Origin of the sequence: Sphingomonas sp. NIBR02145 (genome assembly GCF_027359115.1) — a bacterium.
Classification (GTDB): domain Bacteria; phylum Pseudomonadota; class Alphaproteobacteria; order Sphingomonadales; family Sphingomonadaceae; genus Sphingomonas; species Sphingomonas kyeonggiensis_A.
In genome coordinates this window covers 1318893-1434235 of sequence record NZ_CP114791.1, presented here as the reverse complement: position 1 = coordinate 1434235, position 115343 = coordinate 1318893, and the positions used below count along the sequence as shown (strand labels likewise).

72 protein-coding genes (2 of these 72 cut by a window edge) are annotated in these 115343 nt (G+C 67.0%); 37 read left to right on the top strand and 35 right to left on the bottom strand.

Features of this window, described 5'->3' with window-relative positions; translation table 11 throughout:
• The 6 genes from O3305_RS06460 to O3305_RS06435 form a co-directional block, all read left to right on the top strand.
• Positions 1 to 1689, top strand: partial view of a S9 family peptidase gene (locus O3305_RS06460; protein ID WP_269575654.1) — the 3' portion only. The gene continues 519 nt to the left of window position 1, outside the view; 1689 of the gene's 2208 nt are visible here — the last part of the coding sequence; its start codon lies beyond the left edge, outside the window; the stop codon is at positions 1687 to 1689.
• Position 1690: 1 nt separating this feature from the next.
• Positions 1691 to 3376: a DUF885 family protein gene (locus tag O3305_RS06455; RefSeq protein WP_269575653.1), complete on the top strand. Its 1686-nt coding sequence runs from the start codon at positions 1691 to 1693 to the stop codon at positions 3374 to 3376.
• Between the two features lie 14 nt (positions 3377 to 3390).
• Positions 3391 to 3870, top strand: coding sequence for a DUF3830 family protein (locus tag O3305_RS06450; protein WP_269575652.1), 480 nt, complete (start codon positions 3391 to 3393; stop codon positions 3868 to 3870).
• Positions 3871 to 3883: 13 nt separating this feature from the next.
• Positions 3884 to 4783: a bile acid:sodium symporter family protein gene (locus O3305_RS06445; protein WP_269575651.1), complete on the top strand. Its 900-nt coding sequence runs from the start codon at positions 3884 to 3886 to the stop codon at positions 4781 to 4783.
• A 168-nt stretch (positions 4784 to 4951) separates the two neighbouring features.
• A complete protein-coding gene (locus O3305_RS06440; protein ID WP_269575650.1) occupies positions 4952 to 6253 on the top strand; it encodes an NAD(P)/FAD-dependent oxidoreductase in 1302 nt (433 codons plus the stop codon).
• Positions 6254 to 6269: 16 nt separating this feature from the next.
• Positions 6270 to 7985, top strand: a complete 1716-nt coding sequence (locus O3305_RS06435) for a DUF885 domain-containing protein (RefSeq protein WP_269575649.1) — start codon at positions 6270 to 6272, stop codon at positions 7983 to 7985.
• 56 nt (positions 7986 to 8041) lie between these two features.
• On the opposite strand, the gene O3305_RS06430 is transcribed toward O3305_RS06435, so the two are convergent.
• From O3305_RS06430 to O3305_RS06415, 4 genes are all read right to left on the bottom strand, one after another.
• Positions 8042 to 9472 carry an indolepyruvate oxidoreductase subunit beta family protein gene (locus O3305_RS06430; protein WP_269575648.1) on the bottom strand — a complete coding sequence of 477 codons (1431 nt, stop codon included), beginning with the start codon at positions 9470 to 9472 and terminating at the stop codon, positions 8042 to 8044.
• Complete coding sequence (locus O3305_RS06425) at positions 9472 to 11595, bottom strand: ferredoxin family protein (RefSeq protein ID WP_269575647.1); 2124 nt, start codon at positions 11593 to 11595, stop codon at positions 9472 to 9474. Before O3305_RS06425 ends, O3305_RS06430 begins: the two co-directional genes overlap by 1 nt.
• Positions 11596 to 11599: 4 nt before the next feature.
• Complete coding sequence (locus O3305_RS06420) at positions 11600 to 12379, bottom strand: cyclase family protein (protein WP_269575646.1); 780 nt, start codon at positions 12377 to 12379, stop codon at positions 11600 to 11602.
• Positions 12380 to 12440: 61 nt separating this feature from the next.
• Positions 12441 to 14270: a tetratricopeptide repeat protein gene (locus O3305_RS06415; protein WP_269575645.1), complete on the bottom strand. Its 1830-nt coding sequence runs from the start codon at positions 14268 to 14270 to the stop codon at positions 12441 to 12443.
• A gap of 128 nt (positions 14271 to 14398) precedes the next feature.
• Here O3305_RS06415 and O3305_RS06410 point away from each other — a divergent pair, with 128 nt between their 5' ends.
• On the top strand, positions 14399 to 15799 hold the full coding sequence (locus O3305_RS06410; RefSeq protein WP_269575644.1) for an amidohydrolase family protein: 1401 nt from the start codon (positions 14399 to 14401) through the stop codon (positions 15797 to 15799).
• A gap of 91 nt (positions 15800 to 15890) precedes the next feature.
• Here the strand turns inward: O3305_RS06410 and O3305_RS06405 are convergent, their stop codons facing one another.
• Positions 15891 to 16364: a MarR family winged helix-turn-helix transcriptional regulator gene (locus tag O3305_RS06405; RefSeq protein WP_184165226.1), complete on the bottom strand. Its 474-nt coding sequence runs from the start codon at positions 16362 to 16364 to the stop codon at positions 15891 to 15893.
• A gap of 348 nt (positions 16365 to 16712) precedes the next feature.
• Here O3305_RS06405 and O3305_RS06400 point away from each other — a divergent pair, with 348 nt between their 5' ends.
• Entirely contained in the window at positions 16713 to 18041 is a 1329-nt protein-coding gene (locus O3305_RS06400; RefSeq protein ID WP_269575643.1) for a M24 family metallopeptidase, read from the top strand.
• Between the two features lie 243 nt (positions 18042 to 18284).
• Here O3305_RS06400 and O3305_RS06395 read toward each other — a convergent pair whose 3' ends face one another.
• From O3305_RS06395 to O3305_RS06360, 8 genes are read right to left on the bottom strand one after another with little or no spacing between them, the layout of a single operon-like run.
• Positions 18285 to 19460, bottom strand: a complete 1176-nt coding sequence (locus tag O3305_RS06395) for an acyl-CoA dehydrogenase (protein WP_269575642.1) — start codon at positions 19458 to 19460, stop codon at positions 18285 to 18287.
• Between the two features lie 11 nt (positions 19461 to 19471).
• A complete protein-coding gene (locus O3305_RS06390; protein WP_269575641.1) occupies positions 19472 to 19876 on the bottom strand; it encodes a RidA family protein in 405 nt (134 codons plus the stop codon).
• The gene (locus tag O3305_RS06385) at positions 19873 to 20277 is read right to left on the bottom strand and encodes an acyl-CoA thioesterase (protein WP_269575640.1); all 405 of its coding nucleotides are present in this window, start codon (positions 20275 to 20277) and stop codon (positions 19873 to 19875) included. The genes O3305_RS06390 and O3305_RS06385 overlap by 4 nt, the downstream gene beginning before the upstream one ends.
• Positions 20277 to 21443, bottom strand: a complete 1167-nt coding sequence (locus O3305_RS06380; protein WP_269575639.1) for an acyl-CoA dehydrogenase family protein — start codon at positions 21441 to 21443, stop codon at positions 20277 to 20279. Before O3305_RS06380 ends, O3305_RS06385 begins: the two co-directional genes overlap by 1 nt.
• Positions 21443 to 22258, bottom strand: a complete 816-nt coding sequence (locus O3305_RS06375) for an enoyl-CoA hydratase family protein (RefSeq protein WP_269575638.1) — start codon at positions 22256 to 22258, stop codon at positions 21443 to 21445. The genes O3305_RS06380 and O3305_RS06375 overlap by 1 nt, the downstream gene beginning before the upstream one ends.
• Complete coding sequence (locus O3305_RS06370) at positions 22255 to 22746, bottom strand: MarR family winged helix-turn-helix transcriptional regulator (protein ID WP_269575637.1); 492 nt, start codon at positions 22744 to 22746, stop codon at positions 22255 to 22257. The genes O3305_RS06375 and O3305_RS06370 overlap by 4 nt, the downstream gene beginning before the upstream one ends.
• Positions 22743 to 23504: an SDR family NAD(P)-dependent oxidoreductase gene (locus O3305_RS06365; RefSeq protein WP_269575636.1), complete on the bottom strand. Its 762-nt coding sequence runs from the start codon at positions 23502 to 23504 to the stop codon at positions 22743 to 22745. The genes O3305_RS06370 and O3305_RS06365 overlap by 4 nt, the downstream gene beginning before the upstream one ends.
• 5 nt (positions 23505 to 23509) lie before the next feature.
• Complete coding sequence (locus O3305_RS06360) at positions 23510 to 25813, bottom strand: bifunctional salicylyl-CoA 5-hydroxylase/oxidoreductase (RefSeq protein WP_269575635.1); 2304 nt, start codon at positions 25811 to 25813, stop codon at positions 23510 to 23512.
• Between the two features lie 140 nt (positions 25814 to 25953).
• Here O3305_RS06360 and O3305_RS06355 point away from each other — a divergent pair, with 140 nt between their 5' ends.
• The 5 genes from O3305_RS06355 to O3305_RS06335 all read left to right on the top strand — a co-directional run bounded on the left by O3305_RS06355 (position 25954) and on the right by O3305_RS06335 (position 31217).
• Positions 25954 to 27123 carry a pyridoxal phosphate-dependent aminotransferase gene (locus O3305_RS06355; protein WP_269575634.1) on the top strand — a complete coding sequence of 390 codons (1170 nt, stop codon included), beginning with the start codon at positions 25954 to 25956 and terminating at the stop codon, positions 27121 to 27123.
• A 118-nt stretch (positions 27124 to 27241) separates the two neighbouring features.
• Positions 27242 to 28897, top strand: coding sequence for a DUF885 family protein (locus O3305_RS06350; RefSeq protein WP_269575633.1), 1656 nt, complete (start codon positions 27242 to 27244; stop codon positions 28895 to 28897).
• A 138-nt stretch (positions 28898 to 29035) separates the two neighbouring features.
• Positions 29036 to 29776 carry a 2OG-Fe dioxygenase family protein gene (locus O3305_RS06345; RefSeq protein WP_269575632.1) on the top strand — a complete coding sequence of 247 codons (741 nt, stop codon included), beginning with the start codon at positions 29036 to 29038 and terminating at the stop codon, positions 29774 to 29776.
• A 55-nt stretch (positions 29777 to 29831) separates the two neighbouring features.
• Entirely contained in the window at positions 29832 to 30335 is a 504-nt protein-coding gene (locus O3305_RS06340; protein WP_269575631.1) for an OsmC family protein, read from the top strand.
• Positions 30336 to 30635: 300 nt separating this feature from the next.
• Entirely contained in the window at positions 30636 to 31217 is a 582-nt protein-coding gene (locus tag O3305_RS06335; protein ID WP_269575630.1) for an outer membrane protein, read from the top strand.
• Between the two features lie 106 nt (positions 31218 to 31323).
• On the opposite strand, the gene O3305_RS06330 is transcribed toward O3305_RS06335, so the two are convergent.
• Complete coding sequence (locus tag O3305_RS06330; protein ID WP_269575629.1) at positions 31324 to 31773, bottom strand: DUF6916 family protein; 450 nt, start codon at positions 31771 to 31773, stop codon at positions 31324 to 31326.
• 198 nt (positions 31774 to 31971) lie between these two features.
• On the opposite strand from O3305_RS06330, the gene O3305_RS06325 reads away from it, so the two are divergent.
• Positions 31972 to 32286: a DUF6916 family protein gene (locus tag O3305_RS06325; RefSeq protein ID WP_269575628.1), complete on the top strand. Its 315-nt coding sequence runs from the start codon at positions 31972 to 31974 to the stop codon at positions 32284 to 32286.
• Here the strand turns inward: O3305_RS06325 and O3305_RS06320 are convergent.
• From O3305_RS06320 to O3305_RS06305, 4 genes are read right to left on the bottom strand one after another with little or no spacing between them, the layout of a single operon-like run.
• The gene (locus O3305_RS06320) at positions 32283 to 32798 is read right to left on the bottom strand and encodes a GNAT family N-acetyltransferase (protein ID WP_269575627.1); all 516 of its coding nucleotides are present in this window, start codon (positions 32796 to 32798) and stop codon (positions 32283 to 32285) included. The genes O3305_RS06325 and O3305_RS06320 overlap by 4 nt on opposite strands.
• Positions 32799 to 32814: 16 nt before the next feature.
• Positions 32815 to 33342 carry a phage tail protein gene (locus O3305_RS06315; RefSeq protein WP_269575626.1) on the bottom strand — a complete coding sequence of 176 codons (528 nt, stop codon included), beginning with the start codon at positions 33340 to 33342 and terminating at the stop codon, positions 32815 to 32817.
• A gap of 12 nt (positions 33343 to 33354) precedes the next feature.
• On the bottom strand, positions 33355 to 33873 hold the full coding sequence (locus O3305_RS06310) for a phage tail protein (RefSeq protein WP_269575625.1): 519 nt from the start codon (positions 33871 to 33873) through the stop codon (positions 33355 to 33357).
• 10 nt (positions 33874 to 33883) lie between these two features.
• Positions 33884 to 34369, bottom strand: a complete 486-nt coding sequence (locus tag O3305_RS06305) for a phage tail protein (protein ID WP_269575624.1) — start codon at positions 34367 to 34369, stop codon at positions 33884 to 33886.
• Between the two features lie 272 nt (positions 34370 to 34641).
• On the opposite strand from O3305_RS06305, the gene O3305_RS06300 reads away from it, so the two are divergent.
• Complete coding sequence (locus O3305_RS06300; RefSeq protein WP_269575623.1) at positions 34642 to 51492, top strand: right-handed parallel beta-helix repeat-containing protein; 16851 nt, start codon at positions 34642 to 34644, stop codon at positions 51490 to 51492.
• Positions 51493 to 51558: 66 nt separating this feature from the next.
• On the opposite strand, the gene O3305_RS06295 is transcribed toward O3305_RS06300, so the two are convergent.
• On the bottom strand, positions 51559 to 52830 hold the full coding sequence (locus O3305_RS06295) for a metallophosphoesterase family protein (RefSeq protein ID WP_269575622.1): 1272 nt from the start codon (positions 52828 to 52830) through the stop codon (positions 51559 to 51561).
• 186 nt (positions 52831 to 53016) lie between these two features.
• Here O3305_RS06295 and O3305_RS06290 point away from each other — a divergent pair, with 186 nt between their 5' ends.
• Entirely contained in the window at positions 53017 to 53448 is a 432-nt protein-coding gene (locus tag O3305_RS06290; protein ID WP_269575621.1) for a hemerythrin domain-containing protein, read from the top strand.
• Here the strand turns inward: O3305_RS06290 and O3305_RS06285 are convergent.
• Positions 53435 to 54181 (bottom strand): Crp/Fnr family transcriptional regulator, encoded by a 747-nt coding sequence (locus O3305_RS06285; protein WP_269575620.1) that lies wholly within the window; start codon positions 54179 to 54181, stop codon positions 53435 to 53437. The two genes, O3305_RS06290 and O3305_RS06285, sit on opposite strands and share 14 nt — an antisense overlap.
• A 24-nt stretch (positions 54182 to 54205) precedes the next feature.
• Positions 54206 to 55528, bottom strand: coding sequence for an oxygen-independent coproporphyrinogen III oxidase (gene hemN / locus O3305_RS06280; RefSeq protein WP_269575619.1), 1323 nt, complete (start codon positions 55526 to 55528; stop codon positions 54206 to 54208).
• 125 nt (positions 55529 to 55653) lie between these two features.
• Here hemN and O3305_RS06275 point away from each other — a divergent pair, with 125 nt between their 5' ends.
• Positions 55654 to 56331, top strand: coding sequence for an OmpW/AlkL family protein (locus O3305_RS06275; RefSeq protein ID WP_269575618.1), 678 nt, complete (start codon positions 55654 to 55656; stop codon positions 56329 to 56331).
• Between the two features lie 392 nt (positions 56332 to 56723).
• On the opposite strand, the gene O3305_RS06270 is transcribed toward O3305_RS06275, so the two are convergent.
• Together O3305_RS06270 and O3305_RS06265 are read right to left on the bottom strand one after the other, a co-directional pair.
• Positions 56724 to 58304, bottom strand: coding sequence for an amino acid ABC transporter ATP-binding/permease protein (locus O3305_RS06270; protein ID WP_269575617.1), 1581 nt, complete (start codon positions 58302 to 58304; stop codon positions 56724 to 56726).
• Positions 58301 to 59824, bottom strand: a complete 1524-nt coding sequence (locus tag O3305_RS06265; protein WP_269575616.1) for an ABC transporter ATP-binding protein/permease — start codon at positions 59822 to 59824, stop codon at positions 58301 to 58303. Before O3305_RS06265 ends, O3305_RS06270 begins: the two co-directional genes overlap by 4 nt.
• Positions 59825 to 59960: 136 nt before the next feature.
• Between O3305_RS06265 and O3305_RS06260 the strand changes: the two genes are divergently transcribed.
• Genes O3305_RS06260 through cydX form a run of 3 tightly spaced genes read left to right on the top strand, consistent with a single transcriptional unit; the run spans position 59961 to position 62828 of the window.
• On the top strand, positions 59961 to 61535 hold the full coding sequence (locus O3305_RS06260; RefSeq protein ID WP_502958186.1) for a cytochrome ubiquinol oxidase subunit I: 1575 nt from the start codon (positions 59961 to 59963) through the stop codon (positions 61533 to 61535).
• A gap of 27 nt (positions 61536 to 61562) precedes the next feature.
• Complete coding sequence (cydB, locus tag O3305_RS06255) at positions 61563 to 62708, top strand: cytochrome d ubiquinol oxidase subunit II (protein WP_269575615.1); 1146 nt, start codon at positions 61563 to 61565, stop codon at positions 62706 to 62708.
• A gap of 12 nt (positions 62709 to 62720) precedes the next feature.
• Entirely contained in the window at positions 62721 to 62828 is a 108-nt protein-coding gene (gene cydX / locus O3305_RS06250; protein ID WP_184165302.1) for a cytochrome bd-I oxidase subunit CydX, read from the top strand.
• A 24-nt stretch (positions 62829 to 62852) separates the two neighbouring features.
• On the opposite strand, the gene O3305_RS06245 is transcribed toward cydX, so the two are convergent.
• A complete protein-coding gene (locus tag O3305_RS06245; RefSeq protein WP_269575614.1) occupies positions 62853 to 63500 on the bottom strand; it encodes a response regulator in 648 nt (215 codons plus the stop codon).
• The gene (locus O3305_RS06240) at positions 63493 to 66513 is read right to left on the bottom strand and encodes a sensor histidine kinase (RefSeq protein ID WP_269575613.1); all 3021 of its coding nucleotides are present in this window, start codon (positions 66511 to 66513) and stop codon (positions 63493 to 63495) included. The genes O3305_RS06245 and O3305_RS06240 overlap by 8 nt, the downstream gene beginning before the upstream one ends.
• 285 nt (positions 66514 to 66798) lie before the next feature.
• Here O3305_RS06240 and O3305_RS06235 point away from each other — a divergent pair, with 285 nt between their 5' ends.
• Positions 66799 to 67629: an alpha/beta fold hydrolase gene (locus O3305_RS06235; protein ID WP_269576470.1), complete on the top strand. Its 831-nt coding sequence runs from the start codon at positions 66799 to 66801 to the stop codon at positions 67627 to 67629.
• Positions 67630 to 67662: 33 nt separating this feature from the next.
• Positions 67663 to 68442 carry an alpha/beta hydrolase gene (locus O3305_RS06230; protein WP_269575612.1) on the top strand — a complete coding sequence of 260 codons (780 nt, stop codon included), beginning with the start codon at positions 67663 to 67665 and terminating at the stop codon, positions 68440 to 68442.
• Between the two features lie 220 nt (positions 68443 to 68662).
• On the opposite strand, the gene paoC is transcribed toward O3305_RS06230, so the two are convergent.
• The 5 genes from paoC to O3305_RS06205 all read right to left on the bottom strand — a co-directional run bounded on the left by paoC (position 68663) and on the right by O3305_RS06205 (position 86212).
• Positions 68663 to 70855 carry an aldehyde oxidoreductase molybdenum-binding subunit PaoC gene (paoC, locus tag O3305_RS06225; protein WP_269575611.1) on the bottom strand — a complete coding sequence of 731 codons (2193 nt, stop codon included), beginning with the start codon at positions 70853 to 70855 and terminating at the stop codon, positions 68663 to 68665.
• Positions 70856 to 70858: 3 nt separating this feature from the next.
• Positions 70859 to 71809, bottom strand: a complete 951-nt coding sequence (locus tag O3305_RS06220; protein ID WP_269575610.1) for an FAD binding domain-containing protein — start codon at positions 71807 to 71809, stop codon at positions 70859 to 70861.
• A complete protein-coding gene (gene paoA / locus O3305_RS06215; protein ID WP_269575609.1) occupies positions 71806 to 72453 on the bottom strand; it encodes an aldehyde dehydrogenase iron-sulfur subunit PaoA in 648 nt (215 codons plus the stop codon). The genes O3305_RS06220 and paoA overlap by 4 nt, the downstream gene beginning before the upstream one ends.
• 158 nt (positions 72454 to 72611) lie before the next feature.
• Positions 72612 to 84488 (bottom strand): filamentous hemagglutinin N-terminal domain-containing protein, encoded by an 11877-nt coding sequence (locus O3305_RS06210; protein ID WP_269575608.1) that lies wholly within the window; start codon positions 84486 to 84488, stop codon positions 72612 to 72614.
• 80 nt (positions 84489 to 84568) lie between these two features.
• Positions 84569 to 86212, bottom strand: coding sequence for a ShlB/FhaC/HecB family hemolysin secretion/activation protein (locus tag O3305_RS06205; protein ID WP_269575607.1), 1644 nt, complete (start codon positions 86210 to 86212; stop codon positions 84569 to 84571).
• Between the two features lie 435 nt (positions 86213 to 86647).
• Here O3305_RS06205 and O3305_RS06200 point away from each other — a divergent pair, with 435 nt between their 5' ends.
• The 7 genes from O3305_RS06200 to O3305_RS06170 all read left to right on the top strand — a co-directional run bounded on the left by O3305_RS06200 (position 86648) and on the right by O3305_RS06170 (position 98842).
• Complete coding sequence (locus tag O3305_RS06200; RefSeq protein WP_269575606.1) at positions 86648 to 87529, top strand: transglutaminase-like cysteine peptidase; 882 nt, start codon at positions 86648 to 86650, stop codon at positions 87527 to 87529.
• A gap of 314 nt (positions 87530 to 87843) precedes the next feature.
• The gene (locus O3305_RS06195; protein ID WP_269575605.1) at positions 87844 to 90129 is read left to right on the top strand and encodes a beta-glucosidase; all 2286 of its coding nucleotides are present in this window, start codon (positions 87844 to 87846) and stop codon (positions 90127 to 90129) included.
• Between the two features lie 89 nt (positions 90130 to 90218).
• A complete protein-coding gene (locus O3305_RS06190; RefSeq protein WP_269575604.1) occupies positions 90219 to 93335 on the top strand; it encodes a TonB-dependent receptor in 3117 nt (1038 codons plus the stop codon).
• A gap of 111 nt (positions 93336 to 93446) precedes the next feature.
• Positions 93447 to 94997, top strand: coding sequence for a tryptophan halogenase family protein (locus tag O3305_RS06185; RefSeq protein WP_269575603.1), 1551 nt, complete (start codon positions 93447 to 93449; stop codon positions 94995 to 94997).
• The gene (locus O3305_RS06180) at positions 94994 to 96547 is read left to right on the top strand and encodes a tryptophan halogenase family protein (protein ID WP_269575602.1); all 1554 of its coding nucleotides are present in this window, start codon (positions 94994 to 94996) and stop codon (positions 96545 to 96547) included. The genes O3305_RS06185 and O3305_RS06180 overlap by 4 nt, the downstream gene beginning before the upstream one ends.
• Positions 96547 to 97602, top strand: coding sequence for a LacI family DNA-binding transcriptional regulator (locus O3305_RS06175; protein WP_269575601.1), 1056 nt, complete (start codon positions 96547 to 96549; stop codon positions 97600 to 97602). Before O3305_RS06180 ends, O3305_RS06175 begins: the two co-directional genes overlap by 1 nt.
• 34 nt (positions 97603 to 97636) lie before the next feature.
• Entirely contained in the window at positions 97637 to 98842 is a 1206-nt protein-coding gene (locus O3305_RS06170; RefSeq protein ID WP_269575600.1) for an MFS transporter, read from the top strand.
• 129 nt (positions 98843 to 98971) lie between these two features.
• Here O3305_RS06170 and O3305_RS06165 read toward each other — a convergent pair whose 3' ends face one another.
• Both O3305_RS06165 and O3305_RS06160 read right to left on the bottom strand, forming a co-directional pair.
• Positions 98972 to 99277, bottom strand: a complete 306-nt coding sequence (locus O3305_RS06165; RefSeq protein WP_221416224.1) for a hypothetical protein — start codon at positions 99275 to 99277, stop codon at positions 98972 to 98974.
• Positions 99278 to 99297: 20 nt separating this feature from the next.
• Positions 99298 to 100800 carry a L,D-transpeptidase family protein gene (locus O3305_RS06160; protein WP_269575599.1) on the bottom strand — a complete coding sequence of 501 codons (1503 nt, stop codon included), beginning with the start codon at positions 100798 to 100800 and terminating at the stop codon, positions 99298 to 99300.
• Positions 100801 to 100998: 198 nt separating this feature from the next.
• Here O3305_RS06160 and O3305_RS06155 point away from each other — a divergent pair, with 198 nt between their 5' ends.
• The 7 genes from O3305_RS06155 to O3305_RS06125 all read left to right on the top strand — a co-directional run bounded on the left by O3305_RS06155 (position 100999) and on the right by O3305_RS06125 (position 109684).
• On the top strand, positions 100999 to 102333 hold the full coding sequence (locus tag O3305_RS06155) for an MFS transporter (RefSeq protein WP_269575598.1): 1335 nt from the start codon (positions 100999 to 101001) through the stop codon (positions 102331 to 102333).
• Positions 102334 to 102570: 237 nt separating this feature from the next.
• Positions 102571 to 103311, top strand: coding sequence for a GDSL-type esterase/lipase family protein (locus O3305_RS06150; protein WP_269575597.1), 741 nt, complete (start codon positions 102571 to 102573; stop codon positions 103309 to 103311).
• 146 nt (positions 103312 to 103457) lie between these two features.
• Complete coding sequence (locus O3305_RS06145; protein WP_269575596.1) at positions 103458 to 105398, top strand: glycoside hydrolase family 97 protein; 1941 nt, start codon at positions 103458 to 103460, stop codon at positions 105396 to 105398.
• A 78-nt stretch (positions 105399 to 105476) separates the two neighbouring features.
• Positions 105477 to 105920 carry a cupin domain-containing protein gene (locus tag O3305_RS06140; protein WP_269575595.1) on the top strand — a complete coding sequence of 148 codons (444 nt, stop codon included), beginning with the start codon at positions 105477 to 105479 and terminating at the stop codon, positions 105918 to 105920.
• A gap of 29 nt (positions 105921 to 105949) precedes the next feature.
• The gene (locus O3305_RS06135) at positions 105950 to 107095 is read left to right on the top strand and encodes a Gfo/Idh/MocA family protein (protein ID WP_269575594.1); all 1146 of its coding nucleotides are present in this window, start codon (positions 105950 to 105952) and stop codon (positions 107093 to 107095) included.
• 23 nt (positions 107096 to 107118) lie between these two features.
• Positions 107119 to 108462, top strand: coding sequence for a Gfo/Idh/MocA family protein (locus O3305_RS06130; RefSeq protein WP_269575593.1), 1344 nt, complete (start codon positions 107119 to 107121; stop codon positions 108460 to 108462).
• A gap of 199 nt (positions 108463 to 108661) precedes the next feature.
• Positions 108662 to 109684 carry an oxidoreductase gene (locus O3305_RS06125; protein ID WP_269575592.1) on the top strand — a complete coding sequence of 341 codons (1023 nt, stop codon included), beginning with the start codon at positions 108662 to 108664 and terminating at the stop codon, positions 109682 to 109684.
• Between the two features lie 38 nt (positions 109685 to 109722).
• Here the strand turns inward: O3305_RS06125 and O3305_RS06120 are convergent, their stop codons facing one another.
• From O3305_RS06120 to O3305_RS06110, 3 genes are all read right to left on the bottom strand, one after another.
• On the bottom strand, positions 109723 to 111936 hold the full coding sequence (locus O3305_RS06120) for a beta-glucosidase family protein (protein ID WP_269576469.1): 2214 nt from the start codon (positions 111934 to 111936) through the stop codon (positions 109723 to 109725).
• A gap of 78 nt (positions 111937 to 112014) precedes the next feature.
• Positions 112015 to 112776, bottom strand: coding sequence for a polyamine aminopropyltransferase (locus tag O3305_RS06115; RefSeq protein ID WP_269575591.1), 762 nt, complete (start codon positions 112774 to 112776; stop codon positions 112015 to 112017).
• A 74-nt stretch (positions 112777 to 112850) separates the two neighbouring features.
• Positions 112851 to 114902: an NAD(+) synthase gene (locus O3305_RS06110; RefSeq protein WP_269575590.1), complete on the bottom strand. Its 2052-nt coding sequence runs from the start codon at positions 114900 to 114902 to the stop codon at positions 112851 to 112853.
• A gap of 95 nt (positions 114903 to 114997) precedes the next feature.
• Between O3305_RS06110 and O3305_RS06105 the strand changes: the two genes are divergently transcribed.
• Positions 114998 to 115343, top strand: partial view of a hypothetical protein gene (locus tag O3305_RS06105; protein ID WP_269575589.1) — the beginning only. It continues 1166 nt past the right edge of the window; the window shows 346 of its 1512 coding nt (coding positions 1-346); its start codon is at positions 114998 to 115000; its stop codon lies beyond the right edge, outside the window.

Below are 115343 nucleotides of genomic sequence, written 5' to 3'. Positions count from 1 at the left end.
GGCGGCCAGCTCTGGGTCCGCGACGCCGCGGCAGGCGAGGGCGCCACCGCCACGCGCCTCGCCGGCAGCGACGATCCCAAGCTCTATATCGAGGACTTCAAATGGGCCGATAGCGGCAAGGCGATCGCCTTCCAGCAGGCCGACGACCGCGCCATGCCCGAGCGCGACATCTATTACGACGCCAAGGGCAAGCTCCAGAACAACCGCGTGATCCGCGCCTTCCCGGGCGAGGAGACCAGCAAGACGACGATCGGCCTCGTCAGCCTCGCCGGCGGCCAGCCCCGCCTGTTCGAGCGCCCCGACGCCAAGCACGACGTCTGGGGCTATGGCCTGTCGCATGACGGCAAGCGGCTGTTCGTAAGCAGCGCCGACATGGAGGCCAAGGAACACACCATCTATCTCTACGACGCCGCCACCGGCGCCCGCGAGACCTTCTACCAGCTGCGCGAGCCGAAGCATCTCCGCCCCGACTGGAAGGTCGCCTGGGCGCCGGGCGATGATGGCCTGATCATCCTCACCGATCGCGACGGCTGGCTCCAGCTCTACCACCAGCGCAAGGCCGGCGAGGCCCCGCGCCAGATCACCAGCGGCAAATGGGAAATTGCCTCGTTCGAGGTCGACGACAAGAACAAGCAGCTCTATTTCACCGCCAACAAGTCCGCGCTGCAGGACCGACAGCTCTACCGCGTGGCCGTAGCGGGCGGAAAGATCGAGCAGCTCAGCGGCCCGGCGGGTGGTACCCATGAGCCGGTCTATTCCCCCGATTTCAGCCGCATCGCCGACTGGTACAGCAATGACGACCTGCCGCCCGAGCTGTTCGTCATCGACACCGCGAAGCCCGGCAAGGCAGCGCAGGTCACCAAATCGCCTCAGCCCGATTTCTACGGCCAGACCTGGGCGAAGACGCGCTACGTCCAGTTCGCCAGCCATGTCGACGGGATGAACCTGCTCGGCCGGGTGAGTGTCCCCGCCAATTTCGACCCCGCCAGGAAATACCCGGTCATCGTCGGCTCGGTCTATTCGGACGCGGTCCACAACCAGTGGGGCGGCCGCCGCGCCCACCCGACCTGGGGGCTCGACCAGTATTTCGTCGCGCAGGGCTATATCGTCCTGACCGTCAACATCCGCGGCTCCTGGGGGCAGGGGCGCGACCATAACCAGACGCAGTACGAGAGCTATGGCGAGACCGACATCAACGATCTCGAGAGCGGCGTCCGCTATCTGATCGCCCAGGGCTATGCCGATCCCAAGCGCATCGGCATCTGGGGCTCGAGCTATGGCGGGTTGATGACGATCATGTCGCTGTCGAAGAAGCCCGGCCTCTATGCCGCGGGCATCGCCGGCGCGCCGGCCACCAATGTCTGGCACGCCTTCCCGGCGCAGATGTGGATCATGGGGCCGCCCGACGGTCCCGACATGCCCAGGCGCTACGAAGTGCAGTCGGCGCTCTATCAGGCCAAGGGGATCAGGGACCCGCTGATGATCATCCACGGCACCCGCGATTCCGTCGTGCTCTATTCGGACACGATGGCGCTGGCCGAGCAGATGATCCAGCGCGAGCAGATGTTCGAGCTGGTGACGCTGCCCGGCGCCAACCACCCCTGGGACGCCGAGAACATTCCGCAGACCCGCTTCTCGTTCAAGAAGATGGTCGAGTTCTTCGATCGCAACGTGAAGAACCGGAAATAACATGCTGCGTCGGGGCATCGCGGTTCTGATCGGAGGCGCCACCCTGCTGGTTGCCCCAGTGGCTGCCGTGCCGGCGGCTGCCCAGCCGGCCGTCCAGCAGCTCGGCGCCGATTTCTGGGCGTGGCGCGGCACCACCCAGCCCGCGAGCAGCGACGACATCCCGCGCATCGTCCGCCCCGCCGGCTGGCTGCCCGACTGGTCGCCCGCCGCTATTGCCGCCCAGCGCGAGCAACTCGCCGCGTTCGAGGCGCGCTGGAAGGCGCTGGAGACGGCCCCCCAAAGCATCAGCGAGAAGGTCGATTACCGGCTGGTCGGCTCGGCGCTGGCCCGCGTCCATTGGGAAATGGACCATGTCGCCGCCTGGCGCCGCCAGCCGCATTTCTACACCGCGCAGGCGCTCAACCCGGTGTTCGAGCTGCTGCTGCCCAAGCCGCCGGTCTCGCATGCTCGGCTGGACGAAGTGATCCATCTGCTCGGCAACGCCCCGGCGATCCTCGCCGCCGGCCGCGCCAATCTGGACGACATGCGCGGCCCCTTCGTCGACGTCGCGCTCAGCCAGATCGCCGAAGTGCCGGAGAGCCTGCGCGGCATGGCCGCCGGCCTCGCCCCCTATGCCGATGCCGAGCAGAAGAAGCGGCTCAATGCCGTGGTCGAGAAGGCGATCACTGCCTTTGCGGGCTATGCCGAGTTCCTGAAATCCAAGCGCGCCGGCCTGCCCGAGCAGACCGCGGTGGGCCGCGAGTCCTATCTCTATTTCCTCGGCAATGTCGGCATCTATCCCTATTCGCCCGAGCAGCTGGTCGCGATGGGCCGCCAGGAATGGGCGCGCTCGGTGCTGTTCGAAACGCTCGAGCGCAACCGCAATGCCGGGCTCCCCGAGCTGCCGATCGGCGCCTCGATCGGTGCGGTCACCGCGCAGCTCGACGCGGACGAACTCAAGGTCCGCAAGTTCCTCACCGACAAGAACCTCCTGACCGTCCCCGACTGGGTGGGGCAATACAAGGCCCAGCCTTTCCCCGCCTATCTCGCGCCGATCGGCTGGCTGGGCCGCACCTTCGATTTCACCAGCATCGATCGGACAGGGGATGACGCGACCGTCTATCTCCCCGATCCCTCGCCCAAGCTCGGCTATTTCAACCTCTCGATCGCGCGCGATCCACGGCCGATCATCGTCCATGAAGGCGTGCCCGGCCATTTCTTCCAGCTCAGCCTCAGCTGGCGGAACCCCGATCCGCTGCGCCGCCGCTATTATGACAGTGGCGCCAATGAGGGCACCGGCTTCTATGCCGAGGAGATGATGCTCCAGGCCGGCTTCTGGGCCGATGCGCCCAAGACGCGCGAGATCATCTACAATTTCGCACGGTTGCGTGCCCTTCGGGTCGAAGTGGACGTGAAGCTGGCGCTAGGTGAATTCACCATCGCCCAGGCAGCCGAGTATCTGGAGAAGATGGTCCCGATGGATCCGGCCACCGCGCACGAGGAAGCGACCTTCTTCGCCGCCGCGCCGGGCCAGGCGATCAGCTACCAGATCGGCAAGATGCAGACGACCGAGTTCCTTGCGGAAGCCCGGGTGCGCGAAGGCAAGTCCTTCGATCTCAAGCGCTTCCACGATTATCTCTGGACCAACGGCAATGTGCCGATCGCACTCCAGAAGGAAGAATATCTGTCGATGGCGACGGGCGAATAGGGGGCATGCTTTCGATGGATCTGGTAAAGTTCACGGAGCCGAAATCGGGGCTGTCGGCGCGCTGCCGTCTGCTTCCGCAAGCGGCGCCTTTATCCTGTGAGTTCCTGCGCGATCTCGCCAATCGCCGCGCCTCGTTCGAGGCGATGCACGCGATCTGGACCGGCCCGGAGATCTCGATCCCGATGCCCTCGGCATCGCTGCCGGAAGGGATGGCCCAGCCGCCGATCCCGGCCGAGAACGCCACTTCCTATCCCGGCGCGGGCGACATCGTGCTCGCTTATCTCGCTGCCGGCAGCACCCAGGGCCTGCCGCCCGGCCCGTTCTACGACATCGGCATCTTCTATGGTGCCGGGGGCCGGCTGCTGATGCCGTTCGGCTGGATCCAGGCCAATGTCTGCGCCCGCATCCTCGACGAGGATCTGGAAAAGGCCGTGGCCGATTGCCGCACGATCCGCCGGAACGGCGCCTGCACCATCACTGTCGAACCGGCCTGAGGGGGAGCGGGACATGACCTATGCCGATCTGATGTCCTTCCTCGGGCACTGGGTGCTTCCCGGCTCGCTGATCGCGATCATGGCCTCGATGGGCCTGTCGCTCACCGCCGAGGATTTCCGCCAGGTGTTCCGCAACAAGCGCGCGCTGATTTTCGGCGTCTGCTCGATGCTGATCGTCCCGCCGGCGATCGGGCTCACCCTCGCGCTAACCGTTGCGCCCACGCCGGCGCTGGCGGTCGGCTTCGTGCTGCTCGCCACCACGCCTGGCGGCATGCTCTCCAATTTGTTCACCGACATGGCCAAGGGCGATCTCGCCCTCTCGATGTCGATGACGCTGCTGCTCAGCATGATCTACATCTTCGCCGTGCCCTTCTACGCGCATTTCGCGCTGGCCCATTTCATGGGGCTCGAAGCCGATGTGAAGGTGCCGCTGGCGTCCTTCTTCTGGGATATCTTCTCGATCACCGTGCTGCCCGCCGCCGCCGGCTTTACCCTCCGCGCGCTGCGCCCGGCCTTCGCGATCGCCTTCAAGAAGTATCTCAAGAACATCGCGATGGTCGTGCTGTTCAGCGCCTTCGGCCTGATCCTGTTCGATCAGGTGCCGGTGCTGCGCGAAAATCTCGGCGCGCTGTTCTGGATCACTGTCGCGCTCAACCTGATCATGGTCTGCGTGGTGATGACGATCGTGCGCTTCGCCGGCTTCACCCGGCGCGAGAATATCGCGATCGGGATCGAGCATCTGATGCGCCAGGAAGGCACTGCGATCTTCATCGCGGTCAGCATCGTCGGCAACAACCAGATGTCGCTCCCGATGATCATGAACACGCCGGTCGCGCTCTGCTTCGTGCTGGCCTTCGTCGCCATCGCCCGCCGCACCGAGCGGGCGGGGAGGGCCGAGCCCGCCATCGCCTGACCCGCATCCAACCAACACCGCCCCTTTGAGGGGCAGAGAGACACCGCTCCCTTGCCGGAGCGAACAGAGAGTTCAGGATTACATGCAAACGTCCCGTATCACGGACGTCGCGGGGGAGCTTTTGCCCTTCGCGCCGGCCCCCGGTTTCGCCCCTGGAAAGGCGTGGTGATGGAGCATCAGCCCATTTCCCGTCGCGAAGGCGATGGGCCGTCGCTGGCGCCGGTCTGGGTCGCCACCGCGGCGCCGGGCCCCGATCTCGCGCCGCTGGCAACCGAGGTCGAGGCCGAGGTGCTGGTCATCGGCGGCGGCATCGCCGGCATGACCACCGCGCTCCACCTGGCCGAGGCAGGCATCGACACGGTGCTGGTCGAAGCCGGCCAGCCCGGCGACCAGGCGACCGGCTGGAGCGGTGGCCTCGTCGCCCCCGATTATATCCGCCACACCCCCGAGACGATCGGCCCGGTGCTCGGCCGGCTGCGCGGCGAGCGGCTTACCCGGATGATCGGTGGCTCGGCCCGCGCGGTGTTCGATCTGATCGCCCGCCACGGCATCGACTGCGACGCCCGGCAGGACGGGTTCTACACGCCCGCCCATACCGAGCATCTCGCCCAGAACCAGCGCAGCTATGCCAATCAGTGGCAGTCGCGCGGCTATGACGTCAGCTTTGTCGAGGGGCGCGAGGCCCGGCATCGCTTCGGCGTCGATCGTTATTGCGGCGCGCTGCGCTTCGGCGAGGGCGGCAGCATCAATCCGCTCGGCTATGTCCGCGGCATTGCCCGTGCCGCGCTGAAGCAGGGCGCGCGCCTGTTCGCGCAGAGCCCGGTAGAGGCGCTGGCCTTTGAAGGCGGCCGCTGGATCGCCCGCACGCCCGGCGGCGCGGTCTCGGCCCGGCGCGTCGTGCTGGCGGCCAATGGCGGCAATGCGGCACTGCATCCCGCGCTCAAGCGCACGGTATTGCCGCTCAACGTCATCCAGTTCGCCACCGCGCCGCTGAGCGCCAGCCAGCGCGAGACGATCCTGCCCGATGGCGGCGCCTTTACCGACAAGGTGCCCTATCTCTTCACCGCGCGGCTGGATGCGCAGGGGCACCTGATCTCGGCCTTCCCGATGTCGTTCCTAGTCACCGGCGGCAAGGCGCATCTGCGCGAGGCGGAGCGCCGGCTGAAGCAGCATTTCGCCGCCATGCCCGATCCGCGGATCGACTATATCTGGCACGGCCTGGCGCAGGTGAACTCGTCCTTCCTGCCCGAGCTCTATGATCTCGGCGACGGCGCGCTGGCGATCCAGGCCGACAATGGCCGCGGCATCGGCATCAACACCCAGCTCGGCATCGAAGTCGCCACCGCGATCGCTACCAACAGCCGCGAGCAGCTCTCGGTCGTGCCGCGCACGCCGCATCCGATCCGGCTCCATGCCGGGGCGACGCTGCTGCCCAAGCTGCTGATGTCGATGGCCCGGATGTCCAACTGAACGAAGGGATTTGCAGATGATCCGGCGCGCGCTCCGACTGTTGCTCCTGCCCGTCGGCGCGATGCTGCTGATCGGCGCGGGTTCTCCCGATCTCGATGCGCTGATCGCGCGGTACGATGCGTTCACCGCGCGCTTCCCGATGGAGGCCGGCCGCTCCGATCCCTCGCACTCGCCCGAGGGCTGGCCGGACGAGACGCCCGGCGCCATGGCCGCGCGCAAGGCGGAGCTGCTGGCGATCGACAAGGCGCTCGCCGCGCTGCCGGGGGATGTGCTCGCTTCGGAGGACGGAAGGAACCGGGATTTCCTCCGCCAGATCATCGCCTGGCGCGTGCAGGGCATTGATTTCGACGAGCGCCGCTTCGCGTTCGTCGCGCATGAGGGCTTTTACAACACGCCTTACTATACCGCTCGAGGCGTCGAAGTGCGCAGCGAGGCCGATGGCCGGGCCTGGATCGCCCGGCTGCGCGGGGTGCCCGGCTATTTCGCGCAGCAGCGCGCCAATCTCGAACGCGGCATCGCCACGGGCTGGACCCAGCCGGTGCGGGTGGTCGACGTCGCCGTTTCGGTGCTCCGCAAGCAGATCGAGCGGCCGGTCGCCGAGGATCCGCTGCTTGCGCCTCTGGACGGAAGAGACGCACTGGTCGCCGAAGCGCGCACCGTCCTGGAACGCGAAATCCGCCCAGCGCAACGCGCAATTCTGGCCTATATCGACGGCCGCTACCGCGCGCATGCCCGCAAGGGCCTGGGCATCGCCAACATCCGGGGCGGAAGGGACTATTACAGCTTCCTTCTGCGCTATTACACGACCACGGACCTCACCGCCGAACAGGTCCATGCCCTTGGCCTCTCGGAGGTAAAGCGCATCCGGGCCGAGATGGACCGGGTGATCGCCGAATCCGGCTTCAAGGGCAGCTTCACGGCGTGGCTGCGCTACCTTCGCAATGATCCGCGCTTCTATGCGACCAGTCGCGAGCAGCTGATCGAGAAGTACGCCGCCGCCGCCAAGCGCATCGACGGCGTGCTTCCCCGCTGGTTCGGCACCCTGCCGCGCCAGCCCTTCACCGTGGAGCCGGTCCCCCTCGACCTGGAAGAGGGCTACACCACCGCCCGCTCGGGCGGCGGCGACTTCTCCAGGGGCTTCCCCGGCCGCTTCATCGTCAACACCTCGCACCTCGACCAGCGCCCCCTCTACGAGGTGCCCGCGCTCACCCTGCACGAGGCGGCGCCGGGCCATCACACCCATGCCGCGATCGCCCAGGAACATCCCGAATGGCCGAGCTTCCGCCGGCAGCGCGACCTGCTCGCCTTTCGCGAGGGCTGGGCGCTCTATGCCGAGCGGCTGGGGCACGAGATGGGGGTGTACCGCGATCCCTATGAGAAGTTCGGCAGCCTTTCCAACGAGATGTGGCGCGCCTGCCGGATGGTCGTGGACACCGGAATCCATGTCATGGGCTGGAGCTGGGAGCAGGCCCGGGCCTGTTTCACCGAGAATACCGCGCTGGCCGACATCAATATCGACACCGAGCTCGCCCGCTATATCGGCGCGCCCGGCGGGGCGGTGGCCTACAAGGTCGGCGAGCTCAGGATCCTCGAGTTGCGCCACCGCGCCGAAAAGGCCCTGGGCGATCGCTTCGACATCCGCGCCTTCCACGACCTGATCCTCGCCCAGGGCCAGCTGCCGATGACGCTGCTGGAGGCGGTGGTAAACGACTGGATTGCATCGAGAGAATAATGCTTATTACCGTCATCCCCGCCTTCGCGGGGATGACGAGGTAGGTGGACAAGCGCCTACGAAGCCAGAGCCTCGCCCAGCGCCACCCCATCCTCATCCGCCAGCGCCGCCTCGCGCAGCCGCCGGATACCGCCCGCATCGAGCCCACCAGCCCGATACCGATCGACGATCCGCTGATAATTGCCGAGCCCCCGCCCGAACGTCTCGCCATAGCCCTTGATCAGCCGCTGGCATCGCACCAGCTCGACCGCGGCATTGGTGTCGCTGGTGCGTACCAAAGTCAGCCATTCCTCGATCCGCGCCTGCTCGATCTGGTAGCGCAGCGTCCCCCGCCGCCAGCGCCGCCACCCGGCCAGCATGGACAGCATCAGGAACCAGCGCAGGCTGGTCGTCTCGACATGTCTTCCCCTGGCGAACAAGGGCTTGAGCCGCCGCGACCAGCCCTCGCTCGCCAGGATGCGCCGGCCGATCCCGGCGGGCAGCGTCTCGCAGACCTCCTCCAGCCGCGGGTGCATATATTCGGTCAGCCGGACGATCTGGTCGTCCTTGGCCTTCACCTCGCCCCGCACCCGGGCGAAGCGGCTGGCCCGCACCTTCAGGTCGGCCACGCGGATCGTATCCTCATACGACATCCACAGCGCCAGATGCCGCGCCGCCTCGGTCAGCAGTTCCGGGTTGCCGCCCAGGCTATCGAGCCGGTCGAGATAGAGGCCGGCATAGGCAGCGTCCTGATAGTCCATCAGGCGCCGCACGCCTTCCAGCGCGAAGAACTGTGCCGCATGGGGCAGGTCCGCCTCGATCCGCGCGGCCAGGGCACGCCCGGCCTCGGTGGTGGGCACAACGGCCTGGAATTCCTCCGCCTTCGCCTCCGCGCCACTTCGAGCGGCATCGAATCCGGCCGCAAAGCCCCGCAAATTCGCCTCCACCGCCTTGCCTCCGGCGCGGATCGCGTCTTCGAAGGCGGAGCGCGGGAAGGGCAGGGAACCGCTGCCCGCCAGCGCCCCGAACAGCACCGAGCTGATCACGCTGCCGGTGCGCTCGGCAACGTCCTCCATGTCGAAGCCGATGAAGCGCTTCGACCGTTCTCCGGCGGCAGCCAGGATCCGCTCCGTGCTCGCCCGGCCATCGCCCATCGCCGACTTCTCGGAGATCGCATAGACGCGGTGGGTGGAGCCGATCAGCTCTGTCCGCTTGGTCACGAACCCGCGCAGGATTGCCCGCCCGGCCTCCATCAGCTCGGAAGCGACGACCACATCGACATCTCCCGGCACCGGCGTCAGCGCCAGCACCGGCGCGGTCGTGCCCGCCGGAATCATCTCGATATAATAGATGGTTGCGCCCGTCCGCTGGGCCACGCCGGGCACCGAAGTCCCCTGTGCGACAAAGCCGTTCCGCTCGCCCAGCTGGACGATCCAGTCGGCCAGCACGCCGCCGCCCTGGCCGCCAAGGCCCAACACCGCGATGGTGATCCGCTTGCGATCGGGCATCAGAAGGCCCTCGCCGCGATGGCGCGGGCGCCGCGCCTTTGCAGGGCAGTGATCATCCAGCCGCGCAGGCGCTGGCGGAGGCGGTCGCGGCGGTCGGGATTGGCAATGACATGGGCCTTGTAGAAGGAAGGGCAGAGCACCGCGGCATGGCTCACCTCGCCGCACACGCCGCAGCCGACACAGCTGTTCTCGACATGGGCGACGGGATCCTGGCGCAGCGGATCGGGATTGGGCTTGATCGTCAGCGAAGGGCAACCGGAGAGCCGGATGCAGCTATGGTCACCGGTGCAGGTATCGGGATCGACCCCGAAGCGCTCGCGCACCACGCGCTGGCCCGCCTTCATCGCCTTGGCCAGCTGCGGCTTCACCCTGCGCTGGCGGTTGAGCTGGCATTCGGACTGGGCGACGAGGACCTTGGGTCCCTTCTCCTTGCTCGCCAGCGCCTCGCGGATCGCATCGCGCATGCCGGCGACGTCATAGGTCCGCGTCATCGTCCGCGCCCAGCCGATGCCGACCCCGCGCACCGCCTTCTCGATCGGGTTGTTGGTCTTGCGGCCCGGCGGCTTGGCGCGCGAGGAGAGGATGTCCTGGCCTCCGGTCGCGGCCGAATAGCCATTGTCGACGATGATCGTCAGATTGTCGTCCTGGTTGAAGACGGCATTGCCGATCCCCGAGGTCAGCCCGTTATGCCAGAAGCCGCCATCGCCCATGATCGCGATCGCCCGCTTGTCGCGTGGCTTGAAGGCGGATGCGCCCGCGGTGCCCAGGCCATAGCCCATCGTCGTGTTGCCGATATGGAAGGGCGGCAGGATCGAGAAGAGATGGCAGCCGATATCGGCGGAGACGTGGAAGGCGCCCATCTCCTTCTGCACCAGCTTCATCGCCGAGAAGATCGGCCGCTCCGGGCAGCCGGTGCAGAAGCCCGCGGGCCGCTGCGGCACCGCGCTGGGCGGCAGGGCAGGGGCAGGCTTCTCCACCTCGGCCGGTGCACGCTCCGGCGCGTGCTCGCGCAGGAACTTGGCCACTCCGTCGCGGATCACTGCCCCGCCATATTCGCCGGCGCGCGGCAGCGCGTCCTTGCCGATGATCCTTGTATCGAGCCGGGCGCGGCGGACCAGCGTATTCAGTTCATGCTCGATGAATTCGGGCTGGCCTTCCTCAACCACCAGCACCGCATGTTTCCCTGCACAAAAGTCGCGGACCTCGTCGGGAATCAGCGGATAGGTGACGTTGAGTACATAGACCGGGATCACGGCATTGCCGTACGCGTCCGACAGGCCGAGCAGCTCGAGCGCGCGGTTGAGCGAGTTGAGCAGCCCACCCTGCACGATGATGCCGATCTCGTCGCTCTCGGGGCCGAAATGCTCGTTGAGCTTGCGCTCCTGAACGAAGCGGATCGCGGCGGGCCAGCGCTGTTCGATCTTCTCGACTTCGTGGAGGAAATTGGCCGGCGGCAGCACGATCCGGTCGGTATCGCGCACCGGCGCTTCGGCCGCCTCGGCGACGGTTAGCTTCGGGCTCCGGTTGTCCTTCGCAACGAAGCTGCCCGTCACATGACAGGCCCGCACCCGCAGCTCGAGCATCACCGGCGTGTTCGAGGCCTCGGACAGCTCGAAGCCCTTCTCGACCATGTCGACGATCACGGGCAGGCTCGGCCGTGGGTCGAGCAGCCACATCTGCGACTTCATCGCGAATGCATGGGTGCGCTCCTGCATGATCGAGGAGCCTTCGCCATAATCCTCGCCCAGGATCACCAGCGCCCCACCGGTCACCCCACCCGAAGCGACGTTGGACAGCGCGTCCGAGGCGACATTGGTGCCGACCACCGATTTCCACGCCACCGCGCCACGCAGCGGATAGTTGACCGAAGCGGCCAGCATCGCCGCCGCCGTCGCCTCGCTCGCCGAGCTCTCGAAATGGACGCCGAGCTCGCCCATCAGCTCGTTGGCATCGGCGAACACGTCCATCAAATGGCTGATCGGCGATCCCTGATAGCCGCCGACATAGGCCACCCCAGCCTGGAGCAGCGCCTTGGTGACGGCGAGGATGCCTTCGCCATGGAAGGTCTCGCCGTCTCCCAGCCGCAGTTGCTCCACTTCCGCCTTGAACGAACGCTCTGCCATCCGTTCAGCCCGCGACCAGCGCGAGGACGCGAAGTGGACTGCCCGAGCCGCCCTTGATCTTGAGCGGGGTGGCGAGGATCACAGTCCCGGTCGGCGGCAGCAGGTCGAGATTCTCGAGGCACTGCAGCCCATAGCGGCCCGCCGCATGGAACAGCGTGTGCGCCGGATAGGCGGGGCTGAGCAGATGCGCCTGGCCGGCATCGGTGCCGATCGTCTCGACGCCAAGCCCATGCGCATCGCGCGCGTCGATCAGGAACTGCACCGCCTCTGCGGACGGCCCCGGCGTATGGGCGCCATCCTCGCGGCGATTGGTGTACGCATCGACGTCGCGCTTCGACCAGTCGGTGCGCAGCATGATCCAGCTGCGCGGCGGGATGCGGCCATGCTCGGCCTCCCATGCCTCGATATCCGCGACGGTGAGGAGATAGTCCGGGTTCTCCGCCGACTTGGCCGAGATGTCGATCACGACGGCGGTGGCGATGAAGTCGGCCGGCGGCACGGTATCGACGGCGTTGTTGGGCAGGTCCTTGCCGGTGATCCAGTGGATCGGCGCGTCAAAATGCGTGCCGGTATGTTCGCTCACGGTGAAGTTGTTCCAGTACCAGGCGACGCCGCGTTCATCGTAGCGGGATATCTCTTCCTGGCTGAACCCGGCGCACTGGCCGAACTCGGGCGGCAGGACGAGCGTGGGGGTGTCGGGCGACAGCGTCTGGGTCAGGTCGATCGTGCGGATCTCCCCCGATGCGATGCCCGCGGCGAAGATCTCGAGCGTCTGGCTGGTCATGGTCTGTCCTCCCTGTGGTGGGCGTGCGCGGTCATGCGGGCACGATTGCGTGCGTGCCCGGTCATGCGGGCACGATGTCGAAGGCGATGGTGGTGCGGTGGCCGGCATCCTCGAACGGCACCGTCCCGTGGTAGAAATAGGAGGGGAACAGCACGAGCAGCCCTGGCTCGGGCCGGATCATCCGGGTGATCCGCTCGCGTTCCCCGAGCCGCAGCCCGGTTTCCCCGAACTTGAGCCAGCCCTGGCGATGGCGGGTCACCGCATCGGGCAGGGCGACATAATAGCAGGCGCTGATCCAGCCCTCGGGATGGATATGGTTCTCATGGAACCCGGCGCTGCGCAGCCGCACCGACCAGGAGCCCGAAAAGGCGAAGCGCCCGGTGTTGCGGCTGAGGAACGGGTGACTGGCATCCATGGGTAGCCCGGCGATCCATTCTTGCACCCGCGCCTCGATCATCCCGCGCACGGCGGCGATCATCGGGTCCGGCAGGGCGAACAGGTCGTCGCTGGTCTGGGTGCCGCCGCGCAGCGTCTGGTCGAGCGGGTGCTGCTGGTCTCGGTGAAGGGCGGAGAGCGCGGTATCGAGCCGGGCGTTGAAGCCCGCATCGGGTGGCGCCAGCAGGCTGGCCGAGACCAGCTGCTCGGCATCATTCAGCCATGCCTCACGCGGATCGCCAGTGAAGCGCCAGCCCAGCCCCTGCAGCGCCAGCCCCTGCTGGTCGAAAGGATCGGCGGCGAGCAGCGGCTCGATCCGCTCCAGCGCCTCGGTCGGGCGATCGAGAATGATGCAGGCCCGCGCCGCTTCGCGTATCGCCGGGGCGAAATCGCCGGCCGCGTCGAACCGCGCCAGCGCGGCGTCGGCTTCTCCGAGCGACCAGCGTGCCCGGCCCAGCTGATGCTGCAGTTCCGGTCCGGCCCGGTCGGCATGGGGGGCGAGCAATGCCGCGGCACCGGCCGCATCCCCGGCCAGCAACAGGCGATCGGCAAGGTCGCAGAGCAGTCCCTTGTCGTCCGGATGCATCGCTAATGCTAGTCGATAGCTGTTCAGCCAGGCATCGCCGCGCCCCTGCCGCCAGAGCAATCCGTTGAGCGATTCATGCGCCGCGCGGTCTGTGGGACGCAGCGTGATCGCGCGCTCATAGGCGACGATCGCCGCATCGATCCGCCCGAGATCCTGCAGGCAATGGCCGAGATTATAGGCGATCTCCGGGCTTGTCGGATCGTGCTTCGCCGCGCGCGCGAGCAGGATCAGTGCCTCGTCCCGCCAGCCGGCAATCCGCAGTGCGACGCCCAGATTGTGCAGCGTCGGCACATGGTCCGGCCGCAACGCGAGCGAGGTGCGGAAGGCGGTGATCGCATGGTCGAGCTCGCCCGCCGCGCGTCGTGCCTGGCCCAGCGTCGCCCAGGCGCGGGCGTTGCGCGGATCGCGGCGGAGCAGGGGGGCGAGCGTGTCGCAGGCACCTGCCGCGTCGTCCGATCCGAGCAGCGCGATCGCGAGGTTCACCCGCGCTTCGTCATAGCCCGGCGCCAGCCGCAGCGCCTCGCGATAGGCGAGGGCTGCGCCCGCCGGATCGGCCAGGTCGAGCAGGCAGTTGCCGAGATTGTTGTGCACGTGCGGCTGGGCGGGATTGGCGGCGAGCGAACGGCGGAACAGCGTAGCGGCATCCGCATTCCGCCCGGCCTGTCGTGCGATCATGCCGAGCAATTGAAGCGCGTCGGGGTTCTCGGGCGCGAGGTCGAGCACGCGCAGCAATATCGCCTCGGCTGGCCCGGGCTGCCCGCCGCGTGCCAGTCCCATCGCATGCTGCAGCGCTTCGCCCAGCGTGCCTGCCCCAAGGCCGTGCTGCCCTGTCGGCGATGCCGGGCCTCCCTCCAGCCTTGTCTGCTTCATCCGCGCGATTCCCAGCCACGGCCCCTCCCAAGCGGAGCCGCTGAGAAGCAAGCTTGCAAATGACCCTTGCCTCGTCAAGAGAATCACGCTTTAAATCATGTGTAATTGGGAATAATAGGGGTCGCGCCATGGTTGAGACGGGGACGCTGCGGGTCACGCGCAAGCATTTGCTGCAGGGAGCGGCGCTCTCCGCCGCTTTCCTGATCGGGGCGATCGCCCCGCATGTCGCGCATGCCCAGCAGCGCCCGATCCCCGAGACCAGCGACGATGTCCGCCGCGTGCCGATCCCGCCGATCGACCGCAGCAAGGAGCCGGTGGTGGTGCTCACCGGCGGCACGCTGCTCGATGGGCGGGGCGGGGCGCCGATCGCCAATGCCGTGGTGGTGCTGCAGGGCGACCGGATCGTCGCCGCCGGCTCCGCCGGCACTCCGGTGCCCGCCAATGCGGCGCGCACGATCGATGCCACGGGCCTGTGGATCCTGCCCGGCCTGATCGACCTGCACATCCACTTCACCCAGCAGCGCGGCACCGATATGGGCCGCTATTCGGACAGCACGGCGGCCGCCGCGATCCGCGGCACGATCCTGGCGGACCAGATGGTCACTGCCGGCATCACCGCCGCGCGCGATGTCGGCACGATGGATGACGTCGCGCTGCGCATCAAGGAGGCGGTCGATCGCGGCATGATCCGCGGCCCCCGCGTGATGTGGAGCGGCAAGCTGATCGCCAGCACCGGCGGGCATGGCGACGAAGTCACCTCCACCGCCACCGGCCGCGAAAAGCCCAATCTCGGTGGTGACCCGCACGGTGTCGACGGTCCCTGGGAATGGCGCAAGGCCGTGCGCGAGCAGGTTCGCCGCCTGTCGGACTGGATCAAGATCAGCGCTCCCGCCGACAAGGAAGAACTCGCCGCCGCGATCGAGGAGGCTCATTCGCTGGGCGTCCCTGTCGCGATTGATAGCTATGGCCAGTACACCGATTGGGCGATCGAGGCGGGCGTCGATACGCTCGAGCATCCGTTGCTGCTCAGCGACAAGGCCGTGCCGCTGATGAAGAAGCACGGTACCGCCTTCGTGCCCACGATCGGCGCCTTCGACAATCTGCTGGACGGCGGCTACCCGACCGCCGGCATCCCCAGCGGCGGCTTCTATTACACCCATTCGCGCCGCTTCGTGATCAACCAGCAGGATCACCTCAAGCGGGTGAACGAGGCGTATCGCGCCGGCGTGCCGATCGGGGTGGGCACCGACATCCCGTTCGAGAATGAATGGCGCTACCCGGACGCCTATTTCCGCGAGCTCGATTATCTCCACCAGGCGGGCATGACCAATGCCGATGTCCTGGCTTCGGCCACCAGCGTCGGTGCGAGGATCCTGCGCATGGGCGACAAGCTCGGCACGATCGAGCCCGGCAAGATCGCCGATATCCTGATCGTCGGCGCCAACCCGCTTGATTCGCTGAAGAATCTCCGCGACGTCCGCTATGTCATCGCGGACGGCAAGCTGGTGGTGGAGGGCGGGTCGCGATAATCAGTTCCCCCTCTTTCGTCATCCCGGCCTTGAGCCGGGATGACGATGGAAGGGAACCATGACCCGGCTGGTTCGAGCCGGGGGCACGAGGTCACTCGATCGGCAGCTTGCTCAAATTCGCGCTGATCTTCTGCAGCGTGCGGAGCAGATGGGCGATGTCGCGGTCGCTCACCCCGTCCATCGCGCGGGTGAACTGGCGGCCGACGATCGGGGTCAGCTTGCGCAGGGTCTGCTGGCCGGCCGGGGTCAGCGTCACTTCGGTGATGCGGTTGTCCTCGGGGTTCGGCTCGGTGGTGACGAGGCCCTGCTCGACCATCCGGTCGATGATCCGGCTGATCGTCGAGCGCTTGGTCAGCGCCGCCTCGGCAATCGCGCCGATGCTGGCCGGCTGGCGCTCGCGCAGCACGGTCATCACCCGGTAGATCGGCTTGGACACGCCATGCTTGTGCAGCACGATGTCCATGTCCTCGTGATATTTGAAGTCGGCGTGCGCCATCAGGTAGAATGGCGAGTTTTCCAGGCGAAAATTGGGACTGCTCGGGTCGTAGACGGTGCGATTGTCCATCAGGTCCTCTGCCGCTCTTGTGGTTCTCTTAAGCGCACTCGTGGCCATGTTTCCCTCAATCTTTCCGCAGGATCAAGACGTTGCGCTGGGCCGGACGGTGCATGCAGACGGGTTAGTCGAAAACATATGCATTTGCACCTATCAATATGCATTCCCGCCCGAACGGGCCGGTAGCGGCTTGCCCGCCCGGCCTTGCAGGCGGGACGGCGGCAGGATTCGGTCCTGATCCTTTTCGGAGCGCCCCATGCCGATCGATCGGCAAAATATCAACGATAATCGCGTGATTATTGTTCCATTTCCGTTGTGGTCCTGTCACGTTCCCCATGAGGAAATCATGGGAGAACCACCTTGTCGTTCAAGCCTTTGCGCCGGCTGGCCCTGCTGCTCGCGATCCTGCCGCTGCTCGCCGCGCTGCCCGCACAGGGCCAGGAGGCCAAGCGCCGCTGGGATCAGATGTGCCAGATCCGCAAGGACAAGCTCGACCTGATCCTGCCCGAGGTGATGCGCGAGAACCGCATCGATATGTGGATCGTCGCCTCGCGCGAAGGGCATGACGATCCCAATGCCGGGCTGCTCGGCGGCGGCTATGTCGGCGATATCGGCTATTATGTCTTCACCGATCGCACCGGCAGCGGCCGGATCGAGCGCGCCGCGATGGGGATCGGCGGGGCAGGGTTCGATCAATGCCCGATCTATGACCTGAAAGTCTCGCCCGCCGAGCTGCGCAAGTTCGTCGAGGCGCGCGATCCGAAGCGGATCGGCATCAATGTCGCCTCCGAGATCGGCACCGCCGACGGGCTCAGCCATTCGCTGCATGGAAAGCTGGTCGAGACGCTCGGCCCGCTGCTGGCCGGGCGGCTGGTCCCGGCCGAGAAGCTGGTTTCCGACTTCCGCGCCCGTCACTCCGTCAATGAGATCGCTGCCTTCACCAGGACCGGGGAATATTCGCGCACCATCCTGGAGCGCGCGCTTTCCAACGAAGTGATCCTGCCCGGTCACACTACCACCGGCGATGTCGCCTGGTGGATGATGGAGCAACTCCACAAGGAGGGGCTGGGCAGCAGCTTCGGCTTGCCGAGCATCTATATCCTCGGCCCCGGCGAACGCGGGCCGGTCTCGGGCGATCATGTCATCCAGCCGGGCGACCTGATCACCGTCGACTGGGGCGTGAATTACCTGTTCTACTACACCGACATGAAGCGCATGGCCTATGTACTCAAGCCCGGCGAGAACGCGGCGCCGGCCGGCGTGCAGCGTGCCTATGACAAGGCGCAGGACATCCGCCGGATGATCCTCGACGTGATCCGCCCTGGCGTCACCGCGGGCGATGCGCTGGCCGCGGTCAACAAGCGGGTGGCGGAAACGCCGGGGCTGGTGCTTGGTCGCTATGATGATCCCAGCAAGGACATGAAGGTCTCCGACGTGGTGATCGGCAGCCACTCGGTGGGCGATTGGGGTCACGGCTCGGGCCCGTCGATCGCCGACTTCAACCCGCTGCGCATGACCTATCAGCTGCGGTCGAGCAATTTCCTGTCGATCGAGCTGTTCCTCTACACGCAGGTGCCCGAATGGGGCCCGCGCAAGATCAAGATCCCGCTCGAGGACAATGGCGTGGTCACCGATCGCGGCTTCGAATGGGCCTATCCGCCCAACAGCCGCATCCTGCTGGTGAAGTGAAGGGCAGGCCCGCTTGCAATGTAGGATTTCGCATGCTTGCCTTGGGCGGCTGGGCCTCTGGTCCGGCCGCTCCTTGAGGCTGCTGGCGAAATAGGATTACGCGCACGCAACATTGTTGCGAGTTGCGGCGCGCTTGCGGGAACTATGTCAACTTGAGGTGCCGAAAAACCCGCTCTTGGCCTGTACTTCGTGTACTTTGGCGAGTCAGCCGCCGGCCCGCTGTAGGAAGCGGGCCGGGCAAGATCAGAAGGCGGCGATCCCGGTGATAGCACGGCCGAGGATCAGCGCATGCACGTCGTGCGTGCCTTCATAGGTGTTGACCGTTTCCAGGTTCATCGCGTGGCGCATCACCTGGAACTCGCCCGAAATGCCGTTGCCGCCATGCATGTCGCGCGCGGCGCGGGCGATGTCGAGCGCCTTGCCGACATTGTTGCGCTTTACGATCGAGATCATCTCCGGCGCGAACCGGCCCGCGTCGATCAGCCGCCCGACGCGCAGCGAGGCCTGCAGGCCGAGGGCTATCTCGGTCTCCATGTCGGCCAGCTTCTTCTGGAAGAGCTGGGTCGCGGCAAGCGGGCGGCCGAACTGGTGGCGGTCCAGCCCATATTGGCGGGCGGCGTGGAAGCAGAACTCGGCGGCGCCAAGAGCACCCCAGCTGATCCCGTAGCGGGCGCGGTTCAGGCAGGAGAAGGGGCCCTTGAGCCCCTCGGCGTCGGGCAGCAGTGCGTCTTCCGGCACTTCGACATCGTCGAGCTGGATCATGCCGGTGATCGAGGCGCGCAGGCTCAATTTGCCTTCGATCTTCGGTGCCGAGAGGCCTTTGAGCCCCTTGTCGAGCACGAAGCCACGGATCGCCCCGCCATGTGCATCGGACTTGGCCCAGACGACGAAGACGTCGGCGATCGGGGCGTTGGAGATCCAGGTCTTGGCGCCGTTCAGCCGGTAGCCGCCGTCGATCTTCGTGGCGCGGGTGCGCATGCCGCCGGGGTCGGAGCCGGCATCGGGTTCGGTCAGGCCGAAGCAGCCGATCCACTCGCCGCTGGCGAGCTTCGGCAGGCACTTCTGCTTCTGGGCCTCGGAGCCGAAGGCGTGGATCGGGTACATGACCAGGCTCGACTGCACGCTCATCATCGAGCGGTAACCCGAGTCCACCCGCTCGACCTCGCGGGCGATCAGGCCATAGGCGACATAGGATGCGCCGACGCCGCCATAGGCTTCGGGGATGGTCGGCCCGAGCAGCCCGAGTTCGCCCATCTCGCGGAAGATGGCCGGATCGGTGACTTCCCGGTCGAACGCCTCGATTGCTCGCGGCGCGAGCCGTGCCTGGGCATAGTCACGCGCGGTGTCGCGGATCATCCGCTCCTCATCCTCCAGCTGCGCATCGAGCAGCAGGGGATCGGCCCAGTCGAATTTCTGCATTTTGGGGTTCCTCAGGCGGTGGGGACGACCGCGATCGTCTCGATCTCGATCTTGGCTTCGGCCTCGACCAGTGCCGCGACCTGAACCACGGCCATCGCCGGATAGTTGCGGCCGATCAGTTCGCGATAGGCGGCGCCGATCTCGGCGATCTGCGCGAGATATTCGTCGCGGCTGGTGACGTACCAGGTCATCCGGACGATATGCTCGGGGCCGGCTCCACCCTCGGCAAGGATCGCCAGCGTGTTGATCAGCACCTGGCGGAATTGCCCGGCGAGATCCGCCGAGACGAAGCGCTCTTCTTCGTCCCAGCCGACCACGCCGGCGGTGAACACCATCCGGCCACTGGCCGCGATGCCGTTGGCATAGCCGCGCGGGCGTTTCCAGCCGGGAGGGAGCAGGCTTTGATGGGCGGTCATTGGCATTCCGTTTCAAGGCGTTGGCGATATTCGGGAGGCCAGGGCTGCGAGGTGCCGCCGGCGAGCGCGATCAGCACCTGGGTAAGGCGGACGCTGAAGCGCGGCGCACCTTCGCAGGTCACTTCGACTTCGAGATCGATCGAGCTACGCCCGACCCGGGTGAGCTGCACGGTGAAGTCGAGCCGGTCGCCCAGTCTGCTCGGCGCGGTGAAGGTGGAGGTGAGGCTGACGGTGGGCAGGCCGAGCCCGCGGCCCATGTGCATAGCACGCCTGTCATCACCCAGCACGGCCGGGGTCCAGTCTTCCACCGCGGCGTCACACAGCTCGAGGCAGCGTGGGTAGAAGGCGATGCCCGCCGGGTCGCAGTGCGCGAAGCGCAGGGGGTAGGAGACGCGGAACATCAGCCCGCGCTCTGGGCGAGATGCTGGCGGGCGATGACGATCTTCTGCACCTCGGAGGCGCCCTCATAGATGCGCAGCGCCCGTACCTCCCGGTACAGCGCCTCGACCGGCGCGCCGACGGTGACGCCGAGGCCGCCGAAGATCTGCACGGCCTTGTCGATCACCTGCTGGGCGCTGTCGGTAGCGTGGAGCTTGGCCAGCGCCGCCTCGCGGGTGTTGCGTTGGCCCCGTACGTCGCGCAGCCAGCCGGCGCGGTAGATCAGCAGCGCCGATGTGTCGATATCGAGCACCATCTCGGCGAGCTTGGACTGGGTGACCGGATTGTCGGCCAGCGTGCCATCGCCCAGCTTGCGGGTGCGGGCCCGCGCTGTCGCTTCGTCGAGCGCGCGGCGGGCAAAGCCCAGCGCCGCCGCGCCCACGGTGGTGCGGAAGATGTCGAGCGTCGCCATCGCCGCCGCGAAACCCCGCCCGGCTTCACCGAGCAGCGCGTCGGCGGGCAGCGCCATGTCGGTGAACTCCAGCGTGGCGAGCGGGTGCGGCGCGATCACTTCGATCCGCTCGGTGACGCTGAGCCCCGGCGTCTCGGCATCGACGACAAAGGCGGAAATGCCCTTGGCGCCGGGTGCCTCGCCGGTGCGGGCGAAGAGGACGTAATAGTCCGCGATGCCGCCATTCGAGATATAGGTCTTCGCGCCGTTGACCCGCCAGCCATCGCCATGGCGCTCGGCCAGCGTCTCCATCGAGGCGACGTCGGAGCCCGAGCCCGGCTCGGTCAGCGCGAAGGCGGCGATCTTCTCGCCCCGCGCCACGGCGGGGAGATAGGTGGCCTTCTGCGCTTCGGTGCCGAACAGCGAGATCGTGCCCGATCCCAGCCCCTGCATGGCAAAGGCGAAGTCGGCCAGCCCCGAATGCCGCGCCAGCGTCTCGCGGATCAGTGCCAGCGAGCGGATGTCGATCGTGTCGTGCACGCCGCCCCAGGCAGCCGGCACGCAGTAGCGCAGCCAGCCGCCGTCGCCGAGCGCGCGGACCAGCCGGCGGCATTCGGCGTCCACCTCCGCGCCGTGATGATCGGAGAGGTTGGCGATGCACCAGGTCTCCAGCGCATCGGCCAGCTGGCGGTGCCCGTCGTCGAGGAAGGGCCAGTCGAGGAAGCTGCGGTCGGCCATCAGTCGCCCTCGAACACGGGCGTACGCTTCTCGGCAAAAGCCTCGAAAGCGCGGCGGAAGTCCTTTGTTGCCATGCAGATTGCCTGGGCTTGCGCTTCCATTTCGATCGCTGTTTCGACGCTCACGGCCCATTCGGTGTTGAGCTGGGTCTTGGTGATACCGTGCGCGAAGGTCGGGCCGGCGGCGATGCCGCGTGCCAGCGCCAGCGCTTCGTCGATCAGGCTCTCGGCCGGTACCAGCCGGTTGTGGAAGCCCCAGCGCTCGCCTTCCTCGGCGGACATCATCCGGCCGGTGTAGAGCAGGTCGGAGGCGCGGCCCTGGCCGATGATCCGCGGCAGGATCGCGCAGGCGCCCATGTCGCAGCCTGCGAGGCCGACGCGGGTGAACAGGAAGGCAGTCTTCGCCGCCGGCGTGGCGAGGCGCAGGTCCGATGCCATCGCCATGATCGCCCCGGCCCCCACGCAGATGCCGTCGATCGCCGCGACGATCGGCTGTGGGCAGGCACGCATCGCCTTGACCAGGTCGCCGGTCATCCGGGTGAAGGCGAGCAGCTCGGGCATCGCCATTTCGGTCAGCGGACCGATGATCTCATGGACGTCCCCGCCCGAGGAGAAATTGCCGCCGGCACCGGTGACCACCACTGCCTTGACCTGCGGCGTGTAGACGAGGTCGCGGAAGGTATCGCGCAGCTCGGCATAGCTTTCGAAGGTCAGCGGGTTCTTCCGTTCGGGCCGGTTGAGCGTGACCGTCGCCACACCCTCGCTAAAGGCCCAGCCGAAATGCTCCGGTGCGAAGCTGGTCGGATCCATGGTCATTCCTCTCCTTCCTCGGCGGCGAGCGAGTCCTTGAGCACGCCCAGAAGCTGGTGGAGCTGGCCGCGTTCCTCGCGGCCCAGTCCAGCCAGCATCGCTTCGATCCATTCGTGATGCGCCTCGGCCAGCCCGGCGAAGCATTCGCGCCCGAGCTGGGTCAGCCGCGCCACCGAGGAGCGGCCGTCGGTGGGCGAGGGGGCCAGGCTCACATAGCGATCGCGCACCAGCACCTGGACGACGCCGGTGACGTTGCCGTTCGAGACGAGCAGCGCCTGGGAAAGCTGGCCCATCGTCATCCCTTCCGGATGCCGGTCGAGCGCGGCCATCACGTCGAAGCGGGGCAGGGTGACGCCATATTGGTCGGCGAAGCGGCGCTTGAGGCGCTTTTCGATCACCGTGGTGCAGGTGAGCAGCCGCAGCCACAGCCGCACGCTGCCGCGATCGTCGAGCGCGCCGTCATGCTTCTCGCGGAGCGATGTGGCGCGGGTCACATCACTTCTCCGCCGGCGATCGGGATCGCCTGACCAGTCACCGATCCGCTGGCCGGCAGGCAGAGCCACACCGCCGCCGCGGCGACTTCCTCCGGCGTGATCAGCCGTTTCTGCGGATTGTGCCTGGTGAGCTCGGCAAGCGCCTCGGCTTCGCTGCGGCCGGTGCGGCTGGTGATCGTCGCGACCGCCTTCGCCACGATATCGGTATCGGTGAAGCCGGGGCAGAGCGCGTTGGCGGTGAGCGGGGTCGCGGCGAATTCGGCGGCGAGCGCGCGCATCAGCCCAATCGCGCCATGCTTCGAGGCGACATAGGGCGCGGTATAGCCATAGCCCTTGAGCCCCGCAGTCGAGGCCACGGTGACGATCCGCCCGGCAGGCGCCGCGAGCAGGTCGGGCAGGGCCGCCTGGCAGCAATCGAACAGCGCATCGAGATTGGTCGCCATCGTCTTGCGCCACGCCTCGGCACTGACCTTGGCGAAGGGCGCGCTGGGCGCGATGCCGGCATTGTTGACCAGGATGCCGATCGGGCCATGCGCCGCCCGGGCGGCCTCGAACGCGACATCGATCGATGCGCGGTCGGTCACGTCGGCGGAGACTGCGATCGCGCCGGGGATAGTCGCGGCCACGGCTTCGAGCGCGTCGAGCCGGCGACCCAGCAACGTCAGCCGGGCGCCCTCTTCGGCGAATGCGCGCGCAATCGCGGCACCGATCCCCGATCCGCCGCCGGTGACGACTGCATGAATGTCCTTGAGGCGCATCGGCGTCAGCTCCGGAGTGCCGCGCCGGTCTCGGCGGCACGTTGCAGGTTGCGGGCGAGCTGGCTCATCCCGCCAAGATATTGGGGCGGCACGCGCACCCCGCGATAGCCGTGCTGGGCGGCGGCGCGCAGCGTCCACATCGGATCGACCATATGCGGCCGCCCGATCGCGACCAGGTCGGCGCGGCCGGCGGCGAGGATCGAGTTGGCGTGGTCGGTCTCGAAGATATTGCCTACCGCCATGGTCGAGACGCGCGCCTCGTTGCGGATCTTGTCGGCAAAGGGCGTCTGGAACATGCGGCCATAGACCGGCTTGCACTCGGCCCAAGTCTGGCCGGCCGAGACGTCGATCAGATCGGCACCGGCTTCGCTGAAGGCGCGGGCGATCTCCACGGCCTCCTCGGGCGTGACGCCCTGGTCGCCCATCCAGTCGGTTGCCGAGATGCGGACCGACATCGGCCGTTCGGCGGGCCAGGCGGCGCGCATCGCCGCGAACACCTCGAGTGGATAGCGCAGCCGGTTCTCCAGGCTGCCGCCATAGTCGTCGGTGCGGGTGTTCTGCAGCGGCGTAATGAAGCTCGAGAGCAGGTATCCGTGGGCGGCGTGCAGTTCGATCATGTCGAAGCCGGCATCGACTGCCATCCGCGCCGCCGCGACGAACTGGTCGCGCACCGCGTCCATGTCGGCGCGGGTCATCGGTCGGGGCGTCGCGTTGCCCGCGCTCCACGGCACGTCCGAGGCGGCGATCAGCGGCCAGTTTCCGCTGTCGAGCGGCTGGTCCATGCCTTCCCAGCCGATCTTCGTCGAGCCCTTGGCACCCGAATGGCCGAGCTGGAGGCAGATCTTCGCACCGCTGTTCGCATGGACGAAATCGGTGACCCGCCGCCACGCCGCGACATGCTCGGGCGCGTACATGCCCGGGCAGCCCGGCGTGATCCGCCCCTCGGGCGAGACGCAGGTCATCTCGGTATAGACGAGGCCGGCACCGCCCTGGGCGCGGGTGCCGTAATGGACGAGGTGGAAGTCGTTCGGCGTACCGTCCACCGCCGAGTACATCGCCATGGGCGAGACGACGACGCGGTTGTCCAGCGCCATCTCGCGCAGCCTGTAGGGCGCGAACATCGGCGGGACCGGCTTGTCGCCCTTGCCGCCCGGCGCCTGGGCCTGAAACCAGCGCTCCACGCCTTCCAGCCATTCCGGGTCGCGCAGGCGGAGGTTCTCATGGCTCACGCGCTGCGATCGGGTGAGCAGCGAATAGGCGAACTGGATCGGCGCGAAGGGCAGATAGCGGTCGAGCGTCTCGAACCATTCGGTCGAGTTGCGCGCGCTGTTCTGCAGCTTGAGCACTTCGACGCTGCGCTCGGCCTGGTATTCGGCCAGCGCCTGTTCGCGGCCGAGCCCGGGGCGGTTGAGCACTTCGGCGAGCTTGATCGCGTCCTCTAGCGCCAGCTTGGTGCCCGATCCGATCGAGAAATGCGCGGTGTGCGCCGCGTCGCCGAGCAGGATCAGCTTGTCGTACGACCAGCGCCCGGTGACGATCCGGCGGAAGTTGAGCCAGGCCGCCGAGCCGCGCAGATGCCCGGCGTTCGACATCAGCGCGTTGCCGTCGAGATACTTGCCGAACACCCGCTCGCTGAAGGCGATTGCATCGTCCTGGCCCGCCTGGTCGAGGCCGAGCGCGTGCCAGGTCTCCGGCGCCATCTCGACGATGAAGGTCGATAGGCTGTCGTCGAAGCGATAGGCGTGCGCCCAGACCCATCCTTCCGGGAGCTGTTCGAAGGCGAAGGTGAAGGCGTCGAACACCTTGTGCGTGCCGAGCCAGATATATTTGTTGCGGCGCGGCTGGATGTCGATGTCGAAATGCTCGGCATAGCGGTCGCGGATGCGGCTGTTGGCGCCGTCGGCGACGATGACCAGGTCATAATCCGCCCAGTCGGCCAGGTCGTCGCTTGCCTCATGCTCGAAATGGAGCTGCACCCCAAGGTCGCGGGCGCGCTGCTGCAGGATCGCCAGCAGCCGCTTGCGCCCGATGCCGATGAAGCCATGGCCGGAGGAGCGGATGCACTCGCCATGGATATGGACGTCGATATCGTCCCAATGCGCGAACTCGCCGCGGATCGTCTCGCCGCTGACGGGATCGTTGGCCATCAGGTTCTCGACCGTCTGGTCGGAGAAGACCACGCCCCAGCCGAACGTGTCGTCGGCGCGGTTGCGCTCGAAGACGTGGATGTCGTGGCTGCTGTCGCGCACCTTCATCGAGATGGCGAAATAGAGCCCCGCCGGCCCGCCGCCCACGCATGCGATCTTCATCGAGCAGTACTCCCTCGCGGCGACTCTGTCCGTGTCACCTAACGCTCGCAGCGTAGATATTTCAAGCCTGAAATTTCAAGCTTGAAATATCATATATCACGCAATTATTCACGGGTAATGGAGTCGAAAAGGGGTCGAGAATGAAGTGGCCGGCACAGCGCCTCACGGGCGGATCGAAGAAGAGCTTCGGCATGTATGACGAAGCGTCCAAGCTGGATGCAGCGGGGGTGGACCTGATCCATCTCGAGTTCGGCCGGCCGCATGCGGATACGCCGCTCCACATCAAGGAGGCCGCCAAGGCTGCGCTCGATGCTGGTATCGTCCATTACGGCGATTTCCGCGGCACGCTCTCCTTCCGCCAGGCGCTGGTGAAGAAGCTTACCGAGTTCAACAGGCTCGACTACGGCGTCGACGAGGTGCTCGTGTGCAACGGGCTTACCCATGCCTCGTTCGCCGCCTTCATGGCCGCGATCGATCCGGGCGACGAAGTGATCCTGCTTGATCCCTATTACCCCCAGCATATCGGCAAGACCGAGCTGGCGGGCGGCAAGGTGGTGATCGCCGGGCTCGACAAGGCCGACAATTTCGCGATCTCGAAGGAAAAGATCGAAGCGAAGATCACCGATCGCACCCGGATGATCGTGCTGGTCAACCCGGCCAATCCGACCGGCCGCGTCTATAGTCGCGAGGAGCTGCAGCAGGTCGCCGACCTGGCGATCGCGCATGACCTGCTGGTGCTGTCGGACGAAGTCTATGAGTACATCACCTATGGCAAGGCGGAGCATGTCAGCATCGCCAGCCTGCCGGGCATGCGGGAGCGGACGATCACCTGCTTCGCCTTCACCAAGGCCTATTCGATGGACGGCTGGCGGATCGGTTACCTGACCGCGGATGCGAAGCTGATGCCCGCGATCATGCGCATCACCATGACCGACGTGACCCACGTCAACGTCTTCATCCAGGAGGGCGCGCGTGCGGCGGTCGAGGGACCGCAGGATGCGATGCTGGCGATGGTCGAGGCCGATCGCCGCAAGCGCGACATCGTCGTCCAGGCGCTGAACCAGATGCCCGGGGTCGCCTGCGCCGAGCCCGAAGGTACGATCTATGCCTTTCCGGACATCAGCGGCACCGGCCGTTCCTCGCAGGATCTCGCCATGGCGATCCTCAAGGAAGCGCATGTCGTGGTCGAATCCGGCAGCTTCTACGGGCCGGGCGGGGAAGGGCATCTGCGCGTCTGCTTCGGATCGGAGTCCGAGGCGCGGGTGACCGAAGCGATGGAGCGGCTGGCGCGGTTCTTCAACACGTTGTGATGGCACTCTCGTCATCCCGGCCTTGAGCCGGGATCCCGCTTGTTTCCGCAGCCAGAGGGAGCGGGATCCCGGCTCAAGGCCGGGGTGACGACAGGTTTCAATTCGAGGAGAAATGGGGATGAAGAAGCGTCTGGGTCTTGCCGCCGCCTTGCTGGCCTTGCCGGCGCTTCCGATCCCCCTTGCACCGCCCGCTTCTGCTCAGGCGGAAGCTCCAGCGGCACAGGGCTATGACGCCCTGCTCGCGCTCTACAAGGAATTCCGCGCCTTCGTGCCGCCGCCGATGGTCAAGGGCGTGCCCGACTATTCGCCAGCGACGATGGCGCGCCACTATGCCGAGCTCCAGCGCTTCGAGGCGCGGCTGGCGGCGATCGACGACGGCAAATGGCCGGTCCCGCAGCGCGTCGATTACATGGTCGTCCTCGCCGAGATGCGCGGGCTCGAGTTCCAGCACCGGGTGATGCAGCCATGGAAGCGTGATCCGGCCTTCTACAGCACCACCAATCTCGGCTTCGGGCCGAAGATGCACGGCGCCATAGCCATCCCGAAGCTGCCGATCGCCAGGGACAAGGCCGAGGTGCTGGCGGCGAAGCTCAACGCGGTGCCGGAAGCCCTGCGCCAGGCGCGGGCGAACCTCACCGATGCGCGGGGCGATCTCGCAAGGCTGGCGATCGTGCAGAAGCAGGTCGAGGTGAACGTCTATGGCGAGCTGGCCGCCCAGGCAGCGAAGCTTCAGCCTTCGCTCGTCGCGCCGGCGAAGCGCGCCCAGGCCGCGGCGGCCGAGTTCAAGGCCTGGCTCGAAAGCATCGAGGCCACCTTGCCTGCATATGGCGGTGTGGGGGCCGAGAACTATGCCTGGTATCTCAAGCACGTCCTCCTGCTGCCCTATACGCCTGAAGAGGTCCGGGTGATCGGCGAGCGCGAATATCAGCGCCAGCTCGCCTTCCTGAAGATCGAGGAGCATCGCAACCGCGCCATCCCGATGCCCGAGCCGGTCAAGACCCGCGCCGAGTTCGATGCCAAGCGCAAGGTAGAGGACGAGGACCTGCTCCGGTTCCTCCGCGACGGCGATTGGGTGACCATCCCGGACTATGTGAAGCATGACCCGGAGGAGGGGCCGTACCAGTTCCCCTTCGAGAAGGATCCGTCAAAGCCGGGCCTGTTCGATCCGCCCCAGCACCTCCACTTCTTCTTTCAGGCAGAGTTCCGCGATGGCCGCCCGCTGCGCGCGCACAACCTGCCCGGCCATGCCTTTGATGCACTGCAGGCGGCGCGCGACACGCGACCGGTGCGCGGCCAGCCGCGGCTGTTCTTCGTCAACGGCCTGCGCAACGAGGGCTGGGCCTTCTATCTCGAGGAGTTCCTGATCCAGTCGGGCATGCTCGAGGGCCGCCCCAAGGCGCGCGAGATCGACTATATCCTCGGCGCGAAGCGCGCCGCGCGCATCCTGCCCGAGCTGAAGATGCAGGCGAACGAATGGACCTGGCGGCAAGCCAATGCCTCGCTGGTCTCTCGCACGCCCAAATGGATGGCTCCTGGGGATGCGGTCGCCCAGTTCGATATCGAACTCTACCTGCGCCAGCCGGGCTATGGCATCGGCTATTACATGGGCAAGGTCGAGCTGGAGAAGCTGCTCGCCGATGTCGCGATGCAGGAAGGCGACAAGTTCGACATCAAGTCGTTCCATGATCGCTTCCGTGCTGCCGGTTCGATCCCGATCTCGCTGATCCGCTGGGAAATGACGGGCAAGGACGATGAGGTCCGCGCCTTGCGATGACCAGCGAATGTGCTGCCGGGATGCGGCCCGGGCGGCATTTTCGCGGCGCTGGCCCGGCGGGAGCGATTTTTGCGACCGAAGTCTGGCTTGCCGTGCGCCGGGCATCGGCGCATGGAAGCCGCACGAACGGGACGAGGCATGGATTTCAGCGCAATTGCGGGACCAGGCGCCGGGCTGGCGCAGCAGCTTGCCGACAAGGGCTATGTGCATGTCGATGCCGCGGATTTCCGCGCGATGGCGCATGCCGCCGACCCGGGGGAATTCGCGCGCTTCGCGGCGAGCTGGGATGATCTCGCCCAGGACGAGTACATGGCGGATGGCGGCCGCTATCGCCGCCGGCGCTATGCCGCGTTCACCTTCCAGGGCGCACAGGCGCTGCGCAAGGCGCACCAGCCGCATTTCCAGAGCATCGACTATAACCCGCTGAACGGCGACACCCAGCGCTGGTTCGCGCCGGCTACCGATGCGCTGGTTGACCTTCCGATCACGCGCAACCTGTTTGCGCTGTGCACGCCGCTATTCTCGGCGCTTGATGGCGATCCCGAACAGCGCTGGGACGGTGAATTCCATCAGTTCCGGATCGAAGCGCTGGGCGGAGAGGCGGGCCAGCCCACGCCCGAGGGCATGCACCGCGACGGGGTGGACTGGGTGCTCGTCATGCTGGTCGACCGGCGCAACGTCGAAGCCGGCACCACGCACATCATCGACGAGGCAGGCCGTCGCGACAGCTTTACGCTGGTTACCCCGGGCGAGGCAGTATTGCTTGATGATCGCCGGATCCGGCACGGCGTTACCGCGATCCACGCGCTGGACCCGGCCCTTTCCGCTTGCCGGGATGTGCTGGTGGTTACCTGGCGTCGGGCCCGGCGCCGGGATTAGCCGCGCCTGTCGGAAGGAATGCCCGCTGCCGGGCCGCAACAACGAGGTGAAGTGGATGCAGACGAACGATACGCTCGATGAAGCTGTCGCCACCAAGAGCGGGACGGGGCGGTTCCAGCTGGAAATATCGGCCGGTGGTGCGCATTTCATGGCGGACGAACCAGTCGAGGTAGGCGGCCTCGGCGCCGGTCCCACTCCCTACCAACTGCTCGCCGCCGCGCTTGCTGCCTGCACGACAATGACGCTCCAGCTCTACGCGGATCGCAAGGGCTGGCCCGTGCGCGTGCATTGCACTGCGGTCGGGCATCGGCGCGAGGAGGGGCAGAACCCGCCGGACGTGTTCTCTCGCCGGATCAAGTTCGAAGGCGAGATCACGCCTGAGCAGCGTAGCCGGCTGCTGGAGATCGCCGATCGCTGTCCCGTGCACCGTACGCTCACCGAAGGCGTGCGGGTGCGTACTGCCGAGGCGCTGCCCGAGGCCGCGCCCGCCATTGCCCATATGGCGGACATGGAGGCGCTGATTGCCGTCGGTCGAGGGTCGTTCGACTTCACTGAATGACCCGCGCAAAAGAAGGGCGGCCCCAATGGAGCCGCCCGCAAGTTCAGGAGAGGATGCCCGGGAGAGGGCAAGGGAGAGCTTCGCCCGGAATCATGTGCTCTCGCCATTATACGATGATATGCATCTGCCCATGTCAGGCTCGCCGCGCTGTGTAACTTGGTTGACCATCTGGATAATACCTTGGGATAATCTGAGTGTTACTCAGGGTGTCTAATACTTTTGTAGCCTGATGCTCCCGGGATTTCGTCCCTAGCTCGCCTCCATCGATCACTGGCTGATCGGATTGAAAAGGAGGCTCATATGTTCAAGAAGTTCATCGCTCCCGCCATTGTGCTGGCATCCGTCGCAGTCGCGGCGCCCGCAATGGCGCAGGAAAGCGCTCCGTTCACCGGCGCCCGCGTTGCCGTCACCGGTGGCTGGGACCGCGTCGATCACCGCGGCGAGGATGGTTCGGGTTTTGTCTATGGCGGCACTGCCGGCTACGACGTGGCGGTGGGTGATCTGCGCCTGGCGCCCGAAGCCGAAGTGACCGGCACCACCCAGAAGTCGTGCTTCACCCAGGCCAATGGCCGGCTGTGCGAGCGTGGCGACCGCGATTTCTATGTAGGCGGCCGCATCGGCTATGTCGCGGCGCCGCGGGTGCTGGTCTATGGCAAGGCGGGCTACACCAATGCCCGTTTCGGCGATCGTCTCACCAGCACCAACGCGGGTGCCGTCACTACGATCGAAAGCCATGACGATCGCTCGGGCTTCCGCCTCGGCGCCGGTGTCGAATATGATGTTACCCGGCAATTCTTCCTGACCAGCGAGTATCGCTACTCAAACTATTCCGGCGGCTTCTCGCGCAATCAGGTCCTGGGTGGCGTCGGGTTCCGTTTCTGACCCGCCGGTATCGAGGAAAGAAAAAGGGCGCGTCCGCAACCGGTCGCGCCCTTCTTTTCGCTGGCCGGCGATCGCCCATGCGGGCGAAGCCGATAGTTTCTCTTGGCTAGTTGAGCAGGGCGGTGATGACGCCCTGGCCATTGCTCTGTCCGGGCATGCCGAGGAACAGATCGAAACTGCCCTTGGTCGCGTGCGACAGCTGGTAGGTCTTCTGGCCGGCGGGTACCTGGCCAAGCGCCATCTGGAAGGTCGCGAAGAAGCCCAAGTGCCGTGCCAGATTGGTGGGACGCGATGCATCCACGATCTGCTCCAGGCTGGCGAGCGTGGCGGTAACCTTGCCGCTGGGCGTGGTGATCACGAAGGAGGAGCCGAGCAGTTTCTGCCAGTCGCTCATCTCGGATGCGGTCAGCACCGGCCCGCTCGGCGTTGCCTCCGCGACAGGCGTGACGACGCTGCCAGTGCTGGAACTGCCACCGCCACCGCTGCATCCGGCGACTCCGGCCCCCGCTGCAATCACACCCCCAACCACGAAGCTTCGACGCGAGCTGTAAGTCATTGTTTCCGCTTTTCTTGCGGCCAGGCCCGAGTGCGACGCTTTGCACGGACCTTTCCCCCGAGCGGCCTTCCTACCATTTCGGTGCGGATACTGCACTCGTGAATTATGGGGCACCGGCCCAACGCGGGATTGGCCAGACCGGCATGGCCTGCCTATAGCGGGAATGTCGCGCGCATGCGGCCTGGGAGGATTGACGACATGACGTTCGATGCCGCTTCGCCGGGGACCTCCGCGCCGCTCACGCTGGCTGATTTCGCGGACCGGGTCGGCGAGGCTTTCGTCATCGAAACCGAAGTCGGTGCGCAGCGGCTCGCACTCGCAAAGGTGCAGGAACTGCCCCAGGCGGCGCGCGAAGAGGGCGGTTTCCGTCTGGAGTTCCTCGGACCGTCCGAACCGCGACTCCCCCAGGCGATCTACGCCTTCCCGGTCGGGGATGCGATGCACGACATCTTCATCGTGCCGATCGGGTTCGATCCGGCGGGCGGCATCCGGTACGAGGCAGTCTTCTTCTAAGCCGGTTCGGAGGCACGCGGCGTGCCGAGCTCCATCAGCTCGTAAATGCCCTTGTCCTCGGTGACGACGAAGCCGAGACGCTGATAGAGGCGCCGCGCGGGATTGAATTTCTCGACATGGATCGAGACGCCCTTGCCCTGGCCGGCGGCCCATTCGATCAGGTCGCGCAATATCGCCTCGCCCAGGCCCTGACCGCGCGCCGCGGGCATCAGCGAAATGTCGACGATGCGCAGTTCGTGTGTCCACGCATCGACATAGAGCCTGCCGATCGCCGCACCATTCCGCTCGAGGATCAGCCGCTCGGCGTTGGGATAATAGGTAACGTAATGATGGTGCTGGGCGCTGTGCTGCTGGGTCAGGAACGCGCGCTTCTGTTCCGCCGGCCAGTCGCTCAGCGCCAGCTCTTCTTCCCGCGTGGAGAAGTAGAGTGCTTCGACAAAGCCGAAATCGCCCTCCACGAACGGCCGATACGACAGGTCGAAGCGCGCGGCGGCGTGGAGGGGCGGGGGCATGATCGCGCGTATACGGTCAGGAGCGGGGCGGGAACACGCCCTGCATCGCAATGCAGAAATAGAAGGTCAGATAGGGCTGCATATTGTTGTGCGGAGCGCTGCCACCGGCCGACGAGAGCGCCTGCGGCGACATGGTGGCCAGGTTGGTGTTGGTCGTGGTCTGGTAGAGCGAACCGCCGGTGCTGGTGGAAAGCGAAACGCCGTTCGCAAGCGTCCCCTGGGTGGCATCCTCAACCGAAGCGCGCAGCGTATGCGTATGGTTCGGGATTTCCGACTCGAGCAGGGTCACCGTTTCGGTGCCGCTGATCTCGCCCAGATCGTGCAAGGACAGGCCGGGGCCTTGTCCCGGATGCATCGGCGCGCGGCCCTGCATGTCCGGAAGCGCGAAAGTGCTCTTGCCGTTGCCGCCATAGGTGGTGCCCAGCAGCGAGAAAAGTGCGGTGTTCTGTGAGAGCGGCAGCAACTGCCCGTCGCACCACGCCCAACCCCTGGGCGCGAAGTTGAACGGGAAGATACGGATCTCGGCGACAAAGGGATCGGCCATGGTGCGTTCCTCTCAGTTCTGGCTCGGGAAGATGCCGAACAGCGAGATGATGTAGTTCAGGCAGAGATACGGCTGGAAATTGGTGTGCGGCTGGCTGCCGCCGATCGAGGTGATCGAAGTGGCGGACATCGCCGTGTCCGCAGCCTCACCCGAATAAAGCTTCACCAGCGTCGAGCTGGCGAGGACGTTATTCTTCGGATTGGCCTGCGTGCCGTTGCCGGATGCACCCAGCAAAGGATGGCTGTGCGCGGGAATCTGGTTGATCGATAGCGTCACTTCCTCGGCGCCGCCGGTCTCGGCCAGCGTGTAATTCGTGCCGCTGCTGCCGGTGCCCTGGTGGATCGCCAGGCGTCCGCGCAGGTCGGGCAGGGCGAAGGTGCTCTGGCCATCGCCGCCATAGGTGGTGCCGATAAGGTTGAACAGCGTCTCGTTCTCGGAGATCGGGATGAGCTGTCCTTCGCAGAACATCCATCCCGCGGGGGCGAAGTTTCCGGCGAAGATGCGAAGCTCGCCGACATAAGGCTGTGCCATGGAGCTTTCCTCAGTTCGGGGACGGGAAGATGCCCGCAAGGGCGATGCAGTAGCTCAGCGTCAGGAACGGCTGCATGTTCAGGTGCGCTTGGCTGCCGCCGTTATTGGCGACTGTGGCGGCGTTCAGCGCGACCGCACTCGGCGTGAAGCCCGTCGAATAGGCGTTGCCCGGCTCGGCCGAGAGTACATAGCCGGTGCCGCCGAAATTGGGGTTCACCGCATTGCCGTTGGCGTTCGACGCCTGGAGAAAGTGCACGTGGGTGGGTATCTCGCTGATGCTCAGCGTGTGCGCCTCCTCACCGGCGCGATCGCCCAGGAAGTGGCCGTTGCCGACATGGATCGGCACGCGCCCGCGCAGGTCGGGCAGGGCGAAGGTGGTCTGGCCGTTGCCGCCATAGGTGGTGCCCAGCAGCGAGAACAGCGCCTGGTTCTGGTTGATCGGCAGGAACTGGCCATTGCACAGCGCCCAGTTCTTGGGCGCGAAGACAAATGACATCAGCCGGATTTCCGACAAAAATGGTTCTGCCAACGCTAGTCTCCCCCGAACATCCCGGATCAAGACCTAACCGAAACGAAAGAGCCTGACCATAGGGCTTGGTGCGGCACTGCCCCGCAATGACGCGATGTCTTCCGGAACACTACGTATTAGATAGCTTGAGACCTGAAGCCTGGGGTGGTAGCCGTTAACCAGGCGTCACAATCCATCCGTCGAGTCATTGGCACGAACGCCGATGTCAGGGTTTGCACGCCGATCGGGGGAGATTGTCCGTGCAGAAGCTGAACCGTGGCCGCCTGCTGCTGTCCACTTGCCTTAGTGGTGTAGCGCTGGCCTGGGCACCTGGCGCGCAAGCGCAGGCGCAGGACAAGACCCCCAATTGGCAGCCGCGGGCGGAAGTCGATGCCCGTGCCGCTGATGGCAGCAGCCAGGTCTCGTTCGAGCTCTTCACGCCGGTTGCGCAGAACGACTCGAACCTGCTGTTCGTCGCCGGCCGGATCGGCACCGACGAGCGCTATGACCGCAACGGATCGGTCACGATCGGCGGGCGCGGCAAGATCGGCGAGGATGTGGCGATCGGCGTCAATGCCGGCGTCGACTTCTACAAGACCGACATCACTTCGCGTGACCAGACCGCGGTGTCGTTCGGGCTCGAGGGCTTCACCTCGGTGTTCGACCTGCACGTCAATTATCGCCTGCCGGTCAATCGTCGCCGTACGATCGGCTATGTCGATCCGAATGCCAGCCCGGCAGGTGTGCTCTCGATCGAGAACAATCGTCTGATCGAGCGCAAGAGCGGGTGGCGGCTCGAGGAAGTGCCGCTTGCCGGCGCCAATGCCGAGATCGGCGCGACGCTGCCGCTCGGCAAGCAGCTCAGCGTGCGCGCTTCCGGCGCCGGCTTCGACTATCGCGCCGACGCGGCGAGCAAGGCCTATCGTGGCATCCGCGGCGGGCTCGAGCTCGGCATCGAGGATCCGCTGGGAACCGGAGGCCGCTTCTCGCTGGGCGCCGAGCTGCAGAACGACAATCGCTGGGGCACCCAGGCGCGCGGCACCGTGCGCCTGTCGATCCCGCTCGGGCGCGGCTCGCGGGATCGCAGCGCCGGTAACAGCGGCCTCGATCGCCAGATGGGCGAGCGGCTGCGTCGCGACTATGTGACGCCGTCGGGTACGCGCTACACCGATCTCACCAGCACCAACTTCGCAGTCGATGCGCGCACCGGCGTGGCGTTCGGCGGCGTCTATTTCACCAGCGGCTCGGGCACGGCCGGTGCAGCGGGCACCAGCGCCGCCACCACCACGCTGAGCGACGCGGTAACGCGGGCGGGCGCGAACGGCATCGTCGTCGCGCTCGGCAATGCCGGCACGATCGCCAGCACCGGCGTCACGCTCGCGACCAACCAGTATCTCGTCGGCGGCGCCAGCAGCGTCAGCGTGCGCCATTCGGACGGCTCGGTCAGCGCCTTCAACTTCGGCGGCACCAACGGCGTGATCGTCGGCAGCAACGCCGGCGGCGCGGCGGTGACGCTCGGCCAGGGCTCGGTGGTGCGCGACGTCACCGTCCGCGGCAGCGGCTCGGGCATTCTCGCGAACGGAGTCGGCGGCTTCGCGCTCGAGCGCGTGACCATCGAGAACACCGGCGCGGCCGGCCTCACGCTAAACAACACCACCGGCGCGGTGGTGATCGACGGCATCACCATCCGTGGCGGGGCCGGGGCGGGCGTGGTCGTCAACGGCGGCAGCAACGTCACCCTGCGCAACTCGACCATCGGCGGCGGCGCGGGCGCGATCGACATCAACGACGCCGGCGGCAACCTGACGACCACCCTGTCGAGCCTGACCCTGTCCGCGACCGGCGGCACGGTGCTCGACATCGACGGCTCGGGGGCGGGCACCGTCACGGTGGCCGGGCTCTCCGGCATCAACATCGCCGGCGGCAATGGCGAGACCGGCGGCTTCGCGGCGCGCTATGTCACGTTCGATTCCAGCACCGCGGCGGGCGTCCAGGCAGTCAATGCCGGTGCCATGCAGGTGGGCACCACCACCGCGCGCGTCGGCGGCGCCGGCGTCACGCTGACCGAAGTCGACGGCGCGCTCAGCTTCACCAGCCTCAACATCGCCAACAATGGCGGGACCGGCCTGACGGTTGCCAACACCAAGTCCGGCACCTTCACGCTGACCAACGCCGCGGGCACGGTCGACACCACGGCCGGCACCGGACTCAACCTCGACCCGCTGTTCATTGACCTGACCTTCTCGTCCGTGCGCTCGATCGGCGCGGCGGGCGCGGGCATCATCCTGAGCAACGTCCAGGGCTCGGGCACCGGCGGCAACGCGCTGACCATCGGCACGCTGACCATCACCAACAGCGGCCAGCAGGGCCTCTACATCACCGGCGGCTCGACCGGCCTGGTGACGATCGGCGGCGGCACGATCACCAACAGCGGCGGCGCATCGGTGCAGGTCGGCCAGTCCGGCGTGGCCGGCAGCGGCGGCACGATCGGGCTCAACTTCGGCGCGGCCATCACCGATGCGGGCGCAGGCCCGCTCGTCTCGCTGTTCAACGTCGGCGGCGCGATCCGCTTCACCGGCGCGATCAGCGGCGCCGGACCGATCACGATCAACGGCTCGCTCGCCGGCTCCAGCGTGACCTTCACCGGCGCGACCACCATCACCGGTTCGGCTTCGCCCGCGCTTTCGCTGAACAACCTGGCCGGCAGCACGACCTTCTCGGGCCTGCTCACCATCGCCAATCCGACGGGCACCGGAATCGTGATCGGCAGCGTGCCGGGCGGGGTGACCTTCGGCGATGTCGACATCACCGGCCTCGGCGCCGCCACCGGTCTGAACCTGACCGGCACGCAGGGCAACGTCACTTTCGGCACGCTCGACATCACGGGAACCGGTGCCGCCGGCTCGACCGGCATCGACCTGACCGGCGCGACCAATGCCGGCGCGGTAACCATCACCAATCCGAGCGTGATCCAGGGCGTCGATATCGGCGTGAACCTGACCAACGCGAACATCACCGGCAGCTTCCGCTTCGGCGACGCCAATGCCGCCGATGGCCTGGAAAGCCGGATCACCGCCAACACCGTGATCGTCGTCGCGGGCATGAACGCGACGCACGGCATCTATGATTTCGCCGACGTCCAGCTCGACGGCAACACCAACAACATCACCGGCGGCAGCTTCACCGCCTATTACGTCCTAGCCGGCGCGACCGGCGCGGGCACGGCGAACGATCCGGGCAGCATTGCCGGCGCCGCGGCTTCGGGCGCGCAGTATATCGTGCTGCTCAACAACCCGAATGGCGGGCAGGACGTCATCGACACCTCGGTCCTGGTCGGTGGCGCGCTGAACCTGACGGCCGGCCAGTCGCTGGTCAGCTTCCTCAATACCGATTTCTTCGCGGTGACCGGCGCCACCGTGCCGGCGAACCTGATCGTCTCGAACCTCGGGCCGACGGGCATCGCGAACACCTATGCCGGCTCGGGCGCGGCGATCCTGACCAGCACCACCGGCACTTCGACGCTCAACCTGGCGAATGACAGCCGTGTCGACGGCGTGATCATCCATAATGACGGGCTCGGCGTGGGCATCGTCGGTTCGGGCGTTTCCAATGTCATCATCCGCAATTCGACCGTTTCGGGCAATGGCGGCGCGATCAGCCTGATCGACGGCGGTACCGCCGCCTCGGCCACGCTCACCAACCTCAACCTGTCGGCAAGCGGCGGCACGGTGCTGAACCTGAGCGGCGCGGGGGCGGGGACGCTCAACGTGTCGGGTACCGGCATCAACATCGCCGGCACGGGCTCGGCGCAGGGTCTCGTCGCCAATGACGTGACGGTCGGCACGCTCAGCGTCGGCTCGGTGAGCACCGGGGCGGCCGGCGGTCTCGCTGCAGTGCAGGTCACGCAGGTGGCTGGCGGCACGCTGAGCATCGGCAACGTTGCCGTGAGCGGCGCCACCGCGGGTGTCGGCCTTGGTGTCGCGAACAACGCGGCGACGGTGAACATCGGCGCGGTGACCGCGACGAACACCGCCGGCATCGGCGTCGTCGTGTCGGGCAACACCGGCAACGTCACGCTCGGTGCGGTCTCGGTGTCTAACACCGGCTCCGATGGCGTGCGCGTCACCGGCAACAGCGGCAATGTCTCGATCGGCGCGGTGGCGTCCAACAACGCCGGTGGTTCGGGCATCCGTGTCTCGAACACCACCGGCAACGTCAATATTGCCAGCGCGTCGATCACCGGCGCCGCTGACGGCTTCGAAGTCTCCAACCTCTCGGGCAGTCTGACGGTCGGCGCGACGAGCATCGCGAACAGCACCGGCGTCGGCATCCTGGTCAACGGGGTGGGTGGCACGCTGAACTTCGGCGCCACCACCATCGCGAACAGCACGGGCGTCGAGCTGGGTGCGGGCAGCACCGGCACGATCAGCTTCGGCGACACCGACATCACCGGGCTGGGCGCGAACCAGACCGGCGTCGACGCGCGCAGCAGCGGCGGCACCGTAACCTTCGCCACGCTCGACATCACCGGTGCGTCCACCACCGGCACGCGCGGCATCGACCTGACCGGCGCGACCTTCGCCGGCAGCTTCACCGTTACCAACAGCAGCACGATCACCGGCGTCGGCACCGGCGTGGACCTCACCAATGCCGCGATCACCGGCAGCTTCCGCTATGGCGACGGCTCCAACACCGACGCGGATGGCGCTGCCTCGACGATCAACGCGATCACGCCGATCGCGATCGGCGGCCTCAACCAGACCGTCGGCAGCTACAATTTCTCCGACGTCAATCTGGTCGGCGACATCACCAACCTGGCGATCAACCCGGTCACCGTCTTCTTCGTCGAGCAGGGCCGTACCGGCGCGGGCACCAAGACCGATCCGGGCAGCCTGGCGGCGGCCGCGGCTTCGGGCGCGAACTATATCGTGCTGCTCAACAACCCGACGGGCGGGCAGGACGTACTCGACGTCGCCGGCCTCGGCACGCTGACGCTCGGCGCCAACCAGCACCTGGTCGGCTTCCTCAACGGCGATACCCAGGCGGTGGGCGGCGGCACGCCGGCGAACCTGTTCCTCTACGGCATCACGCCGGGCATCGTCACCAATCCCTATCTGGGCTCGGGCGCAGCGCTGCTCACCAATACCGGCGCGGGCGCGACGGTCACGCTGTCCAGCGGCTCGGCGCTCGATGGCCTGCGCATTGGCGGCATGGGCATCGGCGTGTCGGGTATCGGCGCATCGAACGTCTCGATCACCAACTCGATCATTTCAGGCAACGGCGGTGCGATCAGCCTGCTTTCGGGCGGTGTTGCCGCCTCGGCAACGCTAAGCAACCTGACGCTTTCCTCGACCTCCACGACGGGCGCGGCGGTGCTCAACCTGTCCGGTGTCGGCGGCGGATCGCTGACGCTGGGGGGCTCGGGGCTGAACCTTGCCGCGACCGGCGATGCGCGCGCCCTGGCGATCGATACCGCCACGCTTGGCAGCAACCTCAGCTTCGGCACCGTCACCGTGCAGAATTCGGATGGCTCGGGCGTCGCGCTCGCCAATATCGACGGCACCGGCAATCTGGGCTTCTCGAGCATCAACATCGGCGGCACCACTGCCGGCGCGGGCGTCTCGGTGAGCGGCAACACCGCGCAGATCAGCCTGGGCTCGGTCACCACGACCAGCACCGCAGGCGACGGCATCGAGATCCTCAGCAATGCCGGCATTGTCCTTCTCGCCAACTTCAACATCACCGGCGCGACCGGTGCGGGCCTGCGCATCAATGGCCTGACGGGCGGGTTCGCGACGCTTGGCGGCACGATCGCCAACAGTGCCACGGGCATCGAACTGACCGACATCGACGGTCAGGTGATCTTCATGAACACCGCGACGATCGCCAACCCGACAGGCACCGGCATCCTGCTCGGTGCGGGCAGCAGCGGCACGATCGAGTTCGCCAATGTCGATATCACCGGCCTTGGCGCGGGCACCGGCCTCGACGCGCGCAATGTCCTGGGCGATGTCCGCTTCACCACGCTCGACATCGCGGGCACCGGTGACTCCGCATCGATCGGCATCGATCTGGCTGGCGCGACCTTCGCCAGCAACCTGCTCGTCACCGATAGCAGCGCGATCACCGGCGTCGGCACCGGCGTCAACCTGACCAACGCTGCGATTACCGGCACCTTCCGCTTCGGCGACGGCTCGAACACCGACGCGAACGGCGCGGGCTCGACGATCAGCCTCAGCAGCACCGGCGTGCCTATCGCGATCACCGGCCTGAACGCGGCGATCGGCACCTATAATTTCGCCGATGTGAACCTGACGGGCGACACCAGCACGCTCTCGACCTCGGCTACGGTCTATTGGGTTGTGGAGAATGGCACCGGCGACGGCTCGCGCAACAACCCGGGCAGCCTGCAGGGCGCAGTGACCGCGAACCGCGATGTCATCATCCTGCTCAACAACCCGAACGGCGGCAACGACGTCATCGATGCGATCGGCGTAACCGACGGCGACAATCCGGGCTATACCGGTACGCTCGTCCTCGACGCCAACCAGCAGCTGCTCGGCTTCCTCAATGGCGACACGATCTCGCTGCCGGGCGGCGCGCCGGCCAATGTCGTCCTCTACAACATTGCACAGGGCGTTGTGACCAATCCCTTCGCGGGATCGGGCGCGCCGACGCTGACCACTACCCAGGGCGGTGGCGCGGATACGGTGCGTGTCCTGGGCAACAATCTGGTCGACGGGGTACGGATCACCGGCGCGGGCACCGGCATCTATGGTACGGGCGCGGCGAACGTCACGATCCGCAACAGCATCATCTCCGGTGGTGACAGCGCGATCGAGCTGGCCGCCGGCGGCAGCACTGCCAGCGCGGCGCTGAGCAACCTCGTGCTGACCACCACCGGCAATTCGATCCCGCTGGCGCTGTACGCCGTGGGTGGCGGCAGCATGACCATTACCCAGCTTGCGAACATCACGATCACCCAGGGTGTCGGTTCGCAGGGCGCCTATCTGGACGGGGCCACGTTCGACGCCGATCTCGCGACGGCGGGCTATCAGACCGTCGATGCTTCGCTGTTCATCGGCACTGCCGGTCAGCGGCTCACCGGCAACGCAGTCAATCTATCGAACGCGCTGGGCGCGCTCAACTTCACCGATCTGGCGATCTACAACCAGAGCGGCACCGGGATTCTTACCAACGGCACCGGCCTGACGCTGACGAGCGCAGCCGGCACGATCGATACGCTCAACGGCGCAGCGCTCTCGCTGACCGGCACGAGCATCGATCTGGTGCTGGACGGCGTGACGCATGCGGGCACCGGCAACGGCATCACCGCGCTCAATGTGACCGGCGCCGGCATCGGCGGCCGCGCGCTTGACGTGGCCAACCTTACCATCACCGGCGCTGGCAACGGCATATCCATCGGCGGAACGACGACCGGCAGCTTCGCCTTCGGTGCAGCTTCGAGCATCAGCGGCACGACTGGCGCGGCGATCGCGATCGGCACCACCACCGGCCCGCTCGACTTCACCTATGCCGGCAGCGTCAGCGTCACGGGTGCGTCTGCGCTGCTCGACGTGAGCGGCCATGCCGCGGGTACGGTGACCTTCACCGGCACCAGCAATCTCAGCGCCACCAACGGCACTGGGCTGAACTTCAGCAATGCCGACGGCACCTATGCCTTCAACGGCACGACCACGCTGAACGGCGGCGATGCGGGCATCGATATCCTGGGCGGCTCGGCTGGTACCTTCACCTTTGGTGCCGGCACCACGATCACCAACCCGACTGGTGCCGCGATCAACGTCGCCAGCTCGACGGCGGGTGTGACCTATCTCGGCACGGTCAACCAGTCGGTGGGCGCGGCGCTGAACGTTGCGGCACATGCGACCGGCACGCTGAACTTCAGCGGCGCCACGCTCAATGTCAGCGGCGGCGACGGCATCCTGTTCGACAATGCCGACGGCACGTATACCTTCGGCAGCGCAACGCTGACCGGCGGCGCACAGATCGGCATCACCAACGGCTCGGCGGGCACCTTCACCTTCGGGTCGGGCACCAGCGTCACCAACGCGGCGGGGGCGGGGCTGTTCGTCAGCAATTCGGCCGCCAACCTCACCTATTCGGGCCAGATCAGCCAGTCGCTTGCCGCCCTTGCCGCAGTCGACATCGGGACGCATTCCGGCGGGACGATCGACTTCACTGGCGCGACGTTCAACATCACCGGCGGCACCGGCATCTCCTTCTTCGATGCGGACGGCACCTACAGCTTCGGCGACCTGATCCTCTCCGGCGGTGCGCGCCTGGCGATCCTGGGCGGCTCGGCCGGCACCTTCACCTTCGGCAATGTCGACATCACCGGCCTCGCGGCGAACACCACGGCGGTGAACCTGACCGGCGCGACCGGCAACGTCACCTTCGCCACGCTCGACATCACCGGTGCCTCGAACACCGGCACCCGCGGCATCGACATGACCGGCAGCACGACTGCCAGCAACGTCATCATCAGCGGCAGCAGCACGATCACCGGCGTGAACATCGGCGTCGATCTCACCAATGCGGCGATCACCGGCACCTTCCGCTACGGCGACGGCTCGAACACCGACGCCAATGGCGCGGCTTCGGCGATCACCGCGGTCACCCCGCTCGTCATTGCCGGCCTCAACGGCGGCACCGGCACCTACAATTTCGCCGACGTCAAGCTGACCGGCGACACCACCAATCTGTCCGTCTCGGCCTATTTTGTGCTCGAGGGCGCGACCGGCATCGGCACCTTGACCGACCCGGGCTCGCTGGCGGGCGCGGAGGCGTCGGGCGCGACCTATATCGTGCTGCTCAACGACCCGACCGGCGGCGGCGATACGCTCGACGCCACGGCGGGCGCAGGCGGTTCGCTCGATCTCGCGGGTGGCCAGTCGCTGCTCAGCTTCCGCGACACCGACAGCTTCATGGTTGACGGCGGCGCACCGGGCAATGTGCTGCTGTTCGACGTGCAGGCCGGCCTGATCTCGAATCCCTTCGCCGGCTCCGGCGCCCCCACGCTCACGGCGAGCGGCGCCAACGCCACCGTCACGCTGGGTGGCGGCAACACGATCGATGGCGTCATCATTACCAATTCGGGCACTGGCGCGGGCGTGCTCGGCAACGGTGCCGCGGCGCCCATTGTCATCCGCAACAGCACCATCTCGGGTGGCGCGGCGGGCGCGCTGCGCATCTACGACAACGCCGCGAACGTCACGCTGGCGCTGAGCAACCTCACGCTTGCCGCGAACGGCGGCAACATCCTGAACCTTGACGGCAGCGGCACCGGTACCTTCACGGTTACCGAGCTGGCCAATCTCAATGTCGTGCACACGACGGAGACCGGCGGCTTCATCTTCAACGACCTGACCTTCGATTCCAACACGGTTGCCGCCGGCCTCCAGGCCGTGTCCGCCGGCGCCCTGACGCTCGGCACCACGGCTTCGCGCATCACCGGCGATGGCCTCAGCCTGACCAACGTCACCGGCACGCTGAACTTCACCGATCTCAACATCGCCAACAATGCCGGCACCGGCCTGACCGTTGCCAATTCCAAGGCGAACGACTTCCTCCTCGGCACCACCGGCGGGGCGATCGACACCACCAACGGCACCGCGATCAACCTCGATCCGCTGAAGATCAACATGGTGCTCGGCTCGGTCGGCTCGACCGGCGGCGCCTATGGCATCCTGCTCGATCAGGTCGAGGGCAGCTTCACCGTCACCGGTGCGGTCAATATCAGCGGCGCGACCAACACCGCGATCGCGATCCGCGACAACACCGGCCAGACCGATCCGATGCACGCCCTTTTCCAGGGCGCGGTCACGGTCAACAACACCACCGGCGCAGGCGTCGCACTCACCAACAACACCGGCGCGACGATCGACTTCACCGGTGGCCTGGGGATCACGACCACCACCGGCAGGGGCTTCTTTGCCACGGGTGGTGGCACGCTCAGCATCACTGGCACCGGCAACACCATCACCACCGGCGACGCCACGGCGCTGGCGCTGGGCAACGTGACGGTCGCCAATGCAGGTGTTTCGTTCAGCAATATCACTGCTGCGCCCGCTGCGGTGCAAGCCGTGCTGGCGAGCGGGACCGCGCTCAACGGCGCGCTCAACATCGGCGGGCTCAACATTGGCGGCGGTAGCACCGGCGTTCTGTTGCAAAGCCTGAGCGGGACCGGCGGCGTCAACTTCACGGGCACGCTCGATCTCGATACCACGGGAGTCGGCTTCGACCTGAACGGTGCGGTCGGCACGGTCAACATCGCCAATGTGGCGGGCTCCACGCTGACGATCGACGGCGCCTCGAACGGCATCCGCCTCAACGGCATGACCAGTGGCACGGTCAACGTCGCGACCAGCGCGAGCGGCGGGACCGCTTCGATCGGTGCCAGCACCAGCTCGACCGTGGCGGCGATCGGCATCACTGGCAGCTCCGGCGGCACGCTGAACTACGGCGGCACGATCAATGCGGGCGCCGGCTCGGTGCTGTCCGTGTTCAGCAGCAGCATGCTGGCCACGCTATCGGGTGCGATCACCTCGACCACGGCCGGGGCCGCGTTCAGCTTCTCCGGCGCCGGCGGCATCTACACCATCTCCGGCGCCGTGAGCCACAACGGCGGCGCGGGCGTTAACATCAACGCGACGAGCACCGGCAATGTCAGCTTCCTGAACGCGAGCAAGACGTTCAGCACGGGCGCCAACACCGCGTTCAGCATGGTCGGCACCGGCACGCTGTCGCTGCTCGGCGGCGGGCTCGGCATCACCACCACCAGCGGCACCGGCTTCAGCGCGACCGCCGGCACGGTTTCCGTCCTCGGTTCGGGCAACACGATCACCACCGCCACGGGCCAGATCCTTGGCCTGAGCGGTGTGACCAGCGGCTCGGGCGGCATCACCTTCGATGCGCTCACCGCCACCGGCACGGTCGCCAACAACGGCATCCTGCTGAGCGGACTCAGCGGCGCGGCCTTCAACGGCGGCACGGTCAGCATCGCCAATGGCACCAGCGGCGCCGCCAATGACGGCATCAAGGTGAGCACCGGCACCGCGGCGATCACCTTCGGCAACACCACGATCGGCCTGGCGGGCAGCAACGCCATCGAACTGCTCAACAGCAATTCGGCGGTGACCTTCGGCACGATGAATCTGGCCGGTGCGAATGGCAGCACCGTAGTCATCGCCGGCTCGACCGGCCCGGTCACCCTGGGCACCGGCTCGATCACCGCCACCGGCGCGGCCAATTATGCGGTTTCGCTCACTGGCGGCACCGCGGACGTTTCGGTGGGCTCGACGCTTGTCGGCACCAATATGGTCCAGATCGTCGATCATGAGATCGGCACCGTCACCTTCAGTGGCGACATGGCATCGACCGTGGGCGGCATCTCGGTCACCAACGTCAATTCGGGCCTGATCACCTTCACCGGCCAGACGCTTGCGTTGAACGCCACCGCCTTCGGCGTCTCGATGGCCGGCAACAGCGGCGGCACGATCGACTTCAATCCGACGGCGGGCGGCAACGGCCTCGACATCGTCAGCACTGGTACGGGCTTCAGCGCCGGCTCGGGCGGCACGGTCATCGTGCGCGGCGTCGGCAACTCGATCAGCACCACCGGTACTGGCACGGCGCTCAGCTTGCAGAACGTGACCATCGGTACCAATGGCTTCACCTTCGGCAGCGTTAGCGCCAATGGCGCGACGACCGGCATCCTGCTCAACGGCGTCAGCACGGTCGCGCCGGCGATCAGCCTCGGCACGGTCAACCTGCAGGGCATCACTTCGCGCGGCATCGACGTCACCGGCATCCTCGGGACCGGTCTGTCGATCACCGATCTCGATATCGGCCTGAACAGCAACAGCGCGGTGGCGCTCGACCTCAACGGCGCCACGCTCTCGGCGCCGATCATCATCGGCGACTTCGACGTCACCAATTCCGGCGGCGCGGGCACCAGCATCGGTGTCGATCTGCGCGGCACGCTCGGTGGCGCGAGCATCCTGCTGGGCGGCCAGATGGGCGCCTCCAGCTCGATCGCGGGCGTCGGCACGGGCATCTATCTCGATGCCTCGACCAACGCGCTGCTCACCTATGGCGACGGCGAGTCGGGCATCGACACGGGCTCGACCATCTCGGCGACCACCGCGATCGACGCGACCAACGCACCGACCGTCGGCACCTACGACTTCCGCGACGTTGCCTTCTCGGGCAGCCCGGGCGCCGGTTTCGGCCTCAACAAGATCTATTTCGTCGATGCGGACGGCGCGACCGGCGGCGGCAATGGCAGCGGTGCAGACGGCAACAATCCGATGACGCTGGCTGCGGCGGAACTGATCGCGGCGGCGCAGGACATGATCGTCCTGATCAACAATGGCAGCGCGATCAGCGCGGCGGGCTCGAACGGCAATGACTCGCTCGTCCTGGCATCCAACCTCCAGGTCCGCGGCTTCGGAGACGGCGTCGGCGGGGGTGCCGGCACCGGCAGCGCGCCGATCAACATCACGCTCACCGTGCCTTCGACGATCCTGCTGTCGGGCGGCACCAGCTTCAACATTGCCGATCCCACCGGCAATGGCGCAGCGACGCTCACCAGCGCGGCGGGCAGCAACGTGATCACCCTGGGTGCCTCGAACAACCACCTGTCGGGCTTCATCCTCGACGGCCTTTCGACCGCGAACCGCGGCATCAAGGACAATGGCGCGGGTGCGACCAATACGCTGATCGACTATATGACGATCCGCAACTTCGTGACGCGCGGCATCGAGATCACGCCGTCGACCAACACCACGGTCGACCATGTCAACTTCGCGAACAATCCGTCGGATCTGTTCTTCAACGCCGCCGGCACGGTAATTACCAACGTTACCAGCAACGGTGCCACCGGCACTGCGATGACCCTGGTCAACACCACCGGCACGACGACGCTCACCAACGTGAACATCAACAGCGCTTCGGCGGGCATTCTGTTCAGTGCTTCGGGTGGCACGATCAACGCGACCAATGTCGATATCGGTGTCGCCAACGGTGCGGGCCTGACCATCGCCGGCGGTACGGGCTCGTTCAACTTCGACTCCACCAGTTCGATCAGCCAGGCAGGCGCGGACGCGGCGCTCAGCGTCAGCGGCGGCCACGCCACTGGCACGCTGGCCTATGCCGGCACGATCGTCGCTTCGAACGGCACCGGCCTGCAGTTCGACAATGCCGACGGCACCTACAACTTCACCGGCACCACGACGCTGGCCGGCGGCGATGCGGGCATCGACATCCTCAACGGCTCGGGCGGCACCTTCAGCTTCGGCGCGGGAACGTCGATCCTCAGCCCGTCGGGCACGGCGTTCAATGTCTCGGGCAGCACCGCGGCGATCACCTATAGCGGCAGCATCATCCAGACGAACAACGCGGCGCTGGTCTCGTTCCTCAATCATTCGGGCGGCACGGTTACCTTCCAGACCGGCGCGCTGGATGCCAACAACGGCATCGGCCTGCAGTTCGACAATGCCGATGCTACCTACAACTTCACCGGCACGACGACGCTGCACGGCGGCGATGCCGGGGTCGACATCCTCAACGGGTCGGGCGGCACCTTCAACTTCGGCACCGGCACCTCGATCACCAGCCCGACGGGCACGGCGTTCAACGTCTCGGGCAGCACCGCCGCCGTCACCTACAACGGCGACATCACCCAGGCGAACAACGCCGCACTGGTCAATGTGCTCAACCATTCGAGCGGCACGCTGACCTTCCAGACGGGCACGCTGAGCGCCACCAACGGCACCGGCCTGCAGTTCAACAATGCCGATGGCACCTACAACTTCACCGGCACGACGACGCTGAACGGTGGCGATGCCGGCATCGACATCGTCAACGGCGCGGACGGCACCTTCAGCTTCGGCAGCGGCACGGCGATTACCCATGCCGCTGCGGGCGACGCCTTCGTTCTCACCAGCAGCAACAGCGGCCTGACCTATGCGGGCAGCATCGATGACAGCAACGGCTATGCCGTCCGCATCGACAACCACGCTGCCGGTACGGTGACCTTCGGTAGCACCAGCACGATCGCCTCGAGCGGCGCCAATGCGCTGGGCCTGAGCGTGACCAACAATGGTGGCGGCACGGTCAGCTTCAACGGCACGACCACGCTGTCGACCCAGGCCAACAACGCGATCACGCTGACCAACAATGCGGGTAGCACCGTCGGGTTCAGCTCGGTCGGCAGCAGCCTGGGCGTCACCACGACCAGCGGCACCGCCTTCACCATCGCGAACGGCGGCACGATCAACGTGCAGGGTCCGAACAGCACCATCACCACCGGCTCGGGCACGATCCTCGACATCAGCAACACTGCGGGCGTGACGTCGACGCTGAACCTGAACTTTGCGAACGCCAGCAACACGCTGGGCACCAACGGCATCCTGGTCACCCGGACGGCGGGCACGCTCACCGGTAGCGTCACCATCAACAGCGGCGCGATCACGGCCAGCAGCCGCGGCATCGACTTCAGCGGCGGCACGCTGTCGCTCGACTATGCCGGCAGCGTTGCCACCAGCGGCACCACCGCCCGCTCGGTCGAAGTGACCAACATCACCGGCGGCGCCATCACTGTGTCGGGTAATCTCACCGACAATTCGCAGGGCATCAACATCGCCAACAATAGCGGCGGCTCGATCAACTTCTACGGCCAGAGCATCACGCTCAACACCGTGGCGAACGTCAATGCGGTCACGCTGGCCAGCAACACTGGCACCAACATCACCTTCTCCTCGGCGGCGGGCGGCAATGGCGTCGACATCACCGCGTCGGGCACCGGCAACGGTATCGACTTCACCGGCGGTGGCAGCCTGATCGTCTACAGCACCGGCAACTCGATCCAGACCGCGACCGGCCAGATCCTCAACCTGGTCAACGGCAGTGTCGGCTCGCTCGGCCTCGTCTTCGACTCGCTGACCAGCACCGGTTCGACCAACGGCAGCGCGATCAACATCAGCAATGTCGATGGCACCGGCACGCTGAACGCCACCACCGTCTCGATCGCCGGCACCACCGGCGTGACGGCCGACGGCATCTTCTACGGCGGCGGATCGACGATGAACGTCAATCTCGGCACCGTGACGATCGCCAATACCGGCGACGAAGGCATCGAGATCAACGGTGCGGGCAACGGTACCTTCACCGCGGGCAGCGTCACGATCAACAACACCGCCGGCAACGGCGTCGAGATCAACGGCTCTACCAATACCGTGAACCTGGCGGCCGGCGCGATCGGCGCCACCAACGATCCGACCGGCTTCGGCGTCTACATCCTGAACGGCACGGGCGGGATCAGCATCGCCTCGTCGATCACCAAGACCACCAGTAACAACGTGGTGTTGGTCGATAACCACGAGACCGGCAACGTCACCTTCTCGGGCGCCATCAGCGCCACCGGCGGGCTCAACAACGGCATCGTCGTCCAGAACGTCAATTCGGGCACGATCAGCTTCCTGGGCAACACGACGCTGAGCACCGGCGCGAACACCGCCTTGAACCTGCTCAACAACACCGGCGGCACGATCAGCTTCCCGAATGGCGGGATGGCGATCACCACCAACAGCGGCACCGGCTTCAACGCCACGGGCGGCGGCACCGTCACCACGGCGGGTAGCGGCAACACGATCACCTCGACCACGGGCACTGCGCTCAACGTCGTCAACACCACGATCGGCTCGTCGGGCCTGCGCTTCCAGAGCATCTCGTCGAACGGCGCCTTGAGCGGCATCATCCTCAACAACACCGGCTCGTCGGGCGGCATCAACGTCACCGGCACCGGCGCGGCAGGCTCGGGCGGCACGATCCAGAACTCGATCGGCGAGGGCATCAGCCTGACCAGCACCGAGAATGTCCGCCTCGCCTATATGAACGTCACCAACAATCTGGGTGACGGCATCGGCGGCTCGAACGTCAACGGCTTCCTGATCGACAACATGCTGATCAGCGGCAATGGCAACGATGCCGGCACCGATGAATCGGGCATCAACATCACCGAACTGACCGGCACCGCTTCGAACGGTGCGCGGCCGACCGGCATCTTCAACTCGACGATCCAGAACAACAACGAGTTCGAGGTGCAGATCACCAACTCGACCGGCACGCTGACCAACTTCCAGGTGGTCAACTCGACCTTCGCGTCGAACGGCGTCGGCATCAACGGCAACGGCACCAGCCCGCACGGCAACATCTTCAACTTCCTCGGCACGGGAACGTCGGCGATGGGGATCAGTGTCTCGGGCAGCAACTTCACCGGCAACTGGAACGCGGCGAGCCCGCCGACCACGATCGTCGGCAGCGGCCTGTTCGCCGACAGCACCGGCACCAGCATGACCGTGCAGGTGAGTGGTTCGTTCTTCACCAACACCAATAACGGCATCAACGTCTCGACCGGCCCGGGCTCGACGACGCTGACCTACAATATCGACAACAACAATTTCGTCGGCACGCGTTCGACTGCGATCAACGACTTCCAGAACGGCAACGCGCCGTTCACCCGGACGGTCAACGGCCGGATCACCAACAACATCATCGGCAACAACGCCGTGACCAATTCGGGCTCGAATGTCGGTGCGGGCATCAGCATCAGCAACGAAGGCGGCGTGAACGCCAACTATCTGATCAGCGGCAACACGATCCAGCAGATCCAGACTTCGCAGGGCATCGTGGTCAATGTCGGCCTGGTCGGTCAGGCGACGGGCAACCTCACCACCAACGTCACCATCCTCAACAACACGATCCGCAACATCAACGGCAGCCGCGGGCTCGTGATCAACAACAACCAGAATACCGGTGGCTTCCCGACGGTGAATGTCAGCGTCTCGGGCAACAGCTTCTCGGGCATCGCAGGCCAGGCGGGCAACGGCCAGTATCTGCGCCTCTCCGCCAGCGGTGGTGGCACGATCAACGTTACCCAGGGTCAGGCGACCGCCAGCGCGATCGCCAGCGAGCTCGATGACGCCAACGGCTTCAACGACACGACCAAGATCAGCATCGGCACCGGCACGTTCAACTATGGCCAGCCGGCGCCGACCCAGCCGCCGGCCTCGGTGCCGCTGCCCTGATAAGGAAAGAGCGCGGCGGGCATCCCCGTCGCGCTACTTTCTTGCCGTTCCGAATTGGGGAGGGTGCTATTTGCGCCCAAACCGCGCGCGATAGTCGGGCAGTTCAAAGCTGAAATCGTCGCGTTTCAGATATTCGGCGTCGCTGAGCTTTGCCATACCCTCATGCGCCTTGTACCAGGCGGCATAGTCGGGCAGCTCGGTGCTGAACTTCTTGTAGAAGGTCGACCAGGTGCGCACCTGCACGCTCGGCTTCGGTCCGTCGAGCCGGAAGGTCAGCAGGCGCATCCAGCCGTCGCCCAGGGTAGCGTTGGCGTTCTTCCAGCCCAGCTCCTTCGCAACCTGCCAGCGCCCCTGATAATCGGCGAGCATCTGGTGCACCTCGTGCCCGGCCAGGTTGTGGTCGACGCTATAGCCCTGGCCGCCGATATGGCCGCTCAACACCAGGAAGATCTGGTCGTTCTCGCTGATCAGCTTGTCCCACACCATCTGCGGGTTGTTGTCGCGGTGATCGAGGATGCTCTGGTCGAGCGCCGGGGTATCGGCATGCGATCCGTCGCGATCGAGGTATTTGTGGGTGCTGACGATCGTCGGCACGTCGGGGAAGCGATGCAGCACGCGCTTCGCCCAGGCTAGCGAGGCATCGGGGGCATCGAACTGCAGGCCGATATGCAGGAACCGGCACTTGCCGACGGTGAAGAGCTGCGCACTGTCCGCGCCGCCGTCATGCGCATCGACATACCAGGGCTGCCCCTTGAAGAACTCGGACTGGTCCGAAAAGGCCGAGCGGAATCCGTCCAGCCCGCCCAGGTGGCGCAGTCCGATCCTCAGCGAGTCCTTGCGCTCGGGCTGCGGCGGATAGGCGGGATCGGTCCACAGCGCGTCATAATCGTGGTTGCCGGGCACCACCGAGAAGGGAAGCTTGCCCTTGAGGATCTCGAAGCCCCTGATCGCTGCCGGAATCTCGAATGCGCGCGTTTCCTTGCGCGGCCCCTCGGCGACTTCCGAGCTTCCCGAATTGGGCATGGCCCTGAAGCCGCGCACCTCATGCTCCGGGTCGGTCCATTCCGAATAATGCTGCCAGACATCGCCGACCTGGGTGGCGAAGACGATGTCGCCGCCGGCGCTGCGCGCATTCGCGGCGATCCAGCGCATCTGCTCATAGAACAGCTCGACGCCATCGAGCGGATAGCCCGCCGCCTTCTGGTGGGTGTAGTCGGTATAGTTCTGCGTGTCGGGGATCATCGCGATCGTGAACTGGCCGCACTTGGGCTGGGCCATCGCCGTCGTGGAGGCGAGCAGGGCAAGGGCGGTGCCGGCGGCAAATCGGAAGCGCTTCATCTGGACCTCACTGGGGCTGGGCAGGCGCTGGCTATCACCACCCGCGGCGCCAGGCGAGCGCCGGTTGCGACGGGCGTCCGGAGCCTTTTGACGTCCGTCAAGTTGCGATCGCCGGCGACGGGCTAGATCGGGCCAGATGCGAAAGATCACATCATGACGGTCCCCCCTTCGCCCTTCGATGTGCCCATGAACATTTCGACGTTCGAGATACTGGAAGACGACCACGTCGTGCAGCGCAGCCTGTGCCACGAGCTGGAGATCGTCGCCGATCGCCTGCCGTCCCTGCCGGCGGCGGACGAGATATTGCGGCTGTGCAAGTCGATCCAGCGGGTGACCGCCACGCACTTCAACCGCGCCGAGCGGCTGTTCGCGGACCTGCCGCTCGCGCACCGTCCCGGGCCTGCCTTCCTCTCGGCGCTGCACGAGATGCACCAGTTTGATCGGATGCACGGCGAGGATCTGGCCAGCGAGCTGTGGCACAGTATCGAGCCGGAAGGCGAGCGTGACGTCGGCAAGCTCTCCTACATGCTGCGCTGCTTCTTCGATGGCTGCCGCCGGGCGATCGCGCTCAAGGAGAGCGGGATCGAGATCGCCCGGCGCGGGCTCATGCCGGGTTGAGGATTGCCCGTAGCCGTTCTTCGCCCAGCACCGTGCAACCGCGATCGCCCTTGGCGAAGGCGAGGATGCCCGCCGCCTTGAGCTGCGAGAGCTGGCGGCTCACCGTCTCGATCGTCAGCCCCAGATAATCCGCCATCTCGCCGCGGCTGATCGGAATCGCGATCAGCACCCCGCCATTGCCGGCCGGCTGCCCCGTGCGCTCGACCAGGTCGAGCAGGAAGCCGGCGATCCGTTCCTTCGCGTTGCGGCGGCCTAGCGCCAGCATCCGGCTGCGTGCATCGCCCAGGGCGGCCAGCGTCCGGCGGAGCAGCATCCGCTCCATGCGCGGATGATCCTCGAGCGTCCGTTCGAACGCCGCGCGGGGGTAGGTGCACAGATCGGTGTCGCACAGGGTGGAGACCGTCAGCGTCGCGTCCTCCTCGAACAGCTCGCCGACAAAATCGCCCGGGAACAGCAACCCGACGATCTGCTCGCGCCCGTCCTCGGTCGAGGCCGTCATCTTGAGCATCCCCTCTACCACCGTGGCGCAGTGATTGTTCTGGTCACCGGCCCAGTTGAACACCTGGCCCGCAGGCAGGCTGCGGCGGCGACCGATCGCATGCAGTGCCGAAATCTCGCCATCGCCCATCGCCGCGCAAAGCGAATTGCCGCGCGCCTTGCACGCCTGGCAGCGGGCAGGCGCGCAACCGGGAACGGTGGGCGTACGATCGAGGAGCAGGGCGTCGGTGAGCATGAGGGGACGCTTTCGGCTGGAGGGTCAGACGGCGCTGCTGAAGCGCGTGGTGCTGGCGGCGCGCCAGGGATCGAAGGTCGCGGCGATGCTGCGGGCATAGGGCAGCGCGCCCTGGTCGAGCAGGAGGCGCGTGCCGGCCCAGGCGATCAGCCCGTATTCCTCGAACGGCGCCAGCCGCTCGCGGATATCGGCCAGGTCGGGCAGCCCGGTGCACTCCGCCTCATTACGGCAAAGCAAAGCCTCGATGATCGCGCCGCGCCGCCGGTCGCTGGCGCTGCGGCGGATGCCGCGCGCGGTGGCAAGCTGGCCATTGCCGATGCGCAGGTGGTAGCGGCCGGCATTCTTCTCATTCTGCAGCAGCGCGCCGGGGAAGGCGCTGATCGAGGAGGCGCCCAGGCCGATCAGCACATCGGACGGGTCCTCGGTAAAGCCCTGGAAGTTGCGGCGCAGCGTCTTGTTGCGGGCGGCGCGGGCAATGGCATCGTGCGGCATCGCGAAGTGATCGAAGCCGATCGCGTCATAGCCGCCGCCGCGCAGCAAGCGATGCGCCTGTTGCGCCATCGCGAACCTGACCGCGGCGCCCGGCAGGCGGGTCGCATCGATCCGGCGCTGGCGCGGCAGCAAATGCGGCACATGCGCATAGCCGAACACCGCGAACCGCTCCGGCCGCATCGACAGCGCGATGCGCAGCGTCTCGTCGAGATCCTCGGCAAACTGCCCGGGCAGGCCATACATCAGATCGAAATTGATCGATTCAACCCGGGCGGCGCGCAGGCGGCCGACGGTGCAGGCGATCTCCTCGGTCGGCTGGATGCGGCCAATCGCGCGCTGGATATGCGGCGCGAAGGTCTGCACGCCCAGGCTGGCGCGCGTCACCTTGTTGCGCCCGAAGCAATCGGCCCAGCCCCAGTCGAAGCCGCGCGGATCGAGTTCGACCGATACGGTCGCCTCGCTGCAGGCAAAGGCAGCGCGTACCCGGTGCATTAGTGCATCGAACTGCGATGGTGCCAGCGCATTGGGGCTGCCGCCACCCCAGGCGATCCGGGCGACCTTGCCGCGCCCGTTGAGCCGTCGGGCGATCAGGTCGATCTCCTCGCCCAGCCGCTGGACATAGGCGGCGACCCGACTGGTGCGGTTGGCGGCGCCGGTGTTGCAGCCGCAATACCAGCAGATCTCATGGCAATAGGGGACGTGAAGATAGAGCGAGATCGGCTCGTCCTCGCGCACCCGCGCCAGCGCATGCTCCATGTCGGCCGGGCCGACATCGTCACCGAACTCCGCTGCGGTGGGGAAGCTGGTGTAGCGGGGCACCGGCGTGGCGAGCAGCTCGGGGTGATAGGTCCACATGCGATCCTGTCTGCGGGCACGGGCTCCGGGCGGCTTTGACACCAGTCAAATCCCCGTTTGCGTTGCTGCAATGCGGCGAGGTTTGGCGGGGGCCATTGGCAATGGGGTCAACAGTGGAGGTAACAATGAAGACCCTGATCGCTCTGGCCGCAGCTGGCCTGATGGTCGCCGTCCCCGCCAGCGCCCAGACGAGCGACGAAACCGGCATCCGCGCCGGCGACGTGCTGGTTCGCCTGCGCACGATCGTGGTGGCCCCAAACGAGAAATCGAACGGCATCAAGCCGGCTTTCCCCACCGAGAAGGTGAGCCTGGACAATGCCGTGATGCCGGAAATCGATGCGACCTACATGGTCACCGACAATATCGGCTTCGAGCTGATCGCCTCGACCACCAAGCATAATTTCGGTGGCACCACCGGCACCACCGGTTCGATCGGCAAGCTTGGCTCGACCTGGGTGCTCCCGCCCACCTTGACCGCGCAATATCACTTCAATTCGCGGGGCAAGATCCGCCCCTATGTCGGCGCCGGCGTGAACTACACGATCTTCTGGGACGAGAAGGCATCGAGCGGCCTGCAGGGGGCCGTGGGCAAGACCAGGGTGCGCATGTCGGACAGCTTCGGCTGGGCGGCGCAGGCTGGTGTCGATGTCGACCTGACCAGGAAGGTCTTCCTGAACCTCGACGTGAAATACATCGACATCACCACGGACGCCCGGCTCGATACCACCGCGATCGGCACGCAGCGCACCCATGTGAAGGTGAACCCGCTGGTGTTCGGCGTAGGACTTGGGGTCCGTCTCTGAACCCGTACCCCCGCTGACGGGGAAGGGCCGGCAGCGATGCCGGCCCTTTTTGTGCGGCCTTGCAATGTAGGATTTCGCCTGCTTGCCTCGGGCGGTCGAACTTGGGCTCAGCCGCTTTTTGAGGCTGTTGGTGAAATAGGATCAGCCGCACGTAGCAATCGTGCGAGATGCCGCGCGTTCCCATAAAGAAGGTCAAAATTGCCGAGCCAAAAACCCGTTCTTGGCCTGTACTTTGTGTACTTTCGCGAGTCGATGCCGTGAGGGCGTAGGATTAGGCCATGCCTGGAGCCCGCACTGAGCCCCGGCGAAAGCCTGGGCCCAGGGTTTTTCTGCTCTGTGGCTTGTGATTCTGGGCCCCGCTTTCGCCGGGGAGCTATAGTGGGAGCAGGAACCTAAACCGGCCGAGGCGCCAGTGCCTCGATCGCCACGCTGCTCCCGACAAGCGAAAGCGGTGCCGGCCGATGCGAGACCAGCACCAGTCCGGTCGCGGTCCCGCGCAGCCACTGGTCGAGCCGGGCGACCAGCTCGGCCTCGGTGGCGGCGTCCAGCCCTTCGGTCGGCTCGTCGAGCAGTAGCCAGGGCCGTCCGGCGAGCAGCGCCCGCGCCAGCGACAGCCGCTTGCGCTCGCCGCCCGAAAGCGTGCCGCCGGCTTCGCCCAGCCTTGTGTCGAGCCCGGCCGGCATCCTGCCGATGCGATCGTCGAGCACCACGGCCTTGAGCGCGGCCCACATCGCGGCATTATCGAGCCCGGGCCGGGCTAGTCGGAGATTGTCGCCGATCGTCCCGGCGATCAGCGCGGCGTCCTGCGGGGACAGCGCGAACTGGCTGCGCAGCAGCGCTCCGGGCTGGGCGATGGGCGGTTGCTCGCCGATCGCGGCATCGACCTCAACGGCGCGCATGCCGGCCAGCGCATCGAGCAGCAGCGTCTTGCCGGACCCCGAGCGCCCGGTGACGGCAACCCGGCTGCCGGGCTCGAGCCGCAGTGTGCCGAGCCGAAGCGGCAGCGGCGTGCCATCCGCCTGGGGGGCCGCGGGTTCGGGCAGGGTCAGCAATGCCTCGAGCCGGCGCAGGCCCTCGCCGACACTGGCCTGGCGGAAGGCGGTGCGGGCCAGCCCGGCCATCGCCTCGATCGCCCCGGCGGTGGCGAGCAGTGCCAGCGCGACCTGCGGGGCGGGGCCGCTGGAGAGCAGCAGCACGATCGCCACGGCCAGCCCGGTATAGCCGGCGAGCAGTGCCGCGATCGCCCCTTCGCCCCGGTTCAGCCGCGCCCGGGCGGTGTCGAGCGCCTCGGTGAGCGGTACCAGGTCCTGCGTCACCCGGTCGGCCAGCCCATAGGCGGCGATCTCGGCGCGGGCGGCGGCATATTCGACATAGCGGGTGCGCAGCGCGCCCAGCGCCTCGGCTGCGTCATGGGCAGGCTGCTTCGTCAGGCGACGGGCGGCACGATCGAGCAGCAAGGGTAGCGCGGCCAGCAGCAGGAGCAGTGCCAGTGCCGATGCCCAGCCGGCGAACGCGGCGAGCAGCACCCCGATGCCCGCCGCGACCAGGCTGGCGGGTCGGGTGGGCTTGCGGACGATCAGGTCCTCGAGCGCGTCGATATCGCCGATCAGCCGGGCGCTGGCGTCGCCGCCGGAAAGGTCGGGGCCGGTGCGGGCATCCTGTGCTGCGAGCCTGCCGAACAGGCTGCCGCGCATCCCGGCCATCGTGCCCAGCGCCGCCTGGTGCGAGAACAGCCGCTCGCCATAGCGTGACACGGTGCGCAGGATCGCCAGCAACCGGATGCCGGCGCTGGGGATCAGATAGTTGAAGCCGAGCGCGACGACCGGCCCGGCGGCCCCCGCCAGCGCCGCGCTGGTCAGGAACCAGCCCGACACCGCCAGCAGCAATATGCCGGCCAGCGCGGCAACGACCGCGGCGATGCTCGCGCGTCGGAGCCAGCGGCGCCCGGTCGGGTCGAGGGTGAAGACGTTCACAGCGCCACCTCCAGACGTGCCGCGGCGGCGAGGGCTGGATCATGGGTCACGACCAGGACCGCGCGGTCGCGGGCAAGCGTCTTGAGCAGGTCGATGATCTCGGCAGCGCTTTCGGCGTCGAGGTCGGCAGTGGGCTCGTCGCAGAGCAGCAATGGGCGGCCCGAAAGGATAGCCCGCGCCAGTCCGATCCGCCGCCGCTCGCCGCCCGACAGGCCGGAGCCGCGATGGTCGAGCGCCAGTCCCAGCCCGCCGCGTGCGGCGAGCAGGGTATCCAGGCCCACCAGCGAAGCGACCTGACCGATCGCCTCGATAGTCGCGTCCGGCCGGGCAAGGGCGATGTTCTCGGCAAGGGTGCCGGGAAGCAGCAACGGGGTCTGGGCCGCCCAGGCGATGTCGCCGGGATCGAGAGCCCCGCCGCCGGCGATGCGCACCGCGCCGGCGGCGGGAACGATCTGCCCGGCAACCGAGGCGAGCAGACTCGATTTGCCGCTGCCGGTCGGGCCGGTCAGCGCAACCATATCGGCCGGTGCCAGCGCGAAGCTGACCGGGCCGATATGCAGGTTCGGCCATTGGATCACGAGACCGGTAACCTGCAGCCCGTCGAAGCGCGCCGAGATGGGTGGCGCGGGCGTTTCGGCCTCGACTGCGGTCAATGCGGCGCTCGCTGCGTCGCCCAGCTGCTTCTCGTGATAGGCGGCGGCCAGGCGACGCATCGGCAGGTAGAATTCCGGTGCCATCGCCAGCGCGAAGAACGCCTGGCCGAGCGTGAGCTTTTCGGGAGCGGGGAAGGGCAGCAGGCCGAGCAGGCTGAACCCGCAATAGACCGCGACCAGCGCGACCGAGAGCGCCGCGAAGAACTCCAGGACTGCGCCGGAAAGGAAAGCGACGCGCAGTACCGCCACGGTGCGCTCGGCGACTTCGCCGGTGGCGATGCCGACCTGGCGGGTGATCCGGTCCTCGGCGCCGAAATGGCGGATGACGGGCAGGGTGCGGACGCGGTCGACGAACAGGCCGGAAAGCTGGGCGAGCGCGGCCAGCTGGCGCTCCGAGGTTCGACGCGCGGCGGTACCGGCCAGGATCATGCCGAGTGCGAAGGGGATCAGCGTGATGACCAGGATCGCGGCCGACACCCAGCTCGCGAAGGCGATTATTGCGGCAACCAGCAACGGCGTTGCGGCAGAGGCGGCGCGCGCGGGCCTGAAGCGCGACTGATAGGCTTCGATCGTCGCCATATGGTCGATCGCCAGGGCAGCACTCTCACCGGCCAGGAGTGGGCGAGCGAGGCGACCGGCGAGCAGGCGCGGGAACAGATGGGAACGCCACGCCATAACCACGCGCTGGGCGGCGCGGATCGCGGTGGCATGGACCAGCAACGCTGCCCCGCCACGGATCAGCCCGCCTGCCAGGATCATGCAGGCAGCGAGCAGGGAGATGCCGTCACCCGCAGCAAGGGCGCTCACCGCCAGCGCGATGCCCCCTGCGAAAAGCGCGGCACCGGGTACATCCAGGAGCCAGATCATATCATCCCTTAGCCGGAGTTGCGTTCGCCGCGTATTTGTTCATGGTCAAAGTCGCCTTCGGGGACCGCTTCTAGGGACAATGAGGACGCGACCAAACCCGTTGGGCGCAGACTCTTGCGTAGGGGGATTTCCTGCGATGATCAGCATGGCAGTCGTGGAGCTATCGAGGCTCCAATTCGCGCTGACTGCGCTTTACCACTTCCTGTTCGTGCCGTTGACGCTCGGCCTCTCGTTCATGCTCGTCATCATGGAGAGCGTGTACGTGATGACCAACCGCCCGATCTGGCGGGACATCACCCGTTTCTGGGCAAAGCTGTTCGGCATCAACTTCGTCCTTGGCGTCGCCACCGGCCTCACCATGGAATTCCAGTTCGGGACCAACTGGTCCTATTACTCGCACTATGTGGGCGACATCTTCGGCGCCCCGCTGGCGATCGAGGGCCTGATGGCCTTCTTCCTGGAAGCGACGTTCGTCGGGCTGATGTTCTTCGGCTGGGATCGCATGTCGAAACAGGCGCACCTGTTCACCACCTTCATGGTGGCGCTCGGCTCCAACCTGTCGGCGCTGTGGATCCTCGTCGCCAATGGCTGGATGCAGCACCCGACGGGATCGGTGTTCAACCCCGAGACGATGCGCATGGAAGTCACCGACTTCGCGGCGGTGATCTTCAATCCGGTCGCCCAGGCGAAGTTCGTCCACACGGTGAGCGCGGGCTACGTCATGGCCAGCGTGTTCGTGCTCGGCGTCTCGGCCTTCTACCTGCTCAAGGGCAAGCATCTGGAGCTGGCCAAGCGCAGCTTCACGGTGGCGGCGGCCTTCGGCCTCGCTTCGTCGCTGTCGGTCGTCGTGCTGGGCGACGAGAGCGGCTATGCGCTGACCGAGAACCAGCAGATGAAGCTCGCCGCGATCGAGGGCATGTGGCACACCGAGCCTGCGCCCGCCGGCCTCGCGATCTTCGGCGTCCCTTCGAACAGCGGTCGCGAGACCAGGTACGAGGTGAAGATCCCCTATGTGCTGGGCCTGATCTCCACGCGCAGCCTGACCGGTGAGGTCAATGGCATCTTCCCGCTGGTTGCGCGCGCCAAGGTCCGTATCGTCAATGGGCTGACTGCCTATGACGCGGTGGAGAAGCTCAAGGTCGATCGTAACAACCTGGTTGCGCGCGAGGCGTTCGAGAAGACCAAGAACGATCTGGGCTATGCGCTGCTGCTCAAGCGCTTCGTGGCCGATCCGCGCACCGCGGACGCGGCGACGATCGACAAGGCGGCGTGGAGCACCGTGCCGAACGTGCCGGCGATCTTCTGGATGTTCCGCATCATGGCCGGGATTGGTTTCGGCATGATCGCCTTCTTCGCGGTTGCCTTCTACTATTCGACCGTCCGCAAGTTCGACGCCCGCTGGTTCCTGCGGCTGGCGCTGATCGTGATGCCGCTGCCGTGGATCGCCGCGGAAGTGGGATGGGCCGTGGCCGAGGTCGGCCGCCAGCCCTGGGCGGTGGAGGGCGTGCTGCCGACCTTCCTGGCACCATCGAGCCTGACCGTGCCCGAGCTGTGGCTGACGATCGTCGGCTTCACCGCGCTCTATGGCGCGCTGGCGGTGATCGAGGTGCGGCTGATGCTCGCATCGATCAAGAAGGGGCCGGAGGAATATCGTCCGGCGACCGCGCCGGCGCCCGCGGGCCCCGATTTCCACGCCGTTCCGGCCGAATGAGCCGAACCAGGGTTTTGGAGACAGACCATGTCCATCCCTCTCGATTTTGAAACGCTACGCATCATCTGGTGGCTGTTGCTCGGTGTATTGCTGATCGGCTTCGCACTGACCGACGGCTTCGACCTGGGGACGGGAGCACTGCTCCCGTTCGTGGGGAAGACCGACGAGGAGCGTCGGATGGTGATCAACACCATCGGCGCAACCTGGGAAGGCAACCAAGTGTGGTTCATCCTCGGCGGCGGCGCCATCTTCGCGGCATGGCCCTTCGTCTATGCCGTGAGCTTCTCCGGCTTCTACCTGGCGATGTTCCTGGTGCTGTCGGCGCTGATATTGCGGCCGGTGGGCTTCAAGTACCGCTCGAAGCACCCGGACCTGAAATGGCGCTATCGCTGGGACTGGGCGCTGTTCGTCGGCGGCTTCGTGCCGGCGCTCGTCTTCGGTGTCGCGGTGGGCAATGTGCTCAAGGGCATTCCCTTCCGCCTCGATGGAGACCTGCGCGCCTTCTACGAGGGATCGCTTCTCGGCCTCTTCACCCCGTTCACGCTGGTCACTGGCCTGCTTTCGGTGGCGATGCTGGTGCTGCATGGTGCGGGCTGGCTGAGCCTCAAGTCCGAAGGCGTGGTGCTCGAGCGTGCCCGTCGCTTCGGCCAGGTAGCTGCCGTGCTGGCGATCGTGCTGTTCGCGGTCGGCGGCCTGTTCGTCGCCTATGGCGGTCTTGGCTACCGGCTGGATGGCTTGGTCGACGCAGGCGGTCCGTCCAATCCGCGCTTCTCGACCACGGTTGCGGAAGGCGGTGCCTGGCTGGCCAATTACGGCGCGCATCCCTGGATGCTGATCGCCCCCTTGCTCGGCTTTGTTGGCCCGGTGCTGGCGCTGCTCGGCATCCGCGGCCGCAATGACGTGCTGGTGTTCGCGGGCTCGTCGCTCGCCAATGTGGGGATCATCTCCACTGTTGGACTGTCGATGTTCCCGTACATTCTGCCGAGCTCGATCGATCCGCTGTCGAGCCTGACGGTGTGGAACGCCTCGTCGAGCCACGGCACGCTGTTCACCATGCTGATCGTCACTGCGATCTTCCTGCCGATCGTCCTTGCCTATACGGCCTGGGCCTACCGCATCATGTTCGGCCGGGTGACCGAGCAGGACGTGCGCACCAACCCCGACTTCTACTGAGGAGCAGTTCCCATGTGGTATTTTGCCTGGATCCTGGGTGTCGGCCTCGCCGTCGGCTTCGGCATCCTCAACGGGCTGTGGCACGAGTTCCGCTCGGAAACCGAGGACGGGGTCATCTAGGCCCGGAGAGCGTGCGGCGCGGCTTCAGATCTCGATGAAGCCGCGCCGTGCCGCGATGATCACCGCGTGGGTACGATCGGCCACGTCGAGCTTGGTGAAGATGTTCTTGAGATGCGCTTTCACCGTGTCGGTGGAGAGCGACAGGCGCCAGGCGATCTGCTTGTTGGGATGTCCTTCCGCGACCAGGCGGAGGATGTCCGTCTCGCGCTCGCTCAGCCGGTCGTCGAACGCGTGAAGGGCGATTTCCTGGGCGACATCCGCGGCGATCGCCCGGCGCCCCTCATGCACCGCGCGGATCGTATCGAGCAGGTCCTTGCGGATGCAGCTCTTCAGCAGATAGCCGGTCGCCCCGGCGCGCAGTGCCCGCAGCGCATGCGTGTCGCCCGGATAGGTGGTGAGCACCACAAACTGGGCGGCGGGGAATTCGCGGCGGATCGCCTCGATCGTCTCCACGCCGTCCATGCCCGGCATCTGGATGTCCATCAGCGTCACGTCGGGCTGGACCTCGCGATACCGCTCGACCGCCTCTGCACCGCCCTGGGCCTCCGCGACGATCTCCATGTCCGCCTGGCGCTCGACCACTGCGACGATGCCTTCGCGCAGCATCGGGTGATCGTCGACCACCATTACCCGGACGGTCTTCGCGCGCGTCGCCAATGCTGCCTCAACCAATTCGGCCTCCCGTGACCAGTGCGCGCCACTTGCGGCGCCGCGTATTCGAATAGGCGATCGTCGCGGGGACGATCAGGATGATTTCGGTACCGCCCGCGGGTGGCCTTTGCACCACAAGGCGCGACTGGATCTTGGCTGCACGCTCGCGCATGCCCGGCAGGCCGAAATGCCCGTCGCGCTTGCCGTCGCGCAATACCTCGTCGGTAATCCCCACGCCATCGTCGCGGAAGCGGACACTGAAGCAATCGGGCTGGAAACCGATGCGGATCGCAATCTGGCGCGCATGGGCGTGGCGCCAGATGTTGAAGAGCGCCTCGTTGGCGATCCGTGCCACTTCATCCCACACCAGCGGGTCGAGCGGCCGCGGCTCGCCCTCGCTTACCACCGAGATCTGGGTGGAGGGCGAGAAGACCTGCTTGCGGGCGATCTCCAGGATCATGTGCTCGATATCATCGGCGCCGCCGATCATGCGCAGGTCGCGCACCCGGTCGCGTCCCTCGGCAAGGACATTGTCGGCGCGGTCGAGCGCTTCCTCGAGCTCGCGGCGCGCCGGGTTCTCGGGCGAGATATCGTCAGCGACGAGCTGGAAGCGGAGGACCAGCGCCTGCACGCCCTGCAGCAGCGTGTCGTGCAATTCGCGCGCGATCCGCTCACGCTCGCCAAGTCGCTCGCGCATGCGATCGCGCATCTGCGCGGCCAGGGCACGGACCTTCACCTGGTAGAACAGCCAGAACAGGCCGATCGCCCCCAGTACACAGAGAAGCGTGAACCACCTGCTCTGGAAGAAGGTCGGCGGTAGCGTGAATTCCAATGTGGTCGGAGTGGGGTTCCAGATCCCGTCATTGTTCGAAGCGATCACCCGGAAGCGATAGGAGCCCGGCTCGAGATTGGTGTAGAATGCCTGGCGGCGCGTGCCGGGATCAATCCAGGTGCGGTCCACGCCCTCCAGCATGTAGCGGAAGCGGACCCGGCTCGGCACCGAGAAGCTGAGGCCGGTATATTCGATCGACAGGTTGGACTCGCCGCGGGGCAGGGTGATCCGCGATGGATCGACGAAGCGCTTGCCATCCACGACCAGCGCGCGGATTGCCACCGGCGGCACGACGGCGTTGCGGGAAAGCTTGCCCGGGTCGATCCGCATCACGCTCTGCCGGGTCAGGAACCACAACCGCCCATCGCCGCCCGCCGCGATCTGCGGGCCGTCCGCGCGCTGTGTGCGGCTGGCAAAGCCGTCCTGCTCGTCGAACAGGTCGTGGGGGATCGGCACGCGGGGGTGCGAGAAGGCGCGATCGAGATCGACGGTGTGAATCCTCAGCAGGCCGATATTGTTGACCATCCAGGTCTCGCCCGACGCCGTCTGGACCAGGCCGCGCACGCCGCGCAGCCAGGGGTGGTCGGCGATCGACAGCCGGTCGAACCGGCCGTTCCGCCATAGGGCCAGGCCTTCACCGCCCGCCACCAGCATGCCGTCGCGCCCGGCATAGACGCCGGTGAGCCCGGAAACGCCGATCTGGTCGTTGGTCCAGCCGCGCGCCGTGGTACCGACGACGCGGACGATGCCCTTGCGATCCAGGATGATCACCGGGTTGCCGTCCCGGTCGATGACGATGTCCTGCGGTCGGCCCGGCAAAGGGAGGTTGGCCTGGTGCCAGCCATTGCCGCGGCGAACGAGCACGCCGTGCTGGAAACGCGCTACCCAAAGCCGGCCCAGCCCATCTTCCGCGCAGCCATAGGTCTCGCCGGCACCGGGCAGGTCGATCGTCTCGGCTACCTGGCCGCCGCGCATCCGGACCATGCGCCGCGCGGTGCTGAGCCAGACCGAGCCGTTGCCGCCGCGGCACAGCGCCTGAATGTCGCCCGGTTGGGTGGAGAAGAGGCTGGGGTCCTGGCCGGGCAGGGCGCGATAGAGCGACGGGCCGCTCGCCAGCCAGATCGTGCCGGCGTCATCGGCAGCGACCATATAGCCCTCCGCCGCGCCGTCCGCCGGCGGCTCGACGCGGAACAGGCTGGCGGGGCGGAACTGGTCGAGCCCCAGCTCGGTGCCTACCCAGATATTGCCCTCGCGGTCCTGCAGCAGCGACACGGCCTGGTTGGAGGTCAGCCCGTTCTCGGTGCGGTAGAGCGAGATATTGCCCTCGGCGCTTGCCTTGTCCGCGGCCCGCTCGATCTGGAAGATGCCGCTGGTGAAGCTCGAACCCCAGAGATTGCCGTCCCGGTCGAACAGGATCGCGGTGCGCCGGACTGGCCCCGAAAAGGGAAAGACCACGGAGTTCTTCGGCTCGCGAGCACCGGCCGGATAATCGGGCAGCATGCGGGTGCCATGGGCGTCGGACAGCCACATATTACCCTCGGGATCGAGCGCGAGATTGGCACCGAAGCCGAGCTCCACGCCCACCGCCTCGAACCGCCGGGTGCCGTGGCGCAGCAGGTAGAGCTGCTTGTCGGTGGCGACCCAGATCGATCCGTCGCGGCCGGTCGCCAGGCTGGAGACGTAATCCTTGTCGGGCAGGCCCCAGCGCTGGTCGATCGTCTCCCAGGCGCCGTCCCGGTAGCGCTTGAGCGCCTTGCGCGTGCGCCCGCCCACGGCCCAGATCGCGCCTTCCTTGTCCTCGCGAAGCTCGGTGATCTCGCCGGCGGCATCGTGCATGTCGGTGCTGACCATGCGCCCGCCGCGATAGATCTCGACCCCGCCGCCACCGACATAGGCGGCCCAGAGTTCGCCACGCCGGGTGACGAGCAGCGCGCTGATCGGGATCGCGCCGCGGGGGTGATCGGGGGCGGGGGGGACATATTCGAAGGTCACCCCGTCGAACCGGAACAGGCCGTTGCCGGTGCCCACCCAGATATAGCCATCCGGCCCCTGGGCGAGTGCCTGGACCATGGCGGGCACGCCGTCCTTGCTCGTCCAGGTCGCATGAAGATAGCGGCCGATGCCCTGGCCGGGCGCGTCTGCGGTCGCCGTGCCCCCAAAGCACAGCGCGATGAACCCGGCGATGAGCAAGGCTAGTCGCAAGACGATCCCCTTCTCACGCGACGCTTCCGAAAGCGCGCACGGTAGCACAGAAACATCGCCGCGCGGGAGTAGCCCGAAAGAGTTAGGCGAGGCACCGGCACGAGATTTGCGGCTGCGGACACCTGTGGGACTGAGCTGGCGCAGGTTCGGCAGGAGGAAAGCATGAGCGAGCGTCTCGAAACCACGCGCCGCGAGTTCGTGGCAGGCGCCGCGGCGATCGCCGCAGCGGCGGCATTACCCATTCCCGCCCTGGCCGGGGCGGCATCCCACGCAGGAGAAAAGACCATGGCGACGATCAAGACCGCCGACGGCACGGAGATCTTCTACAAGGACTGGGGTCCCAAGACCGCCACGCCGATCGTGTTCCATCACGGCTGGCCGCTGACGGCGGACGATTGGGACAGCCAGATGATGTACTTCCTGATGCAGGGCTACCGCGTCATCGCGCATGACCGCCGGGGGCATGGCCGCTCGACCCAGACCGATACGGGCAACGAGATGGACACCTATGCCGCCGATGTCGCGGCGCTGACCGACCATCTCGACCTGAAGGGCGCGATCCATGTCGGCCATTCGACCGGTGGCGGCGAAGTGGCGCATTATGTCGCCCGCGCCAAGCCGGGCCGCGTCGCCAAGATGGTCCTGATCGGCGCGGTGCCGCCGGTGATGGTCAAGAGCGAGAGGAACCCCGGTGGCCTGCCGATCGAGGTTTTCGACGGCATCCGCGCCGGCGTGCTCGCCAACCGCGCCCAGCTCTACATCGATTTCCCGACCGGCCCGTTCTACGGCTTCAACCGGCCGGGCGCGAAGATCAGCCAGGGCATCATCGACAACTGGTATCGCCAGGGCATGATGGGCGGGATCAAGGCCCATTACGACTGCATCAAGGCGTTCAGCGAGACCGACTTCACCGAGGACCTCAAGAAGATCACCGTGCCCTCGCTGGTGATGCACGGCGATGACGACCAGGTCGTGCCCTATGCGGACTCGGGCCCGCTTTCGGCCAAGCTGCTCAAGAACGCGACGCTCAAGACCTACAAGGGCTTCCCGCACGGCATGGCGACCACCCATGCCGATGTGATCAACCCGGACCTGCTCGCCTTCATCAAGGGCTGACCGGCCAGCCCGGGTCCCAGTTCGGAGTATCGGATGGCCCCCACGGTCATGCTCATCCACGGTGCCTGGCTTACGCCAAGCTCGTGGGACCGCTTCCGCCAGCGCTTCGAGGCGGCGGGCGTGAGCGTGGTGGCGCCGCCCTGGCCCTATCTCGATCGCCCGGTGGACGAGCTCCGTCGGGCGCCCGATCCGCGGCTGGGCAAGCTCGGTCTCAGGCAGATCACCGATCATTATGCCGCGCTGATCGAAGCGATGCCGCATCCGCCGATCCTGATGGGGCACAGCTTTGGCGGCTTGATCGTCCAGCTGCTCGCCGATCGCGGGCTGGGCGCCGCGGCGGTGGCGATCGACCCGACACCGCCCTTCGGCGTGCCCGCGCATCCGCTGGCGGTATGGACCTCCCTCTGCGTGTTCACGGCGTTCAACGGCTGGAACCGGGCGTTGCGGATGAGCGAGCGCGAGTTCGCCGCCGGCTTCGCCCAGACGCTGCCGGCAGCCGAGAAGCCCTATGCCTGGGAGAAGTTCATCGTGCCCACGCCGGGGCGCGTGTTCTTCCAGGCGGTGCTGGGCATCGGCGCCCGGGTGCGCTGGGACAACCCCGACCGGCCGCCGCTGATGCTGATCGCCGGCGCGAAGGACCGCACCGTGCCCGCGCCGATGGTCCGCGCCAATTACCGCAAGCATTTGCGCTCGCCGGTCGACACCATGTTCCACGAATTCCCCGGTCGTTCGCACTGGCTGTGCAACGAGGATGGCTGGGAGGAAGTCGCCGACCGGGCACTTTCCTGGGCGCGGACGGCGGCGGGGCGCTGATCCTACAGCCGGGGCGGGGCCGACGCGCCAAAGTACACGAAGTAGAGGCCAAGAGCTGTTTTTCGGCTTCGAATTTTGACCTTCTCAACGGAAACGCGCCGCATCTCGCAACATTGTTGCGTGCGCCTGATCCTATTTCACCAACAGCCTCAAGGAGCGGCCGGGCTGCGAACCCGACCGGCTGAGACAATCATGCGAAATCCTGCATTGCAAGCCGGGTTCAGGCGAACGCGGGCATGCCCTCGAGCAACTTGTCGAGCGTGACCGGATAGTCGCGCACCCGCACGCCGGTGGCGTTGTGGATCGCATTGGCAACCGCCGCGCCGACGCCGCAGATACCGAGCTCGCCCACGCCCTTGGCCTTCATCGGCGAGGTGGTGGGGTCGGTCTCCTCGAGGAAGATAACTTCCTGGTGCGGGATGTCCGCATGGACCGGTACTTCATAGCCGGCAAGGTCGTGGTTGACGAAGAAGCCGAAGCGCTTGTCGACCACCAGTTCCTCCATCAGCGCGGCACCCGCGCCCATGGTCATCGCGCCGATCACCTGGCTGCGTGCCGAGACCGGATTGAGGATGCGGCCCGCCGCGCACACCGCGAGCATGCGGCGAATGCGGATCTCGGCGGTAGCGATATCGACGCCCACCTCGACGAAATGGGCGCCGAAGGTGGATTGCTGGAACTTGCGGCCCAGATCGCCATATTCCATCACATCCTCGACGACGATCTCGCCGGCCCTGGCGGCGTCGGCGAGCGGCACGCTGCGTTTGCCGACGCGGACCTTGCCGCCGGCGAACACCGCGTCGTCCGAATTGAAGCCGAGCTTCTGGGCAACCGCCTCGCGCAGTTTCACGCAGGCGGCATAGACGCCGGCGGTGGCGCTGTTCGCCCCCCATTGCCCGCCCGAGCCGGCCGAGACCGGGAAGCTGGAATCGCCAAGCTTCACCTTCACCTTGTCGAGCGGCACGCCCATCATCTCGGCCGCGGTCTGCGCGACGATCGTGTAAGTGCCGGTGCCGATATCGGTCATGTCGGTTTCGACCGTGACGATGCCGGAGCCGTCGAGCCGGACGCGTGCGGCCGACTTCATGTTGATGTTGTTGCGGAAGGCCGCTGCCATGCCGATGCCGACCAGCCAGCGCCCGTCACGGACCTGGCCCGGCTTCGGATTGCGTTTCGCCCAGCCGAACTTGTCGGCGCCGGTACGCATGCACTCGATCAGCTGGCGCTGCGAGAAGGGGCGTTCCGGCTTTTCCGGATCGACCTGGGTATCGTTGATCACGCGCAGTTCGATCGGGTCGATGCCGAGCTTCTCGGCGAGCTCGTCCATCGCGATCTCGAGCGCCATCAAGCCAGGCGCCTCGCCCGGCGCGCGCATCGCATTCGCCTCGGGCAGGTTGAGCACCGCGAGCTTCTGGCCGATCAGCCGGTTGGCGCCGGCATAGAGCAGGCGGGTCTGCGCGACCGAGTTCTCGCCGCCGCCGCCGGGCAGGTCGCCGCACCATTCCTCATGCGCGATCGCGCTGATCTTGCCGTCGCGCCCCGCGCCGATGCGGATCCGCTGGATCGTCGCCGGGCGGTGCGTGGTGTTGTTGAACATCAGCGGGCGGGGCAGGGCGACCTTGACCGGCCGGCCCGCCGCCTTCGCCCCCAGCGCGGCGAGGATCGCATCGGCGCGGACGAACAGCTTGCCGCCAAAGCCCCCGCCGATGAAGGGCGAGATCAGCCTGACATTTTCCTTGGGAATGCCGAGCGTCTTGGCGACGTCGCCCTTGCCCCAGGCGATCATCTGGTTGGCGGTCCAGATCTGCAGCTTGTCGCCGTCCCAGGCGGCGATCGAGGCATGCGGCTCCATCATCGCATGGGCGTGATCCGGCGTGGTGTAGCGCTGGTCGAACTGCACCGGCGATGCGGCGAAGGCGCCGTCGAAATCGCCGACCTTGGCGTTGTTGCCGCCCGCCTTCACGGCGCTGTCCACCGAGGCGGCGAGATCATAGGCGCCCTTTTCGCGGGCATAGTCGACGCGGACCAAAGCCGCGGCGGCGCGCGCCTGCTCGAAGGTCTCGGCGACAACCAGCGCGACGGCCTGGTGATAATGCTCGATCTCCGGGCCGCCGAGCAGCATTGCCGTGTTGAAGCTGCCCTTGTTCAGCTTGCCGGCATTGTCGGCGGTGATGATCGCCAGCACGCCGGGCGCGGCCTTGGCATCGCGCAGGTCGATCGCGGAGATCCGCCCCTTGGCGATCGCCGAGCCGACGACATAGCCATAAGCGGGGTTCTTGACGGCCTCGCCATGCTCATAGGCATAGCGGGCGCCGCCGCTGGTCTTGAGCGGGCCGTCGATGCGCGGAGTGGGCTTGCCGACGAACTTGCCCTGGTCGATCGGATTGGTGCCGGCGGGGGTGGTGAACTTCATGGCTCAGGCCCTCGCTTCGGCAATTGCGGCGGCGAGCGTGCGCTCGGCCAGCACCAGCTTGAACTTGTTCTGCTCGGTGGGCTTGGCACCGGCAAAGGCGAGAGCGGCGGCTGCCTTCGCACCCTGTGCCAGCGCGGCTTCCGCCGCTTCGACCCGCCAGGGCTTGTGCGCGACGCCGCCGAACGCGACCCGGCCGCTGCCGTCCTTCTGCAGGATCGCGCCGACCGAGACGAGCGCAAAGGCATAGGAAGCCCGGTCGCGGACCTTGTGGTAGATATGCGTGCCGCCGATCGGCCTGGGCAGCGTCACCGCAGTGATGAGTTCGCCGGCTGCCAGCGTGTTCTCGACGTTCGGCGTGTCGCCGGGGAGCGTGTGGAACTCGGCGATCGGGATGGCCCGGGTGGCGCCGTCCGCGCGGACCGTTTCCACCACCGCGTCGAGCGCGCGCATCGCGATCGCCATGTCGCTGGGATGGGTGGCGATGCAGGCGTCGCTGGCGCCGATCACCGCCATGCTGCGGTTGATCCCGCCGATCGCCGCGCAGCCGCTGCCGGGCTTGCGCTTGTTGCAGGGCTGGTTGGTGTCGTAGAAATAGGGGCAGCGGGTGCGCTGGAGCAGATTGCCCGCGGTTGTCGCCTTGTTGCGCAGCTGGCCCGAGGCGCCCGCGACGAGCGCGCGGGAGAGCAGGGCATAATCCTCGCGGACGCGCTTGTCGGCGGCGAGATCGGTGTTGCGGACCAGCGCGCCGATCCTGAGCCCACCCTCCGGCGTCGCCTCGATCCGATCGAGCCCGAGATGGTTGACGTCGACCAGGTGGGTGGGCGTCTCGATCTGCAGCTTCATCAGGTCGAGCAGGTTGGTGCCGCCCGCGATGAAGCGGGCGCCCTGGGTGCGGCCGACGATCGCGGCGGCCTCGGCGGGCGAGCCCGCGCGCTCATAGGTGAAAGCCTTCATGCCTTCCTCCGGGCAGCGACTTCGCTGATCGCCTCGACGATGTTCGAATAGGCGCCGCAGCGGCAGATGTTGCCGCTCATCCGCTCGCGGATCTCCTCGGCGCTCATCGCCGGCTTGCCCGCGACATCGCCGGTGACGTGGCTGGGGATGCCGGCACGGATCTCGTCGAGCACCGCCACCGCCGAGCAGATCTGGCCGGGGGTGCAATAGCCGCACTGATAGCCGTCATGCTTCACGAAGGCGGCCTGCATCGGGTGGAGCTTCTCGGCCGTGCCCAGGCCTTCGATCGTGGTGACGCTGTCGCCCTCGTGCATCACCGCCAGGCTGAGGCAGGAGTTGATCCGCCGCCCTTCGACGATCACCGTGCAGGCACCGCACTGGCCGTGGTCGCAGCCCTTCTTGGTGCCGGTGAACTGGAGATGCTCGCGCAGCGCGTCGAGCAGGGTGGTGCGGGTGTCGAGCTCGAGCGTGTGCGGCTTGCCGTTCACCTTGAGCGTGACCCTGGCCAGCACCGGCGCACCGGCGCCGGCGGATGCCGCCTCCTGCGCTTCGGCGATGGGTGGTGCGGCGGTCATCGCCACGGACGCCGCGCCGCCGACCAATATGCCGCGCCGCGACAATTCGAATTCACCCGGTCCATGCATCTTGGCCCTTGCTCCCTGCGACTGGCGATCCCGAAGCTCCCGATCCTAGACCTCCAGAACGAGGACCGCAAAGCTTTGCTCCGTTCCGGGTGGGCGCAGGTGACGAAAAGGCCGGGAGTTTCCCCCGGCCTCCTTCGTACACGATGGGACGTGACGGATTACTGCCCGGCCAGTTCTTCCTCGACCTCGAGGTTGCTGTCGTCGAGCTGGATGATGATCGCGGTGTAGCCGACGCGCAGCAGCTCGCCGAGTCGGCTGACGCTGTTGACCACCACCGGCGGGCGCTGGTTGCTCTTGCCGTCGCCGGCCGGCGCGATCAGGCCGAGGGCCAGGCCGGTCGGCAGCTGGATCTCGCCATTGGCCGCGACCCTGCCGCCCGCCGGGATCACGAAGGTATCGATGATGATCTGGCGGGCATCGGTGGTGCCGGTGCCGATCACCGGCTGGTCGTTCACGAACAGCGTGCCGGTGTTGTTGGTGTGGATCTCGCTGAACACGCCGGTCACCGTGCCGCTCGGCGCGGTCACCGTCACCACCGCGCCGTTCACCGTGACGTCGATCGGGCGGAGCGAAGTCAGCGTGATCGCGCCCGGGCTGGTGTAGCTGCCCGTGAGGTTGCCGTTGGTGGCGACCGAGACGCCGCCATTGCCGGTGACCGTGGCGCCCACCGCGCCGCTCTGCGAGGTGAGCGAGGCGCTGCCGCCGCTGGTGACGGTCGAGGCGATCGCGCCGCTGGTCGTGGCGAGCGACACCGCGCCGCCCGAGGTGATCGGGCCGGTGATGCTGCCGCTGGTCGTGCTGGCGGTGACCGCGCCGCCGGCGTTGACGCTGCCGCTGATCGCGCCGGTGGTGGTCACCAGCTCGACCGCGCCGGTTGCGGTGATCGGGCCGGTGATCGTGCCGCCGGTGCTGCTCACCGAGACGTTGCTCTGCGCGGTGATCGCGCGACTGACCGAGCTGCCATAGTCGAGGTCGACCGGGCCGCCGGCGATGATCGAGCCGCTGCCCGTGCCGCCTGCGTTGATCGTCACCGAGCCGCCGGCGCGGATCGGTCCGCTCTCATTGCCGGCCACCCGCGCGTTGACATTGCCCAGCGTGTCCAGCGTGTTGGCGCTGAACGCCTGCGAGCCGCTCAACGCCGAGGTGAAGGTGCCGGCGAGCTTCACGGTGGCACCCGTGAAGTCGTGACCGGTCACGCTCATGTTGCCGAGGCGGATCGCGTCGGTGCCGGCATTGCCGATCGTCACGTCGCCGCTGTTCGCGGTCAGGCCGTTGCCGGCGGTGAAGGTGACGTTCTGCTGCGCGTTCACCGTGCCGACGAGGTCCGGCTGGATGCTGATCGCGCCGCCGGCGCCGCCGGGCAGGGTGGTGTTGAACGTCGTGCTGCCCTGGGTCAGTCGGACGCTCGAACCGGTGAAGGCGAGGCTGTTCGCCGCATAGGTGCCGCCGTTGAGCACGGTGCTGCCGGCATTGACCGTGGTCGTGCCGAGGCGGCGGGTGGCGCCGCTATTGCCCAGCGCCACCGAGCCGGTGCCGGCGTTGAGCGCGAGGCCCTGGCTGCCGGCCACCGCCGCATCGACCGTGCCCAGCGTGATCGCGCCGTTGGCGGTGGTCACGCTGGTGTTGCCCGCCAGGTTGGTGGCGCCGCTGACGGAGAAGGCGCCGCCGCCGGTCGTGTAGGCGCCGTTGAGGCTGGTCGCGCCGGTGTAGCTCTGGGAACCGACGGTTGAGACGCCGTTGGTTGCAATGGTTGCGCCGGAAAGGGTCAGGCCGGCCAGCCCGGTGACGGCTCCGACGGAGACAGTCCCCGTACCGGCGTTCACGCCGAAGTTTGCACTGCCGCTGACATTGCCCAGCGAGACATTGCCGCCGGTGGTGGTCACGGTAGTAGCGCCGGCCAGGCTGGTGCCGCCGTTCACCGCGAAGCTGCCGGCAGCATAGGCGCCGCCCAGCACGGTGGCGCCGGTGTAGCTCTGCGCGCCGCTGGTCGAAGCGCCGGCAGTGACGATCGTGCCGCCGGTAACCGACAGCGAGGCGAGGCCCGATGCCGCGCCAAGCGTCACATTGCCCGTGCCAGCATTGACGACCAGAGCGTTCAGACCGGTGCTTACGCCGAGCACGGCGTTGCCGCCCTGGGTGGTAACCGTGGTGGCGCCGGCCAGCGTGGCGGCGCCGCTGACGATGAATCCGCCACTGCTGGCGTACACACCGTTCAGACTGGTCGAACCCGTATAGTTCTGTGCGCCGAGAGTAGCGGCTCCGGCGGTGGCGATGTTCGCGCCGGTAACCGCCAGAGAAGCAATGCCATTCACCGCGCCGAGGGTGACGTTGCCCGTACCGGCATTGACGGTGAGACCACCCGCACCGCCGATCGTGCCGAAGCTTGCACTGCCGCCCGCGGTGGCGACGCTCACGGCGTTGACCGTGCCCGCCGCGCCGTTGACCGTGAAGGCGCCGCCGCCGGTGCTGTACGCACCGTTGAGGCTGGTCGCGCCATTGTAGCTCTGCGCGCCGGTGCTGCTCACTCCCGAGGTGGCGATCGTCGTGCCGGTGGCGGCGAGCGAAGCCAGGCCCGAAGCGGCGCCGAGCGATACGCTGCCGCCGCTCACCGCCAGCGCATTGCCGCCGCCTGTGATCGTGCCGAGCGCAGTATCGCCGGTGGTGGTGATGCTGGTCGCACCGGCCAGCGTCGCTGCACCCGCGCTGAAGCTGGCGGCGTCATAGCTGCCGTTCAGCACGATATCGCCGGTGTAGCTCTGCGCGCCGCTGGTCGAGGCGCCGGCGGTGACGATCGAGCTGCCGGTCGCCGAGAGCGCGGTAAGGCCGTCCACGGCGCCCAGCGTCACATTGCCGCCCGCGCCGACCGTGAGCGCCTGGGCGCCGGTGATCGGGCCGCCGAAGCTGGCATCGCCGCCGGCCGTGACGCTGGTGTCCTCCGCCAGGTCGGTCGCGCCGTTGACGGCGAAGTCACCGCCCGCGCTGTGCTCGCCGGCCAGGCTGACCGAGCCGGTGTAGCTCTGCGACCCGCTGGTCACCGCGCCATAATTGTTCACGACCCGGCCGGTGAGCGAGAGATCGGTCACGCCGGTCACCGAGCGGACGAGCACGGTGCCGTTGCCGCCGGCATTGGCCGAGAAGCTGGTGCTGCCGTTGCCGATCACCGAACCCATGGCGATGCTGCCATCGATATTGGTGTTCATCACGGTCGAGCCGGTGAGGATCGCGTTGCCGAGCACGCTGAAGTTGCTCGCGCTGTAGGTGCCGCCGAACCGGGTCTCGCCGAAATAGGTCTGGCCACCGATTGTCGCGGCGCCGGCCGTGGTGATCGTCGCGCCGGTGACGGTGAGCGACGTGATGCCGTTGACCGCGCCGAGCGTCACATTGCCGGTGCCGGCGTTGAGGTTCAGCGCGCTGTTCGGCCCGACGATGGCGCGGAAGTTGGCATTGCCGCCCTGCGTCGTCACGTTGGTGGCGCCGAGGGCGAGAGTCGAAGTGCCGGTGACGGTGAAGGTGCCGCCATTGGTGGTGTAGTTGCCGCGCAGCAGGATCGCGCCGGTATAGCTCTGCGCGCCGGTGGTGTTGGCGCCATTGGTGACGATGCCGGCGCCGGCCACCGAGAGTGCGGTCAGGCCGTTGACCGCGCCAAGCGTGACGCTGCCGGTCGCCGCCAGGGTGAGCGCGCGCGCACCGCCGATCGTGCCGAAGACGGCATTGCCGCCTGCCGTGACACTGGTGTTGCCGCCCAGCGTCGTCGCGCCGTTGACGGTGAAGGCGCCGCCGGCCGCGTAGCTGCCGTTGAGGTTGGTCGAACCGGTGTAGCTCTGCGCGCCGGACGTGGCTGCGCCGGCGGTGGTGATCGACCCGCCCGTCGCGGTCAGCGCCCCGAGGCCCGAGACGACGCCCAGGGTCAGGCTGCCGATGCCGGTGTTGACCGAGAGGCTGTTGCCGGTACCCGTCGCGCCGACCGGGCCCAGCGTGGCGCTGCCGCCCGACGTCGCGATGCTGGTGTTGCCGCCGAGCGTGCTTGCCCCGTTCACTGCGAAGCTGCTGCCGTTGGTCGCGTAGTTGCCCGCGAGGGTGGTCGCGCCGGTGTAGCTCTGTGCCCCGATGGTGGTGGCACCGGCCGTGGCGATGTTCGCACCGGTCGCCGAGAGCGAGGCGATGCCGCTGACCGCACCGAGCGTCACATTGCCGGAGCCGGCGTTGACGCCGAGGCCGCCAGCACCGCCGACGGTGCCAAGGCTCGCATTGCCGCCCGAGGTTGCGACGCTGACCGCGTTGACCGTGGTTGCCGCGCCGGCGACGGTGAAGGCGGCGCCATTGGTCGCGTAGCTGCCGTTCAGCGTGGTCGCGCCGGTGTAGCTCTGCGCGCCGCTGGTCGAGGCGCCGGAGGTGGCGATCGTCGCGCCGGTTGCGGAAAGCGAGGCAAGGCCGGTCACAGCGCCCAGCGTGACGGCATTGGCGCCTGCATCGATCGCCAGGGTGCCCGTGCCGCCGATGGTGCCGAAGCCGGCATTGCCGCCTGCGGTGACGCTGGTGTTCGCGCCGATCGTGGCCGCGCCGTTCACGGTGAAGGCGCCGCCCGCAGTATAGGTGCCGCCCAGCGTCGTCGCACCGGTGTAGGTCTGCGCGCCGGTGCTGGTCATGCCCGCGGTGGCGATCGTCGCGCCGGTGGCGGTGAAGGTGCTGATGCCGGTAGCCGTGCCGAGGGTGATATTGCCGGTGCCCGCGTTCACGGTGAGAGGGCTGGAGAAGCCGAAGCTGGCGAAATTGCCGAAGCTGGCATTGCCGCCCGCGGTGGTGACCGTCATCGCGCTGCCGAGCATCGAGGTGCCGTTGACCGCGAAGGCGCCGCCGCCGGTGGTGTAGGTGCCGGCGAGCGTGGCCGAGCCGTTGAGCGTGAAGGCGCCGCCATTGGTGGCATAGGTGCCCGAGTAAGAACCGCCGCCATTATAGGTCTGCGCGCCATTGGTGCTGGCGCCCTGCGAGAGGATCATGCCGCCGGTGCCGGTGAGCGTGCCGACATTGGAGACGGTGCCGAAGCGCAGCTGGCCGCCATGCGCGGTGGCGACGAGATTGTGTCCGTTGCCGGCGATCGTGCCAAAGCCGACGTTGAAGCCGGTGTCGCTGCCATTGCCGTCGACATTGGCGTCGGCGGTCAGCTGCGTCGCGCCGCCGAAGGTGAGGCTGCTGCCGGCGGTGAAGTTTCCGCCCAGCGAGATGAGGCTGCCGCTGTAGAGCTGCGCGCCGCTGGTGGTGGCGCCCACGGTCGTGATGCTGGTGCCGTAGACGGACAGGTTGGCGAGGCCGCTGGCGAGGCCGATGACGACGTTGCCGCTGCCCGCGCGGAGCGTGAGGTCGGTCGCGCCGGTGATCGTGCCGAGCGCAATATTGGCATTGCCCGGGCTGGTATCGACTTGCGTGACGCTGGCGAGCGTCGTCGCACCGTTCACGGTGAAGGCACCGCCTGCGGTGTAGGTGCCGCCCAGCGTGGTCGCGCCGGTATAGCTCTGGGCACCGCTGGTCGAGGCGCCCAGGGTGGCGATGTTGGCGGCGGTTACTGCGAGCGACGACAGGCCGCTCACCGCGCCGAGCGCGGCATTGCCCGCGCCCGCGTTGATCGTGAGTCCACCGGCGCCGGTGATCGCGCCCAGCGTCGCGTTGCCGCCGCCGGTCGTGGTCACGCTGGTGGTGCCGCCCAGCGTCGAGGCGCCGGCGACGGTGAAGCCGGCGGCGGTGTAGGCGCCGTTCAGCGTCGTCGCCCCGGTATAGCTCTGCAGGCCGCTGGTGGTGGCGCCGGCGGTGACGATCGAGCCGCCGCTGACGGTCAGGCTGGCGAGGTTGGCGAGGCCGATCGACACGCTGGTCGTGCCGTTCAGCGTGAGCCCATAGGCCGAGGTGATCGCGCCGACCGAGACGGTGTCGCCGGTCAGCACGGTATCGCCGGTCAGCACCGGGCCGGTGGCGAAGCTCAGCGCGCCGGTGGCGGTGATGCTGGTGCCGATATTGGTGCCGGCGGCGCCCGCGCCGAAGCTCAGGCTGTTCACCGTGATCGGGCTGTTCATGCTCAGCACGCGCAGCGCGTCGAGCGTCACATTCTCGTTATAGGCGCCGCCGCCGATATAGACGGTGCCGCCCGAGACCACGGCGTCGAGGCCGCCCTGCAGGTTGAGCAGGGTGCGCTGGCTGCCCTGGGCGCCGGCGGTGCCACTCGTGGTGACATAGGCGCGGGTGCGGTTCGCCGCGCTATAGCCCTGGTTGTAGACGGCCATGCCGCCATTTGCGGCCGAGAGCGCGAGCAGGCGGGCCTGTTCGCTGAGCGGCGTGTTCGGGCCGAGCGCGCCGGCCGAAGGCGTGATCGTCGTGCCGTTCCAGATGCCGTTCAGATAGGTGATGATGCCCCATTCGTTGCCGAATGCGCCTTCGCTGTTGCCGGCGATGTTGAGGTTCGAGCCGTCGGTATACTGGACCGAGATCGCGCTCTTGGTGTTGTCGATGACGTTGCCGGTCAGCGATGTGCCGGTGTTGCGGCCGTCGATCAGGATGCCGTTGCGCACCCCGGTGATGGTGTTGCCGGTGACGGTGACATTGTCGGCGCCGTTGGCGATGACGATGCCGCGGGTGATCGTCGGCCAGGCATAGGTGACATAGCTCTGGTCGGCCGGGCCGAAGATCTCGAAGCCGGAGACGGTGACGCCGTCGGCGTTGATGGTGATGCCGTTGCTGCCATTGGCGCTCGCGTCGATCTTCGCGCCGGACGCGCCGATCAGCGACACGCCGTTGGTGGTGATCGACGCGTTCGCGCCATAGGTGCCGGCGGCGACGTTGATCGTGCCGCCCGTGCGGACGTCACGCGCGGCCGCGCTGATCGTCAGCCCGGGGACGACGGTGAAGATGTTGCTGAAGCCGGTGCCGGTATAGTTTTCCAGCGAGGTGCTGTAGCCGAAGCCGAGGCTGAGCCCGAACGTCGTCGCGTCCTGGAGCGTCGTGCGGAAATAGGTGAACTGGCCGCCATTGGCGCGGTGATCGGTGTTGCGCAGGGCATAGCCATAGCCGGTCAGGTTGAGCTGGCCGAAGCCCTGCGTCGTCGATTCCAGCTGCGAGAACAGCCCGTTGAATTCCTCGAAATTGTTCTGCGCGGCGTCGATGTTGATGTTGGTGGTCTGGCCGTCATAGCCGCCTGCGCGGTTGGTCTGGTAGAGCGCGACGCCGCCCCAGTTGTTGTTCAGCGTATGGACGCCGATCAGCGTCACGTTCGCGCTGTCGGTGATCTGGACGCCGGCGCCGTCGGTGTTCTGGCCGTCGGCGGTGAAGTTGGTGATCGTGACGCCCACGGCGCCGTTGATGTCGAGCTCGGCGCGGCGCGAGCCCTTCACGGTCACGTTGCTGATCGTGACGTTGCTGATGCGCTGGCTCGGCGCATAGCTGACGGGGTTGGGCTGGACCTTGATGCCGTAATTGCCACCCGAGAGCGTGCTGCCGAGCAGGGTGAAGTTGGCGAGGCTGGTGTTGTCGGCATAGACGCCGATCGTGCCGAGGCCGCCGCCATTGTTGACGGTGCGGCCGTCGAGGATCGTGCCGGCCTGCGACTGGCCGACCATGTTCACCGAGGTGGTGATCGAGAGCTGCGAGCCGAGCACATAGGTGCCGTCGAGGATGCGGACCGTGTCGCCGGCCTGGGCGCGGGCCAGCGAGGCGTCGATCGTGCTGGTGATGCGGATGTCCGGATCGCCGCCGGCGGTGGTGGTGGCGCGGGCGGTGGTGCCGCTGCCGGCATAGGTCAGCACGCCGCCGCGGACGAAGCTGTTGCCGTTGTTGCGGAACACATCGTCCCAGGCGAAGGCGCTGCTCAGCAGGCCGACGGTGCGCACGGGGATGTCGACGTCGAAGCTGTTGCCGGTCACCGTCACCGCGCCGGCGTAAAGCTGTTGCCACGGCGTGTTGGGCATATAGCCCTGGATCTGGAAGCCGCGCATGCCGGTGAGGCTGCTGCTCAGGCTGTTGTTCGCGAAGATCCGGTTCGACACGTCGGTGGTGCGGCCGGCGCCCGCGGCGACGACGACCATCGCGCTGGCATAGGTGCCGCCGAGGAACTTGTTGCCGGTGATCGTGAAGCTCTCGAGCCGGGTGCGCGAGGGATCGTTGAAGTCGTCGATATAGAGGTTGGCGGCGGTCTCGTTGCCGCTGTTGTCGATCACCGAGTTGCGCAGGGTGAAGGCGTTGCCGATCACCTCGACGGTCTTGTTGTCGCCGGCGGCGGCGGGCTTGAAGCCCAGGCCCTCGATGGTGACGCCATTGCCCGAGATGAAGTGCTGCGCGCCGAAGCCGGCCTGGTAGCGGGCGGTGACGAAGGCGGCGACATCGTCGGCGTCGGTGATCGCGTTGCCGGCGGCATCGACGCCGCGCAGGGTGATGTTGTCCTTGTAGAGGTAGAGGCCGAAGCTCTGCGCGCCGGCATCGCCGTAATAGCCGACGCCGGTGACGCCTTCGAGATAGTCGCCCGGGCGGATGGTGACGATGGCGCCGGGGGCGGCTTCGTTGACCGCCGCCTGGATGTTGCGGCTGAACGTGTGATAGCCGGTCGCCGAGCTGTTCGACCAGGCGCCGGCGCCGGTCAGCGTGTTGGTGGCGAGCAGGTCGGCGAAGCTGGCGGTGCCCAGCGCCGCGTCGCTCACATAGAGGCCGTTGGCGGTATAGGCGACGCCGGCCATGTCGAAACTGTTGCCGGTGATCGTCGCGCCCGCGCCGCGCACGCGCAGCATCGCGCCGAAGCCGCCGGTGGTGGTGGCGAAGCTGTTGCCGGTGATCGTCGAGCCGGCGGAGTCGATCGTCACGCCGGTGTTCAGACCGGAATCGCCGTTGACCACATTGTTGGTGAAGCTGATCCCGCCGCCCACGCCGCCGCCGCCGAGTGCTACGAGCTGGCGCGAGACGTTGGGCACGGTGAACTGGTCGCCGGTCGCGGGGGCCGCGCCGACATAGGTCTTGCCGGTGATGATGTTGCCGTCGACGACCAGCCCGGTGATCGCATAGCCCCATTCGGAGACGAGGCCGAGATCGCCCGCGGCGACGATGCGGTTGCCGGTGATCCGCGAGCCGGTGTTAGTCTGCTGGAGATAGACCGCCGCGGTCTCGCTGCCCGGGTTGCCGTTCTCGATGCCGTTGATCGTGAAGCCGCTGAGAATGGTGTTGCTCGAGCCCGCCGCCAGCGTCACCGTGCCGAGCGCGCCGACATTCGAGATGCCGTTGATCGTGGTCACGTCGCGGCCGGCGCCGATCAGGCTGATGCCGGTCTTGTTGATCAGGACATTCTCGGCATAGGTGCCGGCACCGACATTGATGCTGCCACCCGCGCGGACATCGCGCACCGCCGCGCCGATGCCGAGGCCGCCCGTCACGGTGAAGACGTTGGTCCCCGCGCTGCCGTTCCAGCCCTCGATCGAGCTGCTGGCCGGGGTGGCGAGCGACAGCGCATAGCCGGTCGCGTCGCTCAGGCTGGTGCGGAAGAAGGTGAACTGGTTGCCCTCGGCGCGGAACGCCGTGTTGCGGACGATATAGTCATAGCCCGCGATGCTCAGCGTGCCGACATCGTTGATGGCGGAGCTGTCCTGCAGGTACAGGCCGTTCGATTCCGAGAAGGCGTTGTTGCCCTCGATCGTGATGCCGGTGAGCTGCTGGTTGCTGCCGGTGGCGCCGTTCGCCTGGTAGAGCGCGAGGCCGCCCCAGGCATTGCCCGAGGTGCTGCTGTTCCTGACCAGCACATCGGCGCTGTCGGTGATCGAGATGCCGTTGCCGGCGAGCGCGCCCGTCACATTGACGTTGTCGATCGTCGCGCCGATCACCGAATTCAGGTCGAGCCCGGTCTTGCGCGAGCCGCTGATCGAGACGTTGCTGATCGCGAAATTGTCGATCCGGGAATTGCCATTGGCGTCGCCCGCGCCGACCTCGACCTTCATGCCATAGGTCGAGCTCGACACCGCGCTGGGGGCGAGCAGGGTGAAGTTGCTCACCGACACATTATCGGCATGGACGCGCATGCCGTAGACGCCGAGGCCCGAGGCGTTGAAGATCGTGCCCGCCTCGCTGGCGCCGAGCAGGGTCAGGCTCTTCTGGATGAACAGCGTGTTCGACAGGTTGTAGGTACCGTCGGCGACGTTGACGGTGCCACCGGTGACCACGGCGTTGACGCCGGCCTGGACGCTGGCGAGCGTGCCGAGGCGGCTGCCCTGGTTGCTGTCACTGCCGCTGGTCGAGACATAGACGGCAGTGCGGTTCGACGCCGAGTAGGCCTGGTTCTGCACTTCCATGCCACCATTGGCGGCGCGTAGCGCGAGCAGGCGCTGCTGCTCGGCGAGCGGCGTGTTGGCGCCGAGCGAACCGGCCGCGGGCAGGATGGTGACGCCGTCGGCCTGGAGGATACCGTTCAGGTGGAGGTTGATGCCCCACTCATTGCCATAGGTGCTGGCGTGATTGTCCGTCATCGTGACGTTCGATCCGTCGGTATACTGGATCGAGATCGCCGACTTGGTGTTGTCGATAATGTTGTTGAGCAAATAGGTGTTCACGTTCCGCCCATCGACGATGATGCCGGTGCGGATGTCGTGGATGTTGTTGTTCAGCAGCTGGACGTTGTCGGCATAGCGATTGACGAAGATGCCGCGCGAATTGGTGCTGCCCCAGGCATAGCTGGTATAGGCGCTGGTCGCCGGGCCCGAGATCTCCAGGTTCTGGATCCTGACATAGTCGCCCCAGATGTCGATCGCGTTCTCGATGCCGCTGGTCCAGCCGATCCTGGCGACGCCCTGGCCGTCGATCGTCACGTCGCTCGCGTCGATGCGGACGCCCGACTTGTAGACGCCGGCGCCGAGCCGGATCGTGGTGCCGAAGCCGGTGGTGCCGATCACACCCAGCGCATCGTTGATATAGTTGCCGAGGCCGGTGGTGTCGGTGCCGTTGTTGCTCAGGTTCAGCTTCAGCGCGGTGGCGGTGCTGACCTTGCCCACGCCGTAGATGTGCGGCGCGGTGATATTGACCGTGCCCGAGGCGCCGCTGAGGTTGCCCGAAATGTTCACCGCCTGATCGGAGCTGATCAGGATGTTCCGGCTGATGCTGGCGCGATCGTTCGCCGCGACCGTGCCGCGCAGGTTGGCGCTGCCGCCGACCGCTTCGAGCACGATCGTGCCATTGTCTATCGTGGCGGAATCGACGCTGAGCGTGCCGGTGTTGATGAGATTGTCGACTGCGGCGCCGGCGCTCTTCGCCGACATCTGGATGCGGCCGCCCTCGGCGAAGATCTGGCCGTTATTCTCGACCAGCGCGCTGCTCGCCGGCACGCCGATGCTGAGCAGGCCGTCGCCGGCGAGGTCGAGCGTGAAGGCGGTGCCGCCGCCCAGCTGCACGCGGCCGGCAGTGGCGGTGATCACGCCGCTGTTGCGCACCGTCGGCGCCACGAACGCGGCGAGGCCGAGATTGCCGGCGGTGATGTTGATGTTGCCGTTGACGACGATCTCGCCGCCGGTGGCGCCGGTGATGTCGAGATTGCCGCCGCCCATGAAGGCGGCCTGGTCGATATCGCCGGTCGAGGCGATCAGGCTGCCGACATTGACGTTGGCGGTGCCCGAGAACAGCACGCCGTTCGGGTTGAGGATTGCCACCCGGCCGTTGGCATTGAGCTGGCCGGCAATCTCCGACGGCGCCGCGCCGCTGATCACGCGGTTGACCGCGATCGAGGTGGAGGAAGGCTGGACGAAGGTGACGCTCGCGCCCGATCCGATGTCGAACGTGTTCCAGTTGATCACCGCGCGATCGGTGTTCTGGTTGATCGTCATGCTCGACGGGGTGGGGGTGCCGATCGTCGCCGATCCTGCGACGACGTCGCCGCCGGTGGGCAGGGCGTTGGAAGCGAGCTGGGCATGTGCCGGATTGGCAAGCATGATCGCCGCGACCGCCGCCGAGACCAGCAGGCTCGATCGTTTCAGACGGCGCGAGGCCTGGCTCGAGGCAATAGCGGCCTTGGCGCGGTGCAGCTTGCTCATATCCCTCATCCCTGTTCGGCCGCTTCGGGGTGGCCAGCCCGCAATTCTCAGTCAGGTACGCACGCGACCGGCAGGGCCGATCAGAACGACATGCTCAGCGAGAAGAATGCCCGGCCATCCTTGTCGCCGCGCGAGGCGACGGGCCGGTTGATCGGCTTGGCATATTCGACCGATCCGTTGATGCCGGGCCGCAGCCCGATACGGATGCCTCCGCCCGCCGATTCCAGCGAGGCGGTGAGCGGCTCGCCCGGCAGCGGGCGGTTCTGCGCGACCTTGCCGGCTTCGTAGAAGCCATAGGGCTGGACCGTGCCGCCCTGGAAATTGCCGGCGTAGAACATCTCGATCCGGCCGGCGGCGCCCTTGTCGCCGGTCACTTCGGACGGGTCATAGGCATGGGCGAACTGCTCGCCGCCCAGCCCGAATTCCTCGCTCGCGAGCAGGCTCTGGCCGCTATACTGGACCGCGCCGCTCGCCTGGAAATAGAGGCCGCGGCCCACGCCATAGGCAAAGGAGACTTCGGCGTTCAGCCGGGTGAACACGCCCGAGCCGGTCGCGCGCGATTTGTTCGCATCGCCGCGTACCGTCGCACCCAGCGCGTCGAACCCCTGGGTGACCGAGGCGCGCACGTTCAGAATCCCGCCCCAGGGCGCGGCATAATTGCCGTAGAGTTCGCCCTGCACGGTGCGGGTGGCATCGTCGAAGATCGGATCGATGACGATGTTGCGCGAGCTGCTGTCGCGGCCGGTGAACACCAGCCGGCCGAACAGATTGGTCTCGCGGCTGCGCACGAACGGATAGCGCAGCGCGACGCCATAGGTGGCGCTGCGGCCGCGCAGATCGAGCAGGCGGAGCTCGTCGCCCGGATGGGTGGCGGCATAGCTGCCGAACGCGGTGAGGCGCAGGCCCGAATTGCCGATCGGCTGGTCATAGCTGAGCGACAGGAAGCCCAGTTCCTTGTGGACCGGCGCGCTGACCGCGGTGATCGAGATGCGCTCGCCCGCGCCGAGCATGTCGTTGAACGACAGGCCGCCATAGATCTGGACCGGGCCCAGCCAGCGCGAGCCGCGATTGTCGGCGGCGACAAAGCCCTCGATCCCCTTGCGCTCGACGGCCAGCGTCAGGTCGGCGGCGCCGACTTCGCTGGGGGAGGGGGTGAGCACCGCGCGGACATCGACGCCCTGCAGGTCACGGGCGAGCAGCAACGCGCGAGTGAGCGCGGCGCCCGAAGTGGGCCGCTCGGCGGCGACGCTTGCCAGATAGCCGCGCAGATAGGGCGCATAGCCACCGGCCTCGCCTTCGATCCTGGTTGCGCCGATATGCCCCTCGACCACCTGGATCGTCAGCACGCCATTCTCGATGCGCTGCGGGCCGACCACCGCGCGCGACAGCACGAAGCCGCGGCGGCGATATTCGGCGGTGACTTCCTCGGCGAGCTTGAACAGCTCGGCGAGCGGCATGTCGCGGTTGAGATAGGGCGCGGCGATCGCATCGAGCGCGGCGACCGGTACGGCGGTCACCCCTTCGAAGCGCACCGCGGTCAGGCGGACCTGCACGGCGGACTCGGGTGTGCTCTGCTGGCGGGGAAGCTCGGGAACATCGACCGAGCGGGCATCGGGGACCTTGTCCGCCGGGCGCAGCCGCTCGTCGAGCCGTCCGGGATTTACGGTCTGCTGGGCGTGCGCCGCCTCGATCGGCACGATCGCGGCCGCAGCAATAATAAACAACCAGCGACGGTTAAGTCCCATAGCCCCGGTCCCCCCTCCGAGATTTGTGCAACCGGAAACGATGCCCCGAATCGGTTGCATTAGAGTCGCGTCTTACAATGGCTTTGTGGGACTCAGGAAGATGGAGTCAGCGTTAACTGGCCAATATTTGCAATAATGCACTGATCCACAACGGGACTATTTGTTTATGTCTGCTTTGTTTCTGAAAAGATCGTGAGGCATAGATTCCGTTCACTGTGCGTTCTGCGAATTAAACCAATGCGTAACCATAAATAATAACCATTCTCAGTGGCTTATACTTAGGGGTTTGTTAGCCCGGCCTTAGGGCGCCCGGGCGTATCCCAGCCTCCGTAAAACCGGGGGTTTGGGGCTTTGCGTCGCGTATCTTCATCGCGGCTGGTGCTTGCCTGTGCGGCACTGGCCTGGGGGCAGTCCGTGTCCGCCGCGATGGCGGCCGCGGGTGATTCGGCGGGCGAGGGCGTGATTGCGCTTCGCCTGGCGGATGCGCCGCGCTGGACCGATGTGCTTGCCCGCGCCGCACGCGATCCGGCCGCTCGAAACCCGCTTCATTGCATGATGCCCGCCGACGAGCTGCCGGCCGAATGCGGTCCCTCAGGCTGGCGTGCCGCCTTTGCCGGGCTGCAGGGAAAGCCGGTTGCCGATCGGGTTGCCGGCGTCCAGTCGGTGGTCAACAAGCTGCCCTATGTTCCCGATCTCGCCAATTGGGGCATGGCCGATCGCTGGGAAACGCCCGCCGAGATGTTCGCGCGGGGCGGGGACTGCGAGGATTTCGCGCTCACCAAATATTTCGCGCTGCGTGAGCTGGGGCTTGCCGAGTCCGCGATGCGGCTGGCGATCGTGTGGGACAATCGGGATGCCGAGCAGCATGCCGTGCTGTTCGTCGAGGCGGACGGGCAAAACTGGGTGCTCGACAACAAGTTCGCCGGGCCGGTGGCCGCGGCCGAGCTGGCCGGGCGCTACCGGGTGATCTGGTCGGTCAATCGCGACGGTGCGACGCTTGCGGTGTCGGATGACGCGGGGCAGGGGCCGCGCCTGCGCACCGCCCGGGGCGGCAGGATGCTGGTGCTGCGCACGCGCCCGATCCGCCGCGATCGGATCGAGCCTGCGGGCGCGCCGCGTGTCGAGGTTGCCGCTGTCCGGCCTGTTCCGGCGGGCATCGCACGGCTGGGTGCCGCCGTGCCGGCCGGGGACTCGCCGGGTCAGGCGATTGAAAGCGCTTCCAAAATTAGCGAAAAATCGGTGCGCGACGAGCTTGTTCGAGCCGGTGAAATGGCGGTCCGCTACGCCGGGAAATAGCCGTAAACCTGCCAGAATATCACGTTATTACAACGCTTTGACTATAAGCTGCCACTATGGCTGTAACAAAATTGAGAACGTTCTTGAGAACGATCTCAATTTATGCTCTAAGCACCCCATTGGAGCGCAAGACTCCGCGAACGATAGAGGGGTGTTGGAACAGGCTGCCGTGCGCGCCACGAGGCGTCGTCGGCTTAGTTTGTCGCCGAATCCGACAGCGTTGTCGGAATAGGCCTCCCCCAGGTTGGATCGGATAAACAGGCACGCCCCCGGGCGTGCGCGGCGCTGTTGCATGCGCCGAAGGGGAGAGGTGAATGTTGTTCAGCCTGCGGCACGTGGCGCGCTCCATGGCGTTGCTTGCCACCACCGCGCTTGCCGGGACGATGACCGCGCACGCGCAGGTCGCACCCGCCGCGTCGCCGGTTCAAGCCGATCCTTCCGCCCGTCCCTGGGCCGATCCCAAGCTTCCCGCGGGTGCCCGTGCGGAAATGCTGCTCGCGGCGATGACGCTCGAGGAGAAGCTGGCGCTCGTCTACACATGGTTCCCGCCCTTCGCGAAGGGGCCCGACGCGCCGACCGACCTGATCCCCTCGGCCGGCCAGCAGCCGGCGATCCCGCGCCTGGGCATCCCGGCGCTTCGCGAGACCGATGCCAGCCTCGGCGTCGCCAACCAGGTCGAGCAGCGCAAGGGCGATACCGCCACCGCGCTCCCTTCGGGCCTGGCGCTGGCGGCCAGCTTCGATCCCAAGCTCGCCTATGAAAGCGGCGCGATGATCGGCAGCGAGGCGCGGGCCAAGCGCTTCAACGTGATGCTCGCCGGGGGCATCAACCTGACCCGCGATCCCTGGGGTGGGCGCAACTTCGAATATCTGGGCGAGGATCCGCTGCTCGCCGGCACGCTTGCGGGCGAGTCGATCAAGGGCATCCAGTCGAACCGCATCATCTCGACGATCAAGCATTTCGCGCTGAACGCGCAGGAGACCGGCCGCTTCGTCAGCGATGCGAAGATCGGCGAGGCGGCGTTCCGGGAAAGCGATCTGCTCGCCTTCGAACTGGCGATCGAGCGCGGCAAGCCGGGCTCGGTGATGTGCGCCTACATGTCGGTCAATGGCGACTTCGCCTGCGAGAACGCGTTCCTGCTCAACACCGTGCTCAAGCAGGACTGGGCCTATCCGGGCTATGTCATGTCCGACTGGGGCGCGGTGCACTCGACGGTGAAGGCCGCGCGCAACGGGCTCGACCAGCAATCGGGCGGCGAGCTCGATACGCATCCCTTCTTCCGGGCCGACCTGCGCAAGGCAGTGGAAAGCGGGGCGCTGCCGATGGCGCGGCTCGACGACATGGCGCGGCGCATCCTGAACGGCATGTTCTCGGCGGGTGTGATGGACGCGCCGGTGGTCGAGACGCCGCAGCCGATCGATACCGCGAAGAATGCCGAGGTCGCCCAGCGCGCGGCCGAGGCGGGCATCGTGCTGCTCAAGAACGAGAAGAATATCCTGCCGCTGGCCAAGTCGGCGAAGCGGATCGTTCTGATCGGCGGCCATGCCGATATCGGGGTGCTCTCCGGCGGCGGCTCGTCGCAGGTCCGCTCGACCGGCGGCATTCCGCTGGAGATCCCGCTCAAGAACGGCCCGGCCGCGTCCTTCGTGCGCGTGACCTGGCATGCGTCCTCGCCGCTTGCGGCAATCCGTGCGCTGGCCCCCAAGGCGCGCGTCGATTTCGTCGATGGCAGCAACCCCGAAGCTGCCGCTGCGGCGGCGAGGAACGCGGACCTGGCGATCGTCTGGGCCACCCAGTGGACCACAGAGGCCGAGGATCCCGAGACGATCGATCTGGAGGGCAACCAGAATGCGGTGATCGCCGCGGTCGCCGCCGCCAATCCGAAGACGGCCGTGGTGCTCAATACCGGCGGCCCGGTGCTGATGCCCTGGCTCAAGCAGGTGCCGGCGGTGCTCGCCGCCTGGTATCCCGGCCAGCGTGGCGGCGAGGCCGTGGCGCGGGTGCTGTTCGGCGAGGTGAACCCCTCGGGGCGCCTGCCGATCACTTTTCCGGCGTCCATCGACCAGGCGCCGCGCCCCACGGTGCCGGGCTTCGACCAGGTCAAGGCATCCCCCGATCGCGGGCAGGATGCGCGGGCGATCAAGCCGTTCGTGATCGATTATAGGGAAGGCTCCGACGTCGGCTATCGCTGGTATGCCAAGCAGGGCCAGCGCCCGGCTTTCCCGTTCGGCTACGGGCTCAGCTACACCCAGTTCGCCTATGCCAACCTCAAGGTGGAGGGGGGCGCCGCGCTGACGGTGAGCTTCGACGTCACCAATCGCGGCAAGCGCGAAGGCGCCGACGTGCCCCAGCTTTACGTGACTCCGGCCACGGGCGCCCGCCCGCTGCGCCTCGCGGGCTTCGAGCGGGTGACGCTCAAGCCCGGTGAGACTCGCCGGATCACGCTCACCGCCGAGCCGCGCATCGTCGCGGACTACGACACCGCCCAGCCGGGCTGGCACGTCGCGGCGGGAACCTATCGCGTCGCGATCTCGCGGGATGCCGGACAACCGGTGCTCACGGGCGCGGCGGATTTGCAGGAGCGCCGTCTGGCGCCCTGACGGGACAGCACCGGGTGAGGCGCGCGTAGATGCGTCGGGGTGCAGAACAGAGTGGGAGGACGAAGGGAATGAAGGGAATATCCAGTTTGATGGCCGGCTTGCTGGCGACGACCGCGATGGTCGCGCCGGCATGGGCCCAGGATACGGCCGTGGTGCCGCAGGACACGCAGGATGCGGGTGAAGAGATCGTCGTCACCGGCATCCGCGCGTCGCAGGCCAAGTCGGTCGACATCAAGCGCAACGAGACGGCGATCGTCGATGCGATCTCGTCGGAAGACATCGGCAAGCTGCCGGACGTGACGATCGTCGATGCGCTGCAGCGCATCTCGGGAGTCCAGATCCAGCGCAGCGCCGGCGAAGGCTCGACGGTCAACATTCGCGGCCTGCCGCAGGTCATCACGCTGCTCAACGGCGAGCAGTATCTGAGCCCGGGCAACCTCGGCACCGCGCAGCCGAACCTCAACGACATCCCGGCGCAGCTGATGAACGCCGTGGTCGTCTACAAGTCGCAGGACACGCGCAACGCGCTGTCGGGCATCTCGGGCACGATCGACCTGCGCACCCGTCGCCCCTTCGACATGAAGGAAGGCTTCGTGTTCTCGGGGCAGGGCGAATATGCCCGGGGTTCGAACACCAAGCATAACGACTATCTGTTCAGCGGCCTGGCCAGCTGGCGCAGCGACCGCTTCGGCGCGATGGTCGGCGCGACCTATAGCCGCAACCGTCTGGGCAACAGCTATGCCGGCATCGGCGGCGGCGTGTTCGGCAACAATGACTGGGGCGGTTCCGGCAACAACTGGATTTCGCCGCACGGCTATGAATTCTTCAACCGCGAAGTCGAGCGCCAGCGCTTCGGCATCAACGGCGCCGTCCAGTTCAAGATCGACGACGACTGGACCGTCACCGGCGAAGTCTTCCACACCGAGCTGGTCGAGCACAACCGCGCCGCCGGCATCAACATCTCGAACCGCTGGAACGGCCTTGGCTGGACCACGCCGACCGACAGCACGCCCTCGGGCCAGACCGCCGGCAACGGCCAGCCCTGGCTGGACGTGAACCAGTATGATCTCAATGTCTGGTGGTTCAACTCGTTCTCGGTCAACCGCACCGCGCGCGAGCACTCGACCAACTACAATTTCCAGATCGACTACGACAAGGACAACTTCAAGTTCAGTGCCCGCGCGCTGAAGTCCAACGCCAACATGCGCAGCATGAACGGCCAGGTGCAGGGCGACCTGAGCAACTGGCAGTACGCGCCGGGCCGTGCCTTCACGCTGTTCCGCAACGCCGCGGACCGCACCCGTGGTCCGTTCTACCCGGCGAACATCGCGTCGCAGTATCCCGCGTCGCAGTATTCGAACGGCGTAGTCGGCTCGCGCGGCGGCCGCTACATCAACCCGAACCCGCTCGGCTATGGCCAGGACCCGCAGCTCCATCTCGATCTGCGCGGCTCGAACCCGGCGATCAGCGGCTTCGACACCGCCATCTCGGGCGGCCTGGGCGCCGGCAAGACGCTCAAGGACTATATGGCCAATCTCGACAGCTATGCTGTCGCGGCCTTCTCGTCCGAGGGCAACCAGGAGAACCATGCGAGCCTGGGCGTGTTCCGCGCCGACGGCAGCTATGATTTCGACGAAGGCGGCCTGTTCGGCCTGCTCAACCGTGTCGATGTCGGCGTGCGCCGTTCCGACCGCCAGACCCAGATCCGAAACTTCCACCTCTTCTCGAACTTCTACGGCGGCAACGGCGCAGCGGTTCCGGAAGGCTGCCTTGCGCAGTGGAAGGCGATCGACGTTGTTATGGACAACGCCCAGTGTTCGGCGGGCGAGTTCGTCTCCAACCCGGGGTACAATGCGGCACTGCCGGCGGCTACCGCGCCGTCGAACTGCACCGCGGCTACCGTGGCCAACGCACCGACCTGCTTCCAGGGCTATACGGTCAACCGCCCGACCAAGCTCAATGCCTATACCCCAGTCTATTTCCAGACCAACTGGGGCGGCGTGGTCAACGGCATGCCGGGCCTGTGGGTCGCGGATCCCAAGGCGTTCGACGATGTGAAGGCGTTCCAGGACAAGGTGTTCGGTCCGTCGACCGAGGTCACCATCCCGGGCAACACCTATGACGTCGACCTGGTCGAGGAGAGCGCGTACCTGAACACCGCCTTCTCCACGGGCGGGTTCAAGGCCAATCTCGGCCTGCGCGTCATCAACACCAAGCTGACCGTGAAGCAGAACCTCACCGGCGACACGCGTGCCTATGGTGACACCAATCTCGATACCGGCGACGTGGTTTCGCGCCGCTCGTATCTCGACTGGCTGCCCACCGTCACGCTGTCGTACGACTTCACGCGCCAGCTTCGCGTTCGTGCGGCCTTCGCCAAGACGATGATCCCGCTGGATCTGGGCAATTATGGCGGCGGCCTGACCATCTCGACCGCGGACTCGCCCTGTTCGGGCACGCCGGGGCCGACGGACGCGCCCTGCGGCGTGCGCCAGGTCACCGGCGCCAGCTCGAGCGGCAACCCGAACCTCAACCCGTGGCGTTCGAACAACTATGACGTGAGCCTGGAATATTATCTGGGCCGCGCCTCGATGTTCAACATCGGTGCGTTCAAGCTGGACATCAACAGCTTCGTCCAGAGCCGCACCACCCCGGGCGCGGGCCGCTTCGCGGACGGCGACGGCGTGATCCGTCGTGCGGTTCCGGTCACCCAGCCGGAACAGGGGACGGGTGGGTCGTTGCAGGGATTCGAAGTGGGGGCGAAGCTTGCCTTCAGCGACCTGATCGGCAGCGGTTTCTTCCGCAACTTCGGTATCGACGCCAACTACACCTATTCGGACAGCAAGCAGAACGGCCGTGCACTCGACGGTTCGCGCTTCCCGTTCCCGGATAACTCGAAGAGCCAGGTCAACCTGGTCGGCTGGTACCAGGACGATCACCTGCAGCTGCGCGTGGCGTACAACTACCGCACGCCGCGCCTGGCCTCCACCTTCGGCGGCATCGGCATCTACCAGGATACCGCGCAATATGTGGACGCCAACGTGACCTACAACATCAACGACGCCTTCGCGGTCTACGTGAACGGCTCGAACATCTTCGGCGAGCGCGAGCGCTACTACTTCCAGTTCGACGACGACTCGAAGCAGTACCACTCGCAGAACCGGTTCGAGCCGCGCTTCTCGGGCGGCGTGCGCGTCCGCTTCTAACGAGCCAACCCTCCTGGGCCGGCAGTCCCCATGGGCTGCCGGCCCATTTTTCAGGAGCGGAGGCAGGCGGTTTCGCTTGCGATACCGTTACCAAGACTATCAGATGACATCATGAAGGATGGGGGAATGGCCAGCGGCGCGATCGAGCGTGTCGTCATCGTCGGCGGGGGTACCGCGGGCTGGATGGCGGCGGCAGCCCTGGGTTCATACCTGGCGGGGACGGGCACCCGGATCACCCTGATCGAAAGCTCGGAAATCGGCACGATCGGCGTCGGCGAGGCGACGATCCCGACCATCCGGCGCTTCTACGCCAGCCTTGGCATGACCGACGCCGAAGTGATGCGCGCCTGCGAGGCGACCGCCAAGCTGGGCATCCGCTTCGTCGACTGGAAGCCCGGCACCAGTTTCGTCCACCCCTTTGGCCGCTTCGGGCAGGACCTGCGCGGCATCGACTTCCATCATTTCTGGGCGAAGGCCCGCGCCGCCGGCCAGGCCGCGCCGCTGGAGGAATATTCGCTGGGCGCGATGCTCGCGCGCGAAGGCCATGCCAGCGTGCCCTTGCCCAACCCCCCGAGCCAGCTCTCGGTGTTCGACTGGGCGCTGCATTTCGATGCCGCGCTGTTCGCCGCGCACATGCGCGACTATGCCGAGCGCAGCGGCGTCACGCGGATCGACGCGAAGATCACCGACGTGTCGCTGCATGGCGAGACCGGCTTTATCGAGAGCGTGACGCTGGGCAGCGGCGAGAAGGTCGAGGGCGACCTGTTCATCGATTGCTCGGGCTTCCGCGGCCTGCTGATCGGCGAGGCGCTGGGCATCGGCTACCAGGACTGGTCGCACTGGCTGCTCTGCGACGGCGCCTTTGCGGTGCAGAGCGAGCGGGTGGGCCTGCCGCCGAGCTGCACCACGGTCACCGCGCGCACCGCCGGCTGGCAATGGCGCATCCCGCTGCGTGCCCGCGAGGGCAATGGCATCGTCTTTTCGAGCAGTTTCCAGAGCGACGATGAAGCGCGCGCCGAGCTGCTCGCCCATGTGCCGGGCAAGCCGACGATGGAGCCGCGCCGGCTGCGCTTCACGCCGGGCCGCCGCCAAGTTGCCTGGGCCAAGAACTGTGTGTCGCTGGGCCTGGCATCGGGTTTCCTCGAGCCGCTGGAATCGACCAGCATCGCGCTGATCGAGACCGGGATCGAACGGCTCAAGCAGCTCTTCCCGGACCAGGGCTTCGATCCGGCGGTGATCGCCGAATACAATATTCAGTGCGCCGAGGAGATGGAGCGCGTTCGCGACTTCATCATCCTCCACTACACTCTCAGCACCCGCGAAGGGCCGTTCTGGCAGGCGTGCCGCGACATGACCTTGCCCGACACGCTGGCCGCCAAGATGGAGCTGTGGCGGGCGCGGGGCGCGTTCATCCGCTATCGCTGGGAGATGTTCCACCCGGCATCCTGGCTGGCCATCTATGGCGGGTTCGAGCATCTGCCCGAGCGGATCGATCCCGGCGTCGCGGCGGTGCGCGTTGCCGAACTGGCGCCGGCGCTGGAGCAGATGCGGGCCGCGGTTGCCCGTACCGTCTCCGACACGCCGACGCATGAAGAGTTTCTCGCGACGGTGGACGGCGCCGCTGCCGAGCCCCGGAACCAGTCGCTAAGGACGCCCGCATGAACAGCCCCGACGCGCTCCGCAAAGTCTGCATCGTCGGCGGCGGCACCGCCGGCTGGATCGCCGCCGCGGTGATGGCGCACCACATGAAGGGCAGGCTCTTCGAGATCGAGCTGGTCGAGAGCGACGATATCGGCACGATCGGGGTAGGGGAGAGCACGATCCCGCCGTTTCTCGAGCTGATCGCCAAGCTCGACATCAACGAGCAGGAATTCATCCGCGAGGTGCAGGCCAGCTTCAAGCTGGGGATCGAGTTCAAGGACTGGTGGAAGCAGGGCGAGACCTATTTCCACCCGTTCGGCGATGTCGGCCAGCGGATCGAGCTGAGCGACTTCTACCAGGTGTGGCGCAAGGCGAAGCTCAACGGCCATGACTTCGCGCTGCAGGATTTCGCGCCAGCCACGGTGATGGCGCATGCGGGCAAGTTCATGCTGCCGTTCAAGGCGCGGGGCACGCCGATCGCCGGCGCTTCCTATGCGCTGCATGTCGATGCCAAGCGCGTCGCCCAGTATCTGCGCGGTCATGCCGAGGCGCGCGGGGTGAAGCGGACCGAGGGCATCGTCACCGATGTCGCGCTCGACGATCGCGGCTTCGTCTCGACGCTGACGCTCAAGGACGGGCGGACCGTCGACGCGGACTTCTTCATCGATTGCTCGGGCTTCCGCGCACTGCTGATCGAGAAGGCGCTGGGCACCGGCTATACCGACTGGTCCAACTATCTGTTCTGCGACCGCGCCATCGCCGCGCAGACCGAGAATGTCGGTCCGCCCAAACCCTATACGCTGGCCGAGGCGCAGGACGCCGGCTGGCGCTGGCGCATCCCGCTGCAGCACCGCACCGGCAATGGCCATGTCTTCGCGTCCGAATTCATGAGCGACGACGAGGCGACGCGCATCCTGCTCGACAAGGTGGAGGGCGAGGTGGTCGCCGGGCCGATGGTGGTGCCGTTCAAGACGGGCGTGCGCCAGCAGATCTGGCACAAGAACGTGCTGGCGATCGGGCTCGCTTCCGGCTTCATCGAACCGCTGGAGAGCACCGCGATCCACCTGATCTATCGCGGCATGGACTTCTTCTTCCGCTTCCTGCCCGATCGCCACTGCGACCCGGCGCTGGCGGAGGAATATAACCGGCGGATGATCGCGGACTATACCGAGATCCGTGATTTCATCGTGCTCCATTATTGCACCACAGCGCGCGACGACACGCCCTTCTGGCGCAAGTGCCGCGACATGGAATGGCCGGACAGTTTGAAGGAGCGGGTAGAACTGTTCCGCGCGAACGGCACCCTGCGCGAAGGGCTGGACGAGCTGTTCCGATCGGTCAGCTGGTTCTCCGTGCTCGACGGGATGGGCGAGCTGCCGCGCACCTATCATCCGCTGGTCGACCGGATCGACGAGGCCGGGCTCTATGCGGGCTTGGCCCAGGCGCGCGACCAGCTTGCCGGCTTCGTACGCCAGTTGCCGACCCAGCAGCAGTTCATCGATGCGCATTGCCGCGCGGAGAAGGTCGATCTAGGCCGGCCGGCCCAAGCTGCCATGTCTGCCGGGGTTTGATGCAGAAGAAACGCGCGATCACGATCAAGGATGTGGCAGCCGAGGCGGGAGTCTCGCTGCAGACGGTGAGCCGCGTCATCAACAAGGGGCCGAACGTCACTGCCGGCGTGCAGGCGCGCGTGCAGGCGGCGATCGACAAGCTGGGCTATGTGCCGAGCCTGGCGGCACGGCGGCTGGGCGGATCGCGCTCCTATCTGATCCTGGCGTTCAACGACGAGCGGCCGACGCTCGAGGGCTGGCAGTCGCGGCGCGGCAATGACTGGGTCGACCAGATGCTGTTCGGCGGGATGCTCAAATGCGCCGAGCATGGCTATCGCATGCTGTTCGAGCTGGTGGATTCGCATTCGGACCAGCTCGAGGCACAGGTGCAGGCGGCACTCTCCGCGCTGCATCCCGACGGGGTGATCCTGACGCCGCCGCACAGCGACGATCCGCGGATCACCGAGCTGCTCCACCGCAACGGGCTGATCTTCGCGCGGCTCGGCTCGCACCAGGAAGGCCCCGGCTTCGCGGTCTATATGGACGACGAGGCGGCGGCGCGGCGGGCGACCGAGCATCTGCTCGACCTGGGGCACACGCGCATCGCCTATGTCCAGGGCCATCCCGAATATGCGATGAGCCCGGACCGGCTGCGCGGCTTTACCAGCGCGATCGAGGCGCGCGGGCTCAAGGTCGAGCCGGCCTATCTGCAGCCGGGCGACTTCACCTATGAGGCGGGCGTCGATGCGCTGAACACGCTCGCTTCGCTCGACGTGCCGCCGACCGCGGTGCTGGCGAGCAGCGACGAGATGGCGCTGGGCGTGCTGCACGCGGCCGGGCCGCTCGGGCTGTCTGTGCCGGGCGACCTGTCCGTGGTCAGCTTCGACGACACGCCGACGGTGCGGATGAGCGTGCCTGCGCTGACCGCGATCCGCCAGCCGATCGCGGCGATGACCGCGCGCGCGGCCGAGCTGCTGATCGAGGGCAAGGCGCGGGGCGGAGCGCTCGACTATGCGCGGCACCTGCTTCCCTTCGATTTCGTCGAACGTGTCTCGACCGCGCCGCCGCGGCGTTGACTTGGGCGCGGGGGGCGCCGATTGTCCGCCGCCCATGCCACGCTTCGTCTCGCCCGGCCGCGGCTTCATCTTCCTCTACGCGCTGGCCTATTCGGGCATGTTCGTCAGCTTCATGCCGTTCGTCATGGTGCTGCTGCCGCTCAAGGCGGCGCAGGCCGGGGGCGAGCATGCGGTGCAGCTGCTCAGTGCCGGTGCGCTGGGCGGCGCGGCGGTGGCGAGCATCACCAACATCCTGTTCGGCGCGCTGAGCGACCGCACGCGCCTGCGCCACGGCACGCGCAGGCCGTGGGTAACGGTCGGGCTGGGCGTGCTCTGCGCCGCTTATGGCGTGCTGCTGGTCTCCGCCGATCCGGTGAGCCTGCTGCTCGCGGTGTTCTGCATCCAGATCGGCATCAACATGATGTTCGCGCCGATCGCCGCGGTGATGGCGGACGAGATACCCGACGACCAGAAGGGCGTGGTGGCGGGGCTGACGGGCATCGCGCATCCGATCGGTGCGATGTCGGCGGTGCTGGTCACGCTCCCCGGGCTGGGCAGCGACCTGACCCGCTATGCCTTGCTCTGCCTGCTCTTCATCGCGTTGACCGCGCCCTTCCTGCTGCTCGCCCGCGAAGGCGCGGCGCTGCCCGCGCCTCCGCCCGCCCCGCAACGCGAGCTGCGCCGGTTCGACTTCATCCTCGCCTGGACCTCGCGCATCCTGTTCCAGGTCGCGGGCAATGGCCTGTCGACCTATGGCTTCTATTATTTCCTGTCGGTGCTCGACCGCGAGGACATCAGCAAGACCAGCGTCGAGGCCAATCCGATCGTCGCGACGATGACGGCGTCGACGATCATCGCAGTGCTGCTGACGGTGCTGGCGGGGCGCTTCTCGGACCGGATGATGCGGCGCAAGCCCTTTCTGGCGGCGGGGGCGGTGGGCATGGCGGCGGGGCTGACGGTGATGGCGTTCGCCAAGAGCTGGGGCATGGCGGCGGCGGGGCACGCGCTGGCGCTGTCCGGGCTCAGCGTGTTCCTGGCGATCCACTCGGCGATCGCGATGCAGCTGCTGCCCAACCCGGAGCATCGTGGCCGCGACCTGGGCGTGCTCAACCTGACCAATACCCTGCCGGCAATGGTCGCGCCGCTGCTCGCGCTGGCGCTGGCGCCGGAGAAGACCGGCTACATGATCTGGCTGCTGATCCTGGCGGGCGGCACGCTGGCCGGCGGCGCGGTGTCGCTCTGCATCCGGACGCAGGATTAGGCCTATCGAAAATGAGCTGCCCAGGTTCCCCGGCGAAGGCCGGGGAACTGCCAAGTCAGCTGTCACATCCTGACTGGCGACACGGGGTGGGAGCGGGCGAGTACCTGCGGTACCCGCCCGCGCTTGAACTCAATGCACCGGCTCGCCCGCGCTCGAATTGCGGTCGACCTTGGCGGTCATGCCGGTGGCGTCGGCGTCGTCCTGGGTCTGCTCGTCCGGCGCAAGGCTCGGCGCCGAGGGGGCGGTGTCCGCCGTGGTGGCGTTGGTCACCGCCGGGGTGGCGACCGGCTCGTCGATCGTGACGTTGGAGAAGCTCTCCGGCTCGCCGATGTTCGCGACGATGGTCTCGTTCGCGGTCTCGTCGGGCTTGCCGCCCGAGCAGGCGGCGAGCGCCAGGCCGGCGGTGGCGATCAGGGCGAGGGTGCGGATCTTCATCTGGTTCATTCCCCTTGTTATCAACGTGCGGAAACGGCGGCGGCGGTGATCGCCGAGCGCTTCTCGATCTTTGCCGCGAGATCCTTGTCCCAGCCATAGGGATCGCCGCGGAAGTTCATCGTGCCGTTCGCGTTGGCGAAGGCGGTCCAGTAGAGCAGATAGACCGAGACCTGATCCTGGTCCTGCAGGCTCACGCGCAGCGTGTCGCCCTTGGCGAGCGCGGCGTTGATCTGCTCGGGCTGCCAGTTCGGATCGTTGCGCAGCAGCAGCTGGGCGAGCGGGCCCGGCTTCTCCAGGCGGACGCAGCCATGCGAGGCAAGCCGGCTGAAGCTGGCGAAGGTCGACTGCGACGGCGTGTCGTGCAGGTACACGGCATAGTTGTTCGGGAAGTCGAACTTGTAGCGGCCGAGCGCGCTCTTCGGGCCGGGCTGCTGCTGCAGGCGGCGGTTCGCGCCGGTGCCGATGATCTTGTAGCCCTGCGCCTTGAGCGTGGCCTCGCCCTTGGGCCACAGCTCCTTCTGGGCGATGCCGGCCGGCACGTTCCAGGGCGGATTGAGCACGATCGAGTGGATCTTCGACTGGAGCATCGGCGTCTCGTTGCCGGGACGGCCGGTGACGGCCTTCATCGATGCGATCGGGGAGTCGCCCTCGAACACGGTGAGCACGGCGGCGGCGATGTTCACCTGGATGCGCTTGGCGGGCAGTTCGCTCGGCAGCCAGCGCCAGCGCTCCATGTTCGCCATGATCTGGCCGACGCGGTCCTCGGCCGGCACGTTGAGCGCGGCGAGCGTGCCCGACGAGACGACGCCGGTGGGGTTGAGGCCGTAGCGGCGCTGGGCGCGGACGACGGCGTCCTTGAGCTCGGCATCGAACTTGTCGCCGGTGGCGGTGACCTGGCTGTCCTCGACCGAGAGGCGCTTGCGCAGGGCGGCGACGCGGGCGCCGCTGGCGCCGGCGGCGAGGTCGGGACCGGCGGCGAGCTTCTGCCAGCCGCCCTTGGCGACGATCTGGCGATAGGTGGCGAGGCCGGCCTGCAGCGCGTCATAGCCGGCCCAGGGCGGCGGCAGGTCGCGCAGCCAGGCGCCGACGCGGTTCTGCTTCACTGCCTCGGCAAAGGCGGGCAGGGGATCATAGGCAGTAGGGCGCAGGCCCCAGTTCGGGTCGAAATCGGCCTCCGCAAGGCGGCCCGAATGGACGGCGCGGGCATAATCGAGCGCGGCGCGGACCAGCGCCTGGTTGTCCTTGAAGCTCGGCGTCGGATCGCCGGCGCGACGCAGGCCCTGGGCGAAGCCGGCCTCGGTGAGGATCGGCGCGAGCTCGGCGGCCTGCGATGCGCTCAGCACCGGCAGCACCACCGGCGCGTTCGGAACGAACGGCGGCACGGGTACGACGGGCAGCGTCTGCGAGGGGTTTGTCTGCGGCGCGGGGGCAACCTGTTGCGCGACGACAGGCGCCGCGATTCCGGCAAGTACCGCTGTCCATGCGGCACGGCGGGCCACCCGGCCCGAAAACACTTTGGTCACTCGCAATCTCCTTCGCGGCCGCCCTGAGGCCGGGCGACCTGAATCGCCACCTGCTATTAAGCCAAAGCGGGCGCGCGTGGCGAGCGTCGAATTTATACTTTGCGACGACGCGCCTTGACAGTGGCAACGTTGTCGGACCAGTTTCCCTCAAACGCCCGCCGTGGCAAGGAGCGGGCGACGTCCGCAGGGAGAGGTTTCTTGGCATCTACACGTTCAACACAGACGACGCTGGCGTTCGCCGCCGTCACAACCCTGTTCTTTGCCTGGGGGTTCATCACCTCGCTGGTCGACCCGCTGGTCGCCGCGGTGAAGGGCATCTTCACGCTCACCGATTTCCAGGCCCAGGCGAGCGCCTTCGCGTTCTTCTTCGCCTATTTCGTCGTCTCGATCCCGGCCTCGGCACTGGTTTCGCGGCTGAAGGCAGTGCCTTCGATCATCGCCGCGCTGGTCACGATGATCGCCGGCTGCCTGATCATGCTGACCGCCGCCAACGCCGCCAATTACTGGCTGGTGCTGCTCGGCCTGTTCGTGATGGCCAGCGGCATCACCGTGCTGCAGGTGGCGGCCAATCCGCTCGCCGCCGCGCTCGGTGACCCGAAGGGCAGCCATTTCCGCCTGGTGCTCAGCCAGACCTTCAACTCCTTCGGCACCTTCCTCGGCCCGCTGCTCGGCGCGCACCTGTTCCTGCAGGGCGTCGAGGTGAAGGAAGGCACGACGATCACTCCCGAGATCCGCGCCCAGGCGCTGCAGGGCATCGACTCCGCCTATTTCTGGATCTGCGGCCTGATCGCCGCGCTGGCGGTGTTCTTCTTCCTCAGCCGCCGTGTCGTCACCGAGGCAGCTCCGGCGCCGGCGACGACCAGCGACGGCCTGTTCGCGGCCTTCTCGTCGAAATGGGCGCTGTTCGGCGGCCTCGCCATCTTCCTCTATGTCGGCGCCGAAGTGTCGATCGGCACGCAGATGGCGCTGTTCCTCAACTCGAACGCGATCTGGGGCCAGTCCGACGCCGCGTTCAGCGTGCCGCTGCTCGGCTATGCGATGGGTAGCGACGGCGTGCACGGCGTTTCGCTGCAGGAAGCCGGCAAGGCCGTTGCCTTCTACTGGCTTGGCGCAATGGTCGGCCGCGCGATCGGCTCGGGCCTGCTCACCGTGGTGAAGGCCCACAAGCTGCTCGCGCTGTTCACGGCGATCGCCGCGGCGATGTGCCTCTATGTCTTCGCGGTGGGCGGCGTCACCGCCGGCTTCGTCGCGCTGGCGATCGGCCTGTTCAACTCGATCATGTTCCCGGTGATCTTCACGCTCACCCTGGAGCGTTCGACCGCGAGCGCCGAATCGACGTCGGGCCTGCTCTGCACCGCCATCGTCGGCGGCGCGATCCTGCCGCTGCTGGTGGGGCTGGTCTCGGGCTCGCACGGCTACAGCTTCGCGCTGATCGTTCCGGCGCTCTGCTATGTCGCGCTGTGCGGCTTCGCGATCGCTGCCGGCCGTGCGCCGGTGGTCAATGCCGAGGGCGAGACCGCTTCGATCCACTGATCGGAGAAGCTTCGTTCACTTGCCGCCGGACCCCGGATACTCCCCTCCGGCGGCAAGGAAACGAACTGGTGCGCGTTACGCTGTCCGACCCGACGCCGATATCCGCGCACAACACCGGGCCGATCCACTAAACGGCCCGTTTCGCCAGAACTTGCGTGCCTTTCTTCGGAGCGCCCGATCCTGCATCGGGCGCTTCCTTGCGCACCCGGCCGGCGCTACTGTTACCGGTATCTAACGATGCCGGAGAGTGCCGAGATGCCGATCGTCCGCCGTGGTTTCCTTGCCGGAGCGCTCCTGCTCCCCGCCGCTGCCCGGGCCGCCCAGGCGCAGGAGAGCTGGGAGGACAAGCATCAGCGCCAGCTCAAGGAAGACTGGCCGTGGCTCGGCCGCTACGCCGCCGACAACGCAACGCTGATCGCCTCGGGCCGGAAGGTCGATATCGTCTTCATGGGCGATTCGATCACCGAGGGCTGGCAGTCCAAGCATCCGGCCTTCTTCACGCCCGGCCGGATCTGCCGCGGGATCAGCGGGCAGACCACGCCGCAGATGGTGCTGCGGATGATGGCCGACGTGATCGCGCTCAAGCCGCGCCTGATCCACATCATGGCCGGGACCAACGATATCGCCGGCAACACCGGCAAGATGACCGTCCAGCAGAGCTGCGACAATCTCCGCATGATGACCGAGCTGGCCCAGGCCAACGGTATCAAGGTGCTGCTCGCCTCCGTGCCGCCAGCGGATCATTTCCCGTGGCGCCAAGGCCTCGAGACGGTGCAGCCCATCCGGAAGATCAACGCCTGGCTGGCGGACTATGCCCGCCGTGCTCGCGCCACCTATGTCGACTATACCGGCGTGCTGGCGACCGGGGAGGGCGCGATGAAGCCCGGCATGGCCTATGACGGGGTGCATCCGACCGAACAGGGCTATGCCGCGATGGAGACCGTGCTCGCGCCGGTGCTGAAGGCGCACAAGGCGTGATGCGGTTCCTGCGCAATTCCCCTCCCTGCAAGGGAGTGGGCAGGGGTGGGTCGCGTCATGGCGATACTGCTTCCACCGGCTTCATCGCGCCGTATCGCGTGCATCCACCCACCCCCAGCCCCTCCCTTGCAGGGAGGGGGGTACTGTTGGCGCTCGCGGCTCTCTTCTCCATCACGCCCGCTTCCGCGCAACAGCTGCTCACTGCCGTCTCGCCCGACGGCGGCAACCGCATCTCGATCCAGCTCAATGGCTCGGGCACGCCGGTCTATGCGATCTCGCGCGCCGGCAATATCGTGATCGCGCCGTCGCCGATCCTGCTCGATCTCGATGCGGATACGCTGGGCTATAATCTCGCGGTTACGGGATCGGAGACGGCCAGCGCCGATGCGCGCTATCCGATCGTGGCGGGTACCGCCTCGGAGGCGCGCGACCACTACAACCAGCTCACCGTGCACTTCCAGGAGAAGGCGGGGGCGAAGCGCAGGCTAGACATCGTGCTGCGTGCCTATGACGACGGCGTTGCGTTCCGCACGGTCGTTCCCGTCCAGCCACAGACCGCGGCGGCGATCGTCCGCTATGATCGCACCGGCTTCTATTTTCCACCCAGCTACAAATGCTGGGGCTTCAATGTCGGCAAGTTCGGATCGAGCCATGAGGGCGAGTTCGACCCCGTCGATGTCCCGCATCTGCGCGACCATAATCTCTTCGACGTCCCCTTTGCCTGCGAGACCGGCAAGGCTGCCTTTGCGATCACCGAGGCGGACCTGATCGACTTTGCCGGCATGTATCTGACCGGGCGCGGTGACGGCGGGCCGGGCCTGCAGGTGAAGCTCTCGCCTTCGCTCGACGATTACCGGATCGCGGTGCACAGCCGTGTCGGCAGCCCGATCGTCACGCCGTGGCGGGTGGTCATGCTCGCCGACCAGCTCGGCAAGCTCAACGAGAGCAATCTGGTCAGCAACCTCTCGAGCGCGAGCCGGATCGAGGACACCAGCTGGATCAAGCCGGGCCTGACGAGCTGGGACTGGTGGAGCGGGCCGGTGATCGCGTCGCTCCCCGGCCAGCGCAGCACCACTGCGGTCGCAAAGGCGCTGATCGACTTCGCTGCCGCCAATGGCCTGCCCTATACGATGATCGACGAGGGCTGGTACGCCGGGGCCGGCGGGGGCGGGGTGCGCCGCCCGGGTGTGGACATCACCAGATGGGCCGATGCGCTGAACCTCCAGGAAGTCGCCGACTATGCGAAGTCGAAGAAGGTGCGGCTGTGGCTGTGGATGCACTGGCAGGCGCTCGACGAGCAGATGGAGGATGCGCTCGCGCTCTACGAGAAGATGGGCGTTGCCGGCATCAAGGTCGATTTCATGGACCGGGACGACCAGTGGATGGTCAACTGGTACACCAAGCTGCTCGGCGCGGCGGCGCGGCATCATCTGATGGTCGATCTGCACGGCGCGTTCCCGCCGCGCGGACTGGCACGCACCTGGCCGAACTTCATGACGCAGGAAGGCGTGATGGGCGCCGAGTATAACAAGTGGAGCAGGCGGGCGACGTCGCGGCACAACGTCATGCTTGCCTTCACGCGCGGGCTAATCGGGCCGATGGACTATACGCCGGGCGGCTTCCGCAACGTGACGCCCGAGACCTTCCGCATCCGGAACGACCTGCCCTTCGTCCAGACGACGCGGGCGCATGGGCTGGCGATGTATGTGGTGTTCCTGTCCCCGTTCGCCGCGGTGGCGGACAGCCCGGATACCTATGCTGCGAGTCCCGCGGGGTTCGACTTCATCAAGGCGGTGCCGGCGAGCTGGGACGAGACACGCTATCTGGCGGGCGAGACGGGGGAGTATATCGTGCTCGCCCGCCGCAAGGGCCGGACCTGGTATCTCGGCGCGATGAACAGCGAGACCGCGCGCAAGGTCACTGTGTCGCTCGATTTTCTCGGGCCTAGGGGTGGAGTGATGCGGCTCTGGGCGGATGGCGCCCAGCCGGATGCACCGGTCCTCACCGAGAAGCGAGTGGCGGACGGAGAGACGCTGACGCTCGATCTCGCGGCACATGGCGGTGCAGTGGCCATGTTCGAAAAATAGAGTTCAAAACTCGGACAATTGCGGTTATCACTCCCTTGTCCCAAGCGGCGAACGACCGCGCGGACGAGGAGAGTGGTGATGCGAATCACGCAAAGGGATGTGTTCGTCGCAAGCGCGGCATTGCTCTGCGGATGGGGTGCCAGCGCTCTTGCCCAGCAGCATGACCTGCTTGGGCCGACGGTGTGGGACTGGAACAAGCTCACGGTCCAGAAGACCGATGTCGGCGAGATCCGCAACCTCGTCCGCCAGCCGACCGCGACGCTGTCCGAGCTGGAGATGCACGTCACCACGCTCAATCCGGGCCTGTACTCGCACCCGCCGCACACCCATCCGAACGAGGAGCTGGTGATCGTCGACACCGGCACCGTCGAGACGCTGTCGGGCGGCAAATGGGAGCGGCTTGGGCCGGGTTCGGTGATCTTCAATGCGTCGAATGCGCCACATGCGTTGCGCAATGCGGGCGGGACCCCGGCGACCTATCACGTTATCAACTGGAAGACCGCCGCGACGCCGCCGAAGTGACGCGGGGTGAAATGACAGGAGTGCGTGACATGGACCGTCGTTCGATCCTCGGCATGGCCGGCATTGCCGCGATGCTGCCCCCCGAAGTGCTCGCCCAGTCGCAGAGCTCGGGCAATGCGCCGTCCGAGAATGCCGCGCCTGCCGGGCCGGAGCCTGGGGTGAAGCACCGGGTCGATTTCGGCGTGATCGGGCTCGACCATGCGCATATCTATTCGATGACCGACGCGATGATCCGCGGCGGCGGCGTGCTCAGGGCCTTTTTCTCGGCCGATCCGAAGCAGGTCGACACCTTCCGCAAGCGCTATGGCAATGCCGTGAAGCTCGCCCGCAGCGAGGACGAGATCCTGGGCGACGAGGCGATCGGGCTCATCGTCGGCGCGCCGATCCCCGATCTGCGCGCGCCGCTGGGCATCAAGGCGATGCGCGCGGGCAAGGACTATCTGGGCGACAAGCCGGCGATCACCAGCCTCGAGCAGCTTGCCGAGGTTCGCAAGGCGATCGCGGAGACGAAGCGCAAGTTCGCGATCATGTATTCCGAGCGGCTGGAAGTTCGCGCCGCGGTCCATGCCGGCGAGCTCGTCCAGCAGGGGCGGATCGGCAAGGTGATCCAGACGGTGAACCTCGCGCCGCATCGTGTCGGGGCCGGGCGGCCGGACTGGTTCTGGGACAAGAACCGCTATGGCGGGATCCTCACCGATATCGGCAGCCATCAGGCCGAGCAGTTCCTGTTCTACACCGGTTCGAAGACCGCGCACGTCGTCGCGGCGCAGACCGGCAACCTCAAATGGCCGGACAAGCCGGGCTTCGAGGATTTCGGCGACATGATGCTGACCGGCGACGGCGGCACCGGCTATGTCCGAGTCGACTGGTACACGCCCGACGGCCTGCCGACCTGGGGCGACGGCCGGCTCTTCATCCTCGGTACCGAGGGCTATATCGAGCTGCGCAAATATGTCGACATCGCGGGGCGCCCCGGCGGCAACCACCTGCTGATCTGCGACAAGCAGGGCGTGCGCTATATCGACTGCTCGAAGATGCCGCTGCCCTTCGGCTCGCAATTCATCACCGACATCGTCGAGCGCTCTAGCGTGGCGCAGGATCAGGAACAGGCCCTGCTCGCCGCCGAGCTGGTGCTCACCGCACAGAAGAACGCGACGAGGCCCATCACGGCCTGAACCACGAAGAGGAGGAGAGGGGCATGCGGCTTTCCAGACGCCAGGCGATCGGAGCGGTAGCGGCGCCGATGATCGTGCCGTCCAGCGTGTTCGGCCGGAATGCTCCCTCCAACCGTGTTGCGGTGGGCGCGATCGGTGTCGGCCGGATCAGCCGCGTCCATGACATGAAGGAGATCCACAAGCACGCCGACGCCCAGATCGTCGCGGTGTGCGATGTCGATACCAAGCGGCTCGGCGCGGGCATGCAGCTGGTCGATGACCGTTATGCCGCCAGCACGGGGAAGAATTACTCCGGTACGCGCGGCTATACCGACTATCGCGAGTTGCTTGCCGCGACGGACATCGACGCGGTGCTGATCTCGACCCCCGACCACCAGCACGCGCCGCTCGCCGTGCATGCGGTGCAGGCGGGCAAGCATGTCTATCTGCAAAAGCCCGCCTCGCTGACCATCGCCGAGGGTCGGCGGATGGCGGACGAAGTGAAGAAGTCGGGCAGGATATTGCAGATCGGCTCGCAGCAGCGCGGGCAGGACCCCTGGCCGCAGTTCCACCGTGCCTGCGAACTGGTCCGCAACGGCCGGGTCGGCAAGCTCAGGCATGTCGAGATCGGCTTGCCGGGCGATCCTTCGGGACCCGAGGCGCCGCGGATGCCGATCCCGCCGAACCTCAACTACGACGCCTGGCTGGGGACCACGCCCGAGCAATATTATACCGAGATCCGCGTCCATCCGCAGAACAGCTTCGAGGATCGCCCGGGCTGGCTGCGCATGGAGCAGTTCGGCGCCGGGATGATCACCGGCTGGGGCGCGCATCATGTCGACATCGCCCATTGGGGCATGGACATGGAGCATTCGGGCCCGGTCGAGATCTGGGGCAGTGCCGAATTCCCCAAATCCGGCCTGTGGGACGTGCACGGTCCGTTCGAGACGCATGCCCGCTATGCCAATGGCGTGACGATGACGATCTCGGGCGCGCTGCCCAATGGCGTGAAGTTCATCGGCGACAGGGGCTGGGTGTTCGTCCAGCGCACCGGCGCGGTCTCCTCGTCAGATCCTTCCAAGCCGGCCGAGGTGCCGCTGACCGCGAGCGATGCGAAGATCCTCGACAGCGTGATCGGCCCGAACGAGGTGCAACTCTACAAGGCGCCCGAGCAGCACCGGAACTGGCTCGATGCGATCCTGAAAGGGGTACCGGTCAGCGCGCCCGCCGAGATCGGCCACCGCGCCTGTTCGACCTGCCTGCTCCATCATGTCGCGATGAAGACCGGGCGGCGCCTGAAATGGGATCCCAAGGCCGAGAAGTTCATCGGGGACGATGCGGCAAACGCGATGCTCAGCCGGCCGCAGCGGGCGAAATACGCGATCTGAACGGCTCCCCTCCGTGATCTTGCTCGGGAGTCGGGATCACGCTTTTTCTTCGTTCATGGATGCATGTCTCTCTTCGTCACCCCGGCCTTGAGCCGGGGTCCCGCTGTCTCTAATCGGCGGAAGAAGCGGGACCCCGGCTCAAGGCCGGGGTGACGTGCATGTTTCAGAGAACCCAACGGAAAGAGCAAGGAGGCGCCGCATGATCCGCACCGGAGTTATCGGCTATGGACTGGGTGGGCTCGCCTTCCACGCGCCGCTGGTCGATGCGGTGCCCGAGCTGGAGCTGGCGGCAATCGCCACTTCGCGCGCCGACCAGGTGCACGAACGCTATCCGGATGTGGCGGTCACCAATGCCGATGCACTGCTCGCCGATCCGTCGATCGAGCTTGTCGTCGTCACCACGCCCAACGACACGCATGTGCCGCTCGCGCGCCGGGCGCTGGAGGCGGGCAAGCATGTCGTGATCGACAAGCCCTTCGCCACCAACGTCGCCGATGGCGAAGCGCTGGTCGCGCTGGCCCGGGAGAAGGGTCTGATCGCCAGCGCCTTCCACAACCGCCGCTGGGACGGCGACTTCCTCACCGTGCGCAAGCTGCTCGACAGCGGTGTTCTGGGCGAGGTGATTCTGGCGGAGCTGCGCTGGGACCGGTTCCGCCCCGCACTCGCCCAGGCCTGGAAGGAAGATCCCGAGGCCGGTGCCGGCATCCTCGCCGATCTCGGCCCGCACCTGATCGACCAGGCGCTCCAGCTGTTCGGCAGGCCCGAGGCGGTCTACGGCGACATCGCGGTCCAGCGCGAAGGCGGGCGGACCGACGATTATTTCGAGATCACGCTGTTCTACGGCGAGCGCCGCGTGACGCTCTCCGCCGGGCGCCTGTTCGTCACGCCGCGCCCGCGCTTCTGGCTGCACGGCACGAAGGCGGACTTCGCCAAGCATGGCCTCGACCCGCAGGAGCCACGGGTGAAGGACGGCGCGTGTTATACCGATCCCGGCGTCGGCGATGAGGAGGCGCGGTTCCACGGCACGCTCACCCGCGCCGATGGCAGCAGCGAGATCGTGCCGACCGAGGCCGGGGACTATCGCGGTTTCTATGCCGGTATCGCGCGCGCCATTGCTACCGGCGGCCCCGCGCCGGTGCCGGGCGAGGACGCGGTGCTGGGCCTGCGCGTCGCCGAGCTCGCGCGGGAGAGTGCACGGGAAGGACGGCGGCTTAGCCTCTAACCGTCATCCCCGCTTTCGCGGGGATGACGAGGGAGAGATCAGGGCCGCCAGCCCACTGCGATCGTCCGCGGGGTCAGCGTCACCGGCACCGTCGCGACGATGTCCTTCGCCGAGGTGCCGAGCAGCACCTTGTAGCTGCCACCCGCGATCTTCCAGCTGCTGCTCGCCGCGTCCCAGGTTGCGAGCAGGCGCGGATCGACCTTGAGCGAGATCTTCTTCGCTTCACCCGGCGCCAGCTCGACCTTGTCGAACGCGCCCAGACGCTTCGGCGCTTCCCAGCCCGCGCCGGCGACATAGAGCTGCGGCACCGCCTTGCCCTTCACCTTGCCGGTGTTGCGCACGGTGAAGCTGGCGGAAACGCTGCCGTCATCGGCACGCGCACTCAGCCCCGAATAGCCGAACTCGGTATAGCTGAGCCCGTGGCCGAACGGGAAAGCCGGAGTCAGCCCCTTGGCGTCATACCATTTGTAGCCGACCGTCGCGCCTTCGCTGTAGGTCGTGTCGCCCTTGTTCGGGGTCGACGGCTTGGGCAGCTGGTCGATGCTGGCGGGGAAGGTGGCGGGCAGATGACCCGAGGGATTGACCTTGCCGAACAGCAGGTGGGCGATCGCGCCGCCGCCCTGGGTGCCCGGATACCAGGCGGCGAGGATGCCGGCGACCTGGCCACGCCACGGCGTCAGCACCGGCCCGCCGGTCTCGAGCACCACCACGGTGCGCGGATTGGCCTTGGCTACCGCTGCGATAAGCTTGTCCTGATCGTCCTCGAGCGTAAGCGATACGTCGAACGCCTCGCCCGCCCATTGCGTCGCGAAGACGATCGCCACGTCCGCGCCCTTGGCCAGCTTCGCCGCGCTGCCGACATTGCCGCCATCGGCGAACACCACTTCGGCATTGGGCGCCTGTGCCTTGATCGCGGCGAGCGGCGCGTCGGGATAATACATTACCGGCCCCGGCCAGCTGGTCGGCTTGAGCCCGGGCACCGCATTGCCCGCCACTGGATAGACCAGCGAGGAGCCGCTGCCGGCCAGCACGCCCTTGTCGGCGCGTCCGCCGATCACGACGATCTTCCGCGTCGCCGGCGAGAGCGGCAGGATCGCGCCCTTGTTCTGGAGCAGCACCGCGCCGCCCTCGGCATCCTTGCGGGTCACTTCGCCGTGATCGGCGAGCATCGCCGGCGCCAGGTCCATCGGCGCGTCGGTCACCGGCTGGTCGACCAGCCCGTTGGCGAACATCGCGTGCAGGATCGCGCCGGCCATCGCGTCGAGCCGTGCGGCCGGGACTTCGCCCTTGGCCACCGCGGCCTTTAGCGGCGCGCCGAAATAGGGCTCCTTGTCGAACGGGAAGCCGGAGTCCTGGTCGAGCCCGGCATTGGCGGCCGGCGCGGTCGAATGGGTCGCGCCCCAGTCCGACATCACATAGCCCTTGTAGCCCCAGTCGCGGCGGAGCACGTCATTCAGCAGCCACGGATTCTCGCAGGCATGGGTGCCGTTCACCCGGTTGTACGAGCACATCACCGAGCCGGGATCGCCCTTCTCGATCGCGAACTGGAAGGCGAGCAGGTCGCTGGTCCGCGCCGCTACCTGGTCGATGATCGAGTTGCCGGTATCGCGATCGGTTTCCTGATCGTTGATCGCATAATGCTTTACGGTCGAGACGATATGGTTCGACTGGATGCCGGCGATCTGCGCGCCGACCATCGTGCCCGCAAGCAGCGGATCCTCGCCGCCATATTCGAAGTTCCGCCCGTTGCGCGGCTCGCGCATCAGGTTGACGCCGCCGGCGAGCATCACGTTGAAGCCCGACGCGCGCGCCTCCGCACCGATCATCGCGCCGCCGGCATGGGCCAGGTCGACGTCCCAGCTCGCGGTCGTGGCCAGGCCCGAGGGCAGGGCAGTGCGTCCGCGCTTCTTCGCCGCGCCGCCCTGGGTGGCGACGCCGACGCCGGCATCGGTCTGCCACTGGGGCGGGATGCCCAGCCGCGGGATGCCCGGGATATAGCCGGCCGAGCCCGGCCGCGCCTCGGCAGGCGCCTTGTAGCCGTTCTTGGGCGCGAAATCGGTGCCGAAATAGCCGAAGACCAGGGTGAGCTTCTCGTCCTCGGTCATCTGGGCGAGCACTGCCTTCACCCGCTCGTCGGGCGCGCGCTTGGCGTCGAGCCAGGGCCGGGGCTGGTCCTGCGCGGCGGCGGGTGCCGCGGCGGCCAGGGCGATGCCCAGCGCGATCAACGAACCTGCAACGGCGTGGCGGCGCATCTTCATGATTCCCTCTCCCGACTTTTTGTCAGCGTTGTCGGCGAGCTTATATCCGTCAAGCTGTGGTAACGCTATCACTCAGATGGTCGTAGTCGGCAGCCAGCGTTCGCGCATCCAGCGCCGGGCCACGGCATCGATAATGGCGGCATGACCGGGATAGCCGGGCCCGATCAATGGCAGGCCCATGCGTGCGATCGTCGCCATGATCCCCGCCGCGTCGAGCGTCAGGCCGGCGGCACGGGCGTGGCGGGCGATCTCCAGTTCCTGTCCCCAGAAATAGATCGCGCCGGCCTGCACATTGGCCTGCATGCGGCGCACCTCTTCCACGCGCCCGTCACTGATCAGTGGCAGCCAGATATCGGGCATCAGCAGATCGACCGGCGTATCTGCCCGCCATTCCAGCGCGTCCCCTTGAAGGACGCGCAGCTTGGCGCGGGCGGCGTCAGGCAGCTGGCCGAAGAGGTCCAGTTCGCGGTGCAGCGCCAGCACCTCCGGGTCGCGCTCGATCACGGTCACCTGCGTCACCTTCTCGTGCAGCGCCGCCGCACCAGCGGCCCAGCCCATGCCGAGGCCCATGATCACGACATGCCCGTGGGCCAGCGCCAGCCCGATCGTCTGGCTCTCGATCTCCAGCGGCGTGATCGACATCCAGGTCTCGCCGGCGCGAAGCAGCACCGGCACTTCCGCCATGAAGCTGGTCGGGCCCCAATAGCCCTGCGCCAGGATGTTCTGGCCGATCTGGATTTCCCAGTCGCCGCTGCGGATGGGCTGGTAGCGCGGCAGGAACCACTGCGTCTCGAATGACGGGACGCCCAGCGCCTCGGCCCAGTTTCCGTGCAAAGCGATCCTCCCGACTGACGCAGGAGATCGAGCTTAGCGGCACCGGACAGGGCGTCGAGCGCCGATCGCACCGTTTAGGGCAGGTTCGCCTTCAGCTCGGCCTGCCACGCCCGCGCCACGCTGTCCGACGGTGCGCGCCAGTCGCCGCGCGGGCTCAGCGCACCACCGGCCGAGACCTTGGGTCCATTGGGCAGGGCGGAGCGCTTGAACTGGCTGGTCTGGAAGAAGCGGAACAGGAATTCCCGCAGCCACCTTGCGATCGTCTCCAGATCATAGCGGTTGCGCGCATCCTCGGGGAAGCCGATCGGCCATTGTCCCGCGTTGGCGTCCTGCCAGGCATGCCAGGCGAGGAAGGCGATCTTGCTGGGCTTCAGCCCGAAGCGGATCGTGTAGTGGAGGAAGAAGTCGTGCAGCTCGTACGGCCCGATCCGGTCCTGCGTGCTCTGCATCCTGCCGTCGGCATCGGCGGGCACGAGCTCGGGCGAGATCTCGGTGTCGAGGATGGCGGTCAGCACGTCCGCCGCTTCGCCGGTGAACTGGTCGGTCTGCACGGTCCACCGGATCAGATACTGGATCAGCGTCTTGGGTACGCCGGCGTTCACGCCGTAATGGCTCATCTGATCGCCGACGCCATAGGTGCACCAGCCGAGCGCCAGTTCGCTGAGATCCCCGGTGCCCAGCACGAAGCCCTGACGCTGGTTGGCAAGGCGGAAGAGATAGTCGGTGCGCAGGCCCGCCTGGACGTTCTCGAAGGTCACGTCATAGACCGGCTCGCCATTGGCATAGGGATGCCCGATCCCCTCGAGCATCGTCTTCGCCGCCGGGCGGATGTCGATCTCGGCACCGGTCACGCCCAATGCGTTCATCAGCGCCCAGGCGTTCGACTTGGTGCCGTCGCTGGTCGCAAAGCCCGGCATGGTGAAGCCAAGGATGTCGGTGCGCGGACGGCCGAGCCGGTCCATCGCCCTGGCAGCGACGATCAGCGCATGGGTGGAGTCGAGCCCGCCCGAGACGCCGATGACGATATGCTTCGCGCCGGTGGATTCCAGCCGCTTGCGCAGGCCCTCCACCTGGATATTGAACGCCTCGTAGCAATCCTCTTCGAGCTTCGACGGGGTGTTGGGCACGAACGGAAAGCGGCGCAGCTTCCGCAGCAGGCCCTTGTCGGCATAATCGGGCCGGTGCTGGAAGACGATGCGCCGGAAGCGCGTCTCGGGATCGCCATTGGCGGCGGCGCAGTCGTTGAACGTGCCCATCCGCATCCGCTCGAGCCGGATGCGCTCCAGGTCGATGTCCGCGCAGACGACTTCGGTGGTCAGCTCGAAACGCTCGGTGCTGGCGATCTGCTCACCCAGTTCGTGGATCATGCCCTGGCCGTCCCAGGCAAGGTCGGTGGTGCTCTCGCCGGGACCCGATGCGGAATAGACATAGGCCGCTACCGCACGTGCCGATTGCGCGGCGCAGAGTAGCGCCCGTTCGCGGGCCTTGCCGACGGTGATGTTCGAGGCGGAAAGGTTGCACAGCACCAGCGCACCGGCCAGCGCCCCCTCGGTGGAGGGGGGCAGGGGCGCCCAGTAATCCTCGCAGATCTCGGCGTGGAAGACGAAATCGGGCAGTTCCTCGGCGGCGAAGATCAGGTCGGTGCCGAAGGGCACGGTCTGGCCTGCGACATCGATCTCCAGCCCGGCAAGCCCGGCGCCGAGCGCGAACCAGCGCTTCTCATAATATTCGCGGTAATTGGGCGGGTAGCTCTTGGGCACCACGCCCAGGATGCGCCCGCGCGCGATCACCACCGCGCAATTGTAGAGCCGCCCGCTCCGCCGCAGCGCCGCGCCGACCAGCAGCACCGGCTTCAGCTCGGCGCTGGCCGTCATGATCGCGGCGATACCCGCTTCGGTCGCGTCGCAGATCACGTCCTGCAGATGCAGGTCGTCGATCGCGTAGGAAGTGATGTTGAGCTCGGGAAAGACGAGCAGGTCCGCGCCCATCGCGTCGCCCTGCCGCGCCAGCGCGATCGCCGCCTCGGCATTGGCGACGGGATCGGCCACCGTGGTGATCGGGGTGCACACGCCCGCGCGGATCATTCCCTGGCGGTGGATCGAATAAAAAGGGTGGGACTGGGCCATCGTCTCCGTCTTGCAGCGACATGTTTCGATCTGTTGCATCCCCTAGTCGCTCGGCTCCGCTTGTGCCAGTCCCGCTTAGGCTCTACCCGCAGGCGATGCTCCACTGGATCCGTCGCCAGTTCGATGCGCATCCGGTGCGCGCGGTCATGGTGGTCTTCGCTGCCTATACGGTCTTCAAGATCAACCTGAAGTTCTTCGCGCCGGCGGGGCCGTGGTGGCGCGGCTGGCACGATCAGATGCAGTATCTGAAATCGGCAAAGGCGTTCCTGCATTTCGACCTGAGCCCGGACCAGCATTGGTATCCCTTGCTCTATCCGCTCGCCGGCGCGCCCTTCGCCTGGGCGCCGACGCCGTTCGTGCCGATCAACCTGCTCTGCTATGCGGCGGCCTTCTGGGGCTTCCACCGCGTCTGCGCGCGCTTCGGGGTGGGGAGCCTCGCGG

Excerpts from the sequence above, each read along its gene's own strand:
- O3305_RS06395 (WP_269575642.1), bottom strand. The coding sequence starts at position 19,460 with ATGCAGAAATTCGACTGGGCCGATCCCCTGCTGCTCGATGCGCAGCTG.
- O3305_RS06275 (WP_269575618.1), top strand. The coding sequence starts at position 55,654 with ATGAAGACCCTGATCGCTCTGGCCGCAGCTGGCCTGATGGTCGCCGTC.
- O3305_RS06165 (WP_221416224.1), bottom strand. The coding sequence starts at position 99,277 with ATGAAGATCCGCACCCTCGCCCTGATCGCCACCGCCGGCCTGGCGCTC.
- O3305_RS06175 (WP_269575601.1), top strand. The coding sequence starts at position 96,547 with ATGCAGAAGAAACGCGCGATCACGATCAAGGATGTGGCAGCCGAGGCG.
- O3305_RS06430 (WP_269575648.1), bottom strand. The coding sequence starts at position 9,472 with ATGCCCGATCGCAAGCGGATCACCATCGCGGTGTTGGGCCTTGGCGGC.
- O3305_RS06380 (WP_269575639.1), bottom strand. The coding sequence starts at position 21,443 with ATGGCCGACCGCAGCTTCCTCGACTGGCCCTTCCTCGACGACGGGCAC.
- O3305_RS06305 (WP_269575624.1), bottom strand. The coding sequence starts at position 34,369 with ATGTCATTTGTCTTCGCGCCCAAGAACTGGGCGCTGTGCAATGGCCAG.
- cydB (WP_269575615.1), top strand. The coding sequence starts at position 61,563 with ATGTCCATCCCTCTCGATTTTGAAACGCTACGCATCATCTGGTGGCTG.
- O3305_RS06450 (WP_269575652.1), top strand. The coding sequence starts at position 3,391 with ATGGATCTGGTAAAGTTCACGGAGCCGAAATCGGGGCTGTCGGCGCGC.
- O3305_RS06195 (WP_269575605.1), top strand. The coding sequence starts at position 87,844 with ATGTTGTTCAGCCTGCGGCACGTGGCGCGCTCCATGGCGTTGCTTGCC.
- O3305_RS06290 (WP_269575621.1), top strand. The coding sequence starts at position 53,017 with ATGAACATTTCGACGTTCGAGATACTGGAAGACGACCACGTCGTGCAG.
- O3305_RS06375 (WP_269575638.1), bottom strand. The coding sequence starts at position 22,258 with ATGACCATGGATCCGACCAGCTTCGCACCGGAGCATTTCGGCTGGGCC.
- O3305_RS06345 (WP_269575632.1), top strand. The coding sequence starts at position 29,036 with ATGGATTTCAGCGCAATTGCGGGACCAGGCGCCGGGCTGGCGCAGCAG.
- paoA (WP_269575609.1), bottom strand. The coding sequence starts at position 72,453 with ATGCATGGACCGGGTGAATTCGAATTGTCGCGGCGCGGCATATTGGTC.
- O3305_RS06315 (WP_269575626.1), bottom strand. The coding sequence starts at position 33,342 with ATGGCCGATCCCTTTGTCGCCGAGATCCGTATCTTCCCGTTCAACTTC.
- O3305_RS06235 (WP_269576470.1), top strand. The coding sequence starts at position 66,799 with ATGGCGACGATCAAGACCGCCGACGGCACGGAGATCTTCTACAAGGAC.
- O3305_RS06360 (WP_269575635.1), bottom strand. The coding sequence starts at position 25,813 with ATGAAGATCGCATGCGTGGGCGGCGGGCCGGCGGGGCTCTATTTCGCC.
- O3305_RS06385 (WP_269575640.1), bottom strand. The coding sequence starts at position 20,277 with ATGTTCCGCGTCTCCTACCCCCTGCGCTTCGCGCACTGCGACCCGGCG.
- O3305_RS06335 (WP_269575630.1), top strand. The coding sequence starts at position 30,636 with ATGTTCAAGAAGTTCATCGCTCCCGCCATTGTGCTGGCATCCGTCGCA.
- O3305_RS06260 (WP_502958186.1), top strand. The coding sequence starts at position 59,961 with ATGATCAGCATGGCAGTCGTGGAGCTATCGAGGCTCCAATTCGCGCTG.
- O3305_RS06150 (WP_269575597.1), top strand. The coding sequence starts at position 102,571 with ATGCCGGAGAGTGCCGAGATGCCGATCGTCCGCCGTGGTTTCCTTGCC.
- O3305_RS06365 (WP_269575636.1), bottom strand. The coding sequence starts at position 23,504 with ATGCGCCTCAAGGACATTCATGCAGTCGTCACCGGCGGCGGATCGGGG.
- O3305_RS06295 (WP_269575622.1), bottom strand. The coding sequence starts at position 52,830 with ATGAAGCGCTTCCGATTTGCCGCCGGCACCGCCCTTGCCCTGCTCGCC.
- O3305_RS06265 (WP_269575616.1), bottom strand. The coding sequence starts at position 59,824 with ATGATCTGGCTCCTGGATGTACCCGGTGCCGCGCTTTTCGCAGGGGGC.
- O3305_RS06130 (WP_269575593.1), top strand. The coding sequence starts at position 107,119 with ATGCGGCTTTCCAGACGCCAGGCGATCGGAGCGGTAGCGGCGCCGATG.
- O3305_RS06420 (WP_269575646.1), bottom strand. The coding sequence starts at position 12,379 with ATGACCAGCCAGACGCTCGAGATCTTCGCCGCGGGCATCGCATCGGGG.
- O3305_RS06185 (WP_269575603.1), top strand. The coding sequence starts at position 93,447 with ATGAAGGATGGGGGAATGGCCAGCGGCGCGATCGAGCGTGTCGTCATC.
- O3305_RS06435 (WP_269575649.1), top strand. The coding sequence starts at position 6,270 with ATGATCCGGCGCGCGCTCCGACTGTTGCTCCTGCCCGTCGGCGCGATG.
- O3305_RS06210 (WP_269575608.1), bottom strand. The coding sequence starts at position 84,488 with ATGAGCAAGCTGCACCGCGCCAAGGCCGCTATTGCCTCGAGCCAGGCC.
- O3305_RS06110 (WP_269575590.1), bottom strand. The coding sequence starts at position 114,902 with ATGGCCCAGTCCCACCCTTTTTATTCGATCCACCGCCAGGGAATGATC.
- O3305_RS06140 (WP_269575595.1), top strand. The coding sequence starts at position 105,477 with ATGCGAATCACGCAAAGGGATGTGTTCGTCGCAAGCGCGGCATTGCTC.
- O3305_RS06230 (WP_269575612.1), top strand. The coding sequence starts at position 67,663 with ATGGCCCCCACGGTCATGCTCATCCACGGTGCCTGGCTTACGCCAAGC.
- O3305_RS06390 (WP_269575641.1), bottom strand. The coding sequence starts at position 19,876 with ATGACCGCCCATCAAAGCCTGCTCCCTCCCGGCTGGAAACGCCCGCGC.
- O3305_RS06410 (WP_269575644.1), top strand. The coding sequence starts at position 14,399 with ATGGTTGAGACGGGGACGCTGCGGGTCACGCGCAAGCATTTGCTGCAG.
- O3305_RS06310 (WP_269575625.1), bottom strand. The coding sequence starts at position 33,873 with ATGGCACAGCCTTATGTCGGCGAGCTTCGCATCTTCGCCGGAAACTTC.
- O3305_RS06325 (WP_269575628.1), top strand. The coding sequence starts at position 31,972 with ATGACGTTCGATGCCGCTTCGCCGGGGACCTCCGCGCCGCTCACGCTG.
- O3305_RS06120 (WP_269576469.1), bottom strand. The coding sequence starts at position 111,936 with ATGCGCCGCCACGCCGTTGCAGGTTCGTTGATCGCGCTGGGCATCGCC.
- O3305_RS06355 (WP_269575634.1), top strand. The coding sequence starts at position 25,954 with ATGAAGTGGCCGGCACAGCGCCTCACGGGCGGATCGAAGAAGAGCTTC.
- O3305_RS06330 (WP_269575629.1), bottom strand. The coding sequence starts at position 31,773 with ATGACTTACAGCTCGCGTCGAAGCTTCGTGGTTGGGGGTGTGATTGCA.
- O3305_RS06190 (WP_269575604.1), top strand. The coding sequence starts at position 90,219 with ATGGCCGGCTTGCTGGCGACGACCGCGATGGTCGCGCCGGCATGGGCC.
- cydX (WP_184165302.1), top strand. The coding sequence starts at position 62,721 with ATGTGGTATTTTGCCTGGATCCTGGGTGTCGGCCTCGCCGTCGGCTTC.
- O3305_RS06445 (WP_269575651.1), top strand. The coding sequence starts at position 3,884 with ATGACCTATGCCGATCTGATGTCCTTCCTCGGGCACTGGGTGCTTCCC.
- O3305_RS06455 (WP_269575653.1), top strand. The coding sequence starts at position 1,691 with ATGCTGCGTCGGGGCATCGCGGTTCTGATCGGAGGCGCCACCCTGCTG.
- O3305_RS06135 (WP_269575594.1), top strand. The coding sequence starts at position 105,950 with ATGGACCGTCGTTCGATCCTCGGCATGGCCGGCATTGCCGCGATGCTG.
- O3305_RS06170 (WP_269575600.1), top strand. The coding sequence starts at position 97,637 with ATGCCACGCTTCGTCTCGCCCGGCCGCGGCTTCATCTTCCTCTACGCG.
- paoC (WP_269575611.1), bottom strand. The coding sequence starts at position 70,855 with ATGAAGTTCACCACCCCCGCCGGCACCAATCCGATCGACCAGGGCAAG.
- O3305_RS06440 (WP_269575650.1), top strand. The coding sequence starts at position 4,952 with ATGGAGCATCAGCCCATTTCCCGTCGCGAAGGCGATGGGCCGTCGCTG.
- O3305_RS06180 (WP_269575602.1), top strand. The coding sequence starts at position 94,994 with ATGAACAGCCCCGACGCGCTCCGCAAAGTCTGCATCGTCGGCGGCGGC.
- O3305_RS06125 (WP_269575592.1), top strand. The coding sequence starts at position 108,662 with ATGATCCGCACCGGAGTTATCGGCTATGGACTGGGTGGGCTCGCCTTC.
- O3305_RS06350 (WP_269575633.1), top strand. The coding sequence starts at position 27,242 with ATGAAGAAGCGTCTGGGTCTTGCCGCCGCCTTGCTGGCCTTGCCGGCG.
- O3305_RS06285 (WP_269575620.1), bottom strand. The coding sequence starts at position 54,181 with ATGCTCACCGACGCCCTGCTCCTCGATCGTACGCCCACCGTTCCCGGT.
- hemN (WP_269575619.1), bottom strand. The coding sequence starts at position 55,528 with ATGTGGACCTATCACCCCGAGCTGCTCGCCACGCCGGTGCCCCGCTAC.
- O3305_RS06425 (WP_269575647.1), bottom strand. The coding sequence starts at position 11,595 with ATGGCAGAGCGTTCGTTCAAGGCGGAAGTGGAGCAACTGCGGCTGGGA.
- O3305_RS06415 (WP_269575645.1), bottom strand. The coding sequence starts at position 14,270 with ATGAAGCAGACAAGGCTGGAGGGAGGCCCGGCATCGCCGACAGGGCAG.
- O3305_RS06405 (WP_184165226.1), bottom strand. The coding sequence starts at position 16,364 with ATGGACAATCGCACCGTCTACGACCCGAGCAGTCCCAATTTTCGCCTG.
- O3305_RS06340 (WP_269575631.1), top strand. The coding sequence starts at position 29,832 with ATGCAGACGAACGATACGCTCGATGAAGCTGTCGCCACCAAGAGCGGG.
- O3305_RS06220 (WP_269575610.1), bottom strand. The coding sequence starts at position 71,809 with ATGAAGGCTTTCACCTATGAGCGCGCGGGCTCGCCCGCCGAGGCCGCC.
- O3305_RS06320 (WP_269575627.1), bottom strand. The coding sequence starts at position 32,798 with ATGCCCCCGCCCCTCCACGCCGCCGCGCGCTTCGACCTGTCGTATCGG.